This is a genomic window from Streptomyces johnsoniae (assembly GCF_031845565.1).
GTDB lineage: Bacteria > Actinomycetota > Actinomycetes > Streptomycetales > Streptomycetaceae > Streptomyces > Streptomyces johnsoniae.
Window position 1 is genome coordinate 1 of sequence record NZ_JAVREV010000009.1, and the last position, 115,343, is coordinate 115,343.

At 73.4% G+C, this 115,343-nt stretch carries 90 protein-coding genes and 2 pseudogenes (1 of these 92 running past the window's edge); 45 read left to right on the forward strand and 47 right to left on the reverse strand.

Annotated features, from left to right (window positions below; genetic code table 11):
* The 4 genes from RM779_RS17135 to RM779_RS17150 form a co-directional block, all read right to left on the reverse strand.
* Positions 1-10,057, reverse strand: a 10,057-nt coding sequence (locus tag RM779_RS17135; protein ID WP_449657300.1) for a type I polyketide synthase, incomplete at its 3' end; no start/stop codon positions are given.
* A gap of 256 nt (positions 10,058-10,313) precedes the next feature.
* Positions 10,314-11,906 carry an aspartate aminotransferase family protein gene (locus RM779_RS17140; RefSeq protein WP_311618581.1) on the reverse strand — a complete coding sequence of 531 codons (1,593 nt, stop codon included), beginning with the start codon at positions 11,904-11,906 and terminating at the stop codon, positions 10,314-10,316.
* A 243-nt stretch (positions 11,907-12,149) separates the two neighbouring features.
* Positions 12,150-14,405, reverse strand: coding sequence for a BTAD domain-containing putative transcriptional regulator (locus RM779_RS17145; RefSeq protein WP_311618582.1), 2,256 nt, complete (start codon positions 14,403-14,405; stop codon positions 12,150-12,152).
* Positions 14,406-14,748: 343 nt separating this feature from the next.
* A complete protein-coding gene (locus RM779_RS17150) occupies positions 14,749-15,459 on the reverse strand; it encodes a ScbR family autoregulator-binding transcription factor (protein ID WP_311618583.1) in 711 nt (236 codons plus the stop codon).
* A gap of 243 nt (positions 15,460-15,702) precedes the next feature.
* Here RM779_RS17150 and RM779_RS17155 point away from each other — a divergent pair, with 243 nt between their 5' ends.
* The gene (locus tag RM779_RS17155) at positions 15,703-17,460 is read left to right on the forward strand and encodes a hypothetical protein (RefSeq protein WP_311618584.1); all 1,758 of its coding nucleotides are present in this window, start codon (positions 15,703-15,705) and stop codon (positions 17,458-17,460) included.
* On the opposite strand, the gene RM779_RS17160 is transcribed toward RM779_RS17155, so the two are convergent.
* From RM779_RS17160 to RM779_RS33735, 6 genes and pseudogenes are all read right to left on the reverse strand, one after another.
* On the reverse strand, positions 17,389-17,691 hold the full coding sequence (locus tag RM779_RS17160) for a nucleoside/nucleotide kinase family protein (RefSeq protein WP_311618585.1): 303 nt from the start codon (positions 17,689-17,691) through the stop codon (positions 17,389-17,391). The genes RM779_RS17155 and RM779_RS17160 overlap by 72 nt on opposite strands.
* Positions 17,692-17,791: 100 nt before the next feature.
* Complete coding sequence (locus tag RM779_RS17165) at positions 17,792-17,956, reverse strand: RNase adapter RapZ (protein ID WP_311618586.1); 165 nt, start codon at positions 17,954-17,956, stop codon at positions 17,792-17,794.
* Positions 17,957-17,983: 27 nt separating this feature from the next.
* Positions 17,984-20,377 carry an ATP-binding protein gene (locus RM779_RS17170; RefSeq protein WP_311618587.1) on the reverse strand — a complete coding sequence of 798 codons (2,394 nt, stop codon included), beginning with the start codon at positions 20,375-20,377 and terminating at the stop codon, positions 17,984-17,986.
* Positions 20,378-20,448: 71 nt separating this feature from the next.
* Complete coding sequence (locus tag RM779_RS17175) at positions 20,449-21,144, reverse strand: hypothetical protein (RefSeq protein ID WP_311618588.1); 696 nt, start codon at positions 21,142-21,144, stop codon at positions 20,449-20,451.
* A gap of 42 nt (positions 21,145-21,186) precedes the next feature.
* Positions 21,187-22,062 (reverse strand): LppU/SCO3897 family protein, encoded by an 876-nt coding sequence (locus RM779_RS17180; protein ID WP_394813334.1) that lies wholly within the window; start codon positions 22,060-22,062, stop codon positions 21,187-21,189.
* Positions 22,063-22,145: 83 nt separating this feature from the next.
* Positions 22,146-22,320: pseudogene (locus RM779_RS33735) on the reverse strand (helix-turn-helix domain-containing protein); the annotation flags it as partial.
* Between the two features lie 433 nt (positions 22,321-22,753).
* On the opposite strand from RM779_RS33735, the gene RM779_RS17185 reads away from it, so the two are divergent.
* The 4 genes from RM779_RS17185 (at position 22,754) to RM779_RS17200 (ending at position 26,909) form a co-directional block, all read left to right on the forward strand.
* A complete protein-coding gene (locus RM779_RS17185) occupies positions 22,754-23,158 on the forward strand; it encodes a VOC family protein (RefSeq protein WP_311618589.1) in 405 nt (134 codons plus the stop codon).
* 292 nt (positions 23,159-23,450) lie between these two features.
* Positions 23,451-24,140, forward strand: a complete 690-nt coding sequence (locus RM779_RS17190) for a class I SAM-dependent methyltransferase (protein ID WP_311618590.1) — start codon at positions 23,451-23,453, stop codon at positions 24,138-24,140.
* Between the two features lie 39 nt (positions 24,141-24,179).
* On the forward strand, positions 24,180-24,560 hold the full coding sequence (locus RM779_RS17195) for a bleomycin resistance protein (protein WP_311618591.1): 381 nt from the start codon (positions 24,180-24,182) through the stop codon (positions 24,558-24,560).
* Between the two features lie 129 nt (positions 24,561-24,689).
* Positions 24,690-26,909 carry an NADP-dependent isocitrate dehydrogenase gene (locus tag RM779_RS17200; protein ID WP_311618592.1) on the forward strand — a complete coding sequence of 740 codons (2,220 nt, stop codon included), beginning with the start codon at positions 24,690-24,692 and terminating at the stop codon, positions 26,907-26,909.
* 173 nt (positions 26,910-27,082) lie between these two features.
* Here RM779_RS17200 and RM779_RS17205 read toward each other — a convergent pair whose 3' ends face one another.
* The gene (locus RM779_RS17205; protein ID WP_311618593.1) at positions 27,083-28,081 is read right to left on the reverse strand and encodes a sporulation protein; all 999 of its coding nucleotides are present in this window, start codon (positions 28,079-28,081) and stop codon (positions 27,083-27,085) included.
* A 379-nt stretch (positions 28,082-28,460) separates the two neighbouring features.
* Between RM779_RS17205 and RM779_RS17210 the strand changes: the two genes are divergently transcribed.
* From RM779_RS17210 to RM779_RS17235, 6 genes are all read left to right on the forward strand, one after another.
* Positions 28,461-29,777 (forward strand): hemolysin family protein, encoded by a 1,317-nt coding sequence (locus tag RM779_RS17210; protein ID WP_311618594.1) that lies wholly within the window; start codon positions 28,461-28,463, stop codon positions 29,775-29,777.
* Complete coding sequence (locus RM779_RS17215; RefSeq protein WP_311618595.1) at positions 29,774-30,796, forward strand: hemolysin family protein; 1,023 nt, start codon at positions 29,774-29,776, stop codon at positions 30,794-30,796. The genes RM779_RS17210 and RM779_RS17215 overlap by 4 nt, the downstream gene beginning before the upstream one ends.
* 109 nt (positions 30,797-30,905) lie before the next feature.
* A complete protein-coding gene (locus RM779_RS17220; protein ID WP_311618812.1) occupies positions 30,906-31,934 on the forward strand; it encodes a sodium:calcium antiporter in 1,029 nt (342 codons plus the stop codon).
* 56 nt (positions 31,935-31,990) lie between these two features.
* Complete coding sequence (locus RM779_RS17225) at positions 31,991-32,515, forward strand: YceI family protein (RefSeq protein ID WP_311618596.1); 525 nt, start codon at positions 31,991-31,993, stop codon at positions 32,513-32,515.
* A 304-nt stretch (positions 32,516-32,819) separates the two neighbouring features.
* Positions 32,820-34,337 (forward strand): family 43 glycosylhydrolase, encoded by a 1,518-nt coding sequence (locus RM779_RS17230; protein WP_311618597.1) that lies wholly within the window; start codon positions 32,820-32,822, stop codon positions 34,335-34,337.
* 78 nt (positions 34,338-34,415) lie between these two features.
* Positions 34,416-35,441, forward strand: coding sequence for an arabinan endo-1,5-alpha-L-arabinosidase (locus RM779_RS17235; protein WP_311618598.1), 1,026 nt, complete (start codon positions 34,416-34,418; stop codon positions 35,439-35,441).
* A gap of 66 nt (positions 35,442-35,507) precedes the next feature.
* Here RM779_RS17235 and RM779_RS17240 read toward each other — a convergent pair whose 3' ends face one another.
* The 9 genes and pseudogenes from RM779_RS17240 to RM779_RS17285 all read right to left on the reverse strand — a co-directional run bounded on the left by RM779_RS17240 (position 35,508) and on the right by RM779_RS17285 (position 46,397).
* On the reverse strand, positions 35,508-35,732 hold the full coding sequence (locus RM779_RS17240) for a helix-turn-helix domain-containing protein (protein ID WP_311618599.1): 225 nt from the start codon (positions 35,730-35,732) through the stop codon (positions 35,508-35,510).
* Between the two features lie 400 nt (positions 35,733-36,132).
* Positions 36,133-36,507, reverse strand: a pseudogene (locus tag RM779_RS33740) (ATP-binding protein); the annotation flags it as partial.
* 297 nt (positions 36,508-36,804) lie between these two features.
* Positions 36,805-37,356: a DUF1648 domain-containing protein gene (locus tag RM779_RS17250; RefSeq protein ID WP_311618601.1), complete on the reverse strand. Its 552-nt coding sequence runs from the start codon at positions 37,354-37,356 to the stop codon at positions 36,805-36,807.
* A 140-nt stretch (positions 37,357-37,496) separates the two neighbouring features.
* The gene (locus tag RM779_RS17255) at positions 37,497-40,838 is read right to left on the reverse strand and encodes a protein kinase domain-containing protein (protein WP_394813316.1); all 3,342 of its coding nucleotides are present in this window, start codon (positions 40,836-40,838) and stop codon (positions 37,497-37,499) included.
* Positions 40,839-41,063: 225 nt separating this feature from the next.
* Entirely contained in the window at positions 41,064-42,320 is a 1,257-nt protein-coding gene (locus RM779_RS17265; protein WP_311618602.1) for an MFS transporter, read from the reverse strand.
* A gap of 78 nt (positions 42,321-42,398) precedes the next feature.
* Positions 42,399-43,238, reverse strand: coding sequence for an ABC transporter ATP-binding protein (locus RM779_RS17270; protein WP_394813317.1), 840 nt, complete (start codon positions 43,236-43,238; stop codon positions 42,399-42,401).
* Positions 43,217-44,287, reverse strand: a complete 1,071-nt coding sequence (locus RM779_RS17275; protein WP_394813318.1) for a FecCD family ABC transporter permease — start codon at positions 44,285-44,287, stop codon at positions 43,217-43,219. Before RM779_RS17275 ends, RM779_RS17270 begins: the two co-directional genes overlap by 22 nt.
* Entirely contained in the window at positions 44,284-45,324 is a 1,041-nt protein-coding gene (locus RM779_RS17280; protein ID WP_311618604.1) for a FecCD family ABC transporter permease, read from the reverse strand. Before RM779_RS17280 ends, RM779_RS17275 begins: the two co-directional genes overlap by 4 nt.
* A 23-nt stretch (positions 45,325-45,347) precedes the next feature.
* Complete coding sequence (locus RM779_RS17285) at positions 45,348-46,397, reverse strand: iron-siderophore ABC transporter substrate-binding protein (protein ID WP_311618605.1); 1,050 nt, start codon at positions 46,395-46,397, stop codon at positions 45,348-45,350.
* 183 nt (positions 46,398-46,580) lie between these two features.
* Between RM779_RS17285 and RM779_RS17290 the strand changes: the two genes are divergently transcribed.
* The 11 genes from RM779_RS17290 (at position 46,581) to RM779_RS17340 (ending at position 63,938) form a co-directional block, all read left to right on the forward strand.
* A complete protein-coding gene (locus tag RM779_RS17290) occupies positions 46,581-47,666 on the forward strand; it encodes a Gfo/Idh/MocA family protein (protein WP_311618606.1) in 1,086 nt (361 codons plus the stop codon).
* Positions 47,667-47,868: 202 nt separating this feature from the next.
* Entirely contained in the window at positions 47,869-49,629 is a 1,761-nt protein-coding gene (locus RM779_RS17295; RefSeq protein WP_311618815.1) for an AfsR/SARP family transcriptional regulator, read from the forward strand.
* 5 nt (positions 49,630-49,634) lie between these two features.
* Positions 49,635-51,794 (forward strand): TOMM precursor leader peptide-binding protein, encoded by a 2,160-nt coding sequence (locus tag RM779_RS17300; protein ID WP_311618607.1) that lies wholly within the window; start codon positions 49,635-49,637, stop codon positions 51,792-51,794.
* Positions 51,781-53,706, forward strand: coding sequence for a TOMM precursor leader peptide-binding protein (locus RM779_RS17305; RefSeq protein ID WP_311618608.1), 1,926 nt, complete (start codon positions 51,781-51,783; stop codon positions 53,704-53,706). The genes RM779_RS17300 and RM779_RS17305 overlap by 14 nt, the downstream gene beginning before the upstream one ends.
* Before the next feature lie 26 nt (positions 53,707-53,732).
* Entirely contained in the window at positions 53,733-55,337 is a 1,605-nt protein-coding gene (locus RM779_RS17310) for a nitroreductase family protein (protein ID WP_311618609.1), read from the forward strand.
* A 21-nt stretch (positions 55,338-55,358) separates the two neighbouring features.
* Positions 55,359-58,127 carry a lantibiotic dehydratase gene (locus RM779_RS17315; protein WP_311618610.1) on the forward strand — a complete coding sequence of 923 codons (2,769 nt, stop codon included), beginning with the start codon at positions 55,359-55,361 and terminating at the stop codon, positions 58,125-58,127.
* Positions 58,124-59,170, forward strand: coding sequence for a lantibiotic dehydratase C-terminal domain-containing protein (locus RM779_RS17320; RefSeq protein WP_311618611.1), 1,047 nt, complete (start codon positions 58,124-58,126; stop codon positions 59,168-59,170). The genes RM779_RS17315 and RM779_RS17320 overlap by 4 nt, the downstream gene beginning before the upstream one ends.
* On the forward strand, positions 59,158-60,279 hold the full coding sequence (locus tag RM779_RS17325; protein ID WP_394813319.1) for a peptidase M50: 1,122 nt from the start codon (positions 59,158-59,160) through the stop codon (positions 60,277-60,279). Before RM779_RS17320 ends, RM779_RS17325 begins: the two co-directional genes overlap by 13 nt.
* 23 nt (positions 60,280-60,302) lie before the next feature.
* The gene (locus tag RM779_RS17330) at positions 60,303-61,226 is read left to right on the forward strand and encodes an ABC transporter ATP-binding protein (protein ID WP_311618613.1); all 924 of its coding nucleotides are present in this window, start codon (positions 60,303-60,305) and stop codon (positions 61,224-61,226) included.
* 52 nt (positions 61,227-61,278) lie between these two features.
* Complete coding sequence (locus RM779_RS17335) at positions 61,279-62,034, forward strand: ABC transporter permease (protein WP_311618614.1); 756 nt, start codon at positions 61,279-61,281, stop codon at positions 62,032-62,034.
* Positions 62,031-63,938, forward strand: a complete 1,908-nt coding sequence (locus RM779_RS17340; RefSeq protein ID WP_311618615.1) for a TOMM precursor leader peptide-binding protein — start codon at positions 62,031-62,033, stop codon at positions 63,936-63,938. Before RM779_RS17335 ends, RM779_RS17340 begins: the two co-directional genes overlap by 4 nt.
* A gap of 99 nt (positions 63,939-64,037) precedes the next feature.
* On the opposite strand, the gene RM779_RS17345 is transcribed toward RM779_RS17340, so the two are convergent.
* Positions 64,038-64,214, reverse strand: a complete 177-nt coding sequence (locus RM779_RS17345) for a thiazolylpeptide-type bacteriocin (RefSeq protein WP_077057703.1) — start codon at positions 64,212-64,214, stop codon at positions 64,038-64,040.
* Positions 64,215-64,404: 190 nt separating this feature from the next.
* Between RM779_RS17345 and RM779_RS17350 the strand changes: the two genes are divergently transcribed.
* Positions 64,405-65,703 carry an amidohydrolase gene (locus RM779_RS17350; protein WP_311618616.1) on the forward strand — a complete coding sequence of 433 codons (1,299 nt, stop codon included), beginning with the start codon at positions 64,405-64,407 and terminating at the stop codon, positions 65,701-65,703.
* Here the strand turns inward: RM779_RS17350 and RM779_RS17355 are convergent.
* The 9 genes from RM779_RS17355 to RM779_RS17395 all read right to left on the reverse strand — a co-directional run bounded on the left by RM779_RS17355 (position 65,664) and on the right by RM779_RS17395 (position 74,997).
* Positions 65,664-66,677 carry a helix-turn-helix transcriptional regulator gene (locus RM779_RS17355; RefSeq protein ID WP_311618617.1) on the reverse strand — a complete coding sequence of 338 codons (1,014 nt, stop codon included), beginning with the start codon at positions 66,675-66,677 and terminating at the stop codon, positions 65,664-65,666. The two genes, RM779_RS17350 and RM779_RS17355, sit on opposite strands and share 40 nt — an antisense overlap.
* Before the next feature lie 395 nt (positions 66,678-67,072).
* Complete coding sequence (locus tag RM779_RS17360; protein ID WP_311618618.1) at positions 67,073-67,744, reverse strand: AIM24 family protein; 672 nt, start codon at positions 67,742-67,744, stop codon at positions 67,073-67,075.
* A 234-nt stretch (positions 67,745-67,978) separates the two neighbouring features.
* A complete protein-coding gene (locus tag RM779_RS17365; RefSeq protein ID WP_077057707.1) occupies positions 67,979-68,311 on the reverse strand; it encodes a histone-like nucleoid-structuring protein Lsr2 in 333 nt (110 codons plus the stop codon).
* Between the two features lie 225 nt (positions 68,312-68,536).
* Positions 68,537-69,616 carry a Gfo/Idh/MocA family protein gene (locus RM779_RS17370; protein ID WP_311618619.1) on the reverse strand — a complete coding sequence of 360 codons (1,080 nt, stop codon included), beginning with the start codon at positions 69,614-69,616 and terminating at the stop codon, positions 68,537-68,539.
* A complete protein-coding gene (locus tag RM779_RS17375; RefSeq protein ID WP_311618620.1) occupies positions 69,613-70,374 on the reverse strand; it encodes a ThuA domain-containing protein in 762 nt (253 codons plus the stop codon). The genes RM779_RS17370 and RM779_RS17375 overlap by 4 nt, the downstream gene beginning before the upstream one ends.
* Before the next feature lie 125 nt (positions 70,375-70,499).
* Positions 70,500-71,087, reverse strand: coding sequence for a TMEM165/GDT1 family protein (locus RM779_RS17380; RefSeq protein ID WP_311618621.1), 588 nt, complete (start codon positions 71,085-71,087; stop codon positions 70,500-70,502).
* A 289-nt stretch (positions 71,088-71,376) separates the two neighbouring features.
* Positions 71,377-72,426, reverse strand: coding sequence for an ABC transporter permease (locus RM779_RS17385; RefSeq protein ID WP_394813320.1), 1,050 nt, complete (start codon positions 72,424-72,426; stop codon positions 71,377-71,379).
* On the reverse strand, positions 72,419-73,933 hold the full coding sequence (locus RM779_RS17390) for a sugar ABC transporter ATP-binding protein (protein WP_311618622.1): 1,515 nt from the start codon (positions 73,931-73,933) through the stop codon (positions 72,419-72,421). Before RM779_RS17390 ends, RM779_RS17385 begins: the two co-directional genes overlap by 8 nt.
* Positions 73,930-74,997, reverse strand: coding sequence for a sugar ABC transporter substrate-binding protein (locus RM779_RS17395; RefSeq protein WP_311618623.1), 1,068 nt, complete (start codon positions 74,995-74,997; stop codon positions 73,930-73,932). The genes RM779_RS17390 and RM779_RS17395 overlap by 4 nt, the downstream gene beginning before the upstream one ends.
* Positions 74,998-75,189: 192 nt before the next feature.
* On the opposite strand from RM779_RS17395, the gene RM779_RS17400 reads away from it, so the two are divergent.
* The gene (locus tag RM779_RS17400) at positions 75,190-75,888 is read left to right on the forward strand and encodes a FadR/GntR family transcriptional regulator (protein ID WP_311618624.1); all 699 of its coding nucleotides are present in this window, start codon (positions 75,190-75,192) and stop codon (positions 75,886-75,888) included.
* Positions 75,889-76,060: 172 nt separating this feature from the next.
* A complete protein-coding gene (locus tag RM779_RS17405; RefSeq protein WP_311618625.1) occupies positions 76,061-76,879 on the forward strand; it encodes an SAM-dependent methyltransferase in 819 nt (272 codons plus the stop codon).
* A 30-nt stretch (positions 76,880-76,909) separates the two neighbouring features.
* On the opposite strand, the gene RM779_RS17410 is transcribed toward RM779_RS17405, so the two are convergent.
* From RM779_RS17410 to RM779_RS17450, 9 genes are all read right to left on the reverse strand, one after another.
* Entirely contained in the window at positions 76,910-77,641 is a 732-nt protein-coding gene (locus tag RM779_RS17410; protein ID WP_311618626.1) for a class I SAM-dependent methyltransferase, read from the reverse strand.
* Positions 77,642-77,686: 45 nt separating this feature from the next.
* Positions 77,687-78,964, reverse strand: coding sequence for an NAD(P)/FAD-dependent oxidoreductase (locus RM779_RS17415; protein ID WP_311618627.1), 1,278 nt, complete (start codon positions 78,962-78,964; stop codon positions 77,687-77,689).
* The gene (locus RM779_RS17420; protein WP_311618628.1) at positions 78,961-80,403 is read right to left on the reverse strand and encodes an NAD(P)/FAD-dependent oxidoreductase; all 1,443 of its coding nucleotides are present in this window, start codon (positions 80,401-80,403) and stop codon (positions 78,961-78,963) included. Before RM779_RS17420 ends, RM779_RS17415 begins: the two co-directional genes overlap by 4 nt.
* Positions 80,400-81,833, reverse strand: a complete 1,434-nt coding sequence (locus RM779_RS17425) for an FGGY family carbohydrate kinase (RefSeq protein WP_311618629.1) — start codon at positions 81,831-81,833, stop codon at positions 80,400-80,402. Before RM779_RS17425 ends, RM779_RS17420 begins: the two co-directional genes overlap by 4 nt.
* Positions 81,830-83,413, reverse strand: coding sequence for an APC family permease (locus RM779_RS17430; RefSeq protein WP_311618630.1), 1,584 nt, complete (start codon positions 83,411-83,413; stop codon positions 81,830-81,832). Before RM779_RS17430 ends, RM779_RS17425 begins: the two co-directional genes overlap by 4 nt.
* Before the next feature lie 74 nt (positions 83,414-83,487).
* A complete protein-coding gene (locus RM779_RS17435; RefSeq protein WP_311618631.1) occupies positions 83,488-84,261 on the reverse strand; it encodes a DeoR/GlpR family DNA-binding transcription regulator in 774 nt (257 codons plus the stop codon).
* A gap of 127 nt (positions 84,262-84,388) precedes the next feature.
* Complete coding sequence (locus RM779_RS17440; protein ID WP_311618632.1) at positions 84,389-85,567, reverse strand: MFS transporter; 1,179 nt, start codon at positions 85,565-85,567, stop codon at positions 84,389-84,391.
* Positions 85,545-86,378, reverse strand: a complete 834-nt coding sequence (locus tag RM779_RS17445) for an IclR family transcriptional regulator (protein ID WP_311618633.1) — start codon at positions 86,376-86,378, stop codon at positions 85,545-85,547. Before RM779_RS17445 ends, RM779_RS17440 begins: the two co-directional genes overlap by 23 nt.
* A 7-nt stretch (positions 86,379-86,385) precedes the next feature.
* Positions 86,386-87,624, reverse strand: coding sequence for a flavin-dependent oxidoreductase (locus RM779_RS17450; RefSeq protein ID WP_311618634.1), 1,239 nt, complete (start codon positions 87,622-87,624; stop codon positions 86,386-86,388).
* 380 nt (positions 87,625-88,004) lie between these two features.
* On the opposite strand from RM779_RS17450, the gene RM779_RS17455 reads away from it, so the two are divergent.
* Genes RM779_RS17455 through RM779_RS17490 form a run of 8 tightly spaced genes read left to right on the forward strand, consistent with a single transcriptional unit; the run spans position 88,005 to position 95,059 of the window.
* Entirely contained in the window at positions 88,005-88,982 is a 978-nt protein-coding gene (locus RM779_RS17455) for an ABC transporter substrate-binding protein (protein ID WP_311618635.1), read from the forward strand.
* A complete protein-coding gene (locus RM779_RS17460) occupies positions 88,945-89,697 on the forward strand; it encodes a cysteine hydrolase family protein (RefSeq protein WP_311618636.1) in 753 nt (250 codons plus the stop codon). The genes RM779_RS17455 and RM779_RS17460 overlap by 38 nt, the downstream gene beginning before the upstream one ends.
* Before the next feature lie 51 nt (positions 89,698-89,748).
* The gene (locus RM779_RS17465; protein ID WP_394813321.1) at positions 89,749-90,591 is read left to right on the forward strand and encodes an ABC transporter permease; all 843 of its coding nucleotides are present in this window, start codon (positions 89,749-89,751) and stop codon (positions 90,589-90,591) included.
* Positions 90,588-91,442 (forward strand): ABC transporter permease, encoded by an 855-nt coding sequence (locus RM779_RS17470; protein ID WP_311618638.1) that lies wholly within the window; start codon positions 90,588-90,590, stop codon positions 91,440-91,442. Before RM779_RS17465 ends, RM779_RS17470 begins: the two co-directional genes overlap by 4 nt.
* Positions 91,439-92,308 carry an ABC transporter ATP-binding protein gene (locus RM779_RS17475; protein ID WP_311618639.1) on the forward strand — a complete coding sequence of 290 codons (870 nt, stop codon included), beginning with the start codon at positions 91,439-91,441 and terminating at the stop codon, positions 92,306-92,308. The genes RM779_RS17470 and RM779_RS17475 overlap by 4 nt, the downstream gene beginning before the upstream one ends.
* The gene (locus RM779_RS17480) at positions 92,305-93,435 is read left to right on the forward strand and encodes a cupin domain-containing protein (protein WP_311618640.1); all 1,131 of its coding nucleotides are present in this window, start codon (positions 92,305-92,307) and stop codon (positions 93,433-93,435) included. Before RM779_RS17475 ends, RM779_RS17480 begins: the two co-directional genes overlap by 4 nt.
* A complete protein-coding gene (locus RM779_RS17485) occupies positions 93,432-94,274 on the forward strand; it encodes a fumarylacetoacetate hydrolase family protein (RefSeq protein WP_311618641.1) in 843 nt (280 codons plus the stop codon). The genes RM779_RS17480 and RM779_RS17485 overlap by 4 nt, the downstream gene beginning before the upstream one ends.
* Positions 94,271-95,059, forward strand: a complete 789-nt coding sequence (locus tag RM779_RS17490) for a maleylpyruvate isomerase family mycothiol-dependent enzyme (protein WP_311618642.1) — start codon at positions 94,271-94,273, stop codon at positions 95,057-95,059. Before RM779_RS17485 ends, RM779_RS17490 begins: the two co-directional genes overlap by 4 nt.
* A gap of 16 nt (positions 95,060-95,075) precedes the next feature.
* Here RM779_RS17490 and RM779_RS17495 read toward each other — a convergent pair whose 3' ends face one another.
* Both RM779_RS17495 and RM779_RS17500 read right to left on the reverse strand, forming a co-directional pair.
* Positions 95,076-95,696, reverse strand: coding sequence for a methylated-DNA--[protein]-cysteine S-methyltransferase (locus RM779_RS17495; RefSeq protein ID WP_311618643.1), 621 nt, complete (start codon positions 95,694-95,696; stop codon positions 95,076-95,078).
* Positions 95,693-96,187: an RNA polymerase sigma factor gene (locus RM779_RS17500; RefSeq protein ID WP_311618644.1), complete on the reverse strand. Its 495-nt coding sequence runs from the start codon at positions 96,185-96,187 to the stop codon at positions 95,693-95,695. Before RM779_RS17500 ends, RM779_RS17495 begins: the two co-directional genes overlap by 4 nt.
* Before the next feature lie 201 nt (positions 96,188-96,388).
* Here RM779_RS17500 and RM779_RS17505 point away from each other — a divergent pair, with 201 nt between their 5' ends.
* A complete protein-coding gene (locus RM779_RS17505) occupies positions 96,389-97,645 on the forward strand; it encodes an MFS transporter (protein WP_394813330.1) in 1,257 nt (418 codons plus the stop codon).
* A gap of 98 nt (positions 97,646-97,743) precedes the next feature.
* On the opposite strand, the gene ilvY is transcribed toward RM779_RS17505, so the two are convergent.
* Positions 97,744-98,652 (reverse strand): HTH-type transcriptional activator IlvY, encoded by a 909-nt coding sequence (gene ilvY / locus RM779_RS17510; RefSeq protein ID WP_311618645.1) that lies wholly within the window; start codon positions 98,650-98,652, stop codon positions 97,744-97,746.
* Positions 98,653-98,727: 75 nt separating this feature from the next.
* Here ilvY and RM779_RS17515 point away from each other — a divergent pair, with 75 nt between their 5' ends.
* From RM779_RS17515 to RM779_RS17530, 4 genes are all read left to right on the forward strand, one after another.
* Entirely contained in the window at positions 98,728-99,465 is a 738-nt protein-coding gene (locus RM779_RS17515; RefSeq protein WP_311618646.1) for a class I SAM-dependent methyltransferase, read from the forward strand.
* 94 nt (positions 99,466-99,559) lie between these two features.
* Complete coding sequence (locus RM779_RS17520) at positions 99,560-100,384, forward strand: class I SAM-dependent methyltransferase (protein WP_311618647.1); 825 nt, start codon at positions 99,560-99,562, stop codon at positions 100,382-100,384.
* Entirely contained in the window at positions 100,365-101,171 is an 807-nt protein-coding gene (locus RM779_RS17525; RefSeq protein WP_394813331.1) for an SDR family oxidoreductase, read from the forward strand. The genes RM779_RS17520 and RM779_RS17525 overlap by 20 nt, the downstream gene beginning before the upstream one ends.
* Before the next feature lie 494 nt (positions 101,172-101,665).
* Positions 101,666-102,580 (forward strand): acyltransferase domain-containing protein, encoded by a 915-nt coding sequence (locus tag RM779_RS17530; RefSeq protein ID WP_311618649.1) that lies wholly within the window; start codon positions 101,666-101,668, stop codon positions 102,578-102,580.
* Positions 102,581-102,759: 179 nt separating this feature from the next.
* Here the strand turns inward: RM779_RS17530 and RM779_RS17535 are convergent, their stop codons facing one another.
* On the reverse strand, positions 102,760-103,434 hold the full coding sequence (locus RM779_RS17535) for a hypothetical protein (RefSeq protein ID WP_311618650.1): 675 nt from the start codon (positions 103,432-103,434) through the stop codon (positions 102,760-102,762).
* Between the two features lie 387 nt (positions 103,435-103,821).
* On the opposite strand from RM779_RS17535, the gene RM779_RS17540 reads away from it, so the two are divergent.
* Positions 103,822-104,400, forward strand: coding sequence for an SRPBCC domain-containing protein (locus RM779_RS17540; protein ID WP_311618651.1), 579 nt, complete (start codon positions 103,822-103,824; stop codon positions 104,398-104,400).
* A gap of 407 nt (positions 104,401-104,807) precedes the next feature.
* Positions 104,808-106,121, forward strand: a complete 1,314-nt coding sequence (locus tag RM779_RS17545; RefSeq protein WP_311618652.1) for a glycoside hydrolase family 30 beta sandwich domain-containing protein — start codon at positions 104,808-104,810, stop codon at positions 106,119-106,121.
* A gap of 34 nt (positions 106,122-106,155) precedes the next feature.
* Here RM779_RS17545 and RM779_RS17550 read toward each other — a convergent pair whose 3' ends face one another.
* Together RM779_RS17550 and RM779_RS17555 are read right to left on the reverse strand one after the other, a co-directional pair.
* The gene (locus RM779_RS17550) at positions 106,156-106,566 is read right to left on the reverse strand and encodes a cytidine deaminase family protein (RefSeq protein ID WP_311618653.1); all 411 of its coding nucleotides are present in this window, start codon (positions 106,564-106,566) and stop codon (positions 106,156-106,158) included.
* A gap of 70 nt (positions 106,567-106,636) precedes the next feature.
* On the reverse strand, positions 106,637-108,100 hold the full coding sequence (locus tag RM779_RS17555; protein ID WP_311618654.1) for an MFS transporter: 1,464 nt from the start codon (positions 108,098-108,100) through the stop codon (positions 106,637-106,639).
* Between the two features lie 145 nt (positions 108,101-108,245).
* On the opposite strand from RM779_RS17555, the gene RM779_RS17560 reads away from it, so the two are divergent.
* The gene (locus RM779_RS17560) at positions 108,246-108,725 is read left to right on the forward strand and encodes a MarR family winged helix-turn-helix transcriptional regulator (RefSeq protein ID WP_311618655.1); all 480 of its coding nucleotides are present in this window, start codon (positions 108,246-108,248) and stop codon (positions 108,723-108,725) included.
* 13 nt (positions 108,726-108,738) lie between these two features.
* Here RM779_RS17560 and RM779_RS17565 read toward each other — a convergent pair whose 3' ends face one another.
* Together RM779_RS17565 and RM779_RS17570 are read right to left on the reverse strand one after the other, a co-directional pair.
* Positions 108,739-109,554, reverse strand: a complete 816-nt coding sequence (locus RM779_RS17565) for an SAM-dependent methyltransferase (protein ID WP_311618656.1) — start codon at positions 109,552-109,554, stop codon at positions 108,739-108,741.
* Positions 109,547-110,410, reverse strand: a complete 864-nt coding sequence (locus RM779_RS17570) for a helix-turn-helix domain-containing protein (RefSeq protein ID WP_311618657.1) — start codon at positions 110,408-110,410, stop codon at positions 109,547-109,549. Before RM779_RS17570 ends, RM779_RS17565 begins: the two co-directional genes overlap by 8 nt.
* A 336-nt stretch (positions 110,411-110,746) precedes the next feature.
* On the opposite strand from RM779_RS17570, the gene RM779_RS17575 reads away from it, so the two are divergent.
* The 4 genes in view from RM779_RS17575 to RM779_RS17590 are tightly spaced (at most 16 nt apart) and all read left to right on the forward strand, a layout consistent with a single transcriptional unit that may run on beyond the window.
* Positions 110,747-112,042, forward strand: coding sequence for an ABC transporter substrate-binding protein (locus RM779_RS17575; RefSeq protein ID WP_311618658.1), 1,296 nt, complete (start codon positions 110,747-110,749; stop codon positions 112,040-112,042).
* Positions 112,039-113,010, forward strand: a complete 972-nt coding sequence (locus RM779_RS17580; protein ID WP_311618659.1) for a carbohydrate ABC transporter permease — start codon at positions 112,039-112,041, stop codon at positions 113,008-113,010. Before RM779_RS17575 ends, RM779_RS17580 begins: the two co-directional genes overlap by 4 nt.
* A 12-nt stretch (positions 113,011-113,022) precedes the next feature.
* A complete protein-coding gene (locus RM779_RS17585; protein WP_311618660.1) occupies positions 113,023-113,835 on the forward strand; it encodes a carbohydrate ABC transporter permease in 813 nt (270 codons plus the stop codon).
* Positions 113,836-113,851: 16 nt separating this feature from the next.
* A protein-coding gene (locus RM779_RS17590; protein WP_311618661.1) for a glycoside hydrolase family 38 N-terminal domain-containing protein crosses the window boundary here: on the forward strand, positions 113,852-115,343 show its 5' portion. Its footprint extends 1,697 nt past the window's final position; the window shows 1,492 of its 3,189 coding nt (coding positions 1-1,492); the start codon lies at positions 113,852-113,854; its stop codon lies beyond the right edge, outside the window.

Below are 115,343 nucleotides of genomic sequence, written 5' to 3' on the forward strand. Positions count from 1 at the left end.
CCAAACGCCCCTCCAACTCACCCGCCACCTCATCAAACGCCCCCGCGAACACCCCCGACACCCCATACAACCCCAACCCCATCCCCACCCGCTGCGACCCCTGCCCCGTAAACAAAAACGCCGTCTTTCCGGGCCGGGCCGCGTCGGCGGTCAGGACCGCGGGCGAGGTCTCGCCGCGGGCCAGCGCCTCAAGGCCGCCGAGCAGCGCCGCCCGGTCGGTGCCGACGACGGCCGCGTGGTGGTCCATGACGGTGCGCCGGCCGGCCAGGGTGAAGCCGATATCGCGGGGCGTCAGCCCGGGATGGCGCGTGGCGTGGGCGTGCAGCCGCGCGGCCTGGTCGCGCACGGCTTCCGGGGTGCGGGCCGAGAGGACCCAGGGCACGGCGCCCGCCGCGGGCACGTCGCCGACGGGCTCGGGCTCGGACTCGGACTCCGCGGGCGCTTCGGCTTCTTCGATGATGACGTGCGCGTTCGTGCCGCTGATCCCGAACGACGACACACCCGCCCGCCGCACCCGCCCCACCCGCGGCCACTCCCGAGCCTCCCGCAACAACTCCACCCCACCAGAACCCCAATCCACCACCTCCGACGGCACCTCACAATGCAACGACCGCGGCAACACCCCATACCGCAACGCCATCACCATCTTGATCACACCACCCACACCCGCAGCCGCCTGCGCATGCCCAATATTCGACTTCAACGACCCCAACCACAGAGGCCGATCCACCGCCCGCCCCTGCCCATACGTCGCCAACAACGCCTGCGCCTCAATCGGATCACCCAACGGCGTCCCCGTCCCATGCCCCTCCACCACATCCACCTCACCCACAGAAAGCCCCCCACTCACCAACGCCGCCCGAATCACCCGCTCCTGCGAAGGACCATTCGGCGCCGTCAACCCATTCGACGCACCATCCTGATTCACCGCAGAACCCCGCACCACCGCCAACACCTCACGACCATTCCGCACCGCATCCGACAACCGCTCCACCACCAACAACCCCACCCCCTCCGACCAACCCGTCCCATCCGCACCCGCACCAAACGCCTTACACCGCCCATCCACCGCAAGACCCCGCTGCCGGGAGAATTCGGTGAAGGGGAGCGGGCGGGACATCACGGTGACGCCGCCGGCCAGCGCCAGATCGCTCTCCCCACTCCGCAACGACTGCACCGCGAGATGCAACGCCACCAACGACGAAGAACACGCCGTATCCACCGTCACCGCAGGCCCCTCGAAACCAAACGTATAAGCCACCCGGCCGGAAAGGACGCTGGAGAGGTTTCCGGCGAGCAGGAACCCCTCGTACTCCTCGGGGGTGCCGCTCAGCCTGCTGGCGTAGTCGTCGTACATGGCGCCGGTGAAGACGCCCGTGCGGCTGCCGCTCAGCGAACCGGGCACCACCCCCGCATCCTCCAACGCCTCCCACGCCGTCTCCAGCAACAACCGCTGCTGCGGATCAGCCGCCACCGCCTCCCGCGGCGACATACCGAAAAACTCCGCATCAAACAAATCCGCATCATGCAAAAACCCGCCATGCCGCGCATAACTCGACCCCGCACGCTCCCCCTCCGGATCGAACAACCCCTCCAGATCCCACCCCCGATTCGAGGGAAACTCACTCACCGCATCCACCCCATCCGCCACAAGACGCCACAGATCATCCGGCGAACCCACCCCACCCGGATAACGGCACGCCATCCCCACGATCGCGATCGGCTCGTCCCCGGTGGCGAAGGACCGCCGCGGCGCGGCTGGCACCGCCGGTGACCTGTCGGCCTGGACCCGGCCGAGGAGGTAGGCGGCCAGGGGGGCGGGCGCCGGGTGGTCGAAGACGAGCGTGGCCGGCAGCCGCAGCCCGGTCGTGGTGGCGAGCCGGTTGCGCAGTTCGACGCCGCCCATGGAGTCGAGTCCGATGTCCTTGAACGGCCGGTCCGCGGGAATCGCGTCGCCGCGGGAGTGCCCCAGGACGCCCGCGGCCGTGTCGCGGACGACGCGCAGGACGGCCGCCTCCCGTTCGTCGGCGGGCAGCGCGGCGATCTGCCCGGCCCAGGCCGGCTGGTCCCCGACCGGCCGGCGCTCCCGTGCGGCGGGCCGGGCGGGCCCGGGCAGCAGGGTCCGCAGCAGGGGCGGCACCTCGGCCGGGACGGCACGGGACAGCCGCAGGGATACGGGCGCGAGGAGCGGGCTGTGCGTGGCGAGTGCCCGGTCGAACAGGGCGAGACCCTGCTCCGCGTCCAGCGGCGTCACGCCGGACCGCTCCCAGCGGGCGCGTTCGGCCTCGCCGAGCGTTCCGCCCATGCCCAGGTCCGCGCCCCACAGCCCCCAGGCGAGCGAGGTGGCCGGCAGCCCGTGGGCGGCGCGGTGCTGGGCGAGCGCGTCGAGATAGCTGTTCGCGGCGGCGTAGTTGGCCTGGCCCGGGGTGCCGGTGAGGCCGGATACGGAGGAGAACAGCACGAACGCCCGCAGGGCGGAGTCGCGCGTCAGGTCGTGCAGGTGCCACGCCGCGTCCGCCTTCGGCCGCAGCACGGCGTCGAGCCGTTCCGGCGTCAGCGCCAGCGCGGTCGCGTCGTCCAGGACACCGGCGGTGTGGATCACGGCGGTCAGCGGGTGGGCGGCGGGCACGGTGGCGAGCAGCGCGGCGACGGCGTCGCGGTCGGCGACGTCGGCGGCCTCGATGCGGACCTCGGCGCCCAGACCGCTCAGTTCGGCGGCGAGTTCCGCGGCGCCCGGCGCGGCGGGGCCGCGGCGGCCGACGAGCAGCAGGTGGCGCGCGCCGTGCGCGGTGACGAGGTGGCGGGCGAGGAGCGAGCCGAGCCCGCCGGTCCCGCCGGTGACGAGCACGGTGCCCTCCGGGTCGATCGCCGCGGCCGTCCCGGGCGGCGGCGGTGCGGCCCGCACCAGGCGGGGCGCGCGCAGCACGCCGTCGCGGACGGCGAGTTGCGGCTCCGCGGTGGCCACGGCGGCCGGCAGCGCGGCGGATGCTTCCCCGGGCCCTTCGACGTCGATCAGCATCACCCGGTCCGGGTGCTCGGACTGGACGGACCGCACCAGGCCCCACACGGCGGCGGCGCCGAGGTCGGTGACGTCCTCGCCCGTCCGTGCGGCGACCGCGCCCGAGGTGACCACGACCAGCCGGGCGTCGGCGAACGCCTCACGGGACAGGAAGTCCTGGACCAGGTGCAGGACGCGCCGCGCCGCCGCGTGCCCCCCGTCGGCCTCCTCGCCCCCGGTCTGCCGCACGACGACCACGTCGGCCCCCTCGGCCGGGGAGAGGTCGTCCCCCGCCTCGGCCCAGGACTGGGCCGGGTCCTGGGCCGGGTCCGGCGGCCGCGGGGCGGCGACCTCCTGCCACCGCACCTCGTACAGGGCGTCGGCCGTGTGCCGGGCGGCGTCGCCGAGCCGTTCCCTGGCCACGGGCCGCAGCACGAGCGACTCCACGTGGGCGACGGGCGCGCCGGTCCCGTCGGCGAGGGTGAGGGCGAACGTGTCGGGGCCGCGCGGGCTGATGCGGGCGCGGAGTTCGGTGGCGCCCGCGGCGTGCAGGGTGACGCCGGTCCAGCTGAACGGCAGCCGGATCGTGTCCTGCCCGGCCCCGGCCGCCGCGGCGAGCACCAGCGGGTGCAGGACGGCGTCGAGCAGCGCGGGGTGGGCGGCGAAGCCGCCCGCCGATGCGTGCAGTGCCTCGGGCAGCCGCACCTCGGCGCACAGGTCGTCGCCCGCGCGCCAGAGGCCGGTCAGGCCACGGAAGGCGGGCCCGTAGGCGTAACCGAGCGCGGCGAGCCGCTCGTACGCGTCCTCGACGGGCTCGGGAGCGGCGTCCGCGGGCGGCCACGCGGCGGACTCCGGCCGCGCGGCGGCGGCGTCCGCCGGTTCCCGGTCGAGCAGGACGCCGGTGGCGTGCCGGGTCCACCGGCGTTCGCGGTCGTCGCCGCCGTCCGGGCAGGCGTGGACGCTGAACGCCCTGCCGCCGCCCGCGTCGGGGGCGCCGACGGTCACCTGCACGCGGGCGGCCCGGTCGGGGAAAAGCGGCAGCGGCGCCTCGACGGTCAGCTCGCCCACGTGCGGGGCGCCGAGGTGGTCGCCCGCGGCCACGGCCAGTTCGAGGAAGGCGGTGGCCGGGACCAGCACGGTGCCCGCGATGGTGTGGTCGGCCAGCCAGGGGTGGCCGGACAGGGAGATGCGGCTGGTCAGTACGGCCTCGCCGCGTTCCGCGAGGTCGACCGCGGCGGTGAGCAGCGGGTGGTCCGCCGGGTCGAGGCCGAGGCTGCGCGCGTCGGCCGGGGTCTGTTGGGCGAGCCAGAAGTGCTCCCGCCGGAACGCGTAGGTGGGCAGCTCCGCAGGGGCCGCGCCGGGGAAGAAGGTGACGGCGTCCAGGGGCGCACCGGCCGCGTGGGCGCGGGCCATGCCCAGGGCAGCGGCGCGGGCCTCGGGGCGGCCCTTGCGCAGCAGCGGCACGGCCGTGGCCCCGGTGTCGGCCAGGGCTCCCTCGGCCAGGGCGGTGAGCACGGCGTCGGGGCCCAGCTCGACCAGAACGGTGGCGCCCTGGCGGGCGAGTTCCTCTGCGGCGGCGCGGAAGCGCACCGCGGCGCGGATCTGGCCGGCCCAGTAGCCGGGCGAGGTCAGCTGCTCCGCGGTGGCGATCTCACCGGTCACGGTGGAGACCAGGGGAATCGCGGGCGGGTGGAACGCGATTCGGGCCGCGGCCTCGCGGAACGCCTCGACGATGCCGTCCATGTGCGGGGAGTGGAAGGCGTGGCTGACCGTCAGCCAGTTGGTCCTGCGGCCCCGTTCGCGCCAGGCGGCGACGATCTCGTCGACGGCGGCCTCGTCGCCCGAGATGACCACCGAGCGCGGGCCGTTGACGGCCGCGATGGCGACGGCCTCCTCGTGGCCCGCGAGCGAGGGCAGGATCTCCTCCTCGTCGGCCTGGACGGCGGCCATGGCGCCGCCCGCCCTCGCCGACTGCATCAGCCGGGCGCGGGCGGCGACGAGCGACGCGGCGTCGTCGAGGGTGAACACGCCCGCCACATGGGCGGCGGCCAGTTCACCGATCGAGTGGCCGGCCAGGAGGTCCGGCGTCATGCCGTGGTGCTCCAGCATGCGGAAGAGGGCGACCTCGACGGCGAACAGCGCCGGCTGGGTGTACGTCGTCTCGTGCAGCAGCGCCGCCGCGTCGCTGTCCTGGGGCGCGAACAGCACGTCGCGCAGCGGCCGTTCCAGCGCGCCGTCGAAGGCGTCGAAGACGTGGTCGAGGGCGGCGGCGAACACGGGGTGGGCGGCGTACAGTTCCCGGCCCATCCCCGCGCGCTGGGCGCCCTGGCCGGTGAAGAGGAACGCGGTCCTGCCCGGGGCCGCGCTGCCGCGGACGACATCAGGCGCGGCGCCCTCCGCGGCGCCCTCCGCGGTGGTACCGGCGGCCAGGGCGTCGAGTCCGGCCAGGTAGCCGGCGAGGTCGTCGGCGAGGATCACGCCGCGTTCCTCGAAGGCGGTGCGCGTCGCGCCCAGGGCGCGCCCGATGGCCGCGGGCGCGGCCCCGTTCCCCAGGTGGGTGCGCAGCCGCGCCGCCTGGGCGCGCAGTGCCGCCTCGTCGCGGCCGGTGAGCACCCAGGGGGCAGGCAGCCCTGGCCCCTGGTCCGCGGCGGGCGCGGCGGGCGCCGCGGGGGTCTCGGCGTCCGGGGCGTGCTCGATCACGACGTGCGCGTTGGTGCCGCTGATCCCGAACGAGGAGACGGCGGCCCGCCGCGGCCGGTCCGTGTCCGGCCAGGGCACGGACTCGGTCAGCAGCCGTACGGCGCCGGCGGACCAGGCGACGTGCGGCGTCGGCTCGGCGACGTGCAGCGTCCTGGGCAGAACGCCGTGGCGCATCGCCTGGATCATCTTGATGACGCCGCCGACGCCCGCGGCGGCCTGGGTGTGGCCGATGTTGGACTTCAGCGAGCCGAGGAACACCGGCCCGGCCGCCGCCCGGTCGCTGCCGTAGGTGGCCAGCACGGCCTCGGCCTCGATGGGGTCGCCGAGCTTCGTGCCGGTGCCGTGGGCCTCCACGGCGTCCACGTCGGACGCGTTCAGCCGGGCGTCGGCGAGTGCCTGGCGGATCACGCGCCGCTGGGCGAGCCCGCTGGGCGCGGTGAGCCCGTTGCTGGCGCCGTCCTGGTTGACGGCGGAGCCGCGGATGACGGCGAGGACCCGGTGCCCGTTGCGGCGGGCGTCCGAGAGGCGCTCCACGAGGAGCAGGCCGACGCCCTCGGCCCAGCCGGTGCCGTCGGCGTCCGAGGAGAAGGACTTGCAGCGCCCGTCCGGCGCGAGCCCGCGCTGCCGCGAGAACTCCACAAACATGCCGGGGGACGCCATCACGGTGGCGCCGCCGGCCAGCGCCAGGTTCGTCTCGCCCGACCGCAGGGAGCGGATCGCCAGATGCAGGGCGACCAGCGAGGACGAGCAGGCGGTGTCCGTCGTCACCGCGGGCCCGAGCAGGCCGAGTTGGTAGGCGATGCGCCCGGACATGACGCTCGCGGTGCTGCCGGTGAGGACGTTGCCCTGGACGCTCGGCGGCGCCTCGGCCATCCGGGGCCCGTACTCCAGGGCGGTGCCGCCGACGAAGACGCCGGTGCGGGTGCCGTGCAGGGACCCGGGCACGATCCCGGCCCGCTCGATGGCCTCCCAGGACGTTTCGAGCAGCAGCCGCTGCTGCGGGTCCATGCCGAGCGCCTCGCGCGGCGAGATGCCGAAGAACGCGGCGTCGAACTCGCCCGCGTCGTGCAGGAATCCGCCGTGGCGCACGGCGCTCTTGCCCTGCCGCTCCGGGTCCGGGTCGTACAGGTCCTCGTCCCAGCCGCGGTCGGCGGGGAACGGGCCGATGGCGTCGCGCTCCCCCGCGACCAGCCGCCACAGGTCCTCGGGCGAGGCCACGTCGCCCGGGTAGCGGCAGGCCATGCCGATGACGGCGATCGGCTCGGCCGCGTCGGCCGCGCCCGCCTGCGTCTCGGAACGGGCGTCGCCCCCGCCCAGCAGTTCGGCGGCGAGATAGGCGGTCAGTGCCTCGGGCGTCGGGTGGTCGAAGACGAGGCCGGTGGGCAGGCGCAGCCCGGTGGCGGTGGCCAGGGCCGTGCGCAGCTCGGTGGTCATCATCGAGGTGAAGCCCAGCTCGCGGAACGGCGTCCGCCACTCGATCCGCTGCCCGCCGGGCGCTTCGAGCACCACGGCGGCCAGCTCGTTCACCAGATCGGCGACGGCCCGCTCGCCCTCGGCGGGCGACAGCCCGGCCAGGCGGGCGCGCAGGGAACCACCGGGCCCCTGCGCCGACTCCGGCTCGGGCTCGGGCTCGGGCTCGGGCTCCGTGGCGGAAGCGGCGGGAGCGGCGGGAGCGGCGGGGACGGTGCCCGCCGCGGGGCGCGCCCGCTCCGCCAGCCAGTACCGCTTCCGCTGGAACGCGTAGCCCGGCAGGTCGGTGCGCCGGGCACCGGTGCCCTCGTACAGCGCGGCCAAGTCGGCCTCCGCGCCGCGCACGAACGCGGTCGCGAGGGCGGTGACGGCCGTCTGCGCCTCCGGCCGGTCGCGGCGCAGCACCGGAACGGCCGCGACGGCCCCCGGATCGAGCACGGAGTCGGCGACGAGCGAGCTGAGGACGGCGTCGGGGCCCGCCTCGACGAAGGTGGTGACGCCCAGGCTCTCCAGGTGGCGCACCCCGTCCGCGAAGCGGACGGTGCCGCGCAGGTGCCCGGCCCAGTAGTCGGGCGAGGCCAGTTCTCCCGGCGCCGCCCGCACGCCCGTCACGTTGGAGATCACCGGGAGGTGCGGCTCGCGGTAGGTGAGCCGGGCCGCGACCGCGCGGAACTCCGCCAGCACGCCGTCCATGTGCGGCGAGTGGAAGGCGTGGCTGACGGTGAGGTGCTTCACCCGGCGGCCCTGCGCGCCGAGCCGGGCGGCGATGTCCGCGCAGGCGTCCCGGTCGCCGGAGATCACGGTGGCGCGCGGGCCGTTGAGCGCGGCGAGTGACACGCGGTCCTCGCGGCCCGCCAGCAGGGGCAGCACTTCCCCTTCCGTGGCCTGAAGGGCCACCATCGCCCCGTCGGCGCGGGCGGACTGCATCAGGCGGGCGCGTTCCGCGACCAGGGTGGCCGCGTCGGCGAGGTCGAGCACGCCGGAGACGTGGGCGGCGGTCAGTTCGCCGATGGAGTGCCCGGCCAGAAAGTCGGGCCGCAGTCCCCAGGACGCGAGCAGCCGGTAGAGGGCGACCTCGACGGCGAACAGCGCCGGCTGGGTGGCGGCCGTCTCGTCCAGACGCCGCCCGGTGGCGATGGTGTCGGCCAGCGGGTGCGGCAGGTGCGCGTCGAGCGCGGCGGCCACCTCGTCGAACGCGGCGGCGTAGACGGGGAAGGCCGCGTACAGTTCCCGGCCCATCCCGGCGCGCTGCGCGCCCTGGCCGGTGAACAGGACGGCCAGGCCGCCCGGTTCCGCGACGCCGGTCACCAGTCCTGGGGCGGGGCGGCCGGCCGCCAGGGCCGCGACGCCGTCCAGCAGGCCCGCGGCGTCGGGCGCGACGGCGACGGCCCGGTGCCGGAAGAACGTGCGCGTGGTGGCGAGCGACCGCCCCAGATCGGTGGGGGGCTCCGCCGCGCCCCGCCCTCCGGGGGCCGCGAAGGCCGCGAGGCGCCCGGCCTGGGCGCGCAGCGCGGTCTCCCCCGCGGCCGTGACCACCCACGGCAGCACGGCGGGGGCGCCCGCGGCCCGCTCCGCGGCGGTGGCCCCGGGCGGCGGCTCGGCGACCACGACGTGGCAGTTGGTGCCGCCCATGCCGAACGAGCTGACGCCCGCCACCAGCGGGCGGTCCGGGCGCGGCCAGGGGCCCGTCGTCGTCTGCACCCGCAGGCGCAGTTCGTCCAGCGGGATGCGGGGGTTCGGCGTCTCGAAGTTGAGGCTGGCGGGCAGGGTGCGGTGACGGATGCCGAGCAGCGTCTTGATCAGCCCCGCGATGCCCGCCGCGCCCTCCAGATGCCCGATGTTGGTCTTGACGGAGCCGACGGCCAGCGGCTGCGCCGCGGGGCGGCCCGCACCGAGCACCGCGCCGAGCGCGGCCGCCTCGACCGGGTCGCCGACGGGGGTGCCGGTGCCGTGCAGTTCCACGTACTGGACCTGGTCGGCGGGAACGGCGGCCCGTTCGTACGCCGCCCGCAGGACCTCTTCCTGGCCCGCGCGTCCTGGCACGGTGAGGCCGTCCGTGGCGCCGTCGTTGTTGACGGCGCTGCCGTGGATGACGCCGTGCACGCGGTCCCCGTCGGCCAGCGCCTGCCGCAGCCGTTTGAGGACGAGGACGCCGCCGCCCTCGCCGGGGACGAAGCCGTTGGCCCTGGCGTCGAACGTGTAGGTGACGCCGTCGGGCGACAGCGCGCCGAACCGTTCCTCGGTGACGGTGTTCTCCGCCAGCAGGTTCAGGTTCACGCCGGCGGCCAGGGCGACCGTCGACTCGCCGCCGCGCAGGCTTTCGCAGGCCAGGTGGACGGCGACGAGCGAGGAGGACTGGGCGGAGTCGACGGTCAGGCTCGGCCCGCGCAGGCCCAGGTGGTAGGAGACCCGCCCGGCGATGACGCCCCGGTTGACGCCGGTCATGGTGTGCTGGGTGACCGCGTCGGTGCCCTGCTGGTACAGCAGGGCCGTGTAGTCGTCGCGCAGGGTGCCGACGAACACCGCGGTGCGGGTGTCGCGCAGGGCGGCCGGGACGATGCCCGCGTCCTCCAGTGCCTCCCAGGCCAGTTCGAGGACGAGCCGCTGCTGCGGGTCGACCGCGGGGGCCTCGCGGGGGGAAATGGCGAAGAATCCGGCGTCGAAGTCGCCGACGGATTCGAGGAATCCGCCCCGCGTGACGGCGGTCGGCGCATCCGGCCCCCACCTGTCCTCGGGAACGTCCCGCACGGCGCTCGTGCCGCTGTTCAGCAGGTCCCAGAATTCCGCGGCGTTCTCGGCGCCCGGGAGCCGGCAGGACAGCCCGATGACAGCAATGCGGTCGTCCTCTTCCGCGGGTCCGCCCGCCGAAGCTGCCTGCTCACCCATCATGACGTTCAGCCGCCCTTCCATTTACCGAATCCCCACGACACGAGACGTTGGATCTGCGCACGGGACGCGCGCGACAAAAGCGGTGGTGTTTTCCGAGTCCGGCACTGCACGCTATCGCCGCCGGCGCATCCGTTCTCCAGCGCGCGGCCACACCGCGGTAATCGGGAATTCCGCGGACGAAGGACACGGCTCGGGGCCGGGACCGGCACGGAACAGACGCCGTGCCGGTCCCGGCATCAGGCCGTGTCAGGCCGCGTCAGGCCGCGGGAATGGCCAGCCGTTTCCCGGTCCGCCCGCGCAGGATGGCGCAGACGTCGGTCAACGCCTCCTCAAGACGGTCGATTTCCGCGTCCGTGAGCAGGACGGAGGGCTCGAAGCGCAGGGTGCTCACCGCGCTCGCGGTGGGGAACGTCCGAATCCGGTGCGCCTGGAGCAGGTGCCCGGCGATCAGGTAACCGAACGTTCCGGAGGCGACCGCGTCGCGGACCAGGGGGTCGGCGGAGCCGGACTGGTCGTGGAATTCGAGGCCGAGCATGAGCCCGCGGCCTCGGATCTCCTTGACGACGTCGGGGAACGCGGCGCGGACCGACTCCAGCATCCCGGCCAGCGCCGCACCGCGTTCGAGGGCCAGGGTGTAGGCCCGGCCGCCGTCGGCTTCCAGGAGTTCGAGGACGGTGAGCGCGATGGGGCAGGAGAAGCCGTCCTTGGCGAAGGTCGAGCTGTGGACCAGCTCGAACTCCTGCCGGTACCTGCTGCCCCGCACGAGCATCACCGCGGCCTTGGCCAGGCCGCCGCCCAGCGACTTGGCGAGCACGTAGTAGTCGGCGCGCAGCCCGAGGTGGGAGCTGGCGAGGAGCCGGCCGACCCGGCCCATGCCGCTCTGGATCTCGTCGACGACGATCGGGCAGCCGGCCGCCGCGGAGAACTCCTGGATCTGGCGGGCGAATTCCTCGGACAGCGGCCTGATGCCGCCTTCGCCCTGGATGGGCTCGACGAGGAAGGCGCACAGGGTGTGGTGGTCGCGCTCGACGAGCCGGACCCCGCCGCCGGTCACGGCCAGACCGAGCAGGGTGCCCGACTCCTCGGCGAGGATGTCCTTCAGCACCTCGGGGCGCTCCCGCGGCACGAAGCGCGCCCCTGCGGCGAGTGCCTGGAAGGGCGCACGGTAGCCCTCGTTGTGGGTCAGCTGGACACTGGTGCCCAGCTTGCCGTGGAAGCCGCCCTCCAGGGCGAGGAAGACGGGCGGCCGCGCGGTCTGCGCCGCGTTGCGCCGCGCGATCTCCGCCACGAGATCCGCCACCGCGTCGCCGTCCCCGGCCGGGCGCGGCACGCCAAGGCGCTGCCACACGCCGGGGTCGACGGCCGCCTCGCCGGCCAGCACGGCGGACCGCGCCCGCGCCGTCGCGGCCTCCAGTTCGCCGGTGACGGCGGAAAGGCGTGAGACCCGGTCCAGTTCGGCGTGCTTCACGGCGGCCTCGATGGCCTCGGCGCCGCTGTTGGCGAAGGTGGCGTAATAGGGCTCGGTGTCGCCGAGTTCCCGGTGGATGATCCGGTTCAGCTCCAGGACCAGGCGGCTTGCCTGCGGATGCGCGGAGAACTGGGCGAGAACCGGCGCCCCGGTGTCGAGTAGTTCGCGGGCGCGCGCCGTGATGACGGGATGGTTGTGCCCGAAGAACAGGGCCCCGTATCCGCCGGCGTAGTCGATGACGGGTATCTCGGCACCGTCGTCGCCGCGCATGAACAGCGTATTCCCCGCACCGCGGACGTATTCGACGTCGAGCCCGATCGTCGTCAGCCAGGCGCGCAGATTGGGTTCGGCAAGCTCGGTCGCGCCGGATTCAGAATTCATGCCACTCCTTGTCGGACATGAAGCGGATGCCCCCGGCGGATGGCGGCTGCGCTCCTGATGCCCGTGAGATCCTCCGGACATCATCGCGCTTTCACCCCAGTGCGCGGTCATGAGCAAGTCATGGGCCACCAACGGGTTCTCACATGGCTGCCGGAAATGGTCGCCCGATTACCCGGCCCTGCCACCGGAGTTACTGAACGGGGCGCGGGGCCCGCCGGAAGGGGCGGCGGGCTCCGCGCCGTTTCAGACGCCGGTGTCGGCAGGGCTCTTCGGCCGTTCGCTGCGCGCCGCCGACAGCAGGAACTCCACCAGTTGTTCGGCGGTGATCCGCGTCGGCGGGTCGAGGGTGACGGTGGTCGCGTGGCTCTTGCCGCCGGCCCAGGTCGGGCGGCGCAGCAGCAGGTCGGGGGACGCGGCGGCGATGACGACCAGCGAGCCCGACCGGGCGGACTCCGCCAGCTCCTCCACGGCCCGCAGCACCGCATCGTCGGCGCGGTGCAGGTCGTCCACGCACAGCACGAGCGGAACGCGCCGCGCCGCCTCCTGGAAGAAGCCGCACCACGCGTCGAGCACGTCCTCGGCCGCGCCCGCCCCCGCGCGAGCGCCCGCCACGGTCTCGATCAGCGGCGTGAGCCCCGCCAGGTGCCGGCTCGCCGCGGGCCCGTCGGCGAACAGCGCGCGGACCTTGGCGGCGAGCGCCGCCCTGGCCGCCACCACGTCGTCCGCCGGCCTGACGCCGCAGTAGGCGGCGAGGGTCTGGGCCTGTGCGAGGAGCGGGTCCTCGTGCGGGGCGGTGGGGGCCCGGCCCGCCAGGAAGAGGGTGGGCTCGGGCTGGGAGGCGATCAGGTGCCCGAAGTCCCCGAGCATGCGGCTCTTGCCCGTGCCCGGCCCGCCCAGAACGGTGATCAGGTGTGGGACGGAGCGGTGCCTGGTGCGTTTCACCAGCCCGTGCAGGACGTCGAGTTCGTACCCGCGGTCCTGTCCGCCGGGACGGCCGTCCGGGGTCTCGGACCAGGCGCCGATAGCGCGCCAGCCCGCCGAGGGCGGGTCGGCCTGGTGGTAGACGATGGTGTTCTCCGTCGCCCGGCGGATCGCGTCGTTGACCCGCACCTCGCCCGCGGGGACGCCCTGGAGCAGCGACTGCGACTCGTCCAGCACGCCGCCGACGACCGTGGGGGTGGCGGTCTGGCCGCGGCGGCGCAGCAGGACCTGGCCCATGCTGACGGAGACGTGGACGCTGAACCGGGCGTGTCCGGCGCCGGTCTCGTCGCACACGTCCAGCGCGTCGCGGATGGCGAGGCCGGCGAGCACGGCCTGTCGCGCGTCGTCTTCGGCCGGCTCGTGGAGCCCGAACAGGGCCAGCGAGACGGAGCCCATGGAGGCCATCACGGTGCCGCCGAAACGTTCGATCTGCTCGCCGACGACGAGCGTCACGCCGTCCATGAGGTCGTCCCTGTCCTCGCGGACGCCGGTGCTGAGGGAGGGGGCCATCCAGGTGCGCACGGCGACGACGCTGACCCGCCTGCGGTCGACGTCCGGCTGCCGGACCGCCGCGGCGCGGCCGTTGCCGGGGGCGGGCGCGGTCACCCGGGGGGCCTGCGGCGCCGGGGCGGCGGGCCGGCGGGGGCGGGCCTGCTCGCGGGCGCCGGGTGCGGAGGCGGCCACCAGCTCCGGTTCCCTGGCGGGCTCGCCCGCCATTTCCCGCAGGACGTCACCTGCCCCGGTGCGGGTCTGCGACAGCGCCGGGTCCTGGGTGAGGATCGCGCGCTGGAACCGCTGGAGTTCGCGGCCCGGCTCCAGGCCGAGTTCCTCGACGAGGGCGGAGCGCACCCGGCTGTAGGCGTTGAGGGCGTCGGCCTGCCGCCCGCACCGGTAGAGTGCCAGCATCAGCTGGGCGCACGAACGTTCCCGCAGCGGCTCGGCCTGCGAGATCGTCTCCAGTTCGGCGAGGACGGTGCTGTGGCGGCCGCAGGCCAGTTCGGCATCGAAGTAGTCCTCCATGGCGTCCAGCCGCAGGCTCTGGAGCGCGCCCAGCTCGGGCCAGTCGATGCCGACCTCGACCAGGTCGGCCAGCACGGGCCCGCGCCACAGCGCGAGCGCGTCCCGCAGCAGCGCGGCCGCCTGCTCCACCGCGCCCTCCGCCTGCTTCTCGCGCCCCTGGCGCACCCACTTGTGGAAGAGGTACATGTCGACCTGCTCCGGGTCCACCCGCATCATGTAGCCGGGCGGCCGGGTGAGCAGGGTGGCGCTCTCGCCTCCCGCGGCACGCCCGCCGGCCAGGATGCCGCGCAGGCTGTAGACCGCGTTCTGAAGAATCTTGCGTCCGGTCGTCGGCGCGTCGTCCACGCCCCACAGGGCGTTGAGCAACTGGCTGGTCGCCACAACCCTATTGGCCTGTAATAAGAGGAAACCCAGGGTGGCGCGCTGCTTCGTGCCGCCCAGGGCCACGGGCCCGTCGCTGCCGACCACTTCGAGCGGGCCCAGTATTCGGAACTGCATCGATCCCCCATTTCGCACCAACCGGTGGTCGCGCCGCCGGTGGGCGGGCGCGCTCAGCCATGCCGCGACGCCCGCCTATCGGCAGACGTCAAAAACCATGGTGGATGGGGGTACTCCAAGCCCACACAAACCTTGGCCAAGGGCCAGGCCCGCCCGGCGCGGCGCGGGCGGGAAAGGGCCGGTGCCGGTGCGCGGGCCGACTGCGGCGCGGGGGCGCGGCCGAACGGAGGCCGACACGAACCCGGCCGATGGCCGACCGGTCGGCGCAGTCTACGCAACGCCCGCGCCGGGCCCGCACGCGGGTCACGTCAACGGCGGGGCGCGGCCCGCGGCGCGGCCGCGGCTACCGGTCCGCGTCCGGCGTCGGCGCGACCGCGGCCAGCCCTTCGTGCAGCCACCACAAGTCAAGCTCCGTCGTCTCGTCGGCGTGCCAGACCTCCAGGCCCGTCCCCTTGGCGCTCAGCGCGGCCAGGCCCTGCTGCGCGGACAGGCGCGGCAGCATCACCTGCCAGAACCCGGTGACGGAGCGCCGCAGGGGCCACTCGGGGTCGCTGCGCGCGAGCACCGCGATGCCCACCACGGCGGCCGTGATCGCCCCGACCGCGTCCTCGAGCGACACATCCGCCGCCAGACTGCCCTGACCGCTGGCGAAATGCAGCATTCCCCTGACCCAATTCCGCCACTCCAGCCACAGCTTGACCCCGGCGTCCCAGGTCAGGTCGTTGCCGAGGCCGAATCCCGCCCGCAGGACGACGTCCTCCTCCAGGCGCTGGGCCAGGAAGTGCGAGGCGTCGACGAGGAGTTGCAACGGCGCGTCGTGTCCGAGCGGACAATGGGCGATGATGCGGTGGAGCGTGTGCGCGGCGGCGGCTTCCACCGCCTCGCCCAACTCCTTTTTACTGCTGAAGTGAAAGTGCAGGGCCCCGGTGCTCACACCCGCCCGGCTGCTGATCTCGGCCAGCGAGGAATGCGCGAACCCGCCCCGGTCGAAAGCCTCGGCCGCCGAACGGATCAACTCCTGGCGTGTGCGCATCGCGCGGTCCTGCCTGGCCATCCAGTCGCTCCGTGAGTCAAGATCAAGCGGTGTACACCGACGCACACAGGGGGATCGACCCTAGCAGACCCACTGTATGGCACCGATCAACAGACCGTCATGTCTGGCTAAAGTGGCACGGGACCGATGTGCGGCGATCGCAACAACGGGGCACGTGGGGCACCTTGGGGCACCCGTATGGAAGGACTTCCGGCCACCCCTTGGGTAACATCGCGCCGGGCCGAGGCGATTGCCGGATGGCGGATGACGGGCGAGGAGAAGGCGGGGCGGGCGTTGACCACCGAGCGGCTGCGGGTGCCCGTCGGCGCCGACGCCGAACGGTGGGTGACCCGGCGGGCGGCGCGGCGTGCCCTGTTCGTGGTGCACAACGTGACCTCCGCGACCCGCCTGCTGGACGTCCTGCCGCTGCTCGACAGCGATCCACGCCTCCAGCTGCTGGCCACCTGCACCGGCTCCTCGCCGTTCCTCGCGGGCGTTCCCGAGGCGCTGGAGACGATGGGACTGCCCGTGCTGCCCTGGGAGCAGGCGGTGCGGCTGCCCGTGCACCTGGCCGTCACGGCCAGTTACGGCGGCGGGCTGCACGCGCTGCCCGGCCGCCTGGTGACCCTGTCGCACGGGGTGGGCTACAACAAGAAATTACGGTCGGCGTCCGGCGCGGACGGGCCGGCGGCCTTCGGCTTCGGCCCCGAGTGGCAGTTGCACGGAGGCCGGCCGATAGCGGCCGCGACCGTTCTCTCGCACCCCGAGCAGCTGGAGCGGCTGGCCGCGGCCTGCCCCGAGGCGGCACCGACCGCCGTGCTCGCCGGTGACCCGTGCTACGACCGGATTCTGGCCGAACTGCCGCTGCGTGAACGGTTCCGGCGGGCGTTCGGCGTGGCCGACGGCCAGCGGCTGGTCGTGGTGAACTCCACCTGGGGGCAGCGTTCCCTGTTCGGCGACGGCGGCGAGGCCGACCCGCTGCTCTCGCTGCTGCCGCGGCTGACCGCGGAGCTGCCGGCCGACGAGTACCGCACGGCCGCCGTGCTGCACCCCAACGTCTGGCACGGGCACGGCCCCGGACAGGTGCGGGCCTGGCTCGCGGAGGCGCGCCGCGGCGGGCTGACGCTCATCCCGCCGCTCGGGCCATGGCGGCAGGCGCTCATCGCCGCCGACTGCGTCATCGGGGACCACGGCTCCGTCACGTTCTACGCGGCGGCGATCGGCCGCCCCGTGCTCATGGCCGCCTTCCCCGACGAGGATCTGGACCCCGGCTCCCCCGTCGCCTCCCTGGGCCGGGCCGCGCCGCGGCTGGCCCCCCACCGCGGGCTGCGCGCCCAGCTGGACGAGCTGATGGGGCGGCACGTGCCCGGCCGTTACGCGGCGCTCGGCGCCCTGTCGAGTTCGGCCCCCGGCGGCTCCGCGGCCCTGCTGCGCACGCTGTTCTACGACCTGCTCGGCCTGCCGGAGCCGCACGGGCGGCCCGCCGCCCTGGCCCGGCTGCCCCTGCCCGCCCCGGCGGCCGAGGAACGCACCGCGCCGCTGCGCGTCCTGACCCGGGTGTGCGCGGGCGCGGCGCCCGAGGTCGCGGTGGCCCGCTACGCGGGCGCCACGGCGGAGCCTGCGGCGGACGGCTTCGAGGACGCCCACACGGTGGTGCACGAGGACGGGCTCGACGTCACACGGCTGGAGGTCGCCGACGTGATCGTGCGGTACGGCGCCGTGGACGATCCGCGTACGGGCCCCCCGCGGGCGTGGGCGGCGGAGGTCCTGGAGCGGCACCGGCACTGCCGGCTGGCCGCGTACGTCACCGGGCCCGACAGCTGCACCGTCCTGGTGCGCGGCGGCCGGGCGTTGCGGCTGACGGCGGAGCCGGAACCGTCGGGCCGCGTGGACCTGTGCGACCCGGCCGCCTACGCCTCGGCGCTCCACGCCTGGCTGACGGCGGGGAGTTCACTCCCCGGCGGCCTCGTGGTGCGGACCGGCGGGACGCGGCACCGCGTCCGCGTCGAGCCCGACGGCTGACCACGCCACGGCGGCGGGCCGTCGGGCGAGGGCCTCCAACTGCCGGACGACACAGGCGAGCGGCGCCGTCGCATCGATCTCGGCATCGGCCGTCGCCCGCAACAGCGGCTCGACCCCGGCCAGGTCCGCCAGGATCGCGGCGCGCTCCTCGGGCCGCTTGCCGTAGGGGTTGCCGGTGCGTGCCGCGACGCGGTCCATCAGGACCGCGGCGGGCGCGCTCAGCAGCACCACCCGACTGGGTGTGGCGCGAGGCGGCCATGAAGGATCTGCTCGCCGGGCACGGCGACGGCAGCCTGTTCGTGGCGGGCTGCAAGAGCAATCAGGGGGACTTCTACCCGCTGTTCGACCGGGCGGAGCCGTCCGGCAGCGTCACCCGGTGGCTCCACCGGTCGGTGTCGGTGTCGGTGTCGACGGCGCGGTGCCCGCGGTCGGCCAGGGCCCGGAGCGCGGTCGACTTGCCGGTGCCCGACATTCCGGTGATCAAGACCTTCGGCATGCCAGGGGCGTACGCGGCGCGCGGCGGTCAGGAGGCTCCGAGGCCGCGCAGGCGTTCGTCGATGCGGGCCACGAGGGCGTCGTTCCCCGTCCGCGCGTACAGAGCGCGCGCCGTGCGCAGGTGCTCCGCCTCGGCCCGCGGCTCGGAAAGCTCCATGGCACAGCGCGCCAGCAGCCGCGCGCACTCGGCCTGTTGCATCGGCGCGCCGTCGGCGGCCATCGCGGCGGACGCCTCCCTCAGCGGCGTCCGGGCGGCGCCCGGGTCCCCGGCGTCGAGAAACGTCTCGCCCAGGCTCATCTTCACCCGCGCCTCGTTGTACGGGTCGGGTGCCGGAAGCTCGGTGAACAGTGCGAGCGCGTTGAGCAGTTGGGTCGTGGCCTCGTCCGTGCGGCGCCCCAGGCGCAGCGCGCGCCCGCTGTGGTGGGCCAGGATCGCCAGCGCACGCGGCACGTCGGCGGCGCCGTCCTGCTCCTGGGCGATGAGGCCGAGCCGGTGCCTGGCCTCGGCGAAACGGGACTCGGCCTCCTCGTACCGCCACTGGTCGAGCCGCAGCAGACCCAGCACCTCCAGGGCGGTGGCCTCGCCACGGTGGTGCCCGGCGCGCCGGTCGGACTCCGCCGCCCGGGCCAGCTGCCGTTCGGCTTCTTCGTACCGGCCGAGCCCTTTGAGGGCGAACGCCAGCTGGACCCGCATCCGGCCCTCGGCGCGGGGGTCCCCGAACGCCTCGGCACAGCGCCGGGCCGCGGCCACACCGCGCTGGTGCGTCTCGGCCCACTGCCGGTGGAAGCCGCATTTGAGGTGCAGGCCCCACAGCGCTTCGCACAGCTGCCAGACCAGGTCGTCGAAGCCGTGGTCGTCCGCGGCGCGCACGGCCTCGGCCAGGTTCTCCCGTTCGCGCAGCAGCCAGTCCAGGCCGGTCGCCGCGGCCTCGCTCCGAGGCAGGCCGCGTTCGGCGTAGGCGGGGCCGAGCCGCCAACGGCCGGGCAGGACCGCGCTGTCGGCCGCGGCCGCCTCGCGCAGATACCAGCGGACGATGCGGCCCGTGGCGCGCGCGGACTCCTGCGGACCGTCCGTCAGGGCCGCGCGCTGCTCGGCGTGGCGGCGGATGACGTCGTGATAGCGGTAGCGCTCCTCGCCCGTCTCCTCGACGAGGTGGGCGGCGGCCAGCTCTTCGAGCAGGGCGCGCGCGGCGGCCTCGTCCCCGTCCCCCGCCGCCGCGGCGGCGGCGCCGACGGAGATGTCCGGCCAGGGGCGGAGGCCTAGCAGCCGGTACAGGCGGGCGGCGGGCGCGCCGAGCTCGCGGTAGGACAGGTCCGTGGCCCGGAAGGCCGCGGTGTCGTCCGGCCCGCTGTGCATCGCCCCCTCCTCCCGTTCCCCGTCGCCGCCGCCGTCGCCGGCTTCGGCCTCGGTGAAGTCCCGGAGAATCCGCTCCCAGCTGAGGTGTTCCCGCCCCGCGGCACGCGCACCCGTGGCGCACAGCGTCAGCGGCAGCCCGGCGCACCGCCCGGCGACGGCCTCGGCGTGTTCGCGGCCCTCGGCGACGCGGTCGGGGCCGACGAGGCGGGCCAGCAGGCGGAGCGAGTCCTCCGGGGGGAGCGGGCCGAGCCGGATGACACGGGCCCCGTGGTCCCTGACCAGCTCGGGCAGCCGGTAGCGGCTGGTGACCATCACCAGCGACCGCGGCGCGGCGGTCAGCAGCGGCGCGACCTGCGCCGCCGAATGCGCGTTGTCCAGCAGCACCAGGAGCCGCCGCTCGGCGGTCAGGTCGCGGTACAGGTCGAGCAGGCGCTGCTCGTCACCGGAGATTCGGCCGGCCGGGACACCGAGAACGGCGAGGAAACGGGCGAGGACGTCGGAGGGGGCGACGGCGGTGGCCGCCGCGGCGCCCCTGAGGTCGGCGTGGAGCTGCCCGTCGGGGAAACGTTCGGCGAGGAGCCGGGCGCAGTGCACGGCGGTCGCGGTCTTGCCGATGCCGCCGGGGCCGATGAGGACCACGATGCCGGGGTGGCCGAGGGCCTCCTCGCCGAGCCCGTCCGCCAGGTCCCGCACGTCGGCGAGCACGTGCTCCCGGTCGGTGAAGACGGCCGTGCCCGGCGGCAGCAGGCGTGGGCGGGCCGTCGCGCCACGCGGGCCGCCAGCCCCGCCGACCGCGGCCGAATCCCGCAGCCACAGCTCCAGGTCGCGGGCGAACGCGGGATCGCGGGCGGCCTCCTGGAACAGCCGCTCCGCCAGCTCCCGGCGCTCCTGCGGCCCGTCGGGCAGGGCAGTGCCGCCGTCGGCGTCGCGGCGCAGCGATCTGCGCACCAGGCCGGACAGGGCCTCGGACATGCGCCGCCCGAACTCGCCGGTGGCCCCCGACAGGGCGTCTGAGGTCACCGTCTCGACCGCCGACACCACCGCCGACATGGTCAGCAGTTCCATTCAGCCTCCCCCGCCGCGTGGGGAAACACGTTAGCCGACGCGGGAGTTGGTCACACGTCCGGTCCGGCCGGTCACGGCCAGGTGCGGGGCTGCGGGGGCGTGGTACCGCCGACCAGGTAGCCGGTGAGCACCGCGGCGGCCGGGGCGAGCGCGGCCAGCGGCCAGGTCATGCCGTGCGCGTTCTCCGTCCAGCCCTCCCACATATCGGAGAAGTTGTCGATGAACATCTCGAACGCACCCTTCGCGCCGTCGGTCGCCTCGGAGGCCAGCACGGCGGTCGCGAAGGTCTCGCCGAGCAGCATGGCGACCACGGCCAGCGCCCCGGCGGTCCAGTAGGCCGCGGGCTGTCCGGGGGCGAGCTTCGCGGCCGGCAGGCCGATCAGGGCGCCCACGGCCGCGGCGAGCCAGGTCAGCTGGGCGACGTCGATCTCGGTGTCGCCGTTGCGGGCCGCGTCCTCGATCAGGGACTCGAAGTCGACGACCATGCCCGTGAGGAAGCCGTACAGCAGGGCCAGCGCGAGGGCGGCGGCCAGGCTCACCAGGATGGCCACCCCGGGCTGGGGCCTGCGGGCGTAGGGCGCCGGCGGTGGCGGCGGCGCGGGCGGGCCCATGCCGGGCTGCGGATAGCCGTACCCCGGCTGCTGCGGGTAGCCGTACCCGGGTTGTTGCGGGTAGCCGTACCCGGGCTGTTGCGGGTAGCCGTACCCGGGCTGTCCCGGCTGCGGCTGGTGTGGGTGTTGCTGTTGGTGCTGCCAAGGCTGGCTCATGATTCCCCCTGTGGCCGTGACGACGTGACGGTCGGCACGGGCTCAGCCGGTGTAGACGACGGTGCAGACCAGGACGGATTCGGCGTCCGCGGTCCACCACCAGTAGGTGTTCTGGTCGTTGGCCGACTGCCGGCACGCGTCGTCCGTCACCGTCGCCGGGGCGGAGTAGACGCCGGTGACGTTGTACAGCTGGCTGTAGGGCGGAACGATGCCGCCTTCGCAGTCCACCCAGCTCATGAGGTTGGCGCTGCCGTCCGCCATGCCGAGGAAGCACTGCCCGACCTCGAACTGCCGGGTGACGCAGAGGGCCACGGTCTCGGCCCCCGAGCTGTAGGACAGGTAGGAACGGCCGGCGTCCACGGGGCAGGCGCTCACCGAGTCCGCCGTGTCCGACACCCAGACGCCGGCGGCGTCGTCGTCGCACGAGACGGGGTCGGGGGTGTCGCTGACCCATTCGGTCTCGGAAATCATCCAGTTGTTGAGACAGTCGCCCGCGGAAACCTGCTGGTACAGCTCCAGCGTCGGGTCCGTCGGCGTGGGCGTCGGGGTGGGGGTCGGAGTCGGGGTGGGCGTCGGCGTGGGCGAGCCGCCGATGTCGCCGAGCCCTTCGGTCGAGCCGCCGCCGGACCCGTCGAGACCCTGATCCTCAAGGCCGGGTATCTCGCCGAGGTCCCCGCCGTCGATCGCCCCCGGACCGCCGATGCCGGGAGCGGCGGCGGATGCGTTGCCGCGCGCGTCGGCGCCGGTGGCCTTGGCGAGGCCGAACGAAAGGGCCACCGCGGCCACGACGACGATCGCGAGGATGCCGAGCCGACGCCCGTCATTGCCGCCCGCGCCCGGCCCCGGAACGGGCCCCGGCTGCCCTGGGACAGGCCCCGGCTGCGGACCCGCGTAGGGCCCGCCTGGTATACCACTCATGCTTCTTCCCCCGTGACACATGCTGTGCTCATGTTCTGCGCGGGTCAGGCTAGCAACCACGGGCCCCCTGGGCACAATTGTTCGCCGGTCGGCCAGACCGGACTCGCCCTCGGCAACGGACCTGCGCACCCACTTGTGCGCGGTCGTCCGGGAGACACCCATCTCAGCGGCGACATGGGCGACAGGGCGACCCGAACGAACCCGCTCGACCAGCAGCCGCCTGCCATGAACCGTCAGCCGGGCATTACGGTGGGACATGAAGACCTCCATGCGGTGCAGTCCTAGACAGCTCCACCACATCGGAGGTCTTCGCCATGATCAAGCCCCAACGAGTGTCAACAACGCTTGTGAGCAATACACCTAGCTGGTGCTCCCGTGTGGGTTCGTGTTCTGTCCAGCGGGCTCGGTGGTCGATCGTCGTCGGCTGCGGCTGCGGCGAGCCGTTGCCCGGTGGTGTCCGCGCCGGGTGGGTCGGTGGTCTCCGTGGATCAGCAGGTGGTGGTCGGCATCGCTGCCGATGCCGACCCGCGTTCCGGACCGGGGTGGAACGGGCCACGGCCATCACGTGGCCGGGGCCGCGTGCGGTCGTAGGACTCGGGACCGGTCGGCCCGGGAACCTTCGGCCGATGCCGCGGGGGACATGCGCGCATATGCTGCCGCAGCGAATGCGACCGATCACGAGGAGCGTCCCATGCCCGCCACCGGTCAGAGCCATATCCGTATCGCCCGGCCGTCTCGCGACCTCGTCGCGGCGGAACACTTCTGGGTCAGCGGGCTCGGGCTGAGCGTACTGTTCCGAGCGGAGAGCGAAGGCGGACCGGACGAACACGACCTGTTGATGGTCGGCTGGCCGGACGCCTCCTGGCATCTGGAGCTCGTCCAGGACGCCGCCGTTGAACCGCGCCCAACCGAGGAAGACCTGCTCGTCGTCTACCTCGACGAGCAGGTACCGCAAGCGGTGCTCTCACGCCTGGAAGCCCACGGCGGTAAGCGCGTGCGGTCGCGTAACCCGTACTGGGACGCGTGGGGCGCCACCATCCAGGACCCGGACGGCTACCGGCTGGTACTCAGCACCCGCGGCTGGACCAACTCCTAGTGCCGCGTCAGCCAAGGTTTGCCCGTCAAGGAGCGGCGATCCGGTGCGGTGCATCGCAAGGCGCCGGATCGCAGCTCGTACTTGGCCGTACTCGCAAGATTCGGCAACGCAGCGAGGTGCCGTGCCGGGCGTCGCGACGGGGCAAACCTTGGCTGACGGGGCACTAGCCGGGCCCTGGCCAGGGCGGCACGCCCGCCGCGGGTTCGCCTCGGGCGGAAACGCGGGCGGTGGCGGCGCGGGTGGGCAGGCATCGCAGGGGGACGGGGCCCGGTGCGGAGCGAAGGAGTGGCACATGGCGTCGACGGCGGCCTACGACGAGATCGCGGACTGGTACGAGGAGGAGTTCATCGCCGGGCAGCGGTACGGCTCGGGGCGGGACGATCCGCTGGGCCTCGGAGGACTGCTGCGCGACATGCTCGGCGAGGGCGAGGGCACCTGCCTGGAGATCGGCTGCGGCACGGGAATCCATGCCGCGAGCGTGCGTTCGCTGGGCCGGACCCCGGTCGGCGTCGACCTCTCCGGCGGGATGCTGCGCCACGCGCGCGGGCGACTGCCCGCCGCCCGGGCCGACGCGGCGCGGTTGCCGGTGCTGGACGCGTCCGTTCCCGCCGTGCTGGCGATGATGGTGCACACGGACATGCCGCGCTATCCGGCGGTGCTGGCCGAGGCCGCGCGCGTGCTGCGGCCCGGGGGCGTGCTGGTGCACATCGGTGTGCACCCCTGTTTCTGCGGCGGGTTCGCCGACCGGGGGGACCCGGACGCGGTGGTCATCGGGCCCGGGTATCTCGACGGGCACTGGACGAAGGCGTCGTGGACCGACGGCGGGGTGCGCGACAAGGTCGGGGCCACGCACCTGCCGCTGCCCGAGCTGCTGGGCGCGTTCACCGCCGCGGGCCTGGTGCTGAGCCGGTTCGCCGAGGGCGGGCGGCCCACCCCCGCGGTGCTCGCGGTGCGGGCGGTCAAACCGCACCGGGCCCGCTGACCACGGCCGGCTGTCGGACCCCCCGGCTACGTTGAGGCCATGGACGAATACGCGGTGCCGATCCTGCCCAGCCGGGATCTGGCGGAGACGCTGGCCTTCTATGCCCACCTCGGCTTCGAGCCGCACGGGGACCCGCCGGAGCGGCACCGGTACCTGATCCTGACCCGGGGGACGGTGGAGCTGCACTTCTGGCACCACCCGGAGGTGGACCCGCTGTCCACCGCGGCGAGTTGCTACGTGCGCGTGCGGGATGCGGACGCCCTGCACCGCGCCTGGTCGCGGGCCGGGGTGCCGACCGAGGCGGAGACGGGCAGCCGGCTCGTGCCTCCGGTCGACACGGACTACGGGATGCGCGAGTTCGCCCTCGTGGACCGCAGCGGCAATCTCCTGCGTATCGGAAGCCCGCTCCCCGTCGCCTGACGACCACCGGCGGCCGCCTGTCGCGTCAGGTGTTCCTCGGCCGGAAGGTGGCGGAGCCCTGTCGGGAGCGGCGCGGCCACAGGATATCTTGATGTCGAGCAATGTTGCATACGTGGAGCGGAGCACCCGGTGACTGACTCGACCATCATCTATACCCACACTGATGAGGCCCCGGCCCTGGCGACGTATTCGTTCTTGCCCGTGGTGGAGGCCTACGCCTCGACCGCCGGGGTGCGTGTGGAGCGGCGTGACATCTCGCTCGCGGGCCGCATCATCGCCGGCTTCCCCGACTACCTGGAGCCTGCGCAGCGCATCGGCGACGCCCTCGCCGAGCTGGGCGAGCTGGCGCAGACGCCCGAGGCCAACATCATCAAGCTGCCCAACATCTCGGCGTCGATCCCGCAGCTGAAGGCGGCGATCGCCGAGCTGAAGGAGCAGGGATACGCGCTGCCCGACTACCCGGACGACCCGAAGACCGACGAGGAGCGCGACATCCGCGCCCGTTACGACAAGGTCAAGGGCAGCGCGGTCAACCCGGTGCTGCGCGAGGGCAACTCCGACCGCAGGGCGCCGGCGTCGGTCAAGAGCTACGCCCGGGCGAACCCGCACCGCATGGGGGCGTGGTCGCCCGATTCGCGGACGCACGTCGCGCACATGACCGCCGATGACTTCCGCTCCACCGAGAAGTCCGCGATCGTCGCCGAGTCCGGCTCGCTGCGCATCGAGCTGGCCGGGGACGACGGCAGCACCACCGTGCTGCGCGAGTCGGTGCCGGTGCTGGCGGGCGAGATCGTGGACGCCTCCGTGATGCGGGTGGGCGCGCTGCGCGAGTTCCTGGCGGCGCAGGTCGCCCGCGCCAAGGCGGAGGGCGTGCTGTTCTCGGTGCACCTGAAGGCCACGATGATGAAGGTGTCCGACCCGATCATCTTCGGCCACGTGGTGCGGGCCTTCTTCCCGAAGACCTTCGCCGAGCACGGCGCGGCGCTCGCCGCGGCCGGGCTGACGCCGAACGACGGCCTGGGCGGCATCTTCAAGGGCCTTGAGGCGCTGCCGAACGGCGACGCGATCAAGGAGTCCTTCGACGCCGAGCTGGCGGAGGGCCCGGCCCTGGCGATGGTCGACTCCGACCGCGGCATCAGCAACCTGCACGTGCCGAGCGATGTCATCGTCGACGCCTCCATGCCGGCGATGATCCGCACCTCGGGCCACATGTGGGGGCCGGACGGCGAGGAGGCCGACACGCTCGCGGTCATCCCCGACAGCAGCTACGCGGGCATCTACCAGGCCGTGATCGACGACTGCCGGGCGAACGGCGCGTACGACCCGGCGACGATGGGTTCGGTGCCGAACGTCGGCCTGATGGCGCAGAAGGCCGAGGAGTACGGCAGCCACGACAAGACGTTCGAGATCCCGGCGACCGGCACGGTCCGGGTGCTCGACGGCGAGGGCGACGCGGTCCTGGAGCACGCGGTGAGCGCCGGGGACGTGTGGCGCATGTGCCAGACCAAGGACATTCCCGTCCAGGACTGGGTCAAGCTGGCCGTGAGCCGCGCCCGGGCCACCGGTGACCCGGCCGTGTTCTGGCTGGACGCGACGCGGGCGCACGACGCCGCCCTCATCGAGAAGGTCAGGGCCTGCCTGCCGGAGCACGACACCGAGGGCCTGACCATCGAGATCATGGCGCCGGTCGAGGCGATCACGTTCTCGCTGGAGCGCATCCGCCGCGGCGAGAACACGATCTCGGTCACCGGGAACGTGCTGCGCGACTACCTGACCGACCTGTTCCCGATCCTGGAGCTGGGCACGAGCGCGAAGATGCTCTCCGTCGTGCCGCTCATCAACGGCGGCGGCCTGTTCGAGACCGGCGCCGGCGGCTCGGCGCCCAAGCACGTCCAGCAGCTGGTCAAGGAGAACTACCTGCGCTGGGACAGCCTGGGCGAGTTCCTGGCGCTCGCGGTCAGCTTCGAGCACCTGGCGCAGACCACGGGCAACGCGCGGGCCCAGGTGCTCGCCGACACGCTGGACCGGGCGACCGGCACGTTCCTGAGCGAGAACAAGTCGCCGAGCCGGCGGCTCGGCGGCATCGACAACCGCGGCAGCCACTTCTACCTGGCTCTCTACTGGGCCCAGGAGCTGGCCGCGCAGGGCGACGACGCCGAGCTGGCGAAGGCGTTCGCCGGGCTGGCCAGGACGCTGGCCGAGCAGGAGGAGACGATCGTGGGGCAGCTGACCGCGGTGCAGGGCTCCCCGGCCGACATCGGCGGGTACTACCAGCCCGACGGGGAGAAGGCCACGGCCGTCATGCGCCCGTCGGCCGCGCTCAACGAGGCACTCGCGACCCTCGTCTGATGCACACGTGTCCGCCCCGGCCGGCTTCGTCCGGCCGGGGCGGTCTCTCGCCAGGGCCTGGGCCCCGGTGGCGCCGCGGCCCCTCGACCCGGCTCTGATCTTCTCTGATCTTCTCCGTGGCGGAACGAGCCCGCCGTGACCGCCCGCGATGGCCGCCGGGCGGGGTGGCGGGGTCAGCCCTCCTCGCCCTCCTCGTCGCCTTCGAAGAAGTCGCCGACCTCGTCGACGACTTCGGCGGCCACCATGCCACCCACCACGCCGACGGCAAGGCCGGCGGCGCCCGCCGCGATCACCGTTCCCATGCCGGGGCCGGAGCCGTGGTGCTCGTCGTGGCCGTGGTCCTCGCTCTTGTGCGCCCAGCCGCCGTCGTGCGGCGGGTGACCGTGCGAGGCGTATGCGGCGCGGTGCTCCACCAGTGCGCGGACCCACGCGTCGACCTCGGCGGCCCAGTCGGTGTGGGCGACGCTGTCGTGGCTGACCGCGTGCCGGCCGAGCGTGTCGTGGCCGCCGGAGAAGAACCCGCCGCGCTTGTCGGCCTCCAGGACGATCTCCACGCCGCCGGGGGAGGCGAGGAAGGTGAGCTCGATCTCGTTGACCGCGTGGGCGTAGTGCGGCGGCGGGGTCAGCTCGATCTCCTGGTAGAACGGGAGTTGCTGGCCCGTGCCGTGCACGTGCCCAAGCTCCAGATCGGCCGAGACGAAGCCGAAGCCCAGGCCGCCGAGCGCCTCAAGGACCGCCTCCTGCACGGGCAGCGGGCCGATCGTCAACGGGTCCAGGTCGCCCTTGTCCCGGGCGCCGGCCACCGCGAGTTCGGTGCGCACTCCCAGCACGATGCCGAGCGGCTGGCCGTACAGCTCGGTGAGCGGGGTTTCCCAGGGCAGCGTGACGGCGAAGGGGACCGCGTGCCGTTCGCCCTCGGCGAGGCGGAACCCGCCGCCGACGGTGAACCGTTCGAAGATGACGGCGCCTTCGTCCTCGCCGTCGTGGCCCTCGGCCTCCACGCGCGCGAGCAGTTCGAGGGTGATGTGCTCGATGTCGACGTCGGCGTTCCCGCCTTCGAGGTGGACCTGCCCGTGCAGCGGCCCGCCGGGCAGCACCGCGCCGCCCTCCAGGACCGTGTCCACCGTGGGGCCGCCCATGCCGAGCGAGCCGAGCAGCCTTTTGAACACCATCGTGGCGTTCACTCCTTTACGCATTGGTGAGGGTCGGCACCGCGCCGCGGCGGCGGGCGGCAGGCCCGTGGGCCGCGCGGGGCGGGGCGCATGACGGTACGCGGAAACCGGCGCTCGCGGTTTCTACACGCCTGTAGAAGAATAGTTGCCCCCCGGCGACCCGCCCGCGCTTGCGGGCATCCGGCGGAAGAAAGGCCGAAAGGCACCCCCGACAGGCACACCCCCGCACCTCCCGGCAGCAACTTTACCGACCCTTTACTATGGGGCTCAGTGCCCGTCCGATCTTTGAAGGAGCAGCAGCCCTCATGGGCGAACCACCCAGTACCAACCGTGTCGTTCCCGGCCCAGCAGTGACGAGCAACGGGGCGGGGGTGGCACGGTGACCGAGATCCTGCTGCTTCTCGTGGCCCTCGCGCTGATCCTCGCCTGCGCCGTCTTCGTCGCCGCCGAGTTCTCCCTGACCACCATCGAGCGCGGCGAGCTGGAACGCGCCGCGCGGGCGGGCGAGCGCGGCGCCGAGGGTGCACTCGCGGCCGTCCGGCGCCTGACGTTCCAGCTCTCCGGCGCCCAGCTGGGCATCACGGTGACCTCGCTGGTGATCGGCATGCTCGCCGAGCCCTCCCTCGCCTCGCTGCTGCGCGGGCCGCTCGAGTCGGCCGGTCTCGGCGGTGGCGCCTCCCCGGCGGCCACCGTGCTCGGCGTGGTGATCTCCACGATCGCGCTCATGGTGATCGGCGAGCTGGTCCCGAAGAACTGGGCGATCTCGCGCCCGCTGGCCGTCGCCAAGGTGGTGGCCGGCCCGCAGCGCGGCTTCACCGCCGCCTTCGGGCCGCTGATCCGGCACCTGAACAGCACGGCGAACCGCCTCGTGCGCCGCGCAGGTCTCGAACCGGCGGAGGAGCTGGCCTCGGCCCGCACCCCGCAGGAGCTGGTCGCGCTGGCCCGCCACTCGGCGGCCCAGGGCGTGCTGCCGCCCGATTCGGCCGAGCTGTTCGTGCGCACGCTGCACCTGAGCGAGCTGACGGCGGAGAACGTCATGACACCGCGCGTGGACGTGCACGCGCTGCCCGTCTCCGCCACCGCCGCGGACGCGGCGGCCCTCACCAGGGCCACCGGCCACTCCAGGTTCCCGGTCTACCGGGACATCCTCGACGACGTGGTCGGCACCGTTCACATCAAGGACGTGCTGGCCCTGGCCGCGGACCGGCGGGCCGCCACCCCGGTCACCGGGCTGATGACCGAACCGCTGCCGGTGCCCGACACCCTGCCGGTCGACCGGCTGCTTGAGCAGTTGCGCGGCACCGCGTCCATGGCGCTGGTCGTCGACGAGTACGGCGGCACGGCGGGCGTGGCGACACTGGAGGACATCATCGAGGAAGTCGTCGGCGAGGTCCGCGACGAGCACGATCCGGAGGAGGCGCCCGACCTGGCGCCCGCCGGGCCCGGCGCGTGGGAGGCGGACGGCGGGCTGCGCGTCGACGCGCTGTCGTCCATCGGCATGTCCGTGCCCGAGGGTCCCTACGAGACCGTCGCGGGACTGCTGGCCGCCGTCCTCAGCCGCATTCCGGCCACCGGCGACACCGCCGAGGTGGACGGCTGGCGGCTGACCGTCCTGGCCACGGCGCACCACCGCGCCGACCGGGTCAGGATCGCCGCGCCCGGCCCGTCCGCCACTGCCCCTGGGGAAGCCCGATGACCGCCTTCCAGCTCGCCCTCGGCGCCCTGACGCTGCTGACCAACGCGTTCTTCGTGGGAGCCGAGTTCGCCCTGATCTCCGTGCGCCGCGACCAGATCGAGCCGCGGGCCGAGGCCGGCCAGCGGCGCGCGCGCACCGTGCTGTGGGCCCTCGAACACCTCTCCCCCATGATGGCCACCGCACAGCTGGGCATCACCGTCTCCTCGCTCGTCCTCGGGGCGGTCGCCGAGCCGGCCATCGCCCATCTGCTCGAACCGGCCTTCGAGGCCGCCAGCGTTCCCCACGCCCTGGTGCACCCGATCGCCTTCACGATCGCCCTGGCGCTGGCCACCTATCTCCACATGCTCATCGGCGAGATGATCCCCAAGAACATCGCGCTGGCCGCCCCCGAACGCACCGCCCTGGCGCTGGGCCCGGCGCTGGTCGCCCTCACCCGTGCGCTGAAGCCGGTGATCTTCGGCATCAACGCGTTCGCCAACACGCTGCTGCGGCTGATGAAGGTCGAGCCGAAGGACGAGGTGGCGTCGGTCTTCACCGACGACGAACTCGCCCGCATCGTGAAGGACTCCAGCGACGCCGGTCTGCTGGAGGCGGCCGAGAGCGAACGGCTGCGCGACGCGCTCGCCCTCGGCACCAAGACCGTCGCGGAGATCACCGTCCCGGCCGGGCGGATGATGACGGTCGACCACCGCACCACGCCGCGCCGGCTCGAACAGGCCGCCGCGACCTCGGGGTTCTCGCGGTTCCCCGTCACCGGGCCCGGCACCACGGTCCTGGGCTTCCTGCACGTGAAGGACGCGCTGGAGGCGGAGTCCGTGGACAGGCCGTTCCCGCGGGAGGCCCTGCGCCCGATCACCCGCATCCGCCCGGAGACGCCGCTGGACGACGCCCTCACGGCGATGCGCGCCGGAAGCACGCACCTGGCCGCGGTCATCAGCGACCGGGGGTCGCTGCTCGGATTCGTCACGATGGAGGACGTCCTGACCGAGCTGGTCGGCCCGCCGCCCGCCCGGCGCTGACGCTGCCCCGCCGCGCGGAACGGTCAGGACCGGGATTGACTGGCGAGTGCCGTGGTACTCAATACCGTTCCGTGCGGCGACCGCAGCAAGGAGCGCATCCGTGTCCGACATCCTCACCGGCCAGTGGCCGCTGAGCTGGAGCATCGCCGTCTTCCTGTTGGCGGGGCTGGTGACCGTCGTGGGCAGCGTCCGGCTGGCCACGCTCGGCGACGTGCTGGCCGACCGGACGGGCCGGGGCGAGGCGCTGTTCGGTGCGGTGTTCTTCGGCGTGGTGACGTCCCTGTCCGGGATCGTGATGACGGCGGTCACCGCCGCCGCCGACCAGCCGGAGCTGGCATACAGCAACGCGGTCGGCGGCATCGCGGCGCAGACCCTGGCCGTCGCCGCGGCCGATGCCACCTACCGGCGGGTGAACCTGGAGCACGCCGCCGCCTCCCTGCCGAACCTCCTCTTCGGCTGCCTGCTCATCGGCCTGCTCGGCATCGCCCTGATGGCCGCCTTCAGCCCCGATGTCACCGTGCTCGGCCTGCACCCCGCCTCCGCCTTCATGATCGCCTTCTACTGGGGCGGCATCCGGCTGATCAGCGACCGCCCGCGCCCCATGTGGGTGGCGGTGCGGACCCTGGAGACCGTGCCGGACGTGCCGCAGCCGGGCGGCGAGGCGCAGGCGCGGCGCACCGGCACGCTGTGGGCCGAGTTCCTCGGTGTCGCCGCCGTCGTGGTGGTCGGCGGCTGGGTCATCGCCCGCGCCGCGGAGACGCTGGTGGCGAGCACAGGACTGAGCGCGGGCTTCGTGGGCGCGGTGCTCATGGGCATCGTCAACGCGCTGCCCGAGACCGTCACCGCCATCGCGGCCGTGCGGCGCGGCGCGGTCACCCTCGCCATCGCGGCCGTGATCGGCGGCAACTGCCTGGACGTGCTCAACCTCGTGATCGGCGATCTCGCCTACGGTGGCGGTTCCCTCTTCCACGCCGCGGGCCCCGACCAGCTGTTCCTCACCGCCGCCGCCCTGGTGATGACGAGCGTGCTGCTCGGCGGGCTCCTGGTGCGGCAGGAACGCGGCTGGTGGCGCCTGGGGTTCGACGGCGTCCTGCTGATCGCCGTCTACGCCGGCACGGTGGCCGTCCTCGCCTTCTGACGAACCCTGCCGCCCCATCTTTCCCACCGGGCCCACGCTGCCGTGGAATGGGCGGCATGGATGCGAAGCCCGACCACGCCACGACCACGCCCCGCCCGGGGCACTACCTGCTCGACCCCGACCGTTCGGCCGTCACGTTCACCATGAAGTCCGTCTTCGGGCTCGCCCCGGTGCGCGGCTCGTTCGCCATCGGATCGGGCACGGCCGACGTCGCCGAGCCGCTCGGGGAGTCCCGGGCACACGCGGTGATCGAGGCGGGGAGCTTCCGGACGGGGAGCGCCAAGCGGGACGAGCACGTACGTTCCCCGCGGTTCCTCGACACGGAGGCGCACCCGCTGATCACCTTCGTCTCGGCGCACGGGGACCGCGCGGACCCCGCCGTCCTCGCCGGAACGCTCACCGTCCGCGGCGTCGAACAGCCCGTGGAGCTGACGATCGAACGGGCGCAGGTGTCGGCCGGGGAATTCACCGTCCGGGCCACCGCCTCCGTCGACCGGGTCGCCTTCGGGGTGAGCGCGTCCCGCGGCATGACCGGGCGCCACCTCGGCGTGACGCTGGACGTGACGTTCGTGCGCTCCTGACGCCCCGAACGGCACCCGCGTCAGGGCCGCGCCGCCGCCCTGGCAACGCCGTTCGCTGCGCCGGGGGTTGACGGCCCCCGGCGCCTGCTCTACGTTCCGGCCAGTATTCCGAATGGCATTCGTCATTTCGAACGTGGAGCCGCCGCATGCCCCGCCCCCTCACGCCCCCCGCCCCACCAGGACCGTTCGCGGTCTGACCCCTGTACCCGCCCGGCCGCGCGGGAGCTGTCGCACGCACGTCACTGGGAGCGCTCCCAACCGCCTCGCGCGGCGCTCGGCCTGAAACGTTACAAGGAGGTTTCTCATGCCCCCCACTTCCCTGGCGCTCCCCCGTGAGCGCCGACGGCACCGGCGCGCGGGACTGCTGCTCGCGGTGCTCGCCCTGCTGCTGTGCGGCGGTACCGCCGTCGTGCCGCAGCAGGCGGCGGCGGCACCCGCCGTCGACACCGACGCCTGGTACGTGCTGGTCAACCGGAACAGCGGCAAGGCACTCGACGTGTACGACCTCGCGACCCACGACGGGGCGGAGATCGTGCAGTGGACCCGCAACGACGGGGCCTGGCAGCAGTGGCAGTTCGTCGACGCGGGTGACGGCTACTACCAGGTGCGCTCCCGGCACAGCGGCAAGTACCTCGACGTACTCGACTCCTCCACCGCCGACGGCGCCGCCATCGTGCAGTGGGCCGACGAGGGCCGCGCCAGCCAGCAGTTCAGGCTGGAGGAGTCCGCGGGCGGCGCCGTGCGGCTGATCAACCGCAACAGCGGCAAGGCCCTGGACGTGCTCGACTTCTCCACCGAGGACGGCGGCCGGGTCGTCCAGTGGCCGGACCTGGACGGCGCCAACCAGCAGTGGCAGATGATCGAACTCGGCGGGGGAACGGCCGGCACGTTCACCAACCCGATCAAGCGCAACGGGCCCGACCCCTGGCTCCAGTACCACGACGGGTACTACTACCTGGCGACGACCACGTGGAACTCCACGATCACGATGCGCCGCTCCGAGACGCTGAGCGGGCTGGCGAGCGCGCAGGATACCGTGCTGTTCGACCTGTCGGGCATGCCGAACGGCTGCTGCAACATGTGGGCGCCGGAGTTCCACCTCCTCGACGGGCCCAACGGACCGCGCTGGTACCTGTACTACGTGGCGGGGCAGAACGTTCCCGACTTCAATCCCACGCAGCGGCTGCACGTTCTGGAGAGCGAGGGTACGGACCCGATGGGCCCGTACCACTTCAAGGCCGATCTGGGGAACGACTGGCAGCTCGACCCCAGCATCCTGACGGTCGACGGCGAGCTGTACCTGCTGGGCAGCATTCACGACGGCACGCAGAGCCTGTCGATCACCCCGCTGAGCAACCCCTGGACGCTCGGCGGCCAGCGGCGGACCATCAGCTCCCCCACGCTGCCCTGGGAGCAGCAGTCGGGCGCGGTGAACGAGGGTGCGGAGGCGCTCTACCACGACGGCCGGATCATGATCGTCTACTCGGCGAGCGCCTGCTGGGGCCCGGACTACAAGCTCGGCCTGCTCACGCTGACCGGCAGCGATCCGCTGAACCGGGACCACTGGACGAAGCACCCCGACCCCGTGTTCGAACGGGACGACGCCGCCGGGGTGTTCGCGCCCGGCCACAACGGGTTCTTCACCTCGCCCGACGGCACCGAGGACTGGATCGTCTACCACGCCAACGATTCGGCCGGCGGCGGTTGCGACATGAACAGGTCCACCCGCGCCCAGCGGTTCACCTGGAACGACGACGGCACCCCCGACTTCGGCACCCCGGTGCCGACCGGCGTGGAACTCCCGGCCCCGTCCGGCGAGTGACCGGCCGCACTTTCGCGGCGGAACGCGCCATGAGAAAGCGGTAACAGCACGTACACCAAGAAGGCAAAAGGAGAGCATATGAGCAAGGACCGAAGGCGCGCGGGAGCGCGGCCGTCCCGGCGGCGGCTGCTGGGCGGCCTGCTGACCGCGGGCGCCCTGGCGATGACGTCGCTGGCCGGCGCGACCGGGCTGCCCAGCGCGGCGGCCGAGGTGCAGGCGGCGGCCTACCCCAACCCCGGGGCGGTCACCGGGGACATCGGCGTGCACGACCCGACGTTCGTCAAACGGCCGTCGGGCGACTACCTGGTGGCACACACGGGTGACAACATCGCCCTGAAGACGTCGACGGACCGCACCGCGTTCCGGAACGCCGGGAGCGTCTTCCCCAACGGGGCGCCCTGGACGACGGAGTACACCGGTGGCAGCCGCAACCTCTGGGCGCCGCACCTCACTTACCAGAACGGCCAGTACTACCTGTACTACTCGGCGTCGAGCTTCGGCTCGAACCACTCGGCGATCTTCCTGGCGACCAGCCCGAGCGGCGATTCGGGTACGTGGACGGACCGGGGCCTGGTGGTCGAATCGCAGTCGTCGGACGACTTCAACGCGATCGATCCCGACCTCGTGGTGGACGACGACGGCCGCTGGTGGCTGTCGTTCGGCTCGTTCTGGTCGGGGCTCAAGATGGTGGAGATCGACCCGTCCACCGGCAAGCGCGCCGGCGGGAGCATGCACGCCATCGCCGGGCGGGGCGGCGGCGCCATCGAGGCGCCGACCGTCTTCAAACGCGGGGACTACTACTACCTCTTCGTGTCGTTCGACCTGTGCTGCCGGGGCGCGGACAGCACCTACCGGGTGATGGTCGGCCGGGCGACGAGCGTCACCGGGCCGTACTACGACAGGAACGGCGTGGCGATGAACGCGGGCGGCGGCACCGAGGTCCTGGCCGGGCACGGCAGCATCAACGGGCCCGGGCACCAGGACGTCTTCGCCGACTCCGACAACGACATCCTCGCCTACCACTACTACGCGGACGACGGCAGGTCCCTGCTGGGCATCAACTGGCTGGGCTGGGACGCCGAGGGCTGGCCCTACGTGCACTGACCGGACCGGCGGCGGTGCGGCGCGGCCGTTGCGGCGGGGGCTGCCCCGCCGCAACGGCCGACCGCGCTACTCGGCCGGCACCAGCTGGAGGCGGCGGACGAGGTCGGCCCTGCGGTTGACCTGCATCTTGCGGTAGATCCTGGTCAGGTGCTGGCCGACCGTGCTCTGCGTGATGAACAGCCGTTCGGAGATCTCCCGGTTCGTGCAGCCCTCCCGGACCAGCACGGCGACCCGCCGCTCCGCACCGCTCAGCGCGGGCCCGTGCTCCCGTTCGCCGCCGCCCCCCGCCACGACGAACCCCGCCTCCCCGGCGAACGCGTCGATCCGCTCCCGCAGCGGACGGGTGCCCAGGTCCCCGGCGAGCCGTCCGGCCAGGCCCAGCAGGCGTTCGGCGCGCGCGCACTCGCCGGTCGCGTGGCAGTGGCGGGCCAGGGCGAGCAGCGCGCCGGCGTATTCGAAGGCGTGGCGCGACCGGCTCAGGAGCCGGACGGCGTCCTCCAGCGGCTTCCTGCGGTGTTCCGGACTCAGGGTGCCGGCCAGGCCGCAGCAGTTCGAGCGAGACGCGCCGGTAGTGGGGGAAGCGTTCGATCGTGCCGACCAGGTGCGTCATGCGGTGGACCGCGTCGACGGCACTGGTGAGCACAAGCAGCACGGGCAGTTCCTTCAGGCGGTGCGCCAGGTAGGCCAGGGTCCGGGCCGAGCCCTCGTCCGCCAGGTGCACGTCGTCGACGTACAGCAGGACCGCGCCCTCCGCCGTGGCGCGGGCCAGCGCGTCGAACAGGGCGCGGGGGGCACTGTCGTGCGCCTCCGGCGCCCGCAGGTCGGGGTGCGGCGGCAGGCGGTGCAGCTGTTCCAGGAGGCCGGCGCGCACATCACGCTCCGCCTCGCAGGCGTTGACGCCGACGACGTGGCCGCCCGCGGCCCCGGCGTGATCGGCGAGGGCGGTGACGACGGTGGTCCTGCCGCTGGCGACGGGACCGCTCACCAGCACGACCCGGCCGGTCCGTTCCGTTTGCACCTGTGTGAAAAGACCGGTCAGCCGCCGGATTTCATGCCGCCGAATCATGGGTCACTTCACCCCTCTCGCACGGCCCGAGTCGGCCGGAAAGTGGATGTCCTCGTCGTTGGTCTTTGATGGACGCGGCCGCACAAAGGGTGTTGTCGCTGCCTGCGTTGGCAACGTACCAGCGCACAGCGTTGTGCGGGTGAGGGGTTTGGCGCGGCTTAAGGGCCGGACCGGCGGCTGCGTGCCGAACGGCGCACCGCGCCTATTGAACGGGGCGGCCATCGCGCCCTTGCGCGGATTCGGCGTTCTGAAGTGCCGTTGAAGCGGCACTTGCAATGGTGGCCGGGATACCTGGTTTCAGGCCGCCTTTTTCTCGGCGGCGTCCCGCCGCCAGGCCACTCCGAGCGGTGCCGCGGACAGCAGCAGGAGCAGTACCGTGACGGGCAGCGGCCAGGCGGGCACGTCGGCCGTCTGGGTCGTGCGCCACTGGAGTCCGCACAGCGGCAGCAGGGCGACCCCGAGGCCGGCGTTGAACAGCAGCAGGCTCTTGGCGGTGCGGCGGGCGGAGGCCGCGGTGGCGGGGCGGTTGTGGGAGACCGCGGCGGCCCTGGCCCAGGGGTCGGCGGGCTCGGGCATCTCGTCCAGCGGGGTGCTGCGGGCGGCCCACGCGGCGCAGGCGGCCAGGAGCAAGGTGACCCCGGCATACAGGTAGACGGGGACGAAGGCGCTCAGGACGGTCTTGTCCGTCCAGGCGTCGACGCCGCCCGGGCCGATGTGCCGGGGCAGCCGGTCGGGCAGGTCGGGGTAGCGCACCGCGCCCCAGGCGGTCATGGCGGCGAGCAGCAGCAGGCTCGGGACCAGCCAGGCCCACGGCGGCCTTCTGCGCCGGCTTCCGGGTGGGGCGGCCACGTCCTGCTCCGTCCTCCTCGTCCTGCGGTCGTCCGCCACCGAGCCTAAGGCCCACCCCGGGGGGCGGCGTGGGCCGGGCCGGTCTCAGGGGTCGGGGCGGTCTCAGGGGTCGGGGCGGGTCTCAGGGGTCGGGGCGGGTCTCAGGGGTCGGGGCGGCCGTGGGCGTCCGCGGCGAGATGCCGTTGCAGCTCGATGTGCCGCAGCTGGTACACCGCGCCGGACTGCCGCAGCACGCCGCGGTGTTCGTGTGCGTCCGCGAGGAACGCCATCAGCCTGCGGGGCAGCCGGTGGCACAGCGCGAGGTGGATGCGGGTGATGGTGAACGGCCCGCAGGCCGTCTGCTGCCAGGCGACGGCCAGCCCGACGACGGCACCCAGCAGGGCCCCGGTGAAGAGGCCGCCGACCAACCCGGGCAGCGTCGGGGCCAGTCCGAGGTCCTGCCAGCGCACCTCGCCCGTCGTGGCGGGGGCCAGGCGGATGGAGTTGGAGCACCAGAAGACGAGGCCGAGGGCCAGGCCGATGACCCCGGCGGTCACGCAGCCGAGCCGGCGGAACGTGCGCCGGTCGCGGGCCAGGAGCGCCGCGGGGGCGGGGGCGAGGGTCAGGTCGGCCGTCGCGCCCCTGATGCCGTACATGATGGCGCAGCCCAGGCAGTTGGCGGTGAGGGCGCCGGTGGCGTGAATGGTGCCGAAGTGACTGGAGAGGGTCACGCCCGCGACGTCCGCGGCGAGACCGTGCGAGATCCCGTACTCGCTGAAGCCGATCAGCCAGGTCGGGAGAGTGACGGCGAGGCCGCCGCCGAGCCCGATCCACAGCCCGGCCCAGTCCCAGGACCACCGCAGGTCCGCCGCCGGCGGCACCTCCTCGGGGCCGGGCCCGTGTCCCACGGCCAGGCCGCCGATGAGCGCGAAGACGCAGGCCAGACCGACCGCCATGGCCGGCATGCCCTGCGCGCAGCCGTAACAGCCCCCGATCCCGGCGCCGAGCAGGGCCGCGCCGCGGCTCCACGGGCGGCGCGCGGCTGCCCTGGGCCGTTCCCCGCCGGCCCGCCGGGCCGCGAGACCCGCGGTCAGCTCGCCGCCGAGGCCGCCGACGAACCCGTAGACCAGACCGGCGGTGAGAACCTGCCAGGTCCAGGCGCCGAGCGGGTCGCCGTGGCCGATCACGACGCCCGCCGAGCCGATCGAGGCGCCGATCAGGCCGCCCCCTATCCGGCCGGTGACCCCGCCGACGAGCCCCGCGAAGAGCCCGTCGAGGGACGCCTGCGACCACGTCAGTCCCCCGTCGCCGTACTGGTCGCCCCAGAACGGGCCGTACGCGCTGACCTGCATGGTCAGCCAGGTCACCGCGGTCTCAAGGGCGCCGGCCAGCACGCCGAGCAGCACGGGCAGGAGCCAGCGCGGAACGGCCCGGCGCAACTGCCACCAGGCCAGGTCGGTGGCCCCGGCGCGCACGCGCTCCGCGTGCCGGGCGAGCCAGCGCAGGGTGCGGCCCGCCTCGGCCGCGGACCAGTGGGAGGGCGCCGCGGGGTGTCTGCGGTAGGCGGCGGGGACGAACGCCTCGAAGAGGTGGGCCTCCACGGCCGCGCGGCTGCTCAGGGCCGGGTTTTCGAGCAGCTCGGCCGGGGAGCGGGCGGCATCGAGCGGCTCGCCCGTTCTGGGGTTGTAGATGGTCCTGGCGAGGAAGATCATCAAGGGTGTGCTCAGGGCTTCGGCGACCGGGCCGCCCTGTTTCAGGCTGTGCACCACGGGGTCCCAGCGGGCCGCGGTCGGCGTGCCCGTTCCCCCGGCGTCCCGCAGCAGGTAGGCGGAGATCTCCTGCGGGTCGAGGGGCAGCAGCTCGATGCCGGCCGCGCCGACGAGCTTGTGCGGCAGCCCGGCGGCGGGCCGGACGGCCTCGCCGTACTCCCTGGTCCTGCTGGAGAGGATGACGCCCTGGCCCTGCGGCACCGCGCGGTTGATCTGGTCGAGGGCCGCGCCCCTGGCCTGGGCGGGCAGCTCGTCGAATCCGTCCAGCATGGGCAGCACCAGCCGGTGCATGAGCAGGGCCCGCGCGCGGCTGATGCCGCCGAGGGCGGCGCCGCCGGTCGCGGCCAGCTCCTTGAAGTCCTGCGTCAGCCGGTGGGTCAGCCAGGATTCCAGGTCGAGTTCGGCCGGGTCCCAGGAGGAGAGGGTGAACAGCACCGGCACGGCGCCGCCCCGGTGGCGGTGCTCGATCAGGTCGAGCAGCAGCCGGACCAGCAGCATCGTCTTGCCCGAGCCCGGCGCGCCCAGGACGACGAGACGGCGGGTGGGCACCCGTTCCCCGAAGACCTGGAGGATCTGCCCGCCGCTGCCCGCGAGGTCGTCAGGACCCGAGGCACAGCCGGAGTCCGCGGCCCCGAAGCCGGGGTCCCAGTCGTCGGCCAGCCGCCGCAGCCAGTCCCACTCCTCGACGAGCCGCTCGGGCGCGGGCCGCCAGGCCACGGTGAGCGGCCGCGGATCGTTGAGCCCCCGCACGCCGGCCTCGGTCTCCCACTGACGCCGCACGGCGACCGCGAGCTGGTCGGCGAGGGCCGCGAGGCCCGGCTCCGTGGCGGGCGGGGAGCGGCGCGGCAGCGGGAACGCGCGGGTGGCGGCGCGCCGTTCGCCGGTGCGGCGCGGCTCGGGCACGCGGCCCGCGCCGGCCGCGACGGCGCTGCGCAGCACCTCGGGCAGGGCGGGCCGGTGGCGCGGGTCCTTGGCCAGGCAGGCCACGACCAGCGGGCGCAGCGCCTCGGGCACGGCGTGGACGTCCGGCTCGCGGTGCACGACGGCGTAGGCGGCGGCGATCGGCTCGGCGCCCGCGGCATCGCGGTCCTCGAAGGGGCTGCGGCCGAGGAACGCGAAGGCGAGGACCGATCCGAGGGCGAACACGTCGGTGGCGGGCCCGACATGGTGCGGCCCGTCGAGCTGCTCCGGGGCCATGAACGCGGGCGTGCCCATCACGCTGCCGGTGCGCGTGAGGTGGCGGCCGGCGCCGACGGGGCGGGAGATGCCGAAGTCGATGACGCGGATGCCGTCGTCGGCGAGGAGGATGTTGGCCGGTTTGAGGTCGCGGTGCACGATGCCCTGCCGGTGGATGTCGCTCAGCGCCTCCGCGAGCTGCGCGGCCAGCCGCACGGCCTCCGGTAGGGGTAACGGGCCGTCCCTGCGCACCCGTTCCGCCAGGGAGTCGCCGGGCACGTACTGGGTCGCCAGCCATGGCGGGCTGCCCTCGGTGTCGGCGTCGACGACGGAGGCGGTGAACGCGCCGCTCACCATGCGCACGGCCGCGACTTCGCGCCGGAAACGGTCCCGGAATTCCGCGTCCTCCGCATATTCGGGCCGGATCACCTTGAGGGCGACGCGGCGCCCCGTGGCGCTGCGCGCCAGATGAACGACCCCCATCCCGCCGGCGCCGAGGCGCCGTTCCAGCGCATACCCGCCCAGCCGTCCAGCCGCAGATGGTCCGGACTCGGCCATGCACCCCCCAACAGCACCGGTGCCGGCTGCGTGTCCCGGCCTTCAAGGAACACCTTACCGGCGCCGTAAAGACCGTCTGCACCTCCGCGGAATATCGAAAAGGAGCCCTTATCTCGAACAAAATGACTTCACGGGAAAACGCCGCCGACCGCGAAAAGCCGCGAAGGCGCACACGGTGAATTCCCCGCGGCGCAAGGTGCTGGGCGGGGGGCCGGCCGATGGGTCTCACCCCGCCCGGGCCGGCCCCCGCTCTTCCGAACGGCCGGAAGCCGCCGGCCCGGGGCCGGGATCGAGGGCACGGCGAAGCAGTGTTCCCACGACGAAGAGGGCGGCGAGCCAGCAGGCCCCGAGCGCGAGCGTCGGCCGATGCCCCAGGCTCCCCGCCACGACTCCGCTCACCGCGTTGCCCACCGCGTCGCCCAATAGCCAGACACTGACCATCAGGGTGTAGGCCCTGGTGAGCGCCGACCGGGGGGCCAGCGTGTCCAGCAGCGCCGAGGAGGCGATCGCCGACGGGCCACCGCACAGGCCCACCAGGAACAGCGCGGGGAACAGCAGCGCGAGGCTGTTCGCGGCCCACGCCGCCAGACCGACCGCCAGGGCGGAACCCGCCAGGGCCACGAGCATGAGCCGAGCATGTGACCAGCGCCATGAGACCGCTCCGAAGGCCAGTCCCGCGATGATCTGGCCGGCCGAGGATGTCGCGATGAGCATTCCGCTGTCGGCAGCGCTGCCCAGGGAGAGGGCGGCGGCCGGCACCGCGACGGCGACGGCACCGGCCGAGACGCCCGCGCCCGCCATGAGCAACAGCAGCACGGCGAGGCCCTTGCCCGTGCGGGCTCCACCCCGGCTGACGGAGCCGCGCAGAGGCCGCCACGTCCGCGACGCTCGCGTGCCGGCGAAGAGCAACGCCGCGCCGCAGGCCAGGAACCCGCCCGCCAGCACGGCCTCCTCGGGCCCCGCCGCCACCAGCAGCAGCGACGTCAGCAACGGCCCGGTCAGCACCGCCAGTTGGAAGAGCACCGCCAGCAGCGCGTATCCGGCCGTCCTGGCTTCGCCTTCCCTGACCAGCTCGGCCAGCAACACCCGCATACTGCCGGTCGTCGCGGGAATGCCGGCCCCCATCCCGGCGCCGGCCACGACGACGAAACCCCGCCAGTCCACCAGCGGCGCGGCGGTGACCAGGAAGATGCCCAGGATCGCGCAGGCCAGCCCCGCTGCCGCCACGACCTTCGGCTGTCCGTAACGGTCGATCAGCCGCCCCTGAGCGCTCAGGCCGACGGCGTTCCCCAGGCCGAACGCGGCCGTTGCCAGCCCGCCGACGGCGAGCGAACCAGTCCGCTCGTGCGCGTACAGCAACAGGCTCAGACCCAGCATGCCCAGGGGGAGCGCACCGATCACGGTGGCAAGCAGCGGGACGCGCAGGCCGGGAGTCCTCAGGACGTCAACGTAGCCCTGCATGGCGACATGCCTTTCGAGCATGCCCACCCACCCGGGAGCCGGACTCCCAACTGCCCGCCATCGCGCACGACGGCGGCTGACACCGCACAGACTACGCGTTCACCGAGCCGTGGGGGCCGGGTGGCGGGCGTGGGGCACGACCATGGGGGTCAGGGTCCTGGGATCGGGGACGATGTCGCAGGCGAGGCCGAAGACTTCCCGCACCAGCTGCGGGGTCATGACCTCGGAGGGCGGGCCCTGCGCGACGACGCGCCCCGCGTTCATCACGACCAGGTGGGTGGCGAAGCGCGCCGCCTGGTTGAGGTCGTGGAGCACGGCGACGACCGTCCTGCCCTCGCGGTGCAACTCGCCGCACAGCTCCAGCAGTTCGTACTGGTGGGCGATGTCGAGGAACGTGGTCGGCTCGTCGAGGAGGAGCAGTCCTGTCTGCTGGGCGAGCACCATCGCGATCCACGCCCGCTGGCGCTGGCCGCCGGAGAGCTGCGCCGCCTGGGCGTCGGCGAGACCCGCGAGACCGGTGCGCTCCAGGGCCAGGGCGATGGCGGTGTCGTCGTCGGGCGACCACTGGCGCAGCAGTGTGTGGTGCGGGTAGCGGCCACGCCGGACGAGGCCGCGCACGGTGATGCCCTCCGGGGCGATGGGGCTCTGCGGCAGCAGGGCGAGCTGCCGGGCGACCTGCCTGCCGCGCAGCGCGTGGATATCGGTGCCGTCCAGCAGGATCTGCCCGCCGGCCGGCTTCAGGACCCGCGCGAACGCCTTGACGAGGGTGGACTTGCCGCAGCCGTTCGGCCCGATGATCATGGTGAGTTCGCCGGGCGGGATGTCGAGACTGAGGTCGCGCACGACGGGGTCGCCGCCGTAGGAGAGGGTGACGTCCCGTGCGGCCAGGCCGGTTCCGGGCGGCGGGGCTTCGGTGCTCACAGTCTTCCCTTTCGCCATTCGCGCGTCAGCAGGTAACCGAGATAGATGCCGCCGAGGGCCATGGTGTAGATGCCGACGGGGAGATTGTCGGAGAAGGGCAGCTGCTGTGCGGCGAGGTCGGCGAGCACCAGCAGCAGCGCGCCGATCAGCGCCGACAGGGTGAGGTGTGCGCCCGAACCGCCGGTCAGGCGCCGGGCGATCTGCGGTGCGGTGAGGGCGATGAACGCGACGGGCCCCGCCACGCTGACGGCGCCGGCGGACAGCACGATCGACAGCACCACCGCCAGGGCGCGGGTGCGCTGGGGCTCCGCGCCCAGGGCCGCGGCCAGTTCGTCGCCCATCTCCGCGATGTGGAGGCGGCCCGCCAGCAGCGCGGCGAGCGGGGCCACGACCAGCAGCACGACCCAGATGGTGGTGGCGTCGTCCCAGGACCTGGCGGCGAGGCTGCCGTTGAGGTAGGCGGTCAGGGCGGTCGCGCGGTCCCGTTCCACGGCGTAGACGACGTACTGGGTGAAGGCGGTCGCCATGGTGGCGACGCCGATGCCCGCGACGATGAGGCGGCCGGGGCTGCGGAAGCCGGTGCCCGTGGACACGTACACCAGGGCCATGGCCAGGCCCGCGCCCGCGACGGCGCCCACGGGCACCGGCAGGGTGCCAGGCAGCATCAGGGCCGCCACGGCCGCGCCGGCCCCGGCGCCCGCGCCGAGCCCGATGACGTCGGGGCTGCCCAGCGGGTTGCGCGTCACCGACTGGAACAGCGCACCGGACAGGCCGAGCGCCGCCCCGGTGGCGATGCCGACGACGAGCCGCGGGCCGCGGAGGCGTTCGAGGACGAACTCCTCCTTGCCGTCCGCCCCGCCGAACACCGCGCCCGCGACATCGGCGAGCGGGATGCCGAGCCGCCCCATGGAGAGGGTGGCGACGGCCGCCGCCAGGAGCAGCAGCAGCGTCAGCAGCCCGATGACGAGGGCCCGCACGTTGACCGGGAGGGCCAGCGCGCGCCCGGCGGTGAGCAGGCGCGGCGGCGCCGCGTCGCGGGGAACGTGCGAGGTGGGGGTCGCGGTCACACGCCCTCCTTCATCCGGCGCACGGCGTACAGCAGCACGGGCCCGCCGACGAAGGCGGTGACGACGCCGACCATCAGCTCCTGCGGGCGCATGACGACCCGGCCGAGGACGTCGGCGAACAGGAGCAGCGCCGGTCCGACGACGGCGGAGAACGCGATCTGCGCCCGGAAGTCGACGCCGGCGAACGCTCTGACGATATGGGGCACGGCCAGGCCGACGAAGGCGATGGGGCCGACGGCCGCGGTGGCGGAGGCGCTCAGCAGCGTGGCCGCGACGAGCCCGCCGGCCCGCAGCGCGGTCGGGCTGGCGCCGAGCGAGGAGGCGGACTCGTCGCCCAGCGCGAGGGTGTTGAGGCCGGGCGCGAGCAGCAGGGCGAGGACCAGGCCGGTGACGGCGAACGGCAGGACGGACCGCAGCACGTCGAAGTCCCGGCCGCCGAGGGCGCCCACCACCCAGTAGCGGTAGCTGTCGAAGACGTCGGGCTGGCTGAGGGTCACGGCCTGGATGTAGGCCGTCAGCACGGCGGTGACGACGGCGCCCGCGAGCACGAGCCGGACCAGACCCGCTCCGGCGCCCGCCGATCCGATGGCGTAGACGAGGAACCCGACGAGCATCGCCCCCGGCAGCGCCCACCAGACGGTGCCCGACTGGCCGGAGGCGCCGAGGAACGCGGTGCCGGTGACGACCGCGGCGGCGGCGCCCGCGTTGATGCCGAGCAGCCCGGGGTCGGCGAGCGGGTTGCGGGCGATGCCCTGCATGAGGGTGCCCGCGATGGCGAGGCAGACGCCGGCGAGCACGCCGAGGGCCGTTCTCGGGTAGCGGCTCTCGACGACGGTCGTGACGTAGGGGTCGGCGGAGCCGCCCCACACGTCGAGGACTTCCGCGAAGGACGTGGCCCTGCTGCCGAACATGATGCTCGCCAGGACGGCGAGCGCCAGCAGGACGAGTCCGGCGATCAGGGCGTACACGAGCCGGGCGGCACCGGCGGACCGTGTGTCCTCGGTGCCGCCTGGCCGGGCGCGTTCTGTGGTGGCCATGGAACCCGGCAGGTCTTCGGGGATCAGCCGTCGAGGGCGGTGAGCGCCTCGTCGATCTGCGGCAGGTAGCGGTCGATCACCCAGGGCACGGTCAGCGGATTGATGATGGAGGAGGCGGTGACGAAGGAGTTGTCGTCGCTGGCGACGACGGAGCCGCGCTCGATGGCGGGGATCGCGCCGTACAGCGGCTGGTCCTCGATCTCCGCGCGGGTCTCCTCGTCGGTGTAGAAGGTGAAGACCAGGTCGCTCTCGGCGAGCTGGTCCGCGTTCTCCAGGCCGATGAGCGCGGAGTCGGTGCCCTCGGTCTCCTCGAAGGTGTCGACGACCGGGTCGACGGTGAGGCCGAGGGAGCTGACCATCTCGACCCGCTGCTCCTCGGGGAGGAAGACGCCGAGCGTGCCGGGGCCCGAGGTGTAGATGTACGAGAAGCTGACGTCCTGGTACTCGGGGCGGGTGGCCGCGGCGTCGGCCAGCTGCTGCTCGATGCCGCTGATCAGCTCGGTGCCCTGCTCGGCCTTGCCCAGGGCGGTGGCGATCAGCTCGATCTGCTCGTCCCAGTTGGTGCTCCAGGCCAGATCGGGGTAGGCCACGGTGGGCGCGATGTCCGAGAGGATGTCGAACTGGTCCTGGGTGATACCGGACCAGGGCGCGAGGATCACGTCCGGTTCGAGTTCGAGGATGGTGTCGAAGTCGATGTCCTCACCCCCGGTGAACTGGGTGGGCAGTTCGTCGCCCGCCTCCGTCACGGCCTCGTGAATCCACGGCAGGTAGCCGGTGTCGTCGCTCCCCCACTCGTAGCTCTCGATGCCGACCGGGGTGTGGCCGAGGGCGATCGCGGTCTCGGCCGAGCCCTGCCCGAGAGTGACGACGCGCTCGGGCTGCTCGGTGATCTCTGCCTCGCCGAGCGCGCTGTCGAGGGTCACGGGGAACGCGCCGCCGCTCTCCGCCGGCCCCTCGGACGAGGTGTCCTCCTCCTCGTCGCCCGAGCAGCCGCTCAGGACGAGGGCCAGCGCGGTGGCGGCGGCCGAGAGGGCGAGCGCCTGACGTCGTATGCGGGTCGAGCTGGACGGCATGGATATCCCTTATGTTTTCCGGTGACTGCGCAGCGGCGGCGCGGGTCGCGCGAGCTTAGGTTAGCCTAAGCTCACTTGGGCTGCTCTTTCAAATGTCCGCCCGCGGAACGGCCGGTACGCTGCCGGTGCCGCGGGGCACGTCCCGGCCCCACGGCCGGCGGACGAGCGCGAGGAGCGACCGGAATGAGTGCAGACCCCGTACGGTTCGGCATCGTGGGCAGCGGATGGCGTTCGGAGTTCTTCGTGCGGCTGGCCCGCGCCCTGCCCGGCCGGCTCGCGGTGACCGGAGTGGTGACGCGCTCCGCCGCACGCGGCGCCGAGGTGGAGGCCGGCTGGGGGGTGCCCGCCTTCCGCACCGTCGAGGAGCTGACCGCCGCCTCCCCCGCGCCCGAGTTCGTCATCCCCAGCGTTCCCTGGTCGCAGACCGCCCCGGTGACCGCCCGCCTCGTCGCGCTCGGCGTCCCCGTGCTCGCGGAGACGCCGCCGGCCGCCGGCCTCGCCGGACTGCGCGAGGTGTGGCGGGAGACCGGCGGGTCCGGCCTGGTGCAGGTCGCCGAGCAGTACCCGCTGATGCCCGGGCACGCGGCGCGGCGCGCCGTGGCGGGCGAGGGCGTGATCGGCGAGGTGACGTCCGTTCAGCTGTCCTCGACCCACCTGTACCACGCCGTGTCCCTGATACGGCACCTGCTCGGCATCGGCTTCGAGCCCGCCACGGTGACCGCGCGTTCGTTCACCGCGCCGCTGGCCGATCCGCTGACCAAGGACGGCTGGTCCGGCGACCTGACGCCGAAGGACGCCGCGACCACCCTCGCCCTGCTGGACTTCGGCGGGCGCACCGGCCTGTACGACTTCACCGACAACCAGTGGTGGAACCCGCTGCGCGCCCGGCGCATGGTCGTCCGCGGCTCGCTGGGCGAGATCGTCGACGACACGGTGGTGCGGATGGCCGATCCGCGTACTCCCGTCGCCTCCCCGCTGGTCAGGCGGCAGACCGGCACGGACCTCAATCTGGAGGGCCGCGAGCTGCACCACATCGCGTTCGACGGGCGCGTGGTGTACCGCAACTCCTATGTGGGCGCCGGCTTCTCCGAGGACGACCTGGCCGTCGTCGACCTGCTGTGCCGCACCGGGGCCTGGGTCCGCGGCGAGGGCCCCGAGCCCTACCCGCTGGCGGAGGGCTGCCAGGACCACCTGATCGGCCTGGCCATCACCGAGTCCGCGCGCACCGGGCAGCCGGTGACCACGGCCCGCGAGCCCTGGGCCGGCTGACGGCGGCAGGCCGGCCCGGCGAAGGGGCGCGGGCGGGCGGAACGCGGAAAGTGCCGGATCTGGCAGCAAGTTGACCCGCGGTGCTGCATCAAGCTGACGCCCGCGGCCCTCCCCGCCCCCGCGCTACGCGAGTAGCGTCGGGCCGCAGCCGGACGGACGCCGAGGGGGACCGCAGGATGACGCGGTGGAGCGGGAGGTGGGCATGCGCTTCCAACTGCTCGGGCCACTCGGCATGAGCGACGGCTCCGACACCGTCGTCCTCCAGCCCTCCAAGCCCGCGAACCTGCTGGCCGCCCTGCTGATCCACTCCGGCACCCTCGTCTCGGCCGACTACCTGCAACGGATGGTCTGGGGCGACGAACAGCCGGCCACCGCGCGGGCCGCGCTCCAGACCTGTGTCCTGCGGCTGCGGCGCCTGTTCACCAAGCACGGGGTGCTCGACACCCCCATCGAGGCCGTGCCGGGCGGCTACCGCATCCTCGCGGACGCCCGTTCGCTGGACCTGGTGGACTTCCGCACCTCCGTCACCCAGGCCGCGGGCGCCACCGAGCCCGAATCCGAACTCGCCATGCTGCGGGTCGCGTTGTCGCTGTGGCAGGGGGCCCCGCTGACCAATGTCCGCTCGGCGGCGATCCACCGCGACGAGGTGCCGCGGCTGGTCGAGGAACGGCTGCGCGCCGTGGAACGCGGCTGCGATCTCCAGCTCGCGCTGGGGCACTTCGGTCAGGCCCTCGTCGAACTGTGGGGCCTCACCCGCGCCCACCCCGACCACGGCCGCTTCCGCGAGCAGCTGATCGAGGCCCTGTACCGGTCCGGCCGGCAGACCGAGGCGCTCGCCGAGTACCGGCGTTACCAGCAGTATCTGGACGAGGAGCTGGGCATCGGCCCCTCGGCCGCGCTGCGGGCGCTCGAACTGGCCATGCTGCGCGGCGAATCCCTCGGCACACCCGCCGAACCTCCCGGCGCCCGCGCCGCCGCGCCCGCCGCGGCACGGCCCAAGCCCGCGCCCGCGCTGCCGCCGGTGCCGTGGTTCACCGGCCGCGCGCGGGAGTTGGCGGTGCTGGCGGAACGGCTCGGCCGCGACGCGGCCCGGCAGGAGCCGGTGCGGGAGCTGATCTGCGGAGCGCCGGGCATCGGCAAGACCGCGCTGGCCCAGCACGTGGCCCACCTGCTCGGGGACCGCTTCCCCGGCGGCGCGCTGCTGGCGCGCCTGACCGGCACCGACGGCGCGCCGCGCCCCGCGGCCGAGGTCGGCGCCGAGCTGGCCGCGCGGCGTCCTGACCCGGCCGCGGGCCGTGCGCTGCTGGTACTCGACGACGCGGCGGACGCGGAGCAGGTGCGCGAGGTGCTGGCCTTCGCGGGCGGCGGTGCGGTGCTGATCACCAGCCGCAGGAAACTGGCCGGGCTCATCGCCACGCACGGCGGCCGGGTGCACCGCCTCGAACCGTTCGCGGCGCGGGAGTCCCACGCGCTGCTCGCCTCGGTGCTCGGCGCAGAACGCCTGGCCGGGGACGCGGCGGCGGCCCGCGACCTGGCGGCGCGCTGCGGGCACCACCCGCTGGCGCTGATGATCGCCGCGGCGCGCCTGATGACGCGGCCGGCGCTGCCGCTCGCGGACGGGGTGCGCTGGCTGGCCGAGGACCCGCTGGCCCGGCTCTCGCTGCCCGACGACCCGGGGCTCTCCGTGAGCCGGGTGCTGTCCTCGGCGCTGAAGCGTCTCGAACCCGACCTGGCCGAGGCGTTCCTGACGGCCGGGCGCCTGCCCTCGCCGGCGTTCCACGCCGCCGACTGCGCCGGGCTGCCCGGTTTCGCGGGGGCGGGCGCGGAGGCCGTGCTGGAACGGCTCGCCGACGCGGGGCTGCTGGAGGACGGGCCGCCCGGCCCGTACCGCGTGCACGAGCTGCTGCGGCTGTTCGCACGCCGCACCGGCCACGGCCGCGTCCGACCGAGAGAGAAGGTGTGACTGGGATGGCCACGGACTTCGACCGGCTGGCCGGGACCCGCCCGCGGATTCGGCGTGACGTGCTGTACACGCAGACCCGGGACGGCGTTCTCTTCCACAACGCGGACGGCGGCTTCCATCTGGCCGGGCGGACCGCCTACCGGTTCGCGTCCGTGCTGGTACCGCGCCTGGACGGCAGCAGGCGGCTCGCGGAGCTGTGCGACGGGATCGGCGAACCACAGCGCGCCATGGTCGCCAAGCTCGTCTCCTCGCTGCTGGAACGGGACTTCGCCAGGGACGCCGCACCGCCCTCCGGCGCCCCGCTGCCCGCGGAACTCGCCCGCCGCTTCGCCGAGCAGATCGCCTACGTCGACCACTACACGGACGATGCCGAGGCGCGCTTCGCCCGCTTCCGCGGCACCCGCGTCGCGGTGCTCGGGGACGGCGAGACCGCCCGCTGGTGCGTGCTCAGCCTGGTCCGCAACGGCTGCGCGGAGATCGCCGCGGAGACCACGGCACCGGCCGCACAGCAGGAGGCGGCGCGGCTGGCCGCGGAGGGCTGCCCCGTGCGGCTGACCCGGCTGCCCGCCGGCGCCGACCCGGGCCCCGAGCACGACGTGGTGGTGGTCACCGGACGGGACGCCGCCGTGCGCACCCACCGGCTGCTGGCGGCGGGCCTGCCGGAGGGCAGGGTGCTGATCCCGGCCTGGACGTTCGGGGACCGCGCCGTCGTCGGCCCGCGCAGCACCGCGGGGAGCACCGGCTGCTGGTCGTGCGCGCTGCTGCGGCTCGGCGGGAACGTCGACGCGGCCGCGGCGGCGGAGCTGTGGAGCCAGGTGGCGGGCGGCGCGGTGCCGGTGCAGGGCCCGCCCGGCGGGCTGCTCGCCGGACCGGTGGCGGCCATGATCGGCAACCTGCTCGGCTACGAGATCTTCCGCGCCGCCACCGGGGCGCTGCCGCCGGAGACGGCGGGCCAGGCCCTGATCCAGGACCTGGACTCGCTGGACGTGGTGGCCGAGCCGGTGCATCCGCACCCGCGGTGCCGGCTGTGCGGGCAGGACGCCGGTGAGCCCGCGGCCGCCCTGCCGGACGAGCTGGCCGTTACGCCCGCCATCACCCTTACGTCGGCCCGCGCGGCCGAGGAGCTGGTGGCGGGCCTGAACCGGATCAGCACCGCCCTGGTCCGCCCGCACACCGGCGTGTTCACCGCCTACGACGACGAGTCACTGCCGCAGACGCCGCTGAAGGTGACGCGGGTGCGGCTGACGCCCTCGCCTTCGGGCCCGCGGCGGATCGCCGCCTTCGACGTGCACCACCTGGCCGGCGCCCGCCTGCGCGGGCTGCGGGCCGCCGCCGCGGTCCACGCCGAGCACGCCGCCCCGGCCGCGACGCTGCCCGGCGGCGCGGGCGGCCTGCCCGTCCTGCTGCCCGACGCGCTGACGGTGGGCGCCGGAACGGGCGCGGACGCGGCCGGGATCGCGGCCTGGTCGGCGGTCACCTCGCTGCTGACCAAGGAACGTTTCGCGGTGCCCGCCGCCGCACTGCGGCCCTTCGGCCCGCACAACGCGGACCGGGTGGTGCTGGCCGGGGCCTGGGGCACCGGGGCCGGGCCCACGCCGGGCGAGGCGGCCGGGCACGCGTTGCTGTCCGCGCTGGCGCACGACGCGCTGCTGCGGGCCGTGCGCGGCACGACGGCGGTGTCGCCGGTGGCCGCGGGCGAGGGGCCAGAGCCCGTCTTCCTGCTGAAGTCCGCCGGAACGCTCGGCACTTCCGTCGAACTGCTCGACCTGGGCGAGGGCGAACGCTCCGGCGCCCACGTGGTGCTGGCCCGCGAGACCGCGGGCGGCGCCGCGGCCCGCTGGGCCGTCGCCTGCGCGCTCGACGCGGAGTCCGCCGCGGTGGCCGCGCTGCGCGACCTGCTCGGCGCGGTCCAGCTGGCCGCCGAGGAGGGCGGGACGCCGGACACCGGCGACCCGCTGCTGCCCGAGCTGGCCGCGGAGGCGATCGCGGTCGGCGCGGAGCCCTCGGGGCCGCCCCAGGTGACGTTCCCCGCCGTGCTGCGGCGGCTGCGCGCGGCCGGCCGGGACGTGCTGTACCTGGCGGACACGCCCGCCGATCTGCGGTCGGCCGGGCTGCACACCGCGCGGGTCCTGCTCACCACGGGCGCGGCCGATGCGGAACGCTGACGCGGGTCCGGTGGCGGCGGACTGCCGCCGCCTGGCCGACCTGATCGAGGGCACGCTCGCCGGCTGGCCGTCCGCACCCGCGACCGCGGATGTCGCCGCGCTGGGCACGAACGACGCCTTCGCCGCGAGTACCGCGGCGCACGGCGGGACACCGGGCGCGGTCCCGGTCCGCGTCTACGGGCGGCACGCCGTCGTCGGGCCGCTGGCCGCGTCCGGGGGCGCGCCGGGCCGCCCGTGCCCGCACTGCCTGGAGCGCCGCTGGCAGGCGGTGCGCTCCGCGGCGCTGCGCGATGCGCTCGAACGCGGTTTTGGCACCGCGGCCTCGGGCCGGAACCCGTACGTCACGCCGTTCGCCGCCGACACCGTCGCCGCGGTGGCCGCCGCCGCGCGGCGGGCGGAGCCCGCGGTGCACCTGGTGGACCTGGCCGCGCTGACCGTGCGCCGCTACCCGCTGCTGCCCGACCCCGAATGCCCGCGCTGCGGCCGGTCGCGACCCGGACCCCCGCGGCCGGAGCCGCCGGTGCTCGGCCCGGCGCCCAAGCACCGGCCCGGCACGTTCCGGGTACGCGCCCTGCCGGACCTTGACCTGCCGACCGACGCCTACGCCAACCCGGTGTGCGGGGCGCTCGGCCCGTCCGTGGTCTACGACGTGTCCTCCACCTCCACGTCGGCCACCATCGGCTGCTTCTCGCTGCGCTCGGGCGACTACCTGCGCGAGACGTTCTGGGGCGGGCACACCGACTCCTTCGGCGACAGCGTCCGGGTGGGCATCCTGGAGGGTCTCGAACGTCACGCCGGGATGCGGCCGCGCGCCCGCACCGGGGCGGTGCGCGGCAGCCTCACGGGGCTCAAGGCCGCGGGTCACGAGGTACTCGACCCGCGCACGTGCGGCCTGTACGCGGACGCCTTCCACCGCGCGCATCCGCACGTGGCACCGTTCCACGAGGACCGGGACATCCCGTGGGTGTGGGGGCACGCCCTGGGCGCGGACCGTCCCGTGCTGGTGCCGCAGGTGCTGACGTACTACCACGCGACGGGCCTGGCGGAGCGGTTCGTGCAGGAGAGTTCCAACGGCTGCGCCTCCGGTGGCTGCCTCGCGGAGGCGGTGTACTTCGGGCTGATGGAGGTCGTCGAGCGGGACGCGTTCCTGCTCGCCTGGTACGGGCGGGTGCCGCTGCCCGAGATCGACCCGGACACCAGCGACCGCCCCGAGACTCGGCAGATGGTGGACCGGCTGGCGATGTACGGCTACCGGGCGCGGTTCTTCGACACCCGCATCACGTTCCCCGTGCCGGTCGTCACCGGCGTCGCGGTCCGCGAGGACGGGGGTCTGGGCCGGATGTGCTTCGGTGCGGGCGCGAGCCTGGACCCGGAGGCGGCGCTGGCGTCCGCGCTGTGCGAGATCGCCACCGACGCCGTCAACCTGCCGGAGCGCACCGCGCGGGAGGAGCCGCGGCTGCGCGCCATGGCCGCCGATTTCTCGCGGGTGACGGCGCTGCACGACCACCCGCTGGTGTACGGCATTCCCGAGATGGGCGAGCACGCCGCGTTCCTGCTCGGCGCGCCGGGCGATCCGCCGCCGCGGCGCCGCGCGCTGCACGACACGTTCCGCGCGGGCTCGCTGCTGCCGGTGTCGGACGACGTGGGCCAGGACCTGGCGGCGTGCGTGGCGGCGGTGAACGCGGCCGGCTTCGAGGTGATCGTCGTGGACCAGACGACGCCGGAACAGCGGGACCTGGGCCTGGTGACGGCCGGTGTGATCGTTCCCGGGCTGCTGCCGATCGACTTCGGCTGGGCGCGGCAGCGGGCGCTCGGCATGCCGCGGCTGCGGACCGCGCTGCGCGAGGCGGGCCGTGCCGGACGCGACCTGGACCCGGCCGACTTCAACCCGGCCCCGCACCCCTTCCCGTGACCGCGGCGAACGAAAAGGAGCAGCCCATGGGGTACGCGCGCTACGCCCACGCATACGCCGACGCGATCCTCCATCGCGGCCGGACCCCGATGGAGCCGGTGGACTTCGTGCCGGACTGGGCCGACGGGCCGCGCAAGACCAAGCACTACCCGGGAACGGAGCTGCTGCCGCTGCCCGAGCCCGCGCCCTATCCGGCGGCGGCCACCGTGGATCTGGCCCTGTCGGGGCAGGCACCCGGCGGCGGACCGGTGTTCGACCGGGCGCTGCTCTCGGGGATGCTGCGGGACTCCTGCGGGCTGACGGGCCGCCGGCTCGGCGTACAGGCCAACACCGACCTGGACGCGCTGCCGCACTATCCGCTGGCGAACTGGTCGCGCGGCACCGCGTCCGGCGGCGGCCTGTACCCGGTGTCCGTGTACTGGGTGTCCGGGCCGAGCGACCCGGCGCCGCCCGGCGTGCACTACTACTCGGCGCGCCACCACGCGATGCGCCGCCTGCTCACCGGAGATGTGACGGCGCAGGTGCGGGCGGCGCTCGGGCCGGACGCGCCTGGCCCGGAGACCGACCAGTACCTGGTGCTCGGCATCAAGTACTGGCAGAACGCGTTCAAGTACAACAGCTTCTCCTTCCACGCGGTCAGCATGGACCTGGGCGCGCTGCTGGGCACCTGGCGGCTGTGGCTCGGCGCACTCGGCGCGGCCGTCGAGCCCGCTCTGTGGTTCGACGAGGAGCGGCTGGCCGCGCTGCTCGGGGTACGCGTCGAGGAGGAGGGCGTCTTCGCGGTGGTCCCGCTGCCGTGGACCGGCGCCCGGGCGCCCGCCCCCGCGCCGGGCGCGGGGGGTGCGGCCGTGCGCCGCCGCGACGCCGAACGCTCCCGCACCGTGCTGTCGTTCGAGGCACTCGACGCGATGCAGCGGGCCACGTCCGCGGACGCGGCCCGCCGGCCAGGCCCCGGGGCGCTGGCGCCGGCCGCCGCGCTGCCCGCGCCGGCGACGCCGCGGGCCGAGGCGCTGCCGGCGCCCGCGCCGCTGTCCGCCGACGTGCGGACCGCGCTGCGGCGGCGGCGCAGCAGCTTCGGCCGGTTCGCCGCCGAGCGGCCCGTGACGGCGGAACAGCTCGCGGCCTGCCTGGCCGCCGCGGCCGGGGTGCGGCTCGGCGGGGACGGCGACCGGGCCGGGGCCGGCGCGCTGGTGAAGCTGTACGCGTTCGCCGGGCACGTGCGGGGAGTGGCGCCCGGCGCGTACGAGTACCTGCCCGCGGACGGCGGCGCCCTGCGGCGCGTGCAGGACGGGCCGCCCGGGTCTTTCCTCCAGGACAACTACTTCCTGGCGAACTACAACCTGGAACAGGCCGGTGCCGTGCTGGTGCCCACCGTCCGCACGCACGCGGTGCTCGACGCCGTCGGCGACCGCGGCTACCGCCTGGCGAACGCGCTGATCGGCGCCGTCGCGCAGGCGACCTACACGGCGTCGGCCGCGCTCGGCCTCGGCTGCGGCGTGGCGCTCGGCTTCGACAACGTCTCCTACCGGGAGGAGCTGGCCCTGACCGGGACCGACGAGGCGCCGCTGCTCATCATGATGATCGGCCACGAACGGCCCGCCGCCGCCGACTTCCGCTACGAGATCGCCTGAGCGGCGGGACGAGGAGTGACCATGGACGGCACGGTGGACACCGGCGGGGACTGGCAGCTCGGCCCCCGGTTCGTGGCGCGCGTCGCCGGGCTGCCGACCGGGGCCGTGCGGCTGCTGCGCTCGCCGGAGGCGCGGCGCTGGGCGGACGAGGTGCTGACGCGGGAAGCGCGGCTCGCGGCCGAGGGCGAGCGCGTCGGGGACCTGCTGCACGGGGTGGTCGGCGGCCTGGCCGACGAGGCGGCGCGGCGCGCGCTGCTGCGGCTGCGCCGCGAGGTGTTCAACAACCGGCTGCCCGCCGACCGGGACGCCGCCCTCGGCCTGGTGGCACGGCTGGACCCGGCGGCCGGGGACGCGTTCGGCCGCTGGCTGTCGGACCGCCTCGCGCTCGCCGAACGGGAGGCGGCCGGCGCGGACCTGCTGGCGGCCGAGACCGCGCGCACCCGCGCGGAGCTGCGCCGCCTGGCCGCCGGGCCGCGGCTGCGGGACGGGCTGCTGCTCGCGTCGCCCGCACTGGACGCGCAGCTCGACGGCTGGCTCGCCGCCCCGGCGGAGGGCGCGGACAAGCGGAGCCGGAAGATCGAACGGTCGCTGCTGGCCTACCTGTACCGCACGGCGTGCAAGACCAGCCCGTTCAGCTCCTTCACGGCCGTGGCGCTCGGCGCCTTCTCCGAGGCGCAGGACGCGGGCGGCGCGCTCGCCACCGCGGGCGCCTGGACGAGCCACCCGCGGCTGAACGTGGCGGTGCTCGGCAGGATCGCGCAGGCCGTCGTGGCCGACCCGGCGCGCCGCGCCGACCTGCCGGTGACGCCCGCCTCCGGCTGGGGCCGCGACGAGGAACGGGTGCGGTACGTGCGCCGCTGGGTGACGACGGGCGAGGACGACACGGCCGTCACGTTCGACACCGTCAAGGACCGGCTGTTCTTCCTGCGCCGCAGCGGCGCCCTGGAGCGGATGCTGGCGTTCTTCGCCGAACGTCCCGAGCCCCGCCACGGCGAGCTGGCCCGCCTGCTGGCCGCCGACCAGCAGGTGCCGGAGGCGGAGGCGGAGGCGTACCTGGCGGCGCTGCTCGACGTGGGGATGCTCCAGGTGCCGTGCCTGACGGTGGACGTGCACGACACCGACCCGCTGGACGCCTTCCGCCGCGCGCTGCGCGCGCTCGGCCGGGAGTGGGCGGACCGCACGGCCGACGCGCTGGCCGGGGCCGCCGACTGCCTCGACCGGTACCCGGGGGCCGGCCCGGCCGAACGGCGCGCCCTGCTCGCCGCCCTGCGCGGGCACCTCGCCGGGGTGCAGCGGGATCTGGGCGCGCCGCCACGGGTGCCGCGCACGGTGCTGTACGAGGATGTCGTCGCCCCCGCGGTGACCGGCGCGGGGCCGCGGCTGCGCGCGGCGCTGTCCGCCCCGCTCCGCGGGATCGAGCCGCTGCTGCCCGCGTTCGACCTGACGCTGCCGCAGCGGCTGACGTTCAAGGGCTTCTTCCTCGCGCGCCACGGGTCCGGCGGGCGCTGTGCGGATCTGCTCGGTCTGATCAACGACTTCCACGAGGACTTCTTCGACCAGTATCTGTCGTTCACGGCGAAGCGGTCCCGGTTCGACGCCGCGGGCGATCCGGTGCCGGAGGAGAACTGGCTCGGGCTCCCGCAGCTGAAGGCGCTGGACGCGGCGCGCGCCGCGTTCGTGGCCGGGATGCGGGCCAGGTGGGCGGCCTCGGGCGGCGGCGACGGTGGCGGTGACGGCGAGGGTGACGGCGAGCTGGTCCTGGACGAGGCGCTGGTCGCGGAGGTGGCGGCCGAGCTAGCGCCGCTGCCCGCCGGTCCTTCCCTCTACTGCCACCACGTACAGCTCGCCGAGCCGGGCGGCGCCGGGCAGGACGGCCCGCTGGTGGTGCTCAACCGCGCTTACGGCGGCCTGTCCTTCCCGTTCAGCCGCTTCACGCACTGCCTGGACACCGGGCGGGGGCCCGGCCTCGCGGCCGGGCTGCGGGAGCGCGCCGCCCGGCTCGCCCCGCCGGGCGCGGTGTTCGCGGAGGTCACCGGCGGCCCGGTGAGCAGCAACCTGAACCTGCACGGGCGGCTGACCGACTACGAGATCGTGTGCCCCGGCGAGCGCAGCAGCGTGCCGCCCGAGTGCCGGATAGGTCTTGAGGACCTGGTCATCGAGCACGACGCGGCCGCGGACGTGCTGCGCCTGCGGTCGCTGCGGCTCGGCGTCGAGGTGGTGCCCGTCTACCTCGGCTACCTGGTGCCGCTCGCCCTGCCGGAGGTGCCCAGGACGCTGCTGCTGCTCTCCCCCACGTCCATGGCGCCGCTCGACGTGTGGGGCGGCGTCCCCGAGGGCCTGCCGCGCGGGGGCGTCACCCGCCGCCCGCGGGTGCGGTACGGGCGGCTGGTGCTGAGCCGGCGCAGCTGGAGCGCGCCGGCCACCGCGCTGCCGCCGCGCGCCCGGGGCGCGGGAGATGCGCGGTGGTTCCTCGGCTGGCACCGGTGGCGGCGCGAACAGGGGCTGCCGGCGCGGGTGTTCGCGACCGTCTCGGGCGGCGACGCGCGCGGCGCGACCGGCGCCAAGCCGAGTTACGTGGACTTCGACAGCCCGCTGTCGCTCACCGCGTTCGAGGCGCTCGTGCGGGAACCGGGCGCGCGGGTCGTGCTGCGCGAGGCGCTGCCGGGCGAGGCCGGGCCGCACACCGCCGCCGACGACGGGGAGCACGTCACCGAACTGGCCGTGGAGACCGTACGGGGCCCCGGCCCGGCCGGGCCCGCCGGCCCCGAGGCAGAAGGGAACGTTCCGTGAACCGCACCGGCGAGTGGCAGGCCGTCCACATCTACTACGCGGCCAACCCGCGCCCGATGCTGCTGTCCTGCGTCCGTCCGCTGATCTCGCGGCTCACCGCGGACGGGCTGCTGGCCGGGCACTTCTTCATCAACTACTGGCTGGAGGGTCCGCACGTGCGGCTCCGGCTGAAGCCTTCCGGGCCGGGGGCCGAGGGCGAGGTGCGGCACCGCGCGGAGGAGGCGATCGACACGTTCCTCGCCAGGCGGCCGGCGCTGTACGAGGTGGACTCCGGCTTCCTCAACCAGTTCTACAACCAGCTGTTCGACATCGAGTTCCCCGGTGCGGAACGTGCCGCGTACCTGGACGCGGACGGCCGGATGAACCTGCGTCCCAACAATTCCCGCAGCTGGCTCCCGTACGAGCCGGAGTACGGCAAGTACGGCGGCCCGGCGGGCGTGGCGCTCGCGGAGTGGCACTTCCAGCACTCAAGCGACCTGGTGATCGACGCGTTCCGCACGAAGAACCTGCATCTGCGCACGGTGCTGCTCGGCACCTCGGCGCAGCTGATGCTGGTGATGTCGGCGACCTTCGTGCGCGGCGACGAGGAGCTCGCCGACTACCTGGACAGCTACTACGCGTTCTGGCACCGCGCGTTCCCCGGCACCGGCTTCATCGGCAGCACCGCGTACGAGCGGAAGGCCGACGAGGTGACGGAGGACCTGGCCCGCTGGTACCGCCGCATCCGCGCGGCCGTCTCCGGCGAGGACGGCGCCCGGCTGCCCGCGTTCCTGGCGCGGTGGGCGGCGCACTGCGCCGAACTGCGGGCGCGGGTACGGGAGCTGGCCGCGCGCGGCGATCTGGTGTTCCGCTCCTGGGACGGTGAACGCGAGGAGCGGGTCACCGACCCGGACGAGGCGCTGGTCCGGCTGCTCTCGCCCTACCTGCACATGACCAACAACCGGCTGCACGCCACGATTCAGGACGAGGCGTACTTGGCCCACGTGCTGGGCCGCGCCCTGCGGCTGCCGGGCGGCGCGCGCGCCGGGGAGTGGGCGCGGTGAGCGCTCTGGCCGGACTGCGGCCGAGACTGCGGCCCGACGTGCTGATCAGCGAGCCGCTGCTGCACGGGCCGAAGACGGTGCACCTGGTGAAGGACCCGGTCAGCGGCCGGTCGTTCGAGGTCGGGCCGAGGGAACGGTTCCTCATGGCGCGGCTGGACGGCGACGCGACCCTCGGCGAGATCGGCACCGCCTACGCGGGCGCGTTCGGCAGGCGGCTCGCGGACGGCAACTGGCGGCAGCTGCTCGCGCTGCTCGGCAGCCGCGGGCTGCTGACCGGCGGGCCCGGCGAGCCCGGCGGCGCCGCGCCCGCGGCGCCGGAGAAGCCCGGCGGGGCGGCGCGGAACGGGCCGCTGCACGGCAGCGTGCGGCTCGTCGCGGACGCGCACGCGACCGCGGGGCGGCTGCACCGGAGGGCGGGCTTCGCGCTGCGCGGGCCGTGGCCCGTGCTGCTGCTGGCGCTCGTGGCCGGGATGGAGGCGGTGCTGCTGTGGCATCTCGGGCCGCTGCTCGACGGCGCGGCGCGGGTGTTCGGCAATCCGGTGCTGCTGGTGGGTGTGGCGACGCTGCTGTGGTTCTCCACGGCGCTGCACGAACTGGCGCACGGGGTGGCGGCCCGGCACTACGGCGGCCGGGTCGGGGAGATCGGGCTGCGCTGGCGGCTGCCGGTGATCATGATGTATTGCACGGTGGACGACTACCCCTACCTGTCGGTGCGGCGGCATCGGATCGCGGTGGCGGGCGCGGGCGCGGTCGCCAATCTGCTGTTCCTGCTGCCGTTCTTCGCCTGGTGGCTGGCCGCGCCGGCCGGCGCCACCCGCGAGGCGCTGGCCGGGCTGCTGTTCCTCGGCAGCCTCCAGGCGCTGGCGATGCTCGTTCCCCTGCCGCCGCTGGACGGTTACACCATCGTCAGCCAGGCGTTCGGCGCGACCAGGCTGGCCGAGTCGAGCCGCCGCTACCTCGCGCTGGCGCTGCGCAGGTCGCCCGAGGCGGCGCGGTACCCACGGCGGGCGCGGCTCGCCTACACCGCCTACGGGGCGTGCGCCGTGGTGGTCTGCTGCCTGCTGCTCGCGGCGCTCGTCCTGCTGGTCCACGCGCTGCTGACCCGTTGAGAACACGTCGGAAGGAGAGTCCCGTGTCCCGCACAACCGGCCCGGGCGACCCGGCGGCCCCCGCGGTCGTCCTGAACGAGGTGCGCAAGCACTACCGGGAGACGCGTGCGGTGGACGGCGTCTCGTTCACCGTCGCCCGAGGCGAGTTCTTCGGCCTGATCGGCCCCAACGGCGCGGGCAAGACGACTCTCGTGGAGATCATGGAGGGGCTGCGGCAGGCGGACGCGGGCACCGTGTCGGTGCTGGGCGCGAGCCCCTGGCCGCGGAACCGGGCGCTGCTGCCGCGGCTCGGGGTGCAGACCCAGACCTCGGCGTTCTTCGTGCGGCTCACGGCCCGCGAGCATCTGGCGACCGTCGCGGCGCTCTACGGCGCGGAGCCGGCGGCCGTGCCGCGGACCCTGGCGCTGGTCGGCCTCGGTGAACAGGCCGACGTGCGGGGCGAGGACCTGTCCGGCGGCCAGCGGCAGCGGCTCGCCATCGCCTCCGCCCTGGTGCACGATCCGGAGCTGCTGTTCCTCGACGAGCCGACCGCCGCCCTCGACCCGCAGGCGCGCCGCTCGCTGTGGCAGGTGCTGCGGGACCTGAAGGGCGCTGGCCGCACCATCGTCTACACCACGCACCACCTGGACGAGGCGGAGGCGCTGTGCGACCGGGTCGCCATCATGACGCGCGGGCGCGTCACGGCGCTGGACTCGCCGAACCGGCTGATCGCGCGCAGCAGCAGCACGACGCGCCTGGTGGTGCCCGCGGAACGCCTGTCGCTGGCCGAGGCGGGCGAACTGCCCGGCGTGATCAGCGCGGTGCTCGACGGCGACGCGGTGGTCCTGGAGACCGGCGACGCGGGCCCGCTGCTCGCGGCCGTGGAGAAGGTCGCGGGCCTCGCGGGCGTGCAGACGCGCACCGCGACCCTGGAGGACGTCTACCTGCACCTCACCGAGCAGCCGTGACAGCGGTGACAGCGGTGACAGCAGCCGCCCGAGACGGAACGGAGCACACGCCATGAGCGCCTACACCGCGCTGCGGGGAGCCGGTTACCTGGCCTACACCAGGGACCGGACGACCCTCTTCTTCACGTTCGCGTTCCCACTGCTGTTCCTGGTGGTCTTCGGGTTGATCTTCAGCGGGCAGGACGTCGAGGAGAGCGGACGGCCGTACATCAGCTACATCGCGCCCGGCGTGCTGTCCTGGGGGGTGGCGAACGCCGCGGTGTTCGGCGTGGCCTTCATGCTGATGCAGTGGCGGCGCGACGACATCCTGCGCCTGATCCGCATGACGCCCGCGCCGCTTGTCGCGGTGCTCGGCTCCCGGTTCACGCTGGCGCTCGGCGTCGGCGCGGTGCAGGCGGTGCTGTTCGTGGCGGTGGCGATGCTGCCGGCGTTCGGACTGCGTCTTGACGGCGGCTGGCCGCTGGCGGTGCCGCTGCTGGTGCTCGGCATCACCGCGTTCCTCGCGCTTGGGGCGGTCGTCGGCTCGTTCACCACCACACCCGAGGCGGTGGCCGCGGTCGCCAACTGCCTGATGGTGCCGATGGCCTTCCTGTCCGGGTCGTTCTACCCACTGGACGCGATGCCCGGCTGGATGCAGACGCTGTCGTGGGTCCTGCCGCTGCGCCACCTCAACGACGGCCTGTCCGCGGCCCTGACCGGCTCGGGCGGTACCGGCGACATGGCGCTCGCCGCGGGCGGACTCGCCGTGTTCTGCGCCGTCTTCGGCGTGCTGGCCGTGCGCAGCTTCCGCTGGAGCGACCGGACATGACGACCGCGACCCCGCCGCTCGACGCGGGATGCGCCCAGCTCCAGGCGGAGTTGCGGACGCGCTGGGCCGCCGGGGGCCGCCCGGGCCCCGAGCCGTGCGTGGTGCCGCTCGGGGCCGCGGACGCCCTGGCGCGGGACGGCGACCCGCGGGCGGCCCGCCGCCCCTCGGCCGGCCTGCACCTGTCGGCGCGCGCCGTGCTCCTCGGCCCGTGGGGCGGCCGGGCCGCGTCGGCGGCCTGCGGCCGGTGCCTGGCGATGCGCTGGCAGCGGCTGCGCACCCGTTCCGAACGGGAGGCGCTGGAGGGCACGTTCGCGCCGCGGGGCGCCGCGGCCTGGCCGGTGCTCACGGCGTACGCCGTGGACGCGGTCTGGGCGGCCCACCGCGCCGTGCTGGCCCGTGCGGGGCGCCCGCCCGCGGACGGGCTGCCGCGGGTGACGCGGGTGGACCTGGCGACGCTGGCGCTGGTGACGTTCCCGCTGCTGGCGGAGCCGCTGTGCCCGCACTGCGTGACACCGCGCCCGGACGGCGCCGACGCGGCGCTGCCCGTGCCCGCGTCCGCGGCCAAGCCGTCGCCCGGCACCTACCGCACCAGGCCCGCCGGCGCCTACCCGCTGCCCGCGCAGGCGCTGGTCAACCCGGTGTGCGGGGTGCTGGGCGCACGCACCCACCTCAACCCGGCCTCGACGACCACCGCGCCCGTGTCCGGCAGCAATTTCGTGCGCGGCTATGCCGGGCTCAACGACGTCACCTGGAGCGGCCAGGCCGACAGTTACGCAGCCAGCCGGACGCTGGCCCACCTGGAGGGCCTGGAGCGGTACGCGGGGACCCACGCCAGGCGCGGCCTGCTGCCCGTCGTCGGCTCCTACCACGCGCTGGTGCGCCGCGAGGGTGCGGCGGCCGTGCTCGACCCGGCGGCGTGCGGCTTCTACGCGCCGGAGACCTACCGGGACGACCCGATGGTCGCGCCGTTCGACCCGGACCGGGAGATCCCGTGGCTGCGGGGCTGGTCGCTGCGCGCGGAGCGGCCGGTGCTGGTGCCCGCCAGGCTCGTCCACTACAGCGCCGGGGTGCGGGCGGACAACTTCGTGTTCGAGTGCTCCAACGGCTGTGCCACCGGCGGCAGCTGGACGGAGGCGGCGCTGTTCGGCCTGCTGGAGCTGATCGAACGGGACGCGTTCCTGCTTGCCTGGTACGGCCGCCGCCCGCCGGTGCCGCTCGACCTGGGCGCGCCCGCGGACCCGCGCGTGCGCGGCATGCTGGACCGGGCCGCGCTGCTCGGCTACGACGTGCGGGCCTTCGATGTGCGCAGCGACCTGGCGGTCCCGGTGGTGACCGGCCTCGCGGTGCGCGGGGACGGCGGCCCCGGACTGCTGTCCTTCGGCGCCGCGGCGGGCCTCGATCCGGAACGGGCGGTGGCGGACGCGCTCAGCGAAGTCCTCACCTACATCCCGCACCTGCCGTGGCAGGTCGCCGAACGGCGCGCCGAACTCGACGCGATGGCTGAGGACTTCGGTCTGGTGCGGCAGTTGCAGGACCATGCGCAGCTGTACGGGCTGCCGCGCATGGCCCACCACGCGGACGGCTTCCTGCGCGCGGGGCCCGGCCGGCCGCTCGCCGAGGTGTTCGCGGGCTGGGAGCGGGGCCGGCCGCGGACGTCCGATCTGCTGGACGATCTGCGGCTCGTCGTCGCCGAACTGGCCGCGGCAGGCCATGACGCGATCGCCGTCGACCAGACCACGCCCGAGCAGCGGTCGTTCGGGCTGCGCACGGTGGCGACGCTGGCGCCGGGGCTGCTGCCGCTCGACTTCGGCTGGCACCGGCAGCGCGCGCTGCGGATGCCGCGGCTGCGCCGGATCGCGGGTGCCGGGGCCCGCTTCACGGCCGCGCCGCACCCGTTCCCGTGAACGCGCCGCACCCGGCGGCGGGCACGGCGGGGAACGGCCGCAGGCCCCCGCCGGGAGGGGGAATTCACCGGTGGGGGCCGCGCCGTGCGGGACGCCGGGTCAGGCGCTGCAGGAGGTGGTGCTCGTGGTGCTGGAACAGGTCGAGGTGGAGGAGCAGGATGTCGAACCGGCGAGGACGACCTCGGCCTCGTCCGAGTAGTCGGAGATCTCGAAGGTCTCCGACTCCAGCTCCAGGATCTCGTCGGCCAGCGTGGACAGTTCGGACTTGTCGCTCATGGGTGCTCCTTCGGTCGTCTTCCATACGGCCGCGGGCCGTTCCGTGCCGTCGGCACTGCGTCCCATTGCACCTGAGGCCGCTGGCAGTTCGGCCGCGCAACCCCTCTCACCCCGCTGACACCCGGTGTCAGCGGGGTGTCCGCGCGCCGGCGCGGCGGCCCGGGGTGACCACGGTGGGAGGGGGCCGCGGATGACCACGGCCGACGCCGTCACGGTGCCCGCCGCCGTGCTCAAATCCGCCCTGGAGCTGTACCTCGGCCTGCACATGGCCCCGGAGCTGTCGGGCGCGGAGGAACGCACCGCGGAACGTTTCGCCGACTGGCTCGCGGCCGACGGCTACGCCGTCACGCGCGGCATCGGCGGGCACGGCGTGGCCGCGGTGCTGCGCCGCGGCCCCGGGCCGACGGTGCTGCTGCGGGCCGAGTTGGACGCGCTGCCGGTGACGGAGGAGACCGGACTGCGGTACGCCAGCCGCGTGCCAGGCGCGATGCACGCCTGCGGTCACGATCTGCACCTCGCGGCGCTGGCCGGCGCCGCCCGCCTGCTGGCGCGCGAGTCCGCACCTGGCGCGGGCGGCACGATCGTGGTGGTGGGCCAGCCCGCGGAGGAAACCCTCGACGGGGCCAGGGCCATGCTGCGGGACGGGCTGTACGAGCGGTTCGGCACGCCGGACGCGGTGCTGGCGCAGCACACCGCGACGCTGCCCGCCGGCTCCGTGGCGCACGGCCTGGGCCCGCTGCTCGCGGGCAGCGTGGCCGTGGACGCGGTGCTGCACGGCACCGGCGGCCACGCCGGTGCCCCGCACCTGACGGTCGATCCGGTGGTGGCGGCCGCCGCCGCGGTGCTGCGCCTCCAGGGCGTGGTCTCGCGCGAGACGCCGCCCGCGGAGCAGGCCGTGCTGACGGTCGGCAGGCTGCGCGCGGGCGAACGCAGCAATGTGGTGCCGGACCACGCCGAACTCGGCATCAGTCTACGGGCGTTCGGAGAGGCCGCGCTGAAGCGGATGGAGGCTGCCGTGCGCCGGGTGGTGACCGCGGAGAGCGAGGCGTCCGGCTGCCCGCGGCCCCCGCGGTTCGAGGTGGTCTCGCACGCGCCGCCGCTGGTGGCGGACGCCGCGCTGACCGAGGAGGTACGCGCGGCGCACCTGGCGGCGTTCGGGACCGGGCGGGTGACGCGCTGGGCACCGGCCGCGGCCACCGAGGACTTCGGCTGGTTCGGTCCGGCGGGGGCCGGGCTGCACGGCGGGAGCGGCATCCGCCTCGGGTACTGGATGCTCGGCACCGTGGGGGCGGCCCGTCTGCGTGCCGCCGCACAGGCTGCGGACGGCACCGGGGCCGGGGCTTCCGTGCCCGGCAACCACTCCCCCGCGTTCGCCCCCGAGGTGCGCACGGCGCTGCCCGCGGGCATCGTGGCGATGGCGAGCGCCGCCCGGCGCGTGCTCGGCGGCGGTCAGATCCAACCGCGCTCGCGGGCGAGCAGCGCGGCCTGAGCGCGGGTCGAGGCGCCGAGGCGCCGCATGACGTCGGCGACGTACCGCCGGTAGGTCCTGACCGAGACGCCGAGGTCCCTGGCGCCGGTCTCGTCCTTGCCGACCGTGCACATCAGGGTCAGCACCTGGAGTTCCACGGGGGAGAGCCCCGCCTCCTCGTCGACGGGGCGGCGCAGTTCGAGGGGGACGTCCTCGGCCTGTTCCCAGGTCTTCTCGAACAGCGCGACCACCCCGGCGAGCAGCACCTCGCCGTGTACCAGCAGGGCTTCGTGGCCCGCCTCGCCCGGGTCCTGCGGCAGCAGCGCGGCCCTGCGGTCGTAGACCACGGCGTGGGCGGGGACTTCGGCCACGACGCGTATCCTCGCGCCGTGCGCGACGAGTTCCGCCAGGCGGGCCAGCGTCGGCCGGTCGTCGAGGGCGGCGGCGGGGACGACCATGCGGCGCTTGACGCCGCGGCGCAGGGCCCGCAGGTCGAGTGCCTGGGCGTGGCGGGCGTGCCCCGCGGGGGCGGCGGCCCACGGGTCGGCGGAGAGGATCTCGTCGCGGGCGAAGAACGTCAGGTCCTCCATGCGGCTGGTCACCTCGTGCAGGCCGCCGAGGTGCTCCACCGGGGGAATCGCGTCGGGCCGTACGGTGCCGCCCGTGGCGGCCGGCGCCCGGCCGGGACGCGTCTCCGCGCGCAGCGCGGCGACGACGTGGTGCGAGGTGGTGATGTGCTGCACCTCCTGGTACAGGTGGCGCAGGCGCAGCTGGGTCAGCCGGGCGACCGCGGTCTCGGGGTCGGCGGGCGTGAGGAGTTCGGGCGGGTCCCCGGGTCTGAGCAGTCGCAGGTGCAGCAGCCGCCCCAGGGCTTCCTGGGCCGTCTCCTGTGCGATGTCGAGGGACAGATGCAGATTGCCCGCCGCGCTATTTGGGTGGCGCAGAAAGTGCCGATAGACCATTTCTTCCGATTTGGAGACCCCGAAGACAGCCATCTCATTCACCTGCACGGCCGACCTTCCTACGCTGTGGGGACTGCGGCAGGGCACAGAGTAAGGGGAGCAGTGGCCCGCCGGTGGCTCAGAACCGATGATTTCCTGCCCCATATGGTCCCCGGATGAACACCGGACGAACGCAGAGAGCCACATTGTGTTCGCCGTGCTGCCCGCCGGGGGCAACTCCGGGCATCCCGGAACGCCCCGGGCGCACGAAGCCAACTCGCGCCGGGCGCACGGGGGCCTGCGCCCGGCGCACGCCACCACGGAACGCGCCGCTCCAGTGGTGTTCCCATTCCGGGCCGGGCGGCGGGGCGGCGACGCGGGAAGCGCGCGCCCGGGGAAAGACGCGTCAGAAGGTCCTCAATTCCCTTGTCCGACGGGTCGAATGGCGCTCACTTTTCGACGGCCGGCTGCGCCTCGCTGGGTTGCACTATCACAAAACCCTCGCCTTGGAGCACGAGTTGGTACACCTCGCCCGAACCGCCCCGCAGCATCGACTTGATGCTCTGCGAGCGGTTGATCGAGGTGTGCAACTGGCTCGACCAGCCGACGACCGCGTCCGTGTCGACATGGACGGGCGCCTGTGAGGTCACGGGGATGACGATGGGGGCGCCGTCGCACGTGAGCCCGATCCTGCCGTGCCCGGTGAAGACACAGTTGAACAGGCCGCCGCCGGTCATCCCCGCGCCGCTCACCATCTTGATCTCGTAGGCGAGCGAGGGGTCGAAGCACAGGACGTTGCGGCCGTTGATCGTCAGGCTGTCCTGTTGCTCCAGGTCTATGACGAAACAGCTGTGGGCATTGTGCGCGAACCACACCTCCCCCTGCCCCCGCACGGCCATGAGGGAAAGCCCCTCGCCCGTGACGGCACGCTTGAGGAAGTTGCCCACGCCCTGCTGCTTCACCTCGAATTGGAGATTGCCCCGGAACGCCACCATCGCACCCTGGCGCGCATGGCACTCGCCGTCGACGACGTACTTGATCGCCTTGTGGTGTTGCAGGCTCATGCCCGACTCGGTCGGCGGCTGGGCCTGGTATTCGGCTTTGAAAAGGTCGCTACGCACGGCGCAGATCGTACGCCGATGGGCCGCTCGGGCGGAGGGGAACCGCACAGGTGAGCGGCGATACCGGTGCGGATGCGGGTGGTTCGCCCTCCTTTGTCCCGATATCAACCGTGGGCGGTTTCCGGTCAGCCGGCCCCCGGGAGCCACCGCATCCGGGGCACGGCGGGGCAACGGCTCCCTTCCCCTCCGTGCGGGAGGAAGGGCGCCGCGTGCGGCGGGGTGACCCGATCCGCGTCAGTGTGCCTTCTCGTACGCCTCGCGGACATTGGCCGGGACCCGTCCGCGCTCGTTCACCTCGTACCCATTCTCCTTGGCCCACTGGCGAATCCTGGCGGTGTCCACCGTTTGCGGCGCCCGCTTGGCCGCGGCGCCCGCTCGCTGCGTCCTGCCGGTCTTCCTCGCCTTGTTGACGAACGGGCCCATCGCCGAGAGGAACTGGTCGAACGAGTCCGGCGCAAGGTCGATCTCGTAGTTCACGCCATCGATGGCGAAGGTATGCGTGCTGACCTCATCCGTGTCTTCGCCGGTGAGGTCATCGGTGTAGATTGTGACAACTTTCCTAGCCATGGCCGGAGTATACGGCCAATGGAGTGGCGGTCCATATACGCCGGGGAAGGCGCGTCACATCGGGGACGCACGCGCCCGCCGTTCCCGTTGACCGCGATCCCGCCGCGGGCGGCGCCCCGTTGTGCCATGACGGGGCGCCAGGAACGGGAACACGGGTGACTACGGCCGGAATTCACCCGGTTGCGGATATCCGGGAAATCCGCTTTCCGTTTTCTTCGCGGGACGTTATGGCACCTCGGCAGGGATGCCCGCCTCCGCGCGCGCGGCGCGCAGCACGTCCGCGACCTGCACCCGGGCCCGCGTGGCCGAGGAGGCGATGGCGGCATACACCATGGCCAGGCTCAGCAGGTTGTCGTGGCACTCCCCCATCGGCATCCGCCCGGTGCGCAGCGCGGTCACGAACTCGGTCAGCGAACCCGCCGTGCCCGCGCCGGGGAGCGGCGGCGCCACGGGCCCGGGACCGGCCGGGCCGTGCGCGATCTCCACCTCGGGCTCGCCCTCGCCGTCCCAGATGGCGCTGCCGCGGGCGCCGCCGAGCCGCCACCGGCTGTTCCACGAGGTCTCCAGGCCGTCGGCGCACCAGCTTCCGGTGTAGACGAAGCGGACGCCGCCGGTCATTTCGAAGACGGCGGTGGCGGAGGCGTCGCCGCGGTACCAGCTCCACGGCGGGTTGTACTCGTCGCAGTAGACGGCGACGGGATCGCGGTCGAGGACGAAGCGCGCGGCGTCGAAATTGTGCACCGCCATGTCGAGGATCAGCGGGTGATCCATGGCGTCCCGGAAGCCGCCGAACCGCGGCGCCCTGAAGAACTCCTGAGTGAGGACCCCCAGTTCGCCCAGCCGGGCGGCCTGGGCCTTCAGGGCCCACAGCCTGCGGTCGTACCTGCGGTTCTGGCTGACCATGAACAGCAGCCCGCTGTCCTCGGCCGCCTTCACCAGCACAGTGGCCTGCGCCAGGTCGGCGGCGAGCGGCTTCTCGCCGAGCACGGGAAGGCCGAGGTCCAGGGCCTCAAGGGTGACGGGCAGGTGGGCCGCGGGAACGGTGACGTCGATGACCGCCTGGGCACCGCCGCGCGCGGCGACCTCGCCGAGCGAGGTGCCCACCGGCACCGCGTCCGTGCCCGGCTCCTCGGCGAGTGCCCTGCGGGCCGCCGCCGGGTCGAGGTCCACCACCCCGGCGAGGGCCACCCGGGCGTCGGCCGCGATGGTGCGCAGCCAGGCCCGGCCCATGCCGCCGGCGCCGACCAGCAGGACGCGCAGCGGCTCGTCGCCCGGCACGGTGGCGAACGGGGGCGGCGCGGTCATCGCTCCCGCTCCTCGTACCAGCCGGTGGCGCGCCGGTGCAGCTCGGGCGCCCGGCGCGGAACGCCCCGCTGCTCGGCCCAGCGGACGCCGTTGGCCACGACGCGGCGCACGTCCGGGTGGTGGTAGACGGGGTACTCCTGGTCGCCGGGGCTGAAGTAGAAGATCCGGCCGCGCCCGCGGCGGAAGGTGCATCCGGAGCGGAAGACCTCGCCGCCGCTGAAGGAGCTGATGAACACCAGCTCGTCGGGGGCGGGTATGTCGAAGAACTCGCCGTACATCTCCTGCTCGGGGATGATCAACGGGCTGGGTACGCCCTCGGCGATGGGGTGCGTGGGGTCGACGGTCCACACCAGTTCCCTGTCGTGCCCGCCGCGCCAGTCCAGGGCGCAGGTGGTACCCATCAGGGCCTTGAAGATCTTCGAGAAGTGTCCCGAGTGCAGCACCACCAGGCCCATACCGCCCAGCACGTGCCGCTGCACGCGTTCGACCACGGCGTCGTCCACCCGGTCGTGCGCCGCGTGCCCCCACCAGGTCAGCACGTCGGTCGCGGCGAGCACCTCCTCGGTCAGGCCGTGCTCCGGATCGGCGAGGGTGGCGGTGCGGACGGTGGCGTCCGGCACGTGCTCGGCCACCGCCGCGGCGATCTCGCCGTGGATGCCGTCGGGGTAGCGCGCGCGAACGCCGGGCTCCGTGGTTTCGTGAACGTTCTCGTTCCACACGGTCACCCGCGGGGCGCGCGGTGTCGTCGAGCCGGTCATGGTCGTTCCTACCTCCGTGTTGTGGTCCCGCGGGACCCTACCCGCCGGGCCGGCCGGCGAACGCGGCACGCGGTGTGGCGAGCGCCTCGGCCGGCAGGCGGGCGGCGAGGCACGCGCGCCCGCGGTCAGCCTGCGAAAACCTCGACGAGGGACCAGACGGCCAGGCCGAGCATGCACACGCCGCCGATGCGCTGGACGGTCTTCAGCGGAACGCGCCGCGCGATGAAGCGGCCCACGATCAGGGCCAGCGCGGAGACGCTCATCAGGGCCGCGGCGGCGCCGATGGAGGTGGACAGCGCGTCGTTCGTGGCGGCGAGATTCGCGGTGGTGATCTGCGTCAGGTCGCCCCATTCGCTGATGAACACAGCCATGAAAGCAGTGGTGTAGACGGGGAGGAAACCGGTCACCGTCCGGGCCGCGCCGCCGCCCTCCTCGTCGTCGTCACCGCCGCCGCGCAGCAGCAGGAACGCGCCGAAGCCGAAGAGGACCGCGGACACGAGCCGGACGGACCAGTCGGGCAGCAGCCCGATCAGGCTGCCCGCGCCGACGGCGATGGCCACGTGCACGACGAACGCGGTGGACGTGCCGAACCACACGTACAGCGGGCGCATGCGGGTGCCCATGGCCAGCGACGCGAACATCGTCTTGTCGGGAAGCTCCGCGAGGAAGATCAGACCGAAGGCGGTGAGCACCGCCAGGAGGTCGAGCGACATTCCGTTGGCTTTCTGTGAGGGCCGGGTCGCGCGGCGCTCACGTGACGCCCCTCGCGGGGGGCCGGGGAGGACCACTCGGCCCGGCACGACGTCGCACACCCGTGTGAGGAACGCGGGTGCGGTCATACCTGGCCGAAGGTCTCGTCCACCGCGGCGCCTGCGGCGTCGCGGCCCGGCTGCCGGGCCATCCGCAGGCGGATGGCCAGTATGTCGACCGGCCGGTATCGCGGGACTACTCCCCTTCGCTGCCCTCAGTATACCGGCGGTGCGGAGTGGGGTGCGGGCCGGGTCAGTCCTGTGCGCGGCCCGTGGTGACGCGGGCGATCATGAGCGCGAGGAGGATGATGCCTCCATAGATCGCCTGGATCCAGAACGACGAGACCTGGGCGAGGGTCAGCAGGTTCTGCACGACGCCGAGGAGCAGCACACCGGTGAGCGCGCCGAGCATGCTGCCCTTCCCGCCGTCCAGGCTGATCCCGCCGATGACGGCCGCCGCGAACACGGTGAAGATCATGTTCTCGCCCTGGTTGCTGTTGATCGCGCCGACGTAGCCGGTCTGGATCAGTCCGCCGACCGCGGCCAGGACGCCCGCCGTGATGAACACGCCGAGCAGCACCCGGTCGACGCGGATACCTGCGGCCCGCGCGGCCTGCTGGTTGCCGCCGATCGCGTACAGGGCCCGGCCCCACCGGTGGTATTTGAGCAGCAGCCCGGTGATGCCGAACGCTGCGCCCGCCAGCCATACCGAGGCGGGAACGGTCAGGAACGTGCTGGTCGCGAGCGTGAAGAACGCCTCGGGCATGCCGAACAGGGTCTTGCCCTCCGTGGCGCCCACGAGCAGGCCGCGCAGGATGATCAGCATGGCGAGGGTGACGATGAAGGCGTTCAGCTTCAGCTTCACCACCAGCAGCCCGTTCACCGCGCCGATGCCCGCCCCGACGAGCATGATGCACAACAGTCCGACGGCGACCGGCAGTTCGGTGCCGAACCCGGCCTGGGCCGCGGGCAGCACGAACAGCGCGCCCAGGGCGGGTGCGATGCCGACGACGGACTCCAGCGACAGGTCGAACTTGCCGGAGATGAGGACGAGGGACTCCGCGAGCACCACCATCGCCAGGGCGGCCGAGGCGCCGAGGATCGAGATGATGTTGCGCTCGGTCAGGAAGGAGTCGTTGGTGAACGCGCCCAGGATCATGAGCAGAATCAGCGCGGGCAGCAGCGCCAGCTCCCGCAGGCGCCGCCACAGCGGCGAGTTCCGCGACGGGGAGGCCGGCGCGTCCGGGAGCCCGGGGGCGCCGGTGGTGCGGCCCAGGGCGGACGGCGTCCCGGTGTCAGCCACGGTCGACTCCTTCGATCGATGCGATCAGCTCGTTGTCCCGCCACCCCGCGCGGTACTCGTCGGTGATCCGGCCGTGGAAGAGGACCAGGACCCGGTCGCAGTGGCGCAGGTCGTCCAGCTCGTCCGAGACCAGCAGGACGCCGATGCCGCTGTCGCGGGCGCTGTCGACGCGCGCGAGCAGCGACTCCTTGGACTTGACGTCGACACCCGCGGTGGGATTGATCAGGACGAGCAGCCGCGGGTCGGAGGCGAGAGCGCGGGCCATGACGACCTTCTGCGCGTTGCCGCCCGAGAGGTCGGACACCGGCTGGTCCGGGCCCTGGGCGTGGACGTCGAGACGGTCCATCAGCTCGCGCGCCAGGGTGCGTTTGCGCTTCTGGCCGATGAACCCGTACCTGCCGAGCCGCCCGGGCACGGTCATGGTGCTGTTGTCGCCGACGGAGAGGCCGGGGACGGTGCCCTGCTCGTCGCGGTCCCGCGGAACGCAGCCGACCCCGGCCCGCAGCGCGGCGGTCACGTCGCCGAACGGCAGGGCGACGCCGCCGACTTCGGCGGTGCCCGCGGTGGGCGTGTGGAGTCCGGCGAACGTCTCGGCGAGCTGGACCTTGCCGCTGCCGCTGCTGCCGGCGAGGCCCACGACCTCGCCGCGGCGCACGGTCAGGCCGATGTCCTCGAAGGCGGGCCCGCTCAGGCCGGTGGCGACCAGGCACGCCTCGGTGGTCGCGTCCGGGGCGGGCCGCACATCGCCGCGCGCCAGCACGGCCTCGCCGGTCATGGCCTCCACCAGGGCCGGGCGCGGCAGGTCCGCCACGGCCGCGGTGGTGACCCAGCGGGCGTCCCGCAGCACGGTGACGGTCCGGCAGACCTCGTAGACCTCCTTGAGGTGGTGGGAGATGTAGAGGAAGGTCACCCCCGCCCTCTGGAGGGAGCGCATGCGCGTGAACAGCCGCTCGATCTCCCGCTTGTCCAGCTGGGCGGTCGGCTCGTCGAGGACGATGAACCGGGCGCCGAAGGACAGGGCGCGCGCGATCTCCACCATCTGCCGGTCCTCGACGCGCAGGTCCGCGGTGCGGGCGCGCGGGTCGACCCGCACGTCCCAGGTGTCCAGGAGGTCGGCGGCCTGCCGGTGGAGCAGGCGCCAGCTGATGACGCCGCGCCGCAGGGGCTGACGGTTGATGAACAGGTTCTCCGCGACGGTCAGTTCGGGGACGACGGTCGGCTTCTGGTAGACGCAGGCGACCTTTTTGCGCCACGCGTCGCGGTCCGCCAGGGGCGGCGCGGGCTCGCCGTCGAAGGAGACCGTTCCCTCGTCGGGCGCGGTCAGGCCGGTGAGGATGCCGACGAGGGTCGACTTGCCCGCGCCGTTGCGCCCGACGAGGGCGTGGGACTCGCCGGGCAGCACGGTCAACTGGCCGTCCCGCAGGGCGGTGACGGGGCCGTAGCGCTTCACGATGCCCCGCGCCTCGGTCAACGGCCGGGGCGCCGGGTCGGGTTGGCGTTCGCTCATTGGTCGCGGTTGCCCCACAGCTCGGGGTCGTCGACGTTCTCCCTGGTGACCAGGGGCGCGGGAAGCTGGTCCTCCAGCAGCCCGTTGGGCAGCTCCACGATGGTGGAGCCGTGGTCGGTCGGCCCCGGCTCGAAGGTCTCACCGGCCAGCGCCGCCTTGATGTAGTACATGCCGTACTGGGCGTAGGCGTCGGCGGGCTGTGAGACCGTCGCGTCGATCTCGCCGTTGCGGATGGACTCCAGCTCCTGCGGGATGCCGTCGTTGGACACGATCGTGATGTGCTCCTCCTCACCGGCCGGGTGCAGCATGTCCTTGCTGCGCAGGGTCTGGAGCGTGGGGGCGAGGTAGACGCCGCCCGCCTGGAGGTAGATGCCCCGGATGTCGGGGTTGGCGTTGAGCAGGGTGTCCAGTTGCGCGGCGGCCTTGTCGGACTCCCAGTCGGCGGGGATCTCCAGCACCTCAAGACCGGGGTGGTGCTCCGCGACGCAGGTGCGGAACGCTTCGGACCTTTCCCGGCCGTTGACGGAGGACAGGTCGCCCATGATCTGCACGACCTTGCCCGTTTCCACGTGCTCGCCGAGGTAGGCGCAGGCCGCTTCGCCGTAGGCGACGTTGTTGGCCCGCACGATCATCTCGACCTCGCCCTCCTCGGGGGCGACGTCGACGGCGACGACCGGAACGCCGCGCCGCTCGGCCTGGTCGAGAGCGGCTGAGATGGCGCCGCTGTCCAGCGGGGCGACGACCAGGCCGGCGACGTTCTGGTTGAGCAGGTTGTTGACGTCGGTGATCTGCTGGGCCGAATCGCCGTTGGAGTTGACCGTACCGAGCGCGTCGACGCCCTCGGAATCCGCCATCCGCGGCACGTAGTCGTTGTACGCCTGCCAGAAGGGAGACGTCAGCAGGGGGAGCACCACCCCGACCGGGCCGTCGCTCCCCCTTCCTCCGCCGCCCGAGGGACCGGAGTCGGCCGTGCTGCCGCACGCGCCGAGCACCAGCGCGGCACCGGCGGCCAGGGCCGCCGCCCGCAGCCGGCGCGTTGTGTGCCGAAGTGACTGACCCGCCATGCCTACGGCTCCTTGTCCAGGGAGGGTGCGTGCCGGACGCCGGAATGCCCGCCACCGCCGTGACCCATCAATTATCGGACCACTTAGCCCAGTTGGGCACCCATGCGGCATCGAATTCCCGATTCGGGAGCCAATTGGTCGGGCCACTGGGCGGTAGACTGCCGCTCCGTACGACACCGGAGGTCGGCCAGCGTGGAGCGGAGCACACCGCCCAGGGGGACGGTGACGCAGCGTGCCATCGAGCAGCTCAAGTCGCTGATCTCCGAGGGGCATCTGGAGCCGGGGCAGCGCCTGCCCACCGAACGGGACCTCGCGGTGCGCCTGGGCATCTCGCGCAGTTCGATGCGGGAGGCGATCAGGGCACTGACGGTGCTGGGCGTCCTTGAGGCGCGGCACGGCTCCGGCATCTACGTCACGCGGCTCCAGGCCGCCGATCTGCTGGAGACGCTGGGGGTCGTGGCCGACCTCTCGCGCGGGCCGCAGCTGATCGAACTGATGGAGATCCGCCGCGCCCTGGAGGCCACGGCGGCGGCCATCGCCGCCGCGCGCATCACCCCGGAGCAGCTGGCGGAGGTGGAGACGCACCTCGACGCGATGTACGCGACGGAGGACCCGGGCGAGATCCTCGCCCACGACCTGGCCTTCCACCGGGCCGTGGCCGTGGCCGCCGGCAACGGGACGCTGACGGCGATCCTCGACGGCCTGTCCTCGCGGACGTTCCGCGCCCGCGTGTGGCGCGGCTACCAGGAGGAGGGCGTGTTCGACCGCACCCGCCACGAACACCGGCGGATTCTCGACGCCTTGCGGGCGCGCGACCCGGAGGCGGCCAGGGCCGCGGCGGCGGCGCACGTCGGGGAGGTGGAGTCCTGGCTGCGGGCGCGCCAGACCTGAGCGGTCCGGCGGCGGTGACCAGGCACGACCGGCGGCAACTCGCCAGGCCCGCACGGCGGTTGGTTCGCGAACACTTGGGCGATGAGGGCCGGGTGCGGGTTAGTCTTTGCGCCACGGGAAGGGCGAGCCCGCTCGGACGCGCGGGCCGCGGCACGAGGAGGGGATTTTCGCGGTGGCGAACGAGAACGGCGGACCCGAGGGCGGCCAGACCTCGGACATCGACCTGAGCAGGCCGAGCATCGCGCGGGTCTACGACGCCGTTCTGGGCGGCAAGGACAATTACGAGGTCGACCGGGTGGTCGCCGACCAGGTGCGCCGGACGATGCCGCATATCAGCGACGTCGGCTGGTTCAACCGGGCTGTCCTCGGCCGCGCGGTGCGGTACCTGGCCCAGGAGGCCGGGATCAGGCAGTTCATCGACCTGGGCGCGGGGCTGCCGACCCTGGAGAACACGCATCAGGTCGCGCAGCGGTACGCGCCCGACGCGCGCGTGGTGTACGTCGACAACGACCCGATCGTGCTGGCGCACGGCCGGGCGCTGCTGGAGGAGAACGAGCGGACGTCCGTCGTCACGGCCGATCTGCGCGAGCCCGCGGCGGTCCTGGCGCACCAGGGCGTGCGGCGGCTGATCGATTTCTCCGAGCCGGTCGGGGTGCTGCTGATCGGCATGCTGCACCACCTGCACGACGACGAGAACCCGCAGGGCATCGTCGACGCCTACCTGGACGCGGTCCCGTCCGGCAGCCACCTGGTGATCACGGCGTTCTGCGATACGGGCCCGGAGGCCCGCGGCGTGGAGGAGACGATGCTGGAGTTCCTCGGCACCGGGCGGTTCCGGACGACGGAGGAGATCACGGCGTACTTCAAGGGCCTCGACCTGCTGGAGCCCGGCGTGGTGTCCCTGCCGCTGTGGCGGCCGGACGCGCCCGTCGCGCTGCCGCTGACGGTCGCCCAGCGGCTGATGGCGGGGGGTGTCGCCCGCAAGCCGTGACCCCGGGCGCCGACCCGCGCGCGGCGCGGGTCAGCGCCCGCGCCGCGCCAGGACCAGGCGGCAGCGCGGGCTTCCGTCGGGCAGCGCGCCGAGGTCGTCCAGCGGCCATGTGCCGACGTCGAAGCCCGCGGCGCCCAGTTCCTCGCTCACCCGGGGCAGCGGGAAGGTGCGGTAGTACATGACGAACCGCGGGCGCCACAGCGCGTTCCGCAGGCGCATCGCGGCGTCGAAGCCCCACAGCGTCCAGTACTGCGCCGAACCGACGCGCGGCGGCGCGGCGACGGGGAAGGCGAAGAGGCCGCCGGGCCGGAGCGCGCCGTACGCCCGGGCGAACAGCGCGGGCCGCTCCGCGGGCAGGAAGTGGCCGAACGCGCCGAAGCTGACGACGAGGTCGAAGGCGCCGGTGAACGGCAGGACCCTGGCGTCGGCGCGCACCAGGTCCACGGGCGGGCCGCCGGGCGCCGGGGGCCGGGCGTCGCGGGCCACCGCGAGCATCCCGGCGCTGAAGTCCACGCCCACGACGCGCCGTTCGCAGAGCCCGGACAGCACGCCGAGGCCGGCCCCGGTGCCGCAGCACAGGTCGAGCCCGGTGCCGAAGGGCCCCAGCGGCCGCAGGGCGGCGGCCACGGCGGCCAGGACTCGGTCCTGGGTACGGAACGGGGTGTGGTCGAACTTCGGTGCCAGCAGGTCGTAGCCGCGCTCGACGGAGGACATCGCCTGCACGGCCAGCTCGTGGAGGGCCGGGCCCCGGGGAGTGAACACGCCCTCACCGTAACGAAGTGCGGGACCCACGGGCACCGCCCGCGTTCAGTGCACGCCCACCGTGACAGGGCCGCCGCGGTCGTCCACGTTCCGCAGCACCGACCAGGGGATGCGCAGCGCGCGGCCGGGGGCGGCGGGCCACGGCAGGGTGCGGCGGGCGACCGTCCTGCCGTCCTGGCGGACGGTGACGCGCGGCACGCGCACGAACTCGTCGGTCCACAGCAGCAGCCGGTTGCGCGGGGGCGCGGGCGCGCCGGGGCGCAGCAGCCCGGGGGCGATCCAGCGCAGCGGCGGCTCGGCCATGATGCGCACGCCCGGGCTCTCTTCCCCGTCCCCGTCGCCCGCGAGGTGGCGCAGCACCTGGTCGGCGACGTGCGCGCCGTCCAGGGCGGCCACGTCCGCGGTGTCGACGGGGTGCAGGAGGTTTCCGGCGGCGAACACCCCGGGGCGGCTGGTCCGCAGCGCGGTGTCGACGAGGGGGCCCAGCGTTCCGGGGTCGAGGTCGAGCCCGGCGGCGCGGGCGAGTTCGTGGTCGGGAATCCAGTCGCCGGTGAACACCAGGGTGTCGCACTCGACGGTGCGCCGCGCCCCGGTGTCCAGGTGCTCGATCTCCACGGCCGCCAGCCGGCCGCGGCCGATCACCCGGGTGACGCGGGTCCTGGTGGCCACGGGCACGCGCAGCAGGGTGCGGCCGGGCACCGTGAACGCGGCGTAGGACTCGGCCGCCGGATGCTCGGTGGCCATGAGGGCGACCGCGCAGCCCGCCTCGCGGAGCGTCAGGACCGCGGACCAGCTGACGAGTTCCGCGCCGACGATGACGGCCCGCCGGCCGACGCGCCCGTGGTGGAGGTGCACCACGTTCTGGAGCTGGCCCGTGGTGTACACGCCGTGCGGCCGGTCGCCGGGGACGCGGCGGGCCGGGCGGGGCCGTTCGCGGGCGCCGGTGGCCAGGACGACGGCCCTGGCCCGGATGCGCCGGCGGCCCGCGGGCCCGGTGACCTCGGCGGTGTGTGCGTCGGCCCAGCCGGTGACCATGGTGCGGGTGTGGATGACGGCGCCCGCCTCGGCCGCGCGCGCCGCCAGGTGCGCCGCGTAGCGGGGGCCGCGCATGACGCGGTGCAGGTCGCGCAGCCCGTAGCCGGTGTGGTCGCTGTGCCGGGGGATGCCGCCGGCCTCGGCCTCCCGTTCGACGACCAGCACCTCGCCCGGGACGCGGGGGGCGAGGCGGGCGGCGGCGGTGAGGCCGGCCGGGCCGCCGCCGATGACGAGGACGTCGGGGGTCAGCAGTGGCGTGGTGCCCGGCGTGGGGGTGTCGGGGTTCATGAGTTCTTTCCGTCGTGCCGCCGGGGGGTGTGGGCGGGGCCGGTGCCCCTGGTGGTCAGGAGCCGTTCGACCTCGGCTCCGCAGAAGAAGCCCTGGCAGCGGCCGTTCATGGCCCGCGTGCGGCGGCGCAGCCCTTCGATCGTGCGCGCCGGGAGCGGTGCGTGGCAGGCGTCGCGGATCTCGCCCGCGGTGACGCGTTCGCAGAAGCAGACGATGGTGCCGTAGGCGGGGTCGGCCGCGATGCGTTCGGCGTCCTGGTAGGGCCGCAAGGCGGCCTCGCCGATGTTGGGCATGCGGGGCGGTGCGGGCAGGTCGGTGCGGGGGGCGAGGGGGAGCCCGGCGTCCTTCAGCAGGTCGCGGGCGTGTTCCGCGATGGCCATGCCCGCGGTCAGGCCGGTGGAGCGGATGCCGCCGATCAGCAGGTAGCGGCGGTCGGCATCGGCCTCGACGAGGTAGTCGCCGTGGTCGATGGCGGCACGCAGCCCGGCGTAGGAGGCGGTGATCTCCTCGGCCAGCAGCCGCGGCATCAGCCGCTCGCCCTTGCCCAGCAGGAACGCGAAGCCGTCGGCCGAGGTGCCGGTGGCGGTGCGGTCGGTCAGGTCCTCGGAGGTGGGGCCGAGCATGACGTTGCCGTAGATGGTCGGCGAGATCAGCACGCCCTTGCCGCGCGAGGACGGCACCGGCAGCACGATCTTGTCGGCGAGCGGCCTGGCCAGCTTGTCGAAGACGAAGAGTTCGCCGCGGCGCGGCGTGACGGTGAACCGGTCGTGCCCGAACATGCGGTCGACGCGATCGGCGGACAGTCCCGCGGCGTTGACGACCCAGCGGGCGGCGACGCGTCCGCCGGTGGTGGTGAGGGTGGTGACGTCCCCGGCGACGTCCACGGCGGTGACCGCGTGCCGCAGCAGGACGCGGGTACCGCGGCGTTCGGCGTCGGTGGCCAGCGCCAGGTTGGTGGTCCAGGTGCAGATGATCGACTCGTCGGGAACGGTCAGCCCGGCGAGCACCCCCTCGCCGAGCGCGGGCAGCTGCCGGTAGACCTCGTCGGGGCCGATGAGGCGGCAGCGGTCGTATCCGTTCCGCTCCGCCTTCTCCGCGAGGCCGGGGAGGGCGTCGCGCTCCTCCGCGGTCCAGGCGACCAGGATGGCGCCGGTGCGCTCGACGGGGATGCCGGTGGCCTCGGCGTAGTCGGCGAGCAGGTGGTGGCCGCGCGCGACGAGCCGCGATTCGAGGGTGCCGGGCTTGGCGTCGAAACCGGTGTGCAGCAGCGCGGTGTTGGCCTTGCTGGTGCCGTCCCCGACATCGTCGCGGGCCTCGACGAGCGCCACCGACAGTTCGTGTCCCGACAGTTCGCGGGCGACGGCCGCGCCGACGATCCCGGCGCCGATCACGGCGACGTCGAAGATCTCGGTCGGGCCGGTGGGCGAAGCGGCGTTCACGGGGTGCCTCCCTTGCCTGGGTATGCCTCGACGGTCGCGATCCAGCGGGCGCGGAACTCGGCGGCCCGGTCGGCCGGCCAGACCGGTTCGTGGACGGTGGCGGGACGCCACGCGCCGACGGCCTCGGTGAGGCCGAGTCCCGGCGACAACGCGAGCCGGGCCAGCGCGGCGGCGCCCAGCGCGGTGGCGTGGCCCGAGGGGTAGATGTCCACGGGCACCTGCGCGAGGTCGGCCTGGGCCTGCATCAGCGTGCGGCTGCCGGTGAGGCCGCCGTCGGCGCGCAGCCGGGTCACGGGCGCGCCGAGGTCCGCCTCGACCAGCCGGCACAGCTCGGCGACCTGGGCGGCGATGCCCTCAAGGACGGCGCGCACGAGGTGTTCGCGGCGGGTCGACAGGGTCATGCCGGTGAACGTGGCGGTGGCCGCCGGCCGCCACCACGGCGCGGCGAGTCCGGCGAGGGCGGGGACGCACAGCACGCCCTCCGCGTCGCGGGCCGCGACCGCGTCGAGATCGGTCGCGGTGCCGAGGAAGCCGAGGTCCTGCATCCAGCGGATGGCGGAGGCCGCGGTGTAGACCTGGCCGTCCACGCAGTACGGAGTCCCCCCGGCGGCCCGCCAGGCCACGGATGTGGTCAGGCCGGACGCGGAACGCACCGCCGTTGACCCGGTGTTGGCCAGCAGGAACGCGCCGGTGCCGTAGGTGCACTTGGCGGTGCCCGGCGCGAGGCACGCCTCGGCGAGCAGCGCGGCCTGCTGGTCGACGATCAGTCCGGCCACCGGCACCTCGTCGCCGAAGGCCCGGGTGGTGCCCACGATCTCGTCGCAGGCGACGATGCGCGGCAGGCGTTCCCCGGTGAGGCCGAACAGCTCGGCCAGCTCCGGGTCCCAGTCGACCGCGTCGAGGCCGAGGAGCAGCGACCGGCTCGCGGTGGCCGCGTCGGTGACGAACGCGCCGGTGAGGTGGTGCACCAGCCAGGTGTCGGTGGTGGTGACCACGCCCTGCCGGGTGACGTGGCGCCGCAGCCAGGCCATCTTCGGCGCCGAGAAGTAGGGGTCGAGCACCAGCCCGGTGCGCTGCGCCACCCAGGCGGCGTGGTCGGCGAGTTCGGCGCAGATCCGTTCGGCCCTGCGGTCCTGCCAGACGATGGCGGCGGACAGCGGCGCGCCCGTCGCCGGGTCCCAGGCCAGCACGGTCTCGCCCTGGTTGGCCAGGGCGACGCAGTCGATGGGCCGGCCGGCGGCGGCGACGGCGCGGCGGCCGGCGCCCAGGACGGAGTTGAGGAGTTCGCCGGGGTCCTGTTCGACGCCGCCGCCGTCGAGGTAGGCGGGGCGGACGGCCTCCTCGGCGATGGCGAGGGTGCCGTCCACCGTGTCCACCACGATGGCCTTGGTGCCGGAAGTGCCCTGGTCGATGGCCAGGATGGTGCTCATCGCGGGTTCTCCTCAGGTCCTGGTCCCGCACCGCTGCCGGCCGCGGTGCGGCCGCCGCCGGATGCCGCGGGCTCGGCACCGCCGGGCTCGTCGGCGTCGAGGGCACGGTCGATATCGGTCATGTCGGGCATCGAGAGTCCGGACCTGCCGCGGCTGATCAGCAGGTAGGCGAGGTAGACGGCGCCGATGGCGAACAGGACCAGCACATAGGCCCAGGGCGCCCGGAAGGACTCGTCGCGGAACAGCAGCAGTTCGTACACCAGCCAGACGGAGGCGACGACGATGACCGGGATCTCCCAGCGGCCGAGGGAGAAGCCGCGGCTCGGCGGCAGCGACCTGCGCTTGGCGATGTACATGATGACCGTACCGGCGTAGATGATCGCCGGCAGCAGCGTGGCCGCCGAGAAGAGCTCGAACAGCGCGTCGGTGGAGCCGGAGAAGACCAGCAGCACGACCTGGGCGATCACCAGCATGAAGATCGACGAGTTGAGCGGGGTGCCGCGGCTGCGGTGTACCTTGCGCAGCGCCTGCCAGCCGGGGAAGCGCTGGTCGCGGGACATGGCCCACACCAGGCGCGTTCCGCTGAGGGTGATGACCAGACCGCAGGAGAAGATGGACAGGACGACGAGGACGAGCAGCAGTTTGCCGACGACCGAGCCCAGGACGGCCGTGATGACGGTGGCCACCGGGGTGTCGGACCGGGCCAGTTCCGCGGGGTCGCCGGCCAGCGCGGTGATCGCGATGAGGAACAGGAAGCCGAGGACCCCGAGGGAGAGCACGGCCTGCGCCATGGCCTTGGGGATGACCCGGGCGGGCTCCTTGGTCTCCTCGGCCAGGTTGGCGGCGGACTCGAAGCCGACGATGGTGAAGGCGCCCAGCAGGAAGGCCAGGGCGAACGGCCCCGCGTGCGTCATGTCGCCCAGCGCGTAGTAGCCGGACGCGTCGGCGGGCGCCGCCTCGAAGAGGGTGGCGAAGTCGAGCTTGCCGGTCACCGCGCCGACCACGAACAGCAGCGCGGTGAGCGAGGTCATGCCGATGAGCTGAACGGTGACGGCCACGTTGTTGACGCGGTGGGTGGTGCGCGTGGAGGCGGCGACCAGGATCGCCTGGAGGAGTATGACGACGGCGGTGATGAACCAGGCGTTCTGCGTGGTGCCCCGGTACTGGAACAGCTCGGGGAGGATCGTGGAGGCGATGGTGTAGTCGACGGCGACGACCACGACACCGAGGAACGCGAACGAGATCCAGCCCATGATCCAGCCCCACAGCGGGCCGACGATCCGGGAGACCCACTGGTAGGCGTAGCCGCTGATGGGGATGCGGGCGGCCAGGGCCCCGAAGATCAGCGCGACCGCGAGCTGGCCGACGACGACGATGGGCCAGGCCCAGATGCCGCGCGGGCCCGAGGTGCTGAGCACCGAGCCGTAGGCGGTGAAGATGCCGGTGGCGATGGAGACGAAGCCGAAGGCGATGGAGAAGGAGGCGTACCAGCCGAGCTCGCGGGCCATCTCCTGCTGGTAGCCGGCGGCCCGGGGGGTGGCCGCGGGGCCGCCCGCGGGGCGGGGATCGCTGTGACTCATGGGACCTGCTGCCTTTCACGTGCGGACGGCGCCCGTGGCTCGGGACCGCCTGGGTGGAACCTGTGCTGCGCGGGTCAGGCCGTGATCACGGTGCCTCCCGCGCGGCTGACGGCCGCGGCCAGCTCCGGTTCCGCGGACGGCTCGGTGATGACGCCGGCGCACTCGTCCAGGCCGCAGACGCGGTGGGGCGCGATCCGCCCGTGCTTGCTGGTGTCGGCCAGCACGTAGGCGCGGACACTCCGCTGGATGACGGCCCGCTTGGTCGCGATCTCGTCGAAGTAGAAGTCCGTCACCCCGGCCTCGGCGTCGAGGCCGCCCGAGCCGAGGAACGCCACGTCGGCGTGCAGGCCGGAGAAGAAGGCGACGGCCTGGGCCCCCGAGCAGACCAGGTCGCCGCCGCGGACGCGCCCGCCCGGGATCAGCACCTCGACCTGCGGCCTGCCCGCCAGCTCGCCCGCCACCAGCAGCGAGGAGGTGGCGACCAGGCCGCGGAAGTCGGCCGGGAGGGCGCGCGCGACCTGTACGGCGGTGGTGCCGACGTCGATGACCACGGTCATGCCCGGACGCACCAGCGCGGCCGCGGCCCGGCCGATCGCGGCCTTGGCGTCGGCCTGCGCGGCGGAGCGCTCCGCGAAGGGGGCCTCCTCCCCCGTCAGTCCTCTGGCCACGGCCAGCGCCGCGGCGCCGCCGTGCACCCGGCTGAGCACCCCGCGGCTCTCCAGCTGCGCGAGGTCCCTGCGCACCGTTTCGGCGGAGACGCCGAGTTCGGCGGCGAGCGCCTCGGTGCTCAGGGTGCCCGCCTGATTGACGGCGGCGGTGATGCGGCGGTGGCGTTCGGCTGGGAGCATGCGCGGCCTCGACTGACTGCAAGCGTGTGTGGATGACTGAACTTAGCCGAAAGTGTGGACTCCTGCCCGAGGCCCGTCAAGAGACGGCCGGAAAGTCACCCTTCGAGCCGTTAATCGTCACCCAGCGTCAGCGCCGCCGGGCGGCGGCCGCGGCCAGGAGGAGGGCGGCGGCGCCCAGTCCCGCCACCGCCGCCCACACGGCCGGGTAGCCGACCGCACCGACCACGAGGCCGGCCAGGACGGGGCCGCCGGCGAAGCCGGCGAACTGGCAGATGCCCACGTATCCGGAGACGGTGCCGATGGCGTGCGCCGGGACCAGATCCATCACGGTGAGGAAGACGACCCCCGGCACCGCCATCGCGCACAGCGCGTGCACCACCACCGCGGCCCAGAACAGGGCGGTGGCGCCGGACGCGGCGGCCGCGAGGAGCAGGACGGAGGCGGCGAGGCCGCCCGCCGTCAGCACCGTCAGCACCAGCGGGGGCCGCCGCGCGGCGGCGTGCGCGCGGGTCCACAGCACGCGGCCGGCGATGCCGACGCCGCCGACGACCGCCATGCTGGCGCCCGCGGCCGTCGCGCCGAGCCCGAGCGAGCCGTGCGCGAAGAGCGCGAGGTAGGCGTTGGTGGCCTGGGTCGTGGCCCCCGAGCAGAACGAGACCCCGAGCACGATCCGCACCTGACGGGACAGCGGCACCCGGCCGCCGCGGACCGGCCGCCGGACGGGGGGCCCGGCGCGCATGCGCAGCGCGGGCACCACCAGGACGACGGCGGTCAGGGCGAGGGCCGCGAACGCCCAGCGCACCCCGCCGAGTGCGGCGATCGGCGGCAGGGCCGCCCCGGCGAGGAGCTGGCTGCCCGGCACACCGCTCTGCTTCAGCCCCACCGCCCTGGCCCGGCCCTGCCGCGGCGCGGCACGCGCGATGATCTCGTTGGTCGCCGGATTGGCCGCCGCCTGGGCGAGACCGGCCACGGCGACGGCGAGCACCAGGGTCGCCGCCGACACCTGAAGGGTCAGCAGGACAGCGGTCAGCGCGGAGAACACCGCGATGAGGCGGATGAACAGCACGCCGCCGTGCCGGTCCACGGCCGCACCGGCCGCGGCCGAGGCCAGGGAGGCGACGGCGAACGACGCGCCCACGGCAAGGCCGAGCAGCCGTTCGCCGGCCCCGAGCACCGGCAGCAGCTGCGGGCTCAGGGCCGTCACCGCGTAGAGGCTCGCGGGGCCGAGGCCCATGGCCGCCGTCAGCATCCAGACCGTGCCGGGCCCGGCCGGCCCTTCGGGCTCAGCGGGGGGCGGCGAAGTCACCGCTGATGGCCAGGCTCGCGCGGTGCATGCGGATGGCGATGAGCGGGATGCGCGGCGGGAGCAGCCGTTCCGCGGGGGCGGCCAGGGCGATCGCGGCGACCGGCGTCCTGGCGTGGTCGCGGACCACGACGCCCACCGCCGCCACGTCGTCGGCGCTCTCGCCGTGGTTGGTGGCGTACCCTGCACGGTCCACGGTCGCCAGGTGGCGTTCGATCTCGTCGAGGCTCTGGAGCGTACGGCCGGTCAGGGCCTGCACCCCCCGCGGGTACAGGTCGCGGACCTGCCCGGGCGGCAGGGCCGCGAGGATCGCCTTGCCCGCCGCCGTGGCGTGCGCGGGCAGCACCATGCCGACGCGCAGGCCGACGCGCAGCGGCTGGCTGCTCTCCACGCCGTCGACGAAGCGGGCCCCGTTGCCCTCCAGGACGACGAGGTGGACCGTCTCGCCGGTCTCCTCGGCCAGGGCCAGCAGGTGCGGCCTGGCGACCTGGCGCAGGTCGAGCCGCGCGATGGCGCGCAGCCCCGCGTCGACGAGGGCGGGCCCCGGCCGGTAGACGTGGCTGTCGCCGCCGCGGGTCGCGAAGCCGCGGAAGGCCAGCGTGGACAGCAGCCGGTGCGCGGTGGAGCGGGCGACGCCCAGCAGTTCCGCGGCCTCGAAGACCCGCAGCTCGCCGCGTTCGTCGAGGACGTGGATGAGCCGCAGGGCGTTGTCCACGGAGGCGAGGCTGTAGGGCGGCGGCACCGCCGACCAGCCGTCCCGCGTCTCGTCGCCCGGCGGGCCGCCGGACCGGCCGCGGGAGGAGGATACGGACACGGGCGCGTCACTCCCGCCGGTTGACGAGCTCTTTGTCATACGCGGCGACCTTCTTGTAATCGTCCGAGATCGCGGCCATTTCCTCGGTGCTGATGACGTCCTCGATACGGTCGAACGGGCGGTCGCCCGTGCGCTCGTAGACTTCCTTCAGGATCGTATCGGGCGGCCTGATGCGGTTGGTGCGCACCACCGAGGCGGTGGCGGGCAGGCGTTCCTGCTCGTAGCGGAGCAGGGCGGTGCGCGGGTCCGGGGCGCTCTCCAGGGCGGTGCGCAGCGCGTAGGCGTCCAGCACGGCCTGCCCGGCGCCGTTGGAGCCGCGCGGCACCATGGGGTGGGCGGCGTCGCCGAGCAGCGTCACGGCGCCGAAGGTCCAGCGCGGCAGCGGGTCCTGGTCGACCATGGGGTATTCGAGGATCTTGCCGGCGCCGCGGATGAGCGCGGGGACGTCCAGCCAGTCGAAGTGCCAGTCGGCGAAGACGTCGATGAAGTCCTCAAGGCGACCGGTGCGGTTCCAGTCGCGGCGGGCGGGGCGCGGGCGTTCGACCTCGGCGACCCAGTTGACGAGCTGCTCGCCCGCCTCGTTGATGCCGTCGCGCACCGGGTAGATGACCATCTTCCCCGAGGCGAGCCAGCCGGCGCGGACCATGCTGGCGCCACTGAGGAACGGCCGCCACGGGGTGACGCCGCGCCACATCGTGACGCCGGAGTACAGCGGCGGGCCCTCGTCGGGGTAGAACTGCGCACGGACCGCCGAGTGGATGCCGTCGCAGGCGGCGACGACGGTGGCGTGCTCGGTGCCGCGGGCGCCGGTGGCGGTGTCCTCGACCGTGACGGCGACCCGCCTGCCGTCGTCGTCGGTGCGGACCACCCGCCTGCCGAGCGCGACGGCATCGGCGCCGAGCCGTTCTCGCACCGCTGCCAGCAGAGTGAGTTGGACGTCGCCGCGGTGCACGGAGATCTGGGGGTGGCCGTAGCCGGCCAGGCGGCCCAGCGGCTCGCGGTAGACGAGCTGTCCGAAGCGGTTGAAGAACACCGACTCCCCGGTCTCGACGCCGACGGCCTCCAGCCGCCCGGCGACGTCAAGACGGTCCAGGTTCCGCACCGCGTGCGGCAGCAGGTTGATGCCCGCACCGATGGGCTCAAGGGCCGGGGCGGCCTCGAGAACCCGGCAGGGGATGCCTGCCTGGTGCAGTTCGAGGGCGAGGGTGAGCCCTCCGATTCCCGCGCCGACGACGAGGACGTTCATATGGCTTGCCTTTCTTGAACACGAGTGCGCGCCTGCCGACCGGGCGGTCCGCGCCACCACGCCTTCGCCCGATGATCAAGGATTCCGCTGTAAGGAACGCACAGGGCTCCGCGGCATCCGGCCCGGTGAGAGCCATCGCCGCAGGCTGTTGCCGCCACAGCGTACGGTCCCCGGTCGCCTGCTTCGGCGAGGAAGAATCCAGATTCGTCATAGCAGAATCTCGATGGCAGAATCCCGCCGCCGAACAGCCGCCTCCGTATGTTGCTTGTCCGTCGGCCGGTCTCCCGGGCCGGGTCCACCGGGATTTCCGTGGACCGCCAGGCGCGCCCGACGGGACGAACGGGCGCGTCGGCCGGGGGCAGGCAAGGGAAAGGACAACGATGAGACATCGCATGACGGCCGTGGCCGCGGCGGGCGCCGTGGTGTTCGGCGCCGGGGCCTGCGGAGCCGCGACCTCGCCCGCGGACGGCGCGAACGGCGCGGGCGCGGCGGGCGAGGGCGTCGTCCGCGTCGGCGAGACCGACGGCGTGCCCAGCGCGTTCCTCAAGTACGGCGAGCAGCAGGGCTTCTTCGAGGAGCACGGCATCGACCTGCGGATCGACACCTCGGCGGGGGGTGCCGCCGCGATCCCCGCGCTCGTCGGCGGGAACCTCGACATCGCCGGGTCCAACGTGGTCAGCGGCATGCTCGCCGCCGGGCAGGGCCTTCCGCTGCGGATGGTCGCGCCTGGCACGTTCGCCACCGACGACGTGGAGTCGGACTTCTCCTCCGTGCTGGTGCCCGAGGATTCGGCGATCGCCTCGGCCGAGGACCTGGCCGGTACCTCCATCGCCGTGAACACGCTCCAGAACATCGGCGACATCACGATCATGGCCGCGCTGGAGGAGCGGGGCGTGGACACCTCCGGCATCGAGTTCGTCGAACTCGGCTTCCCCGACATGCTGCCGGCGCTGGAGAGCGGCCGGGTCGACGCCGCCTGGATCATCGAGCCCTTCCAGACGATGGGCGTCGAGCAGGGCTTCCGGCCCGTGCTGCGCCCGTACGCGGAATCCATGGAGGGGCTCCAGGTCGGCTCCTACCTCACCACACAGCAGTTCGCCGAGGGCAACGCCGACCTGGTCGAGGCGTTCGACGCCGCGGTGGCCGACACCGCCGCCTCGATCACCGAGGACCCGGACGGGTTCCGGGCGGCGCTGCCGGAGATCGAGGAGCTCGACCCCGCCGTCGCGGACGCGATGGTGCTGCCCCAGTTCAAGAGCGAACTGGACGAGAGCTCACTCGAGTTCATAGCGGACCGCATGCTGACGAACGGATTCGTCGATGACGCCATCGACCTCGACGCCCTCACCGGGCGCTGACCGGCCGGCCGGCGGGCCCGTCTCCCGCCTGTCGCCGCGGGACGCGCTGCTCGTGCTGATCGACGTCCAGAACGACTTCTGCCACCCCCGGGGCACGATGGGGCGCCGCGGCATGGACCTGTCGGCCGTGCCGCCCGCCGTGGCCAACGCGCAGCTGCTGCTCGCGGCGGCGCGCGACGCGGGCGTTCCGCCGCTGTTCGTCCGCACGGTCCACGGCGAGCGCGTCGACTCGGACGCCTGGCGGCACCGCTACGCCGCGGGCATCGGCACCGGCGAACGGCCCGCCCCGGGCAACTGCCTCGAAGGCAGCTGGGGCGCCGAGTTCTACCGGCTCCGGCCGCGGCCGGGCGAGAGCGTCGCGGTCAAACACCGCTACAGCGCGTTCGGTTCGCCCGGCTTCCGGGCCGCGCTCGCCGCACACGGGCGCCCGGCGCTGGTTCTGGCCGGGGTCACCACCAACGTCTGTGTGGAGAGCACGCTGCGGTCGGCCGTCGACGCCGACCACCTCGCCTCGGTCGTGTCCGACGCCTGCGCCGCGTACGACGCGGCGGAACACGCCGCGGCGGTCACGGTGATGGCGCGCCACTTCGGCAGGTCCTTCACCACCGCGGACGTCGTCGCCCACTGGCGGCGGGAGAGACCGGCGACGCCCGAGACGCGGGAGACGGCCGAGACGCGGAAGGCGAGGAGAGAAGAGGTGAGACGTGATGGCTGAGGTCACCGCCGTCCGGGTCCACCACCACGACGAGGCGAACGGACCGGTGTCATGACTGCCACTGCCACAGTCCCCCCACCCGTGCGGACCGCCCCGCGCGGCGGCCGGCGCCGCCCGGCGCGAAGCCCCCACCGGGCGCTGCTCGGCCTGGCCGGCGTCGCGGCGTTCCTGTGCCTGCTGGAGCTGCTGCCGCGCACCGGCCTGGTCAACTCCCGCTTCCTGCCGCCGTTCTCGGACATGGCCGAGGCGCTGGGCGAACGGGCGGGGACCGGCGAGTTCTGGCGGGCGCTCGGCGACACGCTCACCACCTGGAGTATCGGCCTCGGCATCGCGCTGGCCGCCGGGGTCGTCATCGGCATGCTCATCGGCTCCGTGCGGGTGCTCCGCGAAACCACCGCCTCCGTCATCGAGTTCCTGCGGCCCATCCCCTCCGTGGCGCTGATCCCGCTGGCGGTGCTGATGTACGGCACCGGCCGCGAGGCCACCCTGCTGCTGGTGATCTACGCCGCGTTCTGGCAGATCCTGCTCCAGGTGCTGGCCGGGGTGCAGGACGTGGACCCGGTGGCCAGGGACACCGCGCGCAGCTACCGCTTCCGGTTCCTGACCGAGGTGACGCGCCTGGTGTGGCCGACGACGCTGCCGTACGCGGTGGTCGGCTTCCGGCTGGCCGCGAGCGTCGCGCTGATCCTCACCGTCACCGGCGAACTCATCATCGGCACCCCGGGACTCGGCCGGCTCATCGCCGTGGCCCAGACCTCGGGCGCGGTCGCGTCGATGTACGCGCTGGTCATCGTGACCGGTCTGCTCGGCGTGGCCGTGAACCTCCTGGCCCGGCTCGTCGAGCGCCGCGTACTGCGCTGGCATCCCTCCGTGCGACAGGAGTCCGCGTCATGACCGTCTTCTCCCCGCGGGCCGCCGCGCCACTGGCCCGTTCCGCCACTCGCCGCGGCACCGGCCGCAAAGCCCTGGCCGCCGCCCGCCGCACCCTGATCGTGCTGGGCCTGCCCGCGGTGCTGATCGCCGTGTGGTGGCTGGTGTCGGAGGAGTACCACAGCTTCTACTTCCCGCCGCTGCGCGAGATCGTGGAGACCTTCGGCCCCACGTGGTTCGAGGGCCGCATCACCGGCGACGTGGTGCCGTCCCTGACCCGGCTGCTGTCCGGGTACGCGCTGGCCGTGGTGGTCGGCGTCGTGCTGGGCGTCCTCATCGGCTCCTCGGCCAACCTGCGCGCCTTCGCCGAGCCCGTCCTTGAGTTCTTCCGGGCGATTCCCCCGCCGGTGATGGTGCCGATCCTCATGCTGTTCTTCGGCATCGGCACCACGATGAAGGTCATCGTGATCGCCACCGGGGCCGTGTGGCCGATCCTGCTCAACACCGTCGAGGGCGTGCGCGGCATCGACCCGCTGCTGCGCGACACGGCCCGCACCTACCGCCTGCGCCCGCTGACGCGGCTGCGGACGCTGGTGCTGCGCGGGGCGAGCCCGCAGATCTTCACCGGCGCGCGGCAGGCGCTGTCCATCGCGATCATCCTCATGGTGATCTCGGAGATGTTCGCGGCGAACAACGGCCTCGGATTCTCCATCGTCCAGTTCCAACGCAGCTTCGCCCTCCCCGAGATGTGGACCGGCATCCTCCTGCTCGGCCTCGTGGGCGTGCTGCTCTCCCTGATCTTCCGCGCCGTCGAGCGCGTCGTGCTCGCCTGGTACCGCGGGCAGCGCCAGTCTCAACGAGGAGGCAACCGATGACCACCGCAACCGACCGACCGGCCACCGCCACCCGCATGCTCTCGGTGCGCGGCCTGCACAAGGTGTACGAGTCCGCCGGCCGGCCCACCGAGGCGATCCGGGACCTGACCTTCGACATCGCGGCCGGCGAGATGGTCTGCATCGTCGGCCCCTCCGGGGCCGGCAAGACGACGCTGCTGCGCTGCATCGCCGGGCTGCTGCCGCCCACGGGCGGCGACATCTCCCTGGAGGGCAGGCCGGTCGCGGGGCCGCCCAAGGGCATGGCCGTCGTCTTCCAGGACTACGCGCGCAGCCTCTTCCCCTGGCTCACCGTCGCGCAGAACGTCGAACTGCCCCTGCGCGAGAAGAAGCTGCCCAAGGCGGAGCGGCGCCGCCTGGTCGAACGGTCGCTGGAGGCCGTCGGCCTCGCGGACGTGCCCCGCTCCTACCCCTGGCAGCTGTCGGGCGGCATGCAGCAGCGCGTGGCCATCGCCCGCGCCGTCGCCTACGAACCGCACATCCTGATGATGGACGAGCCGTTCGCCGCGGTCGACGCGCAGACCCGCGCCGACTTGGAGGACCTGGTCCGCGACCTGTGGCACCGGCTCGGGATCACGCTGCTGTTCGTCACGCACGACATCGACGAGGCCATCTACCTGGGCCGCCGGGTACTGGTCCTGTCCGGCAGGCCCACCGTGATCATGGAGGACGTCGCCGTCGACCTGCCGGACGAACGGGACCAGCTCGGCACGCGCAATCTGCCGCGCTTCGGCGAACTCCGCACCCACGTCTACGAGCTGGTGCAGAAGGCGAAACGCGGCCACCGCCCCGAGAACGAACCCGCCGCCGGCGCGTCCGGCGCGGTCGGGAAGGAGTTTCCGGCATGACCACCGAGCGGCACACCACTGAGCAGCACGCCACCGACCACGGCTCCGTCCACAATGCGATGACGGGGGAAGACAGCCCCGAACTGACACGGCTGTACGAGGACTTCGACGCCGAGCACCTCGTTCCGCTGTGGACGCAGCTCGGGGACCTCATGCCCATGCACCCCGCGCCCGCCGCGCGGGCGCACGTGTGGCGCTGGAGCACGCTGTACCCGCTCGCGCGACGGGCCGGCGACCTGGTGCCCGTCGGCCGGGGCGGGGAGCGGCGGGCCATCGCCCTCGCCAACCCCGGGCTGTCCGGCCACGCGTACGCGACGCCGACGCTGTGGGCCGCGATCCAGTACCTCGGCCCCAAGGAGACCGCACCCGAACACCGGCACGCGCAGAACGCGTTCCGCTTCGTCGTGGAGGGCGAGGGCGTGTGGACGGTCGTCGACGGCGATCCGGTGCGCATGAGCCGCGGCGACTTCCTGCTGACCCCGGGCTGGCACTTCCACGGCCACCACAACGAGACCGACCGGCCGATGGCCTGGCTGGACGGGCTCGACATCCCGTTCGCGCACTACACGGACACCGGCTTCTTCGAATTCGGTTCGGACCGGGTCACCGACTACGCCACGCCCAACTACTCGCGCGGCGAACGCCTGTGGTGCCACCCCGGGCTGCGCCCGCTGTCCGGCCTGCGCGACACGGTCTCCTCCCCCATCGGCGCCTACCGCTGGGAGCACACCGACCGCGCCCTGACCGAGCAACTGCTGCTTGAGGAGGAGGGCCTGCCGGCGACGGTGGAGCAGGGCCACGCCGCGGTCCGCTACGTGAACCCGACCACCGGCGGCGACGTGATGCCCACCATCCGCGCCGAGTTCCACCGGCTGCGCCCCGGCACGGCCACCGCCACCAGGCGCGAGGTCGGCTCCTGCATCTTCCAGGTCTTCGAGGGCCGCGGACAGGTGGTGCTCGGCGGAACGGAACACCGCGTGGAGAACGGCGACCTGTTCGTCGTGCCGTCCTGGGTGCCGTGGTCCCTGCGGGCCGAGTCGCCGTTCGACCTGTTCCGTTTCTCCGACGCGCCCGTGATGGAGCGTCTGCACTTCGCCCGTACCCACATCGAAGGAGAAGACCGATGAGACTGGCCACCATGCGGCTGCCCGGCGGCGCCACGACGGCCGTGCGGGTGGACGGCGGCACCGCGACGGAGCTGGGCTTCGCGGACGTCGGCGCGCTGCTGCGCGCCGGCGCCCTGGAACACGCGGCCACCACCGCCGGCCGGGAGCACGCGTTCGAACGGGCCGACCTCGCGCCCGTCGTGCCCGCCCCGGGAAAGATCCTGTGCGTGGGTCTCAACTACCGCGCCCACATCCTGGAGATGGGCCGGGAACTGCCCACGGCGCCGACCGTGTTCACCAAGTACCCCGAGGCCCTGATCGGCGCCGCCGATCACGTGCTGCTGCCGCCGGAGTCCTCCCAGGTGGACTGGGAGGGCGAGCTGGCCGTGGTCGTCGGCTCCGAGGTGCGGCGGGCGGACCGCGCCGCCGCGGAGCGCGCCATCGCCGGATACGCGGTGCTCAACGACGTCACCATGCGCGACTGGCAGTACCGCACGATGCAGTGGCTCCCGGGCAAGTCCTTCGAGCACACCACCCCGTTCGGCCCCGTGCTGGTCACCCCCGACGAGTTCACGCCCGGCGGCGACCTGGTCACGGCCGTTGACGGCGAGGAGGTGCAGCGCACCAGGACCGACGACCTGGTATTCGGCCCCGCCGAGCTGATCTCCTACCTCTCCACGATCCTCACCCTGCGGCCGGGGGACGTCATCGCCACCGGAACGCCAGGCGGCGTGGGCCATGCCCGCGAACCCGCCCGCTACCTCGCCCCCGGACAGGTGCTGACCACCACCGTCGAGGGCATCGGCACGCTGACCAACACCGCGGTCGCCGAGCAGGTGCCCGCGGCGGCGGGCACGTGAACGGCGCGGGCACCGCCCTGGACGAGGCCCGCGCGGCGCTGCGCGCCCGGCAGGGCGCCGGTGCGCGGTACGACGCGGACGGCGCCCCGCACACCGAGCTGGCGTGGGCGCGCGCCGGCACCGCGTTCTTCGCCCGCGCCCTGGCGGAGCTGTCCGACGCGGACCTCTCGGCGTCCTCGCTGCTGCCGGGCTGGGACCGGCGCGCGCTGATCGCGCACGTCGGTTACAACGCCCGCGCCCTGACGCGGCTGTGCACGTGGGGCCGCACCGGCACCGAGTGCCCGATGTACGCCTCACCGCGGCAGCGGGCGGCGGAGATCGCCCGCGGCGCGACACTGCCCGCACGGGCACTGCGTTCGCTCTTCGCGCACTCCGAGGTCCACTTGAACGTGGAGTGGCGGGATCTGCCGGGACCGGCCTGGGACGCGAGCGTGGTCACCGCGCAGGGCCGGACGGTGCCGCTGCGGGAGACGGCGTGGATGCGCACCCGCGAGGTGTGGGTGCACGCCGTCGACCTCGGCGGCGGCGCCGGGTTCCGCGACATCCCGCCCGGCCTGCTGGACCGGCTGGCGGCCGACGTGCTCGCCGCGTGGGAACGGCGCGGGGAGCGCCCCGCGCTGACACTCGCCGCCACCGACCGGGACGCCCCGCTCGCGGTCGCGCCCGGCGGCGGGCCGAGTGTCACGGGCACGGCCGCCGACCTGACCCGCTGGCTCACCGGGCGCGGGGCACGGCGGCTGACCTGCGACCACGGCGAACTGCCCCGGCTGCCGCGCTGGTTGTAGGTATCGCCGGGACGTCTCAGGCCGCGGCCTCCAGCGCCAGCAGGCGGTGTTTGGCCGCGGCTCCCCCGGCGTAGCCACCGGCCGAACCGTCCGAACGGACGACGCGGTGGCAGGGGATGACGAGCGGCAGCGGATTGGTGGCGCAGGCGGTGCCCACCGCACGGACGGCCCTGGGACTGCCCGCGGCGGCGGCGACCCGCGCGTAGCTCTCGGTGCTGCCGTAGGCGATCCGCGGCAGCTGGGCCAGCACTTCGCGCCGGAAGCCCTTGGCGAGCGCCAGATCGAGCGGCAGGTCGAAGCGGGTGCGGCGGCCTGCGAAGTATTCGTCGAGCTGGCGGCCCGCGGCATCCAGCCGCGCCGGGGCCGCGAGGATACGCGGGCTGACACGTTCCGCCAGATCGGCCAGGACGGCCTCGTGGTCCTGGACGGCGAAGGCGACGCGCACCAGTCCGCGTTCCGTCGCCGCGAGCAGCAGGCTCCCGACCGGGGTGTCGACGGTGCGGTAGGCGACGTCGAGCAGGCCGGAGCGTTCGGCCCGCTCCGCGAGGCGGGCCCGCAGCCGGTCGAGGGCCGCGGGATCGTGGGCGGGCAGCGACGCGAGAAGCCGCTCCTCCGGGGTGCCGGACGTGGTGGTCATCGGTCCGCTCCTGTCTGGTCGGCGGGGTGCGCGGGGTAGGTGCCACGGAGTTTCCTGATGCCGTCGGCGGCGGCCCTGCGCGCGGCGTCGGGCGTGCCGCCCGTGATGGCGGCGACCTCCCGGTAGGGCAGCCCGGCCAGGTAGTGGTAGGCGACGGCGGCGCGCTGGCGTTCCGGCAGGGCCCGCAGGGCGTTCCACAGGTCGCCGTCCCAGGCGTCGGGCCGCCCGGTCTCGGCGGGGCGCTCGGGAACGTCCCCGACCGGCAGCGCGCGGCGCCGGTTGGCGCGCAGCATGTCGATGGCCTTGCGGTGGGCGATCGTCACCAGCCACGCCTGGACGTTGGCCCCCGGCGGCAGGTCCGGATAGGCGCGCAGCGCGGCGAGGAACGTCTCGGCCCACGCGTCCTCCGCGTCGTCGGGCCCGAGAACGGCCCGGCACACGCGGAGCACCACGGGCCCGTGGTCGGTCACGATGCGCTCGAAAGGTTCCATGGTCACACCCCGTAGACGTCCCGCCGGGCCGGAACGTGAGACGGTACCGCGGGTTTTCCACGCCGCCCTCCTCCTCGTCTGTGCCGGTTGCCCGCGCGGTCACTCCTGTGACAGCGTGATGTAGCGATAAAACACCGCTGGTCGGGGCATTGCTGGCGTCGACCCGATCAGGGAGGCCCCTCCGTGATGGCGAAGGCTGCCATGGACCCGCGGACCGCACGCTGGCGCGCCGCGCTGTTCGCCATGTTCCTGCTGCCCGGCGTGGCGATGTCCTCCTGGATCACGCGGACGCCGGACATCCGCGACCGGGTCGGCGCCTCGACCGCCGAGATGGGGCTGATCATCTTCGGCCTCTCCATCGGCGCGATGGCCGGCGTCCTCTGCTCGGCCTCGCTGGTGGCGCGGTACGGCGGGCGCGCGGTGACCACGGCGGGCTCCGCGCTCAACCTGGCGGGGCTCGCGGTGGTGGCGCTCGGCGCCGGAGCGGGCAGCGGCGCGGTGGTGTTCTGCGGCCTGGCGCTGTTCGGCGCGGGCAGCGGCCTGATGGAGATTGCGGTGAACGTCGAGGGCGCCGCGGTGGAACGCGTGATCGGACGACCGGTGCTGCCCGCCCTGCACGGCTGCTTCAGCGCCGGCACGTTCGCGGGGGCCACCACCGGAGTCGCGCTGACGGCGGTCGACTTCCCCGTGCAGTGGCACCTTCTGATCGTCGTGCTGCTCGGCGTCGCCCTGAGCGTGTGGGCCCTGCGGCATGTGCCGCGGGGCACCGGGCAGGAGCGGCCCGGCTCGACCGAGGCCCCGGCCCTCGGCGCCCGGGAGCGGCTGGCCGTCTGGCGCGAACGGCGCGTGGTGCTGCTCGGCCTCATCGTGCTGGGCATGGCGCTGGCCGAGGGCGCGGCCAACGACTGGCTGCCGCTCATCATGGTCGACGGCTACGACCTCGACGCGGCCACCGGCTCCCTCGTCTACGCCCTGTTCGCCGCGTCGATGGCCGTCGGCCGCTTCAGCGGCGAGCGGCTCCTCTCGCGCTTCGGCCGCGTCACCGTGGTGCGCGCCGGCGCGGTGTGCGCCGCGGTCGGGCTGGCCACCGTCGTGCTCGCGCCCCACCCGGCACCGGCCGCCGCGGCGGTCGTGCTGTGGGGCCTGGGCGCCGCGCTCGGCTTCCCGCTGACGCTCTCCGCCGCGGGCGACGACCCGCAGGGGGCGGCGGCGCGCGTCAGCGCCGTGGCGATCACCGGCTACCTGGCGTTCCTCGCCGGGCCGCCCGCCCTCGGCTTCCTCGGGGAGGCGGTCGGGCTGCGCAACGCGATGCTCGCCGTCCTGGCCGTGGTCCTGCTCGCGGGCACCCTGGCCACCGCCGTCCGCCCGCCGCGCCCGGCACAGCAACCGCCACGGGCGAGCGGCCCTGCCCCGGAACGGGAAGCGACGGACGACGCCCCACCGGGCAGCCGGGTCTGAGCCGTTCCTGCCGGTCTCGCGGCGGCGCTGCTCGGGGGCACATGGGGGCCGCGGCGGGCCAGGCGCCGGCCGTTCCGCGCGGGCTGTGCCCATCCGCCCTACGGGCTTGCCGCTTCCGCTTCTCCCGAGCCCGGCCGCGGGCCGGTGCCGGGCCGCGTTGCCGCCCAGGCCGCGGCGACGAGCGGGCGATGCGCGTCGGCCCGCCGGATGCACACCCCGATGGCGAGCCGGCCGAGCCCCGGCGGGGTGGGCAGCTGCCGAAGTCCGGTGCGGACGCCGCTGTGCCGCAGGACGAGGCCGGGGATGACTCCCGTTCCGTAGCCGAGGGCGACGAGAGTGAGCAGCGCTTCGTGCCCGTCGGCCTCGGCGGCGACGTGCGGATGGCTGCCCAGGGTGCGGAACCACTGGTCGGCGGCCGTTCGGACGAGTCCCTTCCGCGGCAGGACGAAGGGCTCGTCGGCGACGGAGAACGGCTCGGCGGCCGGAGCGGTGCGCCCTTGGACGAGGACCAGCGGAGTGTGCGTGATCTCCCGGGCGAGCAGGGTGGCGGGGATGCGCGCCGGGAGGGCGGCGACGGCGAGATCCGCCTCGTCCTGGTCGAGGAGGGCGAGGGCGGCGGCGGCATCACCCGTGCGCAGGGAGATGTGCACGCGCGGATGCGCGGTGCGCAGCGGGCCGAGCAGGTCGGGCAGGAGGCTGTGGCATGCGGTGACGGAGGCGAAAACCCGGAGGTGGCCACCCAGATCGTCCGCCGTGGTGTCGCCGTCGCGGTAGCGGGACCACAGATCCAGCGCGTCGGCCGCATAGCGGCGGAAGGCGCGGCCGTGCGTGGTCAGGGCCACCCCGCGCGGGCCGCGTTCGAGCAACTGGTGCCCGGCCGCGGCCTCAAGACGCCGCACGGTCCTGGACAGGGTCGCGGGGCTGACGTGGCAATCGGCCGCCGTGCGGGTGTAGCTGAGCGTCTGGGCGAGATGGAGGAAGAGCCGGTACTGATCGCGGTCCTGCATCTTTCACCTTCCGCAACACCGCCGTGCGTATGTTGTCGTTGCCGCACCGCCGGTGCAGAGTCTACAAACAGGGCCATGCAACGACGCGACGACACCGAACGCACTGCACCTACTGAACGGCCCCGGCCCGCCTGGTACTTCTCCGAGTACACCCCGGTCGGCGTCGACCTGGGCAGCAGGGACGCCGTCACCGCCTACGACCGCAATCAGGGCACCGACCCCGAGGCCGACGACGCGCTGCTGGACCGCCTGGGGGTCACCGAAGGCACCCGCCTGGTCGATCTGGCGTGCGGTACCGGCTCGCTGGCCGTCCAGGCGGCGCGGCGCGGGGCCGTCGCACACGGCGTGGACGTCTCAGAGGAAATGCTGGCCTTCGCGCGGGCCAGGGCGCGGGAGTCCGGTGTCGCACCGCACTGGCATCACGCCGGCTTCCTGGACTACGCGCACCGCGCACCGCTCGCCGACGTGGTCACGACCAAATCGGCTCTGCACCAGCTCCCGGACTTCTGGAAACAGGAGGCACTTCTGCGCGCGGCCGGAATGCTCCGCCCCGGCGGCACCTTCTACCTGTGGGACGTGATCTACAGTTTCGAGCCCTCTGACGCGCAGGGCCGCCTTCAGCACTGGATCGACACCGCGGGCCGGCCCGAGGGGCAGGGCTTCCTCAAGGCCGACTTCGAAACCCATGTCCGTGACGAGTTCTCCACGTACGCCTGGATCATCGAGGGCATGCTTCGGCGAGCCGGGTTCGACCTCGTCTCCCGCGCCTTCCCCCGCACGACTCACGCCGAATTCCACTGCCGCCGCCGGTAATCCCTGTTCTCGCCACCGGGCCGGCCGGTCGGCCCGGTGGCGAGAACAGGGATTACCGGTTGCTGTCCCCAGCGGCGGTTCCTAGCCTTCAGGCGTGATCTCCACCGGGTACGACGAGTTGGTCGCCGATGCGATGGCGGCGCCGGCCGCGGGCTGGGACTTCGGCTGGTTGTCCGGACGCGCACAGGGCTCGGACCCTTCGTGGTCCTATCCGGAGTCGGCCCGCGCGCACATCGCCGCCGCCGAGCGCCTGCTGGACGTCGACACCGGTGGCGGTGAGCTGCTGGCCTCGCTTCAGCCACTGCCCCGGCACACGTGGGCGACCGAGGGATGGCCGCCGAACATCGCTGTCGCCCGCGGCCGGCTGGAACCGCTGGGGGTCACGGTCGTGCCGGCCCCTGACCGGGAAACACTGCCGCTCGAAGACCGGTCGGTCGACATCGTGCTCAATCGCCACGGACGGCTGGCCGCGCACGAAGTCCGGCGGGTGCTGCGCCCCGGCGGCAGCCTGCTGACCCAGCAGGTCGGCAGCGATGACTGCGCCGAGTTGAACGAAGCCCTCGGCGCCCCGCCCTCCCACCCGCCGGGCAGTTGGAACCTCAACGCGGCGGGTGAGGCGCTGACCCGGGCGGACCTGGCGCTGACCCGAGGCGAAGAAGAGCACCCGGTGCTCACGTTCTACGACATCGGCGCCGTGGTCTATCACCTGCGCATGGTCAGCTGGCAGATCCCCGACTTCAGCCCCGAACGCTACGATTCCGCGCTGCGCCGCCTGCATCGGCACATGTGCTCGGAAGGACGCTTCGACGTGCGTGCGCACCGGTTCCTGATCACCGCTGAACGACCGGATGCGGGCGCGCTGGGGAATTCGGGTGCTGTGCGGCGTGCCGCCGGTCATGATGGTGATCATGACCGGTGAGACGCACACACAGAGTCCGCAGAACAGGGAAGGGGCGGAGCGCCCGCTCGCCCTCGTCACGGGGGCGGGACGTTCGGCCGGGATCGCGGCCTCCGTGGTCGTCGGTCTGGCCCGGGCCGGCTGGGATGTGGCCTTCACCTACTGGACACCCTATGACGCGCGGATGCAGTGGGGTATGGACCCGGGCGCGCCCGCGCAACTGCGGCAGCAGGTGGCGTCCCTCGGGGCGAGGACCCTCGCGGTCGAGGCGGACCTGGGCGACCCGGCGGTGCCGGCTCAGCTCTTCGACAGCGTCGAGCGGGAGCTGGGGAACGTCACCGCGCTGGTGCTCTGCCATGCCGAGTCGGTCGACTCCGGCCTGCTGGACACCACGGTGGAAAGCTTCGACCTGCACTTCGCGGTCAATACGCGGGCAACCTGGCTGCTGATCCGGGAGTACGGGCTGCGGTTCCGCGGGGAGCACGGTAGCGGCCGGATCGTCAGCCTCACCAGCGACCACACCGCCGGCAACCTTCCCTACGGAGCGAGCAAGGGGGCCATGGACCGGATCACCCTGGCCGCGGCCCGGGAGCTGGCCCACCTGGGAGTGACCTGCAACGCCATCAACCCCGGGCCGACCGACACCGGGTGGATGACGGAGGAACATATGGCCGACATGATCCGCTTCACGCCCCTGGGACGCATCGGCGTGCCGCAGGACTGCGCGCACCTGGTCACGTTCCTCTGCTCGACCGAGGGCGGCTGGATCAACGCCCAACTGCTCCACAGCAACGGCGGTATCGCCTAGGCCCTGTCCTGTCGATCTTGTCGGATCAGCCCGCGGCTCCCCCAGACTCCGTCCGGGAGGTGCCCCCAGATGCGGTGCATCGCGTGGGCCCCTCTTGCACGATGCGTGCAAGAGGGAGCCGGATCGCAGCTCATACTTGGCCGTATTCGCGCGATTCGGTAACGCAGCGTGGGGGCACCTCCCAGCCGCCAGGCTGGGGGAGTGCCGTAGCTGGCGTCGCGGGCCCGGCAAGATCGACAGGACAGGACCTAGGAACCTCCGGACAGTCGCGGTTGCACCTGCGCGGCGCTGCTCGTCGAAGTCGGTTGCCGGACCCGCTGCGCGGCCTGCCCCGGCCGAGCCCGGGGAGGCGGAACATCGCCGGCACCGACTCGACTCGGCCGCGCCCCGCCGCTTCCCGCACCACCGCAACCACCGCAACCACCGCAACCACCGCAACCGGGCGGACCTGGGAAGTGCCCGCCGACCCACGCTGACGTCGTAGGTTATGTCACATGCTTGAACTTCCCTCGAACGCGGAAGCGGCGCGGTTGCTGGAGCGGCTGGGTGCGAGGGCCGTGGATCGAGCCGAGACGCTGGCGGCGCGGCCCGATCCGCGGAAGCATCGGGAGCTCTGGCGGCACCTGGAAGGCTGCTATGGCGACCTGATGTCCCGCATGGGTTCGGGACTCCCGGTCGACGGATACCGTGGCTTTCCAGCGATGCCGGTTGACGCCAACTCGGTGGCGCTCCACCTCTACGTCTGGCTCTATCTCGCCGTACTCCCGGAGACTCTGCGCTACCACGCGGAGCGCGGCATCGACCGGGCGACGTCGTGGGAGACATTGTCGACGCTGGGACCGATGATGGCCGAGCACCGGGCCGTGCACGGGCTCGGTGGCATCGGGAGGTTCGGACAGTGGTGCCCACCGTTGAAGTTTCGAGGGGCCGAGTACCGGCTCGGCCGGCTTGAGTACGACCGCGGTCGCGGCGAACTCCCGGACGGTACGACGGGATTCCTGCTGCACCTTCATATTCCGTCCGGCGCACCGCTGTCCCCGGAAGCCTGTGACGTATCGTTCGACCTGGCCCGGGAGTTCTTCGGCCGTCACTTCCCCGACGAACCGGTCTCGTACCTGGTCTGCCACTCCTGGCTACTCGACCCACAGATCACCGAGTACCTACCCGAGCGGTCGAACATCGTACGGTTCCTCCGCCGTTTCGAGCTGAAGCCGTTCATATCCGACGATCAGGAGCACGCGGACGGCGACATGCTGGAGTACATCTTCGGCCGACCGAGCCAGAGCGATCCCGTCACCGACGGCCTCCTCACCGAGTTGCCCCAGGACACGTCCCTGCGAAGGGCGTACACGGCTCATCTTCGATCCGGACGGCACTGGCACGCGCGCACCGGCAGAATCGTCTTCTGAGCGGACGAGCGCTTGGTGCAGCATCCCGAAATGCCGCCGAGAACCGGGGACCAGAAACACGTACTGTCGCCGGAGCCGGAACCGGTGGCGGGACGGTGCGAACGCCGGCCGGTGGCGCTCACACACCCCCATCGACGGCCCGCGGGAACGGCCGGGGCCGTTCCCGCTCGGCATCGGCCTCAGCCGAAGGAGAGGTCGAAGTCGGTCACGTACCAGAGGCTGTCGACGTCCGTGGCTTCGATCTCGATGCCGATCTGACCGGGCTCCACTCCGGTGGAGTTCGACACGACGATCTCCTCGATCGTCTGGCCGTCCACGGTGATCTGCTGCCCGTCGAACGTCGCCGTCCCGCCCGACCCCTGGCCTTCGGCGACCTCCACGGCGGCCGGCTCGCCCAGGCTCTCGGGGGTGAACGATTCGGCCAGCGTGCTCACCAACTGCCGCGCCTGCTCGGCCTCGGGGCTGCCGTCCTCGCACATCGCCGCCGTGTTGCCCGCGGGCGTGCCGTCGGCGCCCGGTGCCCCCATGACGAGGCAGGCGTCCAGGGGCCGGTCCTCGACGATCGCGGCGACCCACGTCGCCACCGCCTCACTGCCCGTGGCCTGGCCGGCGGCCTGCTCTTCCTGGGGCGCGTCGGCCTCCGGGGACTCGCCGGACTCCTCCGAGCCGTCGGACTCCTCCGAGCCGTCGGACTCCTCCGAGCCGTCGGACTCCTGCGACTCGCCGGCTTCCGAAGTCGTGTCCGCCGGGTCCTCGGAGTCGTCCGAGCAGGCCGTCATGGTGAGTGCCGCCGCCACGGCGAGCACGCATATGCTGCCGGCCCGGCGCATGACCGTCGACTTCGAAGTTCTCATCGCTCACGTTCCTCAACGTTGCCGTTTTCCTGAAGGTGCAGCCGGTACGGTACGCCAACAGCGAGTACTACGGTGCACGCACACCTCGTGCCGGAGGGCCACGGAGGCGTGCGAAGGCCACGAACCCACGACTTCGGGACCCGTCCGCCCGGCCCGCGGCCCGACCCACCGGACTCCGGCGGTGATTGGCGATCCGGATGACGGCCACCCGACCGGCCAAGCTCAGCCACGGTGCGCGACGACGACGTGCGCAACGGACGCGATTCACAGATGTCTGCGGAACCAGCTGCCGACGAGTGCGGGGTGTCATGATGGCGACGACAGCGGTCCAGTGACGTGGCCTGCCAGCGGACCACTTCAGGGCTCAGAAGACCGCGGGAGGGCTCGATGGCGCAGAATCTGACTCCGCTCGGCGAGATCCACCGGTCGGTCGGCCACCGGAAGATCGTCAGAGGAGAGGGCCGCAGCGCCGTGCTGCGACGGCACTACAGCACGTCGATCGTGGACGTCTGGCGGGCCTGCACCGAGCCGGACCGGGTCAGCCGCTGGCTCGTCGGGCCCGAGGGCGACCTGCGGGAGGGCCGCAGGTATGTCCTGCCGGAGCACGCGCACGGAGAGATCCTGCGCTGCGACGCCCCGCATACCCTCACGCTGAGCTGGATCTACGAGGACTACCCGGCCGATGAGCTGGAACTGCGGCTCAGCCCTGCCGCCGACGGCGGCACGATCCTCGAAGTGGAACACACCACGGTCGATGAGCCCGCGGCGCTGGCTGAAAGCCTGGCGCTGGTGGGCGTCGGCTGGGAGAACGGCACAGACCACCTGGAGCAGTACCTGCGCGGGGATCTCCCCGACGCGCCCCGGCGGGCCAAGCAGGAGCCCAGCGAAGACGAGACGCCCCGGATCACAGAAAGCGACCGGCTGTGGCGGAAAATTGTCGCCTCCGCCCTGGGCTCCGGCTACTAGGCCCTGTCCTGGCGCTGCCCCCGTTACAGACTCGCCGGATTTCCTCGGACTCGTCCGCATCGGCCGGTTGACCCCTGGCTCGCGCTTCGCGGCCTGGCCGCGAAGTAACAGCAGCCCGGCGCTCCGCCCGCTCGGGCACGAGAAAACTCCGCGCGGAAGCGTGACGATACGGCCCGGTTGACGGTGGCGAGTTGGACCGTTAACGTGCCAGCGATTCGACATCGCAGGCACCGTTCGCAATATCGAACACTCTCCACCCCTCCCGTCTTCCGGCAACGCGAAGCACAGGCTGAGTCGACGCCTGCCGCCGGATGGGAGCGCTCCCAAGAAAACGGCGGCATCCACGGCGACACCGTGGCGACGACCGAGGCCGCACAGCTCAACGTCACCGTTCAAAAGGAGGAGTAATGACGTCACGTCGGAATGAATCCATGGCCGCCAGGCCGGAACTCCCAAGTCGGAGGTCCGTGCTGGCCACGATGGGTGCCCTACCGGTCCTCGTGGCCGCGAAGCCGGCCTCGGCAGCAACCGGAGCACCGGCCGCGGCCGCGGCCGGCGAGGTGATCGTCGACCCCTCGGCGGAACGGCAGACGATCCGGGGCTTCGGCGGCATGAACCACACGGCCTGGATCAACGATCTGACGCCTGCCCAGCGGGACACGGCATTCGGCAACGGTGAGGGGCAACTGGGTTTCTCCGTGCTGAGAATCCCCGTTCACGAGGACCGGGCGAACTGGAGCCGTGAGGTGGCGACGGCGAGGCGTGCGATCGAGCACGGGGCGACGGTCATCGCGTCGCCGTGGAATCCCCCCGCTCACATGGTCGAAACCTTCGTCCGCGGCAATCAGTCCGACGCGAGGCGGCTGCGGCACGACATGTACGGCGCTTATGCGCAGCACCTGAACGACTTCCACGGGTTCATGAGGGACAACGGGGTGGGCCTGTATGCCATCTCGGTGCAGAACGAGCCCGATTACGCGCACGACTGGACGTGGTGGACTCCGGGCGAGATGATCCGGTTCCTCCGGGAGAACGCCGGCTCGATCGGCACCAAGGTCATCGCGCCGGAGTCCTTCCAGTACGTGAAGAGCTTTTCGGACCCGATCCTCAACGACCCCGCGGCGCTCGCCAACCTGGACATACTCGGGGCTCACCTCTACGGCACACCGCACGGGAACTTCCCTTACCCCCTCTTCAGGGAAAAGGGCCAGGGCAAGGAACTCTGGATGACCGAGGTCTACCATCCCAACAGCAGCGATTCGGCGGATCTCTGGCCGCAAGCGCTCGACGTGGGGGAACACGTCCACCGTGCTCTCGTGGACGCCGAGTTCCAGGCGTATGTGTGGTGGTACATCCGGCGCAGCTACGGCCCCATGCGGGAGGACGGGCAGATCAGCAAGCGCGGTGCCAACATGGCGCACTTCGCCAAGTTCGTCCGGCCAGGATATGTGCGGCTCGACGCGACCTCGAACCCCCAGTCGAATGTTTACACTTCGGCGTTCAAGGGCGGTGACTCCGAGATTGTCATCGTCGCCATCAACAAGGGGACCTCACCGGTGAGTCAGTCGTTCACCCTGGGGAACGCCCCCGCGTCCAGCGTGTCGCCCTGGTTGACGGACGCGAGCAGGAATCTCGCGCCCCAGGGCGGGATCACCCTGTCGAACGGCTCCTTCACCGGCCAGCTGCCGGCCCGGAGCGTGACGACCTTCGTGACCGGCTGAACCGGCCGTTCCGCTGCCACGGGCATCGTCACAGTCAGTCGAGCGGGCTCGGCCATTCATGCGCGGGGAGCAGCTCCGCCAGCTTTGCCGAGACGTTCCTGCCGAGCACCACCTCCGTGTGGAGGTTGGCGGGATCGATCTGCCGGATGAACTCCCGGCATCGTCCGCAGGGCGGCAGTACATGCAGGGCGCCGTTCTCGTTGCGCCACACGGCGACGATCTTCGCGATGCGGTACTCACGGGCCGTCACCATGGCGGCGATGGCCGCGTGCTCCGCGCAGAAGCCCGTGCCCGAGCCGGTGTCGATGCATACGCCCGAGTGGAAGCCGCCTGCCTCGGTGACCAGCGTGGCGGCCACGTCTCCGAACAGCCGGTCGCCCACCGGGCGCGGGTTCAGTACGGCGGCGGCCGCGGCGATGAGGTCGTCGTTGGTTGTCGCGGTCACGGAACGGAAGCTACCCGCCCGGCCCGCCCCCGCGCCACCGGGAATTCCCGGCCTGGAGCGGCTCCCCGGGTCAGGATGTGGCGGCTCCCGGGGTCGTGGCCGGTTCCTGCGCGGGCGGGACATGGGCGGGCGCGGAGGCGGGGCGGGCGGCCCGGCCGGGGATGGCGAGGATCACCAGCGTCGCCACCAGCGCGGCGCAGGCGCCGAAGATCAGGACGGTGCGGAAGCCGTTCTCGGAGGGCAGCGCGACGCCGCCGAAGGAGGTGGTCATGTTGGCCAGCAGGACGCCGACCACGGCGCTGGACGTGGAGGTGCCGATGGAACGCATGAGCGTGTTCAGGCCGTTGGCGGCGGCCGTCTCGGTGGCCGGCACCGCGGCCATGATGAGGGCGGGCATCGCCGCGTAGGCGAGCGCGATGCCGATGCTGATGACCGAGGTGAAGATCAGCACGCCCCAGGTGGAACCGGACAGGCCCAGCGCGATGACGTAGCCGAACGCGATGAACAGTGCGCCGGCGAGCAGGGAGGTCCTGGGGCCGCGGGCGGCGGAGAGCCGCGCGCCGAGCGGCGAGACGACCATCATCATCAGGCCCGAGGGCGCCATCCACAGCCCGGCCGCGAGCATGGACTGTCCCAGTCCGTAGCCGGTGGCCTCGGGCAGCTGGAGTATCTGCACGGGGACCAGCATCATCGCGAACATGGCGAGGCCGACCAGCACGGACGCCAGGTTGGTCACCAGGACCTGCCGCTTGGCGCTGGAGCGGAGGTTGACCAGGGGGGCGGGGATGCGCAGTTCCCAGGCGCCCCACAGCAGCAGTACGACGGCGGACGTGCCGAACAGGCCGAGGGTGGTGGGGCTCGACCAGCCCCAGTCGCCGCCCTTGGAGATCGGCAGCAGCAGGGTGACGAGACCGACGGAGAGCACCAGCGCGCCGATGAGGTCGAACGACCCGCCCGAACGGACCGGCGATTCGGGGACCGTGCGCAGCACGAGGACGGCGACGACGGTGCCGAGCGCGGCGGCGGCCCAGAACAGGACGTGCCAGTCGGTGTTCTGGGCGACGGCGGCCGCGGCGGGCAGGCCGAGCGCGCCGCCGATGCCGAGCGAGGAACTCATCAGGGCCATGGCGGAGCCGAGGCGTTCCGGTGGCATCACGTCGCGCATGATGCTGATGCCGAGGGGGATGATGCCCATGCTCATGCCCTGGAGGGCACGGCCGACGATCATGGGGGCGAGGGAGTCGGCGAGTGCGCAGATGAGCGAGCCGGCGACGAGGACGGCCAGGCAGGCGAGCAGCATGCGCCGTTTGCCGTAGAGGTCGCCGAGCCGGCCCACCACGGGGGTGGCCACGGCACCCGCGAGGAGGGTGACCGTCACGATCCAGGAGGCGTTGGCCGCGGTGGTGTCCAGCAGTCGCGGCAGCTCGGGTATCAGCGGGACGACGAGGGCCTGCATCAGGGACGTGACGATCCCGGCGCCGGCCAGCACGCCCACGACGGCGCCGCTGCGCGGCACGGGCGAGGTCGGACTCATGCGTTCTCCGCTCGAAGGAAGGGCGAGGCAGGCTGGATGTGCAGCATGCACAAGATATGTACGATACACACATCATGCGCCATACATTTAATCGGCCGATCAGTTGACCGGGATTCGGAAGAGGGAGGTCGAAGTGCACGAAGAAATGAGCCGAATCGAGCGTGAACTGATGCTTCTCGGCCGCCACGCGTCCATGGGCTCGGCCGGCCGCTGCCGGCCCACCGAAGGCCAGGAGCGGCTGGAGCGCAGTGCCTATCTCCTGCTGAGCCGGCTCGACGCGGCGGGCCCCATGTCGATCGGGCAGCTGGCCGAAGCGTTCCGCCTTGACTGCTCAACGGTCAACCGCCAGACCGCCGTCATTCTCAAGACCGGACTGATCGAGCGGATTCTCGATCCGGACGGCGGCACGGCCCGCCGGCTCCGCATCACCGACGAGGGCGCGCGGCGGCTCCGCCTCGACCGCGAGGCACGGGTCAGAAACCTGAGCGGGCTGCTGGACGAGTGGTCACCGCGCGAACTGGCCACACTGGCCCGGGTGCTGACCCGCTTCAATACCACGGTCGAGCGGCACGAGGGCGAGCCCTGGCCGCGCGCGGAGGCGCCGGGACCGGGCCTGCCCTCCTGACGGCCGGCAGGGCCTATGGGCGGCGGGCGATACCCGCCCACATGGAGACGGCCCCCGGGGTGGCCTCCGACGGCACCGGACCGTCCGGGCGCCACTCCTGCGGCGGGACCAGGCCGGGCTCGACGAGCTCAAGCCCCTCGAAGAAGGCCAGGATCTCCTTGCGGCCGCGGACCTGCCCCATCTGCCCGGTGAGTCCGCGATTGCCCGAGATAATCCGCTCCCAGGTGGGAACGTCGAAGTCGGGGGTGACGTGGGTGATCAGGAGGTAGCTGCCCGGCGCGAGGGCGGTGACGTACTCGGCGACCAGGTCACGGGCGGCGACGCCGGACTCCGCGTCGTCCGCGATGTAGTGGAGCAGGGCGTTCAGGCACAGGGCCACCGGCTGCGACAGGTCCAGGACCTCCCGCAGCCGATCGCTGTCCAGGATGCTCGTCGGATTGCAGAAATCGGCGTGCAGGTAGGCCGTTTCGCCCTCGGGCGTGCCGGTCATCAGGGCCTCGGCGTACCGCAGCACGATCAGCCGGTTGTCCGTGTAGACGACGCGGGTGTCCGGGGCCTCGGCCTGGGCGATCTGATGCAGATTCGGCTCGGTGGGCACGCCGGTGCCGATGTCGAGGAACTGCCGCACGCCCGCCTCCGCGGCCAGCCAGCGCACGGCCCGGTGCAGGAAGGCCCGGTTCGCCCTGGCCGCGATGCGCACCCCCGGCCACATCCCCACCACCTGCCGGCCCGCGGCCTCGTCGGCGGGGAAAAAGTTCTTCCCGCCGAGGAACCAGTCGTAGACACGCGCCGGGTCCGGCCGGTAGGGATCTATCTGGTCCTCAAGCACCGGGGTCCTCCCATTCGGTACGCCATTCCGTAATCGGTGCGCTGGACGGCACGGAGGCCGCCGAGTCCAGCGCGATCAAATACTGCGTCACCGCGTCCTGCGCCTCGTTGACCTCCGTCCCGTCCAGCGTGTGCAGCAGCACCCGGTCGGGCAGCCCGGCCGGGCGGTAGCGCAGCAGCTGAACGGGCCCGCACATCAGGGCCGTGTGCAGGGTGCGCATCGGAACGACCCGGATCGTCACCCCGGGGCGCCCGGCCAGCCGCCGCAGGTGCGCGAGCTGCCCGCGCATCACCTCGGGCCCGCCGACGCGGCGCCGCAGCGCGGCCTCCTCGACCAGCGCCCACAGAACGGGGGGCGCGGGCTCCGCCCGGTCGAGGACCGCCTGCCGCCGGGTCAGCAGCTCCACCCGCCGAGCGATGCGCCCGTCGTCGTCCTCGGGATGCTGGACGCGCTGCAACGCCTCGGCGTAGGCGGGAGTCTGAAGCAGGTCGGGCACGACGGCGGGCGCATAGAAACGGATGACCTGCGCGTGCTCCTCCAGGCCGATGAGGTCCGCGGGCGAACGCGGCAGCACGTCCCGGTACGCCTGCCACCAGCCGGGCCTGCTGGCCCGCTCGACGTCGGCGAGCACCGAACCGGCGTCGGCCTCGCGCCCGTAGACGGTCAGCAGCCGTCGCACATGAGCCGGTTTGAGCCCTACCCGGCCGCCCTCCATGCGGTGCAGGGTGGAGGCGGAGGTGCCCAGCTCGTCCGCCGCCTCCCGCGCGGAGAGACCGGCCGCGGCGCGCAGTTCACGCAGCCGGGCGCCGATCAGCAGCAGGGCGGCCGTCGGGCGGCCGGAGCGCGACACCGGCATACCGCGCCCCCTTCCCGGAAGGTGTGACAACAATGTGCCGCGCCATTCTGCCACTTGCAGAGTGGCACGGCCACCATCGCGGTGGCTGTCCGTCCACCGGAAGCCACGGGGCGTGCACCGCCCGGCCCTCCTGACCGGCCCCGGAGCCTCCGGTCACCGGGCCTGGCGCCGCCGCGCGGCACCCGGGCGCGGGCATGCCTGAACCTCCCGCTGTCACCGATGGTGATCGCGGGAGATTTTTTTGGCCCCCTCCTTGACAGACAGCTACCGGCGGCAGGAAGCTGCACGACACGTGTTAACGATAACACGGCTAACGCGTACCTGTAGGGAGCCGCCATGTCAGGTAGTCGTTACCCCTTGCCCCTGCCCACTCTCGCCCGCCGCACGGTGCTCGCAGCCGCCGTCGGCGCGGTCGCCACCGCCTGCGGAACCGCCGCGGGACAGCCCGCCGGGAAGGTCGCCCTGCACGGCGACAACGCCTCCTGGGAGGAGCCACTCGCCGCCGCGGGCCGCAGCATGGAGTCCGTGGCCGGCCTCGAACTCGTGCCCGAGGTCATTCCCTCGCTCGAGTCCTTCGAGCAGATCGTCAAGTCCTCGCTGCGCACCAACAAGACGCCCGACATGCTCAAGTACTCGTCCGGCTACCGGCTGCGGGACCTGGCCCGCACCGGCGGCATCGAGGACCTGACCCGCGCCTGGCAGAACGCCGAGCGCCGCGGCTGGGTCGACGGCTCGCTGCGCGAGGCGTTCACCCACCGGGAACGGGTCTACGGCCTGCCGATGAACATGAGCTACTGGGTCTTCTTCTACAACACCGAGGTCTTCGCCGAGCACGGCCTGTCGGCCCCGCGCACCTGGGACGCGTTCCTCGATACCTGCGCCAGGCTCAAACGGGCGGGCATCGTCCCGCTGCACGCGACAACGGACGGCCGCTGGCCGGCGTTCATCTGGTTCATGGAAGTGCTCAGCCGCCAGGACCCGGAGTTCTACGAAGGGCTGATGAACGGCCGGGAGGACTACACCGATCCGCGCGCGGAACGGGCCCTGGCGACCATCGCCGACTTCTTCGACCGCGACTGGTTCACCGCGCTGGACATGAGCCACGTGGACGCCGCCGCCTCAGTCGTGCACGGCACGCTCGGCATGATGCCCGGCGGCACCTTCATGACACCGAACTTCACCTCCGCGGGCGGCGAACCCGGCGGCGACATCGGCGCCTTCGTCCTGCCCATGGCCGATCCCGGGGCCCGGCCCGCGATGATCTTCGAGTCCAGCGCCCTGGTGTGCACCGTGAAGGGGCCCGACCGCGACGAGGCCCTCCGGGCCGCGGACGCCTGGCTGCACCCCGAAGTGTCCGCCGCGTTCTCCGGCACGCTCCAGGACGGGTCCCCCAACCCGCGGGTCGGCGCGGCCAATCCGCTGATCGAGGGCATCGTCGACACGGTCCGCGGGGACCGGCTGTGGCTGCTGAACCGCTTCTGGGAACTCGGCCCTCCCGAACTGGTCGAAGCCACCGTCGACGACCTCGCGGGCCTCCTGCTCAACCCGTCCTCCTACCGCTCGGTGCTGCGCACCATGCAGGGGCGGGCCGAGGAGGCGTGGCAGGTGTGGCGGGAGGCCGAGCAGTCATGACCAGCACCCTGAGCAGCGCCCCCGCCCCCCGCGACACCAGGACCCGGCGCCGCATCCCGCTGCGCAAACCCCACCGGGCGCCGCACCGCACCGGACCGCCCGCCGCGTTCGGCGGCCCGCTGACCGCGATCCCGTGGGCCCTGCCCGCCCTGGCGCTGGTCGGCGTGCTGCTGGTCTACCCGTTCGTGCGCAGCGTCTACGGCAGCTTCTTCGAGGACAACGGATTCACCAGCCGCTGGACCGGGCTCGACAACTACACGCGCCTGGCCGACGACCCGATCTTCTCGCGGTCCGTCCTCAACACCCTGATGTGGGTGGCGGGAACACTGCTGCTGCCGGTGCTGCTCGGGCTGCTGATCGCGGTGGCCACGCACCGCATGCGTCTTGGCGTCGTGGCACAGCTGGTGATCATGCTGCCGTACGCGATCTCCGGCGCGGCCACCGCCGTGCTGTGGGACTTCATGCTGACCAGCGACGGTGCCGTCAACCAGGTGCTGCGCGCGGTCGGGCTCGACGGGCTCGCGCACCCCTGGCTGCTGGAGTGGCCGCACAACACGCTGTCGATGATCGTGGCGAGCACCTGGCAGGGCACCGGGCTGAACGTGGTGCTGTTCGCCATCGGGCTGCGCGCGATCCCGCGGGAGACGGTCGAGGCCGCGCAGCTGGACGGGGCGTCCGGCTGGCGGATGTTCCGCTGGATCACGCTGCCGCAGCTGCGGGCCGTGACAGTGGTGGTCGTCGGCATGGCCATCGTCAACAGCCTGAAGGCGTTCGACATGATCTGGATTCTCACCCAGGGCGGGCCTTCGCGCTCCTCCGAGACGCTGGCGCTGACGATGTACCGGGAGACGTTCCGCCTCTTCCACGTCGGCTACGGCTCCGCCATCGCCCTCGTCCTGACCGTCATCGTCGTGGCCTCCGCGTGGATGTATCTGCGCCGCCAGATGCCGTCCGCCGCCAGGGACTGAGGAGGGATTCCGATGGGACGCACGATGCGCAATCTCTTCGTCGCCGGCTGCGTGGTGCTGTGGCTGGTGCCGCTGTACCTGCTGATCGTCAACGCGCTGACCCCCGCCGGCGGCTACACCGGCGAACCGGACTGGCTGCCGGGGGACTTCGCCCTGCTGGACAATATGAAAACCGCGTGGGACGAGGCGGCGATCGGGGACAGCTTCCTCAACTCGCTGCTCTACGCGGTGGTGTGCGGCGCCGCGGCCGTACTCGTCGCGGCGATGGCCGCGTTCGCCGTGGTGGTCCTGCCCCTGCCGCGGCCGGCCGCGTGGTTCTGGCTGATCTACTCGGGCACGGTCTTTCCGCTCCAGATCTTCCTGGCCCCGCTGTTCGGCCTGTACGCCGACGCGAACCTCTACGACACGCGCCTGGGCCTCATGCTGATCTACGCCGCCTGGGCGGTGCCGTTCGCGTTCTTCCTGATCCGCAACCAGATGACCACGATGCCGCCGGAGGCCACGGAGGCGGCCATGCTGGACGGCGCCTCCTTCACCCGCATCTTCTGGTCGATCCACGTGCCGCTGCTGCGCTCGGGGCTCGGCGCGGCGTTCATCTTCCAGTTCACCGCCGTCTGGAACGACCTGCTGTTCGGGATCACGCTCACCCGCAGCCCCGAGGTACAGCCCGTGATGGCCGCCCTGACCACCCTCAACACCGCCTACAGCGCCTCGGGGCCGCCGGTGATCCTCGCCGGCGCGCTGATCGTGTCGCTGCCCACCCTCGTCATCTTCCTGGTGTTCCGCGGCCTGTTCCTGCGCGGCGTCACCGCAACCGCACGCTGAACTCGGAGAGATATCCATGACCACTCGTGCTCTCGTCCGCACCACTGCCTGGGACAACGACCGGATACGTGACAGTCTGCGGGCCTCGGTGGTCTCCGCGGAGGGCACCCTCGGCGGCGTCCCCGTCCGGCTGACCCAGGAGCCGCTGCTGCGCCGCGCGGCCGGCGGCGGGCTGCTCCAGTCGCTGCGCGTCGAGGCGGCCGGCGGTGCCGCGCCGCCCGCGCGGCTCACGGTGCGCACCGCGTCCTCCGGCGCCCTCCCGGTCGAGCAACTGGCCGGGCCGAACGGCTCGGTGCGGCTGCTGGTGCCGGCCGTCGACGCGGCCCGCCGGGTCACGGTGACCGCGGACGGCGCCGCCGACCCGTCCGACGGGGTGGAGGTGGAGCTGACGCCGCAGCGGCAGTGGACCATCCACCTGGTGCACCACTCGCACCTGGACATCGGCTACACCGACCCGCAGGGCCACGTGCTCGCGGAACACCTGTCGTTCCTCGACTCCTGCCTCGAACTGACCGGCGCCACCGACTCCTGGTCGGAGGAGTCGAAGTTCCGCTGGTGCGTGGAGTCGCTGTTGTCCTTCCAGCAGTGGGCCGACGCGCGGCCCGTCGAACAGGTCGAGGAGTTCGTACGGCGGGTCCGCGAGGGCCGCATCGAGCTGACCGCGATGCCGTTCAACCTGCACACGGAGACGTGCTCGACGGACGAGCTGCACGAACTGCTGCGGCCCGCCCGCGAGGTGGCGGACCGGTTCGGCGTCTCCTTCACCTCCGCGATGCAGACCGACGTGCCCGGCTCGGTCGTGGGCCTGGTGGACGCGCTGGCCTCGGCCGGGGTGCGCTACCTGTCCGTCGCGCACAACTGGGCGGGCCGCTCCGTTCCGCACCTGGTGGGCGGCGACAAGCTGCCGCGTCTCTTCCGCTGGCGCGCGCCCAGCGGCCGCAGCGTGCTGGTGTGGATGACCGATACCCCGCACGGGCTGGCCTACATGGAGGGGCCGCTGCTCGGCTTCGACACCGACTACGCCTCGGTGGACGACCTGCTGCCGGCCTACCTGACCTCACTGGCGAACAACCCCTACCCGTACGAGGAGGGCGTCTTCGGCTGGCCGATGGACCGCGAGCAGATCTCCCGGGAGCCCTACCAGTGGGACGTGCTGCACCTGCGCGTGCAGGGCAAGTTCGGCGACAACGCGCCGCCGCGGCGGATCATCGCGGACACCGTGCGCCGCTGGAACGAGACGTGGGCCTACCCGCAGCTGCGGCTGTCGCGCAACGAGGACTTCTTCACCGACGCCGAGGCGCGGCTCGGCGACCGCATCCAGACCTTCGAGGGCGACTGGACCGACTGGTGGGTGGACGGCGTCGGCTCCGGCGCGATGCCGCTCTCGCTGGCCCGCACCGCGCAGGGGGTCGTGGCGGACGCGCAGACCATCGGAACGTTCGCCGGGGTGCTCGGCGCGCCGGGCGCCGAGGACGACACCCGCGACGCGGCCGGGGTGTACGAGGCGG

Coding starts and splice junctions, on each gene's coding strand:
- RM779_RS17380 (WP_311618621.1), bottom strand. CDS start 71,087: ATGTCGCTCGACCTCCTGGCGGTGCTCACCGCCTTCGGTCTGATCTTC.
- RM779_RS17470 (WP_311618638.1), top strand. CDS start 90,588: ATGACCGTCTTCTCCCCGCGGGCCGCCGCGCCACTGGCCCGTTCCGCC.
- RM779_RS17540 (WP_311618651.1), top strand. CDS start 103,822: ATGGCGCAGAATCTGACTCCGCTCGGCGAGATCCACCGGTCGGTCGGC.
- RM779_RS17140 (WP_311618581.1), bottom strand. CDS start 11,906: ATGAATTCTGAATCCGGCGCGACCGAGCTTGCCGAACCCAATCTGCGC.
- RM779_RS17300 (WP_311618607.1), top strand. CDS start 49,635: ATGGCCACGGACTTCGACCGGCTGGCCGGGACCCGCCCGCGGATTCGG.
- RM779_RS17485 (WP_311618641.1), top strand. CDS start 93,432: ATGAGACTGGCCACCATGCGGCTGCCCGGCGGCGCCACGACGGCCGTG.
- RM779_RS17280 (WP_311618604.1), bottom strand. CDS start 45,324: ATGGCCACCACAGAACGCGCCCGGCCAGGCGGCACCGAGGACACACGG.
- RM779_RS17355 (WP_311618617.1), bottom strand. CDS start 66,677: ATGGCTGTCTTCGGGGTCTCCAAATCGGAAGAAATGGTCTATCGGCAC.
- RM779_RS17335 (WP_311618614.1), top strand. CDS start 61,279: ATGAGCGCCTACACCGCGCTGCGGGGAGCCGGTTACCTGGCCTACACC.
- RM779_RS17365 (WP_077057707.1), bottom strand. CDS start 68,311: ATGGCTAGGAAAGTTGTCACAATCTACACCGATGACCTCACCGGCGAA.
- RM779_RS17270 (WP_394813317.1), bottom strand. CDS start 43,238: ATGGCGAAAGGGAAGACTGTGAGCACCGAAGCCCCGCCGCCCGGAACC.
- RM779_RS17175 (WP_311618588.1), bottom strand. CDS start 21,144: ATGAGCCAGCCTTGGCAGCACCAACAGCAACACCCACACCAGCCGCAG.
- RM779_RS17530 (WP_311618649.1), top strand. CDS start 101,666: ATGCTTGAACTTCCCTCGAACGCGGAAGCGGCGCGGTTGCTGGAGCGG.
- RM779_RS17415 (WP_311618627.1), bottom strand. CDS start 78,964: ATGAACCCCGACACCCCCACGCCGGGCACCACGCCACTGCTGACCCCC.
- RM779_RS17515 (WP_311618646.1), top strand. CDS start 98,728: ATGCAACGACGCGACGACACCGAACGCACTGCACCTACTGAACGGCCC.
- RM779_RS17460 (WP_311618636.1), top strand. CDS start 88,945: ATGACGCCATCGACCTCGACGCCCTCACCGGGCGCTGACCGGCCGGCC.
- RM779_RS17265 (WP_311618602.1), bottom strand. CDS start 42,320: ATGCTCGAAAGGCATGTCGCCATGCAGGGCTACGTTGACGTCCTGAGG.
- RM779_RS17570 (WP_311618657.1), bottom strand. CDS start 110,410: ATGCCGGTGTCGCGCTCCGGCCGCCCGACGGCCGCCCTGCTGCTGATC.
- RM779_RS17585 (WP_311618660.1), top strand. CDS start 113,023: ATGGGACGCACGATGCGCAATCTCTTCGTCGCCGGCTGCGTGGTGCTG.
- RM779_RS17290 (WP_311618606.1), top strand. CDS start 46,581: ATGAGTGCAGACCCCGTACGGTTCGGCATCGTGGGCAGCGGATGGCGT.
- RM779_RS17195 (WP_311618591.1), top strand. CDS start 24,180: ATGGACGAATACGCGGTGCCGATCCTGCCCAGCCGGGATCTGGCGGAG.
- RM779_RS17525 (WP_394813331.1), top strand. CDS start 100,365: ATGGTGATCATGACCGGTGAGACGCACACACAGAGTCCGCAGAACAGG.
- RM779_RS17475 (WP_311618639.1), top strand. CDS start 91,439: ATGACCACCGCAACCGACCGACCGGCCACCGCCACCCGCATGCTCTCG.
- RM779_RS17155 (WP_311618584.1), top strand. CDS start 15,703: ATGACGGGCGAGGAGAAGGCGGGGCGGGCGTTGACCACCGAGCGGCTG.
- RM779_RS17235 (WP_311618598.1), top strand. CDS start 34,416: ATGAGCAAGGACCGAAGGCGCGCGGGAGCGCGGCCGTCCCGGCGGCGG.
- RM779_RS17480 (WP_311618640.1), top strand. CDS start 92,305: ATGACCACCGAGCGGCACACCACTGAGCAGCACGCCACCGACCACGGC.
- RM779_RS17545 (WP_311618652.1), top strand. CDS start 104,808: ATGACGTCACGTCGGAATGAATCCATGGCCGCCAGGCCGGAACTCCCA.
- RM779_RS17430 (WP_311618630.1), bottom strand. CDS start 83,413: ATGAGTCACAGCGATCCCCGCCCCGCGGGCGGCCCCGCGGCCACCCCC.
- RM779_RS17350 (WP_311618616.1), top strand. CDS start 64,405: ATGACCACGGCCGACGCCGTCACGGTGCCCGCCGCCGTGCTCAAATCC.
- RM779_RS17315 (WP_311618610.1), top strand. CDS start 55,359: ATGGACGGCACGGTGGACACCGGCGGGGACTGGCAGCTCGGCCCCCGG.
- RM779_RS17185 (WP_311618589.1), top strand. CDS start 22,754: ATGCCCGCCACCGGTCAGAGCCATATCCGTATCGCCCGGCCGTCTCGC.
- RM779_RS17425 (WP_311618629.1), bottom strand. CDS start 81,833: ATGAGCACCATCCTGGCCATCGACCAGGGCACTTCCGGCACCAAGGCC.
- RM779_RS17495 (WP_311618643.1), bottom strand. CDS start 95,696: ATGACCACCACGTCCGGCACCCCGGAGGAGCGGCTTCTCGCGTCGCTG.
- RM779_RS17205 (WP_311618593.1), bottom strand. CDS start 28,081: ATGGTGTTCAAAAGGCTGCTCGGCTCGCTCGGCATGGGCGGCCCCACG.
- RM779_RS17165 (WP_311618586.1), bottom strand. CDS start 17,956: ATGCCGAAGGTCTTGATCACCGGAATGTCGGGCACCGGCAAGTCGACC.
- RM779_RS17395 (WP_311618623.1), bottom strand. CDS start 74,997: ATGGCGGGTCAGTCACTTCGGCACACAACGCGCCGGCTGCGGGCGGCG.
- RM779_RS17580 (WP_311618659.1), top strand. CDS start 112,039: ATGACCAGCACCCTGAGCAGCGCCCCCGCCCCCCGCGACACCAGGACC.
- ilvY (WP_311618645.1), bottom strand. CDS start 98,652: ATGCAGGACCGCGATCAGTACCGGCTCTTCCTCCATCTCGCCCAGACG.
- RM779_RS17190 (WP_311618590.1), top strand. CDS start 23,451: ATGGCGTCGACGGCGGCCTACGACGAGATCGCGGACTGGTACGAGGAG.
- RM779_RS17150 (WP_311618583.1), bottom strand. CDS start 15,459: ATGGCCAGGCAGGACCGCGCGATGCGCACACGCCAGGAGTTGATCCGT.
- RM779_RS17170 (WP_311618587.1), bottom strand. CDS start 20,377: ATGGAACTGCTGACCATGTCGGCGGTGGTGTCGGCGGTCGAGACGGTG.
- RM779_RS17500 (WP_311618644.1), bottom strand. CDS start 96,187: ATGGAACCTTTCGAGCGCATCGTGACCGACCACGGGCCCGTGGTGCTC.
- RM779_RS17560 (WP_311618655.1), top strand. CDS start 108,246: ATGAGCCGAATCGAGCGTGAACTGATGCTTCTCGGCCGCCACGCGTCC.
- RM779_RS17215 (WP_311618595.1), top strand. CDS start 29,774: ATGACCGCCTTCCAGCTCGCCCTCGGCGCCCTGACGCTGCTGACCAAC.
- RM779_RS17535 (WP_311618650.1), bottom strand. CDS start 103,434: ATGAGAACTTCGAAGTCGACGGTCATGCGCCGGGCCGGCAGCATATGC.
- RM779_RS17340 (WP_311618615.1), top strand. CDS start 62,031: ATGACGACCGCGACCCCGCCGCTCGACGCGGGATGCGCCCAGCTCCAG.
- RM779_RS17390 (WP_311618622.1), bottom strand. CDS start 73,933: ATGAGCGAACGCCAACCCGACCCGGCGCCCCGGCCGTTGACCGAGGCG.
- RM779_RS17450 (WP_311618634.1), bottom strand. CDS start 87,624: ATGAACGTCCTCGTCGTCGGCGCGGGAATCGGAGGGCTCACCCTCGCC.
- RM779_RS17345 (WP_077057703.1), bottom strand. CDS start 64,214: ATGAGCGACAAGTCCGAACTGTCCACGCTGGCCGACGAGATCCTGGAG.
- RM779_RS17230 (WP_311618597.1), top strand. CDS start 32,820: ATGCCCCCCACTTCCCTGGCGCTCCCCCGTGAGCGCCGACGGCACCGG.
- RM779_RS17575 (WP_311618658.1), top strand. CDS start 110,747: ATGTCAGGTAGTCGTTACCCCTTGCCCCTGCCCACTCTCGCCCGCCGC.
- RM779_RS17435 (WP_311618631.1), bottom strand. CDS start 84,261: ATGCTCCCAGCCGAACGCCACCGCCGCATCACCGCCGCCGTCAATCAG.
- RM779_RS17225 (WP_311618596.1), top strand. CDS start 31,991: ATGGATGCGAAGCCCGACCACGCCACGACCACGCCCCGCCCGGGGCAC.
- RM779_RS17455 (WP_311618635.1), top strand. CDS start 88,005: ATGAGACATCGCATGACGGCCGTGGCCGCGGCGGGCGCCGTGGTGTTC.
- RM779_RS17180 (WP_394813334.1), bottom strand. CDS start 22,062: ATGAGTGGTATACCAGGCGGGCCCTACGCGGGTCCGCAGCCGGGGCCT.
- RM779_RS17465 (WP_394813321.1), top strand. CDS start 89,749: ATGACTGCCACTGCCACAGTCCCCCCACCCGTGCGGACCGCCCCGCGC.
- RM779_RS17370 (WP_311618619.1), bottom strand. CDS start 69,616: ATGACCGCGCCGCCCCCGTTCGCCACCGTGCCGGGCGACGAGCCGCTG.
- RM779_RS17255 (WP_394813316.1), bottom strand. CDS start 40,838: ATGGCCGAGTCCGGACCATCTGCGGCTGGACGGCTGGGCGGGTATGCG.
- RM779_RS17285 (WP_311618605.1), bottom strand. CDS start 46,397: ATGCCGTCCAGCTCGACCCGCATACGACGTCAGGCGCTCGCCCTCTCG.
- RM779_RS17375 (WP_311618620.1), bottom strand. CDS start 70,374: ATGACCGGCTCGACGACACCGCGCGCCCCGCGGGTGACCGTGTGGAAC.
- RM779_RS17295 (WP_311618815.1), top strand. CDS start 47,869: ATGCGCTTCCAACTGCTCGGGCCACTCGGCATGAGCGACGGCTCCGAC.
- RM779_RS17310 (WP_311618609.1), top strand. CDS start 53,733: ATGGGGTACGCGCGCTACGCCCACGCATACGCCGACGCGATCCTCCAT.
- RM779_RS17145 (WP_311618582.1), bottom strand. CDS start 14,405: ATGCAGTTCCGAATACTGGGCCCGCTCGAAGTGGTCGGCAGCGACGGG.
- RM779_RS17555 (WP_311618654.1), bottom strand. CDS start 108,100: ATGAGTCCGACCTCGCCCGTGCCGCGCAGCGGCGCCGTCGTGGGCGTG.
- RM779_RS17505 (WP_394813330.1), top strand. CDS start 96,389: ATGGACCCGCGGACCGCACGCTGGCGCGCCGCGCTGTTCGCCATGTTC.
- RM779_RS17305 (WP_311618608.1), top strand. CDS start 51,781: ATGCGGAACGCTGACGCGGGTCCGGTGGCGGCGGACTGCCGCCGCCTG.